The sequence below is a fragment of the Dyella lipolytica genome (assembly GCF_030160075.1).
In the GTDB taxonomy this organism is placed as follows: domain Bacteria; phylum Pseudomonadota; class Gammaproteobacteria; order Xanthomonadales; family Rhodanobacteraceae; genus Dyella_B; species Dyella_B lipolytica.
Genome location: NZ_BSNQ01000003.1, coordinates 1868572 through 1962372, shown reverse-complemented (window position 1 = coordinate 1962372; position 93801 = coordinate 1868572). Strand labels below are relative to the sequence as shown.

Genomic DNA, 93801 nt, shown 5'->3' with positions numbered 1-93801 from the left:
GTCATCGCTCAGTCGTGTACGGACGTACACTCCTTCGCTCTTCCTTGGCTGGCGCGCAAACAGCTCCCGGCGCGGGCCACGCGAATAGTGCGAACAGGCCCTAGGGGCGGCGGGCTGCTAGCGAGGGCAGTGTGGGTTCGGGGCGTTATGGCCCCTTTTCGGTCGCCGCTTCCTTCAAAACAGCGAGCACGTCCGCTTCATTGACGCCGGCCACGATCTCGGCACGCCCGATACCGCGCCAAAGGATCAAGCGCAGGGTGCCGGCGGTGTTTTTCTTATCCAGCCGCATCAGGGCAAGCAATTGTTGCGGGTCGGAACCTGGTGGGACGGTGGTAGGCAGGCCAACGGCTTTCAATAGTTGTTCCAGGCGAGTGGTATCTGCAGGCGCGCTCATCCCAAGCCGTTCTGACAACCTGGCGGCCAGCAACATGCCGATGGCGACGCCCTCGCCGTGCAGCAGGGTGGTGTAGCGGCCGGCAGTTTCCAGTGCATGGCCGAACGTGTGGCCGAGATTGAGCAGGGCACGCTCGCCCTGTTCGGTTTCGTCGCGGGCGACGACGCCTGCTTTGTAACGTACCTTGGCGGCGATCGCGTGCACGAGGGCGACTTCATCGCGTGCGGTCAGAGCCTTGGCGTGCTGTTCCAGCCATGCAAAGAAATCTGGATCGCCAATCGCGGCGCCCTTGATGATCTCGGCGATGCCAGCGCGATATTCGCGGTCGGGCAAGCTGTCCAGTGTGCCGATGTCGGCGATCACGGCGCGGGGCTGGTGAAAGGCCCCGGCGAGATTCTTGCCCGCCGGCAGGTTCACGCCGGTCTTGCCGCCGACTGAGGAATCCACCATCGCCAGCAACGTCGTCGGCATCTGGATAAAGTCGATGCCGCGCATCCAGCAAGCGGCGGTGAAGCCAGCGAGATCGCCCACCACGCCGCCGCCCAGTGCGATCACGCAGGCATCGCGCGTGGCGCCGAGCGACGCGAGCGCATCCAGCGCCAGGCCGACGTTGGCGAAACTTTTATGCGCTTCACCGTCATCGAGCAGGAATGACGACCAATGCAAGCCATCGAGACCACGCGTTACACGCTCCAGATAAAGCGGTGCGACGGTGCGGTTGCTGAGCACCAGCACGTGCCGGCCGCGCAGGGCAGCGCGCCAACGCGACGTGTCGTCGAGCAATCCGCGCCCGATCCATACCGGATAGCTGCGTTCGCCGAGTGCGACGTCGATGGTCTGGTTTATTGCGTTGCTGATCATGCGACCTGCCGGTTCCAGTGTTGATCGATCAATGCGATGCAACGTTCGCTCGCGGCCGCAACGCTTTCGTGTTCGCCGCCGTGTGGAATGATCAGATCGGCGATCTCCGCATAGAGCGATGTGCGCGCGGCAGCCATGGCATCGAGTTTCCGATGACGATCGCTATCGGCCAGCAACGGGCGCGTGCTGTCGTGCGCGAGGCGTTGCAGTTGCAACGGTACGGTGATTTGAAGCCATGCCACATAACCGCGTTGTGCTAGATGACGACGGTTGGCAGGATCGAGCACGGCGCCCGCGCCACTGGCCAGCACTACCCCTGGGCGGCGGCTACACTCGTCCAGCAGGGCCGATTCGCGTCGGCGAAAACCTTCCTCGCCTTCGACGTCGAAGATGGTGCTCACCGATACACCTGTATGGCGCTCGATTTCCTGGTCCAGATCGACGAACGGCATGTCATAGCGTGCCGCCAGCTGTCGGCCGATCGAGGTCTTGCCGGCACCGGTCGGGCCGACCAGGAACAAGTTGCGCGAAGGGTTCATGGGCTGATTTTAGCAAGTGGGTGAATAGATGTCCGAACGGGTTCTTATTGCAGGATGCGGCGATCTGGGGCAACGCGTGGCTCAGCTGCTATTGGCGCGCGGCGATGAGGTTTACGCGCTGCGGCGCCATCCGCCGGCGCTGAACAACTCATCCATACACTGGCTGTGTGCGGACGTGGCGAGGGCGGAAACCCTGTCGAACCTTCCCGCAGGAATCACGCAACTGATCTATCTGCCAACGCCCGGTGGTCGTGAGGAGGAGGCTTATCGCAGCGTTTTCGTCGATGGCCTGCAGCATATGTTGGCTGCATTGACTGAAAGTCCGCTGCGACGCGTGCTGTTCGTTTCTTCCAGTGCTGTTTACGGCGAACACGGCGATGAGTGGGTGGATGAGCGCACGCCGCCTGCGCCGCTTGGCTTCAACGGCAAAGTGTTGCTGGAGGCAGAACAATGGTTATCGACCCAGCCGGTTCGGTCCGTTGTGCTCCGGCTTGCTGGCCTCTATGGACCAGGGCGCATGCAGCTGATCGAACGCCTGCGCGCAGGACTGGTGCACGCGCCACGCGGGCATTGGGCCAATCGCATCCATGTCGATGATGCGGCGTCGGCTATCGCGCATCTGGTCGAGCTGCGTGAGCCGCAAGCATTGTATCTGGGGGTCGACGACACGCCGTTGCCGCTGAATGAGCTGTATGGCAGCCTCGCTGCATTGATTGGTGCGCCGGCCGTGCCGGAAGGACCGGCGCCGGCTGGGTTAGGCAGCAAGCGGCTCAGCAATGCGCGTCTGCATGCCAGCGGCTTTCGAGTCCGCTGGCCGGATGCGCGCGCGGGTTACGCCAAACTGCTGGATACGCAATGATCGCTGTGCGGTGTTAGCTGTCACCCATATCGGATAGATACGCAGGCAGCGTTTCGGTGTCGGTACGCACAGTGTGCGAGGTGAGATTGGCGTTCACGCCGTACATGATGAGGTCGGCGTCACGACGAATGCCAAGCCTGCGCATCGCGCTCATTTTCTGGGTGCTTATGGTTTGCTTGCTGCGGTGCAGACGCTCGGCGATTTCAGTAATCGTGAGACCCGATACGAAAAGTCGAACGACTTCCAGCTCGCGTATGGTCAGGTTTTTCGCCGATGTCGCAGTGGCATTGTCATCGATGCCATGCATTTTTACGATCGCTTCAATGGATGGCGAGTAGTAGTGCTTATTGGCAAGCACGGCATACACACCGCCCGCGATATACACCAGCGAATCGGCCTTGCTCAAAATGCAATGAATGCCTTGTGCCACCAGTGAACGGATGATGGCGGGATTGCTCATCATGGTCACTACGATAAGCCGAATCCCCGGGAAACGGCGTTTAAGGAACCCAAAAAGCGCCATGCCGTCCCCATAGTCGCCACCGGGCATGGTGTAGTCGGAGACGACCACATCGACGGGATGCTTATTGAGCAGCGCCACCAGCTCGGTCGAGTTCTGTGTCGTTCCCGCCACGGTAAGGCCAGGATGTTTTTCCAGTTCGTGCGAGAGACCTGCAAGCAGGAGGGGGTGGTCGTCCACCAGGGCGATCCGCACTGGACGGCCATTTAGGTGACGCGGTTCCAGCGGGGTTTTCTTTTCGGTCAGGTCCATCGGCACGATACTTGGTTGCTGAGTTGGCGTCTTCCATGGCGCCATATTCAACGTGATCAGACGATGGGTCGGTTCCAGGGAGGTCTTTGTATTTGCGTCACGGAGCGTGAATTGGCTAGTGACGTGATCGAATCGGTTAAAAACACCAAGTGCTTTTTGATGGGATTCGATGTAGGGGAATTATGGTTCGTGCTAGATCGAAGGCCTATAGTTCTATTCCTAAAAGGGTTGTGCAGAACTGGATTCGCTGCGAAGCCGATCAGCGTTTCGGACATGGCGGCGTTACGCACCATGAGGCACGTCCTGTTGCGGTGCGCGGCATAGCGACTTGTGCCCACCCGTGGGGGCCGTCAGACTGGCGGTTCGGGGGAGCGCTGCCGCGTCGCTTGCGCGGTTACCTGTTACGCAGGAGAGCCACCATGTCGGTTGCCAAGGTCATCGAGATCACCGCTTCGTCCAGCAAGGGCGTCGAGGACGCCGTGAAGCACGGTTTGAGCAAGGCCTCTGAGTCGGTCAAGCAGATCAAGGGCGCCTGGGTCAAAGACATCAAAGTCATCACCAAGGATGATGGATCGGTCGTGGAATGGCGCGTCAACATGCGCATCAATTTCGTCGTTCAATAAACGGCGGGATCGCACACAGGCCCTTATCCGCGTCGGCCGGCCATGCCCGGCCGACACGGGTCTCAACTGTGGTTGAGGCCGGTCACATGATGCCCAGTGTCATATTCCACGCAGGTATCGGCCAGTACCGGCAACGTCGCCAGGGCATGCCGGCTGAGCCGTTCGAAATGGGCGAGAAAGCGCTCCATCGCCGCAGCATCCATGGCCAGCGGCGCACGCCGGGCCAGCAGTTCCTTTTCGGTTTCGCTGCGCCAGCCGCGCACGACTTCCCAATTGGGTGCCTGCAACACAATCAACGCATCGAGCTTGCGCCATAGCGGTTGATAGGCGCGCAGTTGTTTGTTGACCCAATGACGCCAGCGGCCGTCCTCGTCTTCCTTGCGTTCCAATTCGTTCACCGGTGGTTCTAGCGCGCTTTCCAGCTGTGGACGCAGACCCAGGGCCCAGCCTTCGACGATGACCAGTCGCGGCGGTCGGATGACACGCGGCCAGCGCGAAGGAGCCATACGCGTATCGCGGCCTTTGTCGAAGCGGGGCCACGTTACCGGCAGTTTGTCCGAAGCATGTGGCAGTGCGGCAAGCACGGATAGCAGTAATTCGATCTCATGCGTGCCCGGTACGCCACGAGTGCGCAGCAGCGGATGAACCTGGTGAGCTAGCGTTTCGCGTTCACTGCGCGAGTAATAAAAGTCGTCCAGCGAAAGTACTTCTGCCGGCCATTTGCGCTGTTCGGCCTGGGTCTTGATCACCCGTGCCAGGGTGCTCTTGCCGCTGCCCTGCAGACCCGACAGGCCGAGCACGTACGGCCGGTGCGTCCGCGCGATGCGGCCGGCGTAATGGTCTAGCAGGTGCCCGGCGAGGGCCAGATTTTGCGTGCTAGCATCCTCCATCATCGCGTCATGATGACGTGCGCTGGCTACGATTCAAGTCCCTATGCTGAAACCCGAGATTCTTGACACGTTCAACACCTTGCTGGACCAGGCTGTCGCAAGCGGCGATCCCGAGCCGACGGCGATGAGCCTATCCAGTGTCGATGCCGCCGGTCGTGTGAGCGCCCGCATCGTATTGCTGAAAGAAGCCGACCAGCGCGGTTTCCGCTTCTTTACCAATTACGAGAGCGATAAAGGCGTGCAGCTGGACGCTCATGCGCAAGTCGCCCTGTGCTTCCACTGGAAGCGACTGCGTGAAGGTGTGCAGGTGCGTGTGGAAGGGGTGGCCCGCAAATTGCCGGCAGAGGAGTCCGATGCTTATTTCGCGCGCCGCCCGCGTGGCAGCCAGATCGGCGCCTGGGCTTCGTTGCAGTCGCAGACCTTGCCGCAACGCGAAGTGTTCGAGCAGCGCGTGGCCCACTACGAGCAACAGTTTGCCGGCCGCGATGTGCCGCGCCCGCCGCATTGGGGTGGTTACGTGGTGGAGCCGGACATGATCGAGTTCTGGTACGGCGCCAATTTCCGGTTGCACGAGCGCGTGCGCTGGGATCGGCACGGCCAGACGTGGACCAGCCGCCTGCTTTATCCATGACCCGGAGCGCGCCATGAGCCGAGCAACGCCTGCGGAACATGTCGCGCAGAATGCTTTTACCGTGCATACCCGCGGCCGGGGTTTCAGCGAGATCACCAGCAAAGTGACCGAGCTGGTCACGGCAAGCGGTGTGCAGACGGGCATCGTCCATGTCTTCACTACGCATACCAGTTGTTCGCTGTTGATCAGTGAAAATGCCGATCCGGCCGTGCGCACCGACCTTGAGCGCTGGTTCGCCCGCGCCGTGCCCGATGGCGATGCGATTTTTCAGCATGACGCGGAGGGTCCGGACGATATGCCGGCCCACGTGCGCGCCATCCTCACCGGCGTAAGCCTCACTCTTCCCGTGCACAGCGGTAAACCGCAGCTGGGTACGTGGCAGGGGATTTATTTGTGGGAGCACCGAGTGGATCCGCATCAGCGGAAAGTCACCGTCACCGTGCTCGGTCATTAATCCTCACTGTCTTCCGGCATGACGCATATCTCAACTATCGATCCCTTTCCTCATCGCATTGTCTGCCTTACGGAAGAACCCACCGAAGTTCTGTACGCGTTGGGTGAAGAACATCGCATCGTCGGCATTTCCGGATTCACTGTGCGGCCACCGCGTGCGCGCAAGGAAAAGCCGAAGGTATCGGCATTCACCAGTGCCAAGGTCGGAGAAATCCTGGCACTCGAGCCGGATCTGGTGATCGGGTTTTCCGATATTCAAGCTGATATTGCGCGCGCGTTGATCCATGCAGGCATAGAAGTGTGGATCAGCAACCATCGCAGTGTGGACGGCATCGTTGCCTACATTCGGCGGCTCGGTGCGATGGTCGGTGCACACGAAAAGGCCGAGCGCTATGCACAACGTGCCGAAGCGCATCTGGCCCAAGTGCGTGCTGCCGCTGCGCAACTGTCGCGGCGTCCCAAAGTGTATTTCGAGGAATGGGACGACCCGATCATCACTGGCATTCGCTGGGTGGCCGAGCTGATCGGCATCGCCGGTGGCGATGACGCGTTTCCCGAGCTGGCGCGCGAGGCGTTGGCGAAGCAGCGCATTCTGGCGAATGGCGATGAAGTGGTGCGGCGTGCGCCGGACATCATCCTGGGCTCATGGTGCGGCAAGCGTTTCCGTCCCGAACGCGTCGCTGCGCGGCCAGGATGGGATGCCATTCCTGCCGTACGTAACGGTGATCTATACGAGATCAAATCGCCGATCATTTTGCAGCCTGGGCCGGCGGCACTATTCGATGGGCTCGATGCCATCCACGCCTTGATCGCCGCTTGGGCTGCGCGCCAAAACTGAGTGCGTTAACCGCGTCGACGACCCGGTAAGCACGGTGCCGCAATCGATTTCAGTGCATTGATCTGCGTGGCGTCAGGCGCAAATTGCGCCACCAGCGGCGGCGTTTGCAGATTCCCGCTGACCTGCACCCAGGTCAGCGTGGCTCCGGGCTTGCCAAGCGCGGCGGCGACTCCCGTTGCGGTGTTGCGGCGACCTGGTTCGGTGGCGATGCCGAAGACATAGGCACTGTCCACGTCACCACTGCGCCAGCCGGCTACGGTGGCAGCGGCGAATCGCTGCTTGCCTACTTGCAACTGCGCGCTGGGCTGGTACGAAGCGGGTGCATGCGGACCTTCGTATGCGTCGAAGGGAAAGCCGGGTGCGCTGTCGATACCGAGTGTCAGCTGCAGAGAGAGTGCTGCCCCTGCGCCCTGCGTGCAAATCAACGTAAACCATGCCGGATGTTCGCCGCTGTCGGTGGTGACGGTGCCACGCACGACAACCTGCGGTGGCTCGGCCGGCAGCGCGAAGACGATCCCGGGAACCAGGCCTAACCACAGCAGTAGCGAGCATCTACGCATAGGCCGGCGACTCAGCCGCCCTGTGCCAGACGCGCACCCAAATCGAACAGCGGTGCGACCAAAAGTAGACGCGCCAGCAGCAGCACAATCACCACGACGGTGGGTGAGAAGTCGATGCTTCCCACCACCAGCTTCCCGCGCAGAGGGCGCAATATGGGCTGCACGATCGCACCTGCGAGCCGGATCAGCGGTTGATGCGGATCGGCAGAAAGCATGCTGAGCAGCGACCATCCGGAGATCACCACGATGTAGAACAACAGCACGAAGTCGAGCAGATCGGCCAGCGACAGGATCAATAGTCCAGGCAGATGCGGCACAAAGCCAGCGAGGCCGAAGATCACTACGCGCTCCAGCAGCAACGTCAGCCAGACGACCAACAGCGCCGCCAGGTTGATACGTCGCCAGTTCGGCAGCACGCGTCGGATCGGTGCTAGCACCGGATTGGTATAGCGATAAATGAATTGACTGAGCGGGTTGTGAAAATCGGCGCGATTGGCTTCGGCTGCCAGGCGAAACAGAAACAGCGTGGCGATGGCACCGAAGGCAACCTGGATCAGCAGCGACAAAGCATTGAGCAGATAAGACATAAATGGATCAATCCTTGTCGAGGGCAGCCGCGAGCTCTTCGCCGCGACGTGTGGCAGCGGCTACTGCGCGGGCGACGATGCGTGGCAGCTGATCTGCGCTGAAGCTTTCCAGCGCCGCTTGAGTGGTGCCATTCGGCGAGGTAACGCGCTGGCGCAATACCGACGGGGCCTCGTTGCTTTCGACCAGCATGCGCCCTGCGCCAAGGCAAGTCTGCGTGGCCAGGATGCGCGCCGTTTCGCGCGGCATGCCCTGTGCCACGGCGGCATCCTCGAGCGCCTCGACAATGGCGAAGAAATAGGCAGGCCCGGATCCGGAGATGGCGGTGACGGTATCCATCAACGCCTCATCGTGAATCCAGCGGGTGACGCCGACCGCATCCATGATGTGCTGTGCCTGCTCGCGTTGCTGCGGTGTAACGCGCAGGTTGGCGCACAGACCGGTGGCGCCGGCGCCGATCAACGCGGGCGTGTTGGGCATGCAGCGCACGATGGGGAGCAGATTGCCGAACCAGCGTTCGAGCTGATCGATACGCACACCGGCCGCGATCGACATCAGCAGCGGGCGGTTGCGCTGCAGCGTGTCGCGCAGCTCGGCGTGGATCGCCGGCATCACCTGCGGCTTGATGGCCAGCAGCAACACGTCGGCATCCGCCACGGCGAGCCGGTTGTCGGCGAAGGTGGCGACGCCGAAATCGCGCCCCAGACTCTCCCGCGCCTGCGCCAGGGGCTCGGCGACGCGTAGATTGGCGGCGGCCACACCGGTCTTGAGCAGGCCGCCGATCAGGCTGCGCGCCATGTTGCCGCCGCCGATGAATGCAATTCGTGCCATGTCGCCTTTGTCCAAACGGGTTCCGGGTGACATACCTTACTGGAGCCAGCATAGGCATGGCTCTTTGCGTTTGCTCCTTCTCCCCTCCGGGGAGAAGGTTGGGATGAGGGGCCAATCTTGCGACTTAAGTGATTCAAAGCACGCTTCGATGGAAGGGTGGCGCAAGATGGGCCCCTCACCTCAATCCTCTCCCCGGAGGGGAGAGGAGGCGAACGCAGAAAAGCCGTCTCAAATAAGGCGTCGGAGTGTGTGCATGCTCGCATTTGACAACAATTACGCGCTATCCAAGCCAGAAAGACTGGCCGCCCGACTGCCGCCGCGAGTAGTATCCGGTTCAGCTGCAAGGGATCGGGGGAACGGCGGGGCAGGTATGCCCGCAGCCGGAAAGTCCATCCACGGTGTCGTACCGTCGTCCTGTTTGTGGCACGTATTTTCATACTTGACGATCGGTTGAGGGGATACATCCGATGGACATCGCCGAACTGCTTGCCTTCTCGGTGAAGAACAAGGCGTCCGACTTGCATTTGTCGGCGGGGCTGCCGCCGATGATCCGCGTGGATGGCGACGTGCGCCGCATCAACATCCCGGCGCTGGAACACAAACAGGTGCATTCGCTGATCTACGACATCATGTCGGACAAGCAGCGTCGCGATTACGAAGAATTCTTCGAGGTCGACTTCTCGTTCGAGATTCCCGGCCTGGCGCGCTTCCGCGTCAACGCCTTCAACCAGAACCGCGGCGCGGGTGCGGTGTTCCGTACCATTCCGTCCGAAGTGCTCACGCTAGACGACCTCGGTTGCCCGAAGATTTTCCGCGAGCTGATCGAACAGCCGCAGGGGCTGATCCTGGTCACCGGACCCACCGGTTCGGGTAAATCGACCACGCTGGCAGCGATGGTCGATCACATCAACAAAAACGAATACGGCCACATCCTCACCATCGAGGATCCGATCGAATTCGTGCACACCTCGCAGAAGTGTCTGGTCAACCAGCGCGAAGTGCATCGCGATACGCATGGCTTCAACGAAGCGCTGCGCTCGGCACTGCGCGAAGACCCGGACTTCATCCTGGTCGGCGAGTTGCGCGACCTTGAAACCATCCGCCTGGCGCTGACTGCCGCGGAAACGGGCCACTTGGTGTTCGGCACGCTGCACACCAGTTCGGCGGCCAAGACCATCGACCGCATCATCGACGTATTCCCGGCCGGCGAAAAGCCGATGGTGCGTTCGATGCTATCGGAGTCGCTACGCGCGGTGATCTCGCAGACGCTGCTGAAGAAGGTCGGCGGAGGCCGTATTGCGGCGCACGAGATCATGGTCGGCATTCCCGCCATCCGTAACTTGATCCGCGAGGACAAGGTGGCGCAGATGTATTCCTCGATCCAGACCGGCCAGCAGTACGGCATGCAGACGCTGGATCAGACGCTGCTCGACTTGGTGAAGCGCGGCGTGATCGCGCGTCAGCAGGCGATCGGTTATGCCAAGAACAAGGAAGTGTTCAAGTAAGACGGGAAGGGGGAGCGATCCCCAGTCCTGATGCCCGTCCCAGTGGGAGATCGCCATGAGCGAATTCGACTTCACCTCGTTTCTGAAACTGATGGTCCACAAAAAAGCGTCGGACCTGTTCATCACGGCCGGCGTGGCGCCCTCGATGAAGGTGCAGGGCCGCATCGTGCCGATCACGCAAAGTCCGTTGTCCGCGCAGCAGTCGCGCGACATGGTGATCAACGTGATGACGCCGGCACAGCGCGAGGAGTTCGAAAAGACGCACGAATGCCAGTTTGCGATTTCCGCGCAGGGCGTGGGTCGCTTCCGTGTGTCGTGCTTCTATCAGCGCAATTGCGTGGGCATGGTGCTGCGCCGGATCGACTCGAAAATTCCTACCATCGAAGAGCTGGGTCTGCCGCCGGTCATCAAGCAACTGGCGATGACCAAGCGCGGCATCATCATCTTCGTGGGTGCGACCGGTACCGGTAAGTCCACGTCGCTGGCGTCGATGGTTGGCTATCGCAACCAGAACTCGACCGGTCACATCATCACCATCGAAGATCCGATCGAATACGTACACAAACACGAAGGTTGCATCATCACCCAGCGTGAGTTGGGTATCGATACGGATACGTGGGAAAACGCGCTGAAGAACACGCTGCGTCAAGCTCCCGACGTCATCCTGATCGGTGAGGTGCGTACGCGCGAGACGATGGAATACGCGATCAACTTCGCCGAAACCGGTCACCTTTGTCTGTGCACGCTACACGCCAATAACGCTAACCAGGCGATCGACCGCATCTTGCACTTCTTCCCGGAAGATCGGCGCCAGCAGCTCTTCATGGACTTGTCGCTAAACCTCAAGGGCATCGTGGCGCAGCAGTTGATTCCCACGCCCGACGGCAAGGCACGTCGCGTGGCGATGGAAGTGATGCTGGGCACGCCGCTGGTGCAGGACTACATCCGCCAGGGCGAGATCCACAAGCTCAAAGAAGTCATGAAGGAATCCACCAACCTCGGCATGATGACCTTCGACCAAAGCCTGGTGACTCTCTACCAGGCCGGCGAGATCAGCTACGAGGATGCGCTGCGCCATGCCGACAGCTCCAACGAAGTGCGCCTGCGCATCAAGCTGTCGCAGGGTGGTGATGCGCATACGTTGTCGCAGGGATTGGAAGGCGTCGAGATCGAAGAAGATCGAAGCAACCAGAATGGTCTCGGCGGCGGCTTCCTGCATCGCTGATTCTGAGTTGTAGACGCATAACAAAAAGGAGCCGGTAGGCTCCTTTTTGTTGTCGCATATAACGAGCCGGATTACTTGAGCTCGGTATGCGTCAAGATCACCAGGCCTTGATCGTCCATGCGCACGTTGGCGCCGATGGCCTTGATATGCGCCGCTTCCGATTCCATCGCCGCGAACTGGGCCTTGGTAGTCGCTAGCGCAGCGGCCGCATTCTTCTGCTCGTCCTGGGCACCGGCATCATCGGGATTCGCAGCAGCAGCTATCGTCGCCGCGTTCTCGGCACGCTGTTCCAGCATGTGGATCCAATTGCCGTACATATCACCGTCGAGGTGCATGCGCATCAATTGGCCACTGTCGCCGCCGGGCTGCTTGAGCATGTCGGCGAGCTTGCTGTCTTCATCGGCACCGATGGCGACGCCGAGCGACTTGGCACCCATGGCAGCCCAACCCTGTTCACCGAGTGCGTTGGTGATCTGAGCGGGCAGGACGACTGGCTTGCCGTCGTCAGTGAGTTTCACACCCGCGATCAGCGGGCTGGTGACCTGTGCCATCGCCAGCAGACCTGCCGGATTATTGGTGCCGATCAACAGACGACCGGAAACCTTCGGCATGCCGCCGCCGGGGTTGGTCGTGTAGTTGTCCAGCACGACATGCAGTCCGAGCAGATCGCCGATGGGTGGCACAGCGGCCTTTTGCACGGTCTCGCCGAGGCTATTGAAGCTGTCGTTGAGGTTGGCGAGCATCGGGCAGGTGAATGGCTTGGCCGCCACCGCATCGGCTTGAGCGCCCCAGAAGGCGCGCAGCTGGGGCATCGGCAGGGCCAAGCTCAGCTCGAACGGTGCCGTGGGATCGCTGCCCAGACCAGGCAGTTCGATCTTGAGACCGTTGAAGGCGGTGGCGATGTCGCTGGCCAGCGACACGTCGAAACGCATGTCACGATGCTTGTCGTCGAGCGTGGTGTAGCCCACGCTCATCTGCGGCATGCGTGCGGCGATACGGTTCGCGTCGGCCTGACAGCTGGGCGGCACCTGCATAAGGTTCTGCACCGGTTCGCCGGTCTTGGCCGATTCGCTCTCGGCGCGAGCCTTCAGCAAGGCCTGCGACAGCGGATCCTGGCCCCCGCTTACCAGCGGCAGCAGGCGCGTGAAATCGACCAGGCCGACCGCCCAGGGTGCATAGCCCTTAGCCTTGGCCAGATCGGTCAGCCGGTCGGTGTCCTGCACGCTCTTGGCCGGGCGATCCAGGCCCAGCACCTGGCGCAGCATCGGCTGCGGGGCATCCTCGGGCAGCAACGCCAGCACAGCCTGCTTGCCCACCACGGCGATGATGACTTGCAGATGAGATGCGGTGGCTACGTAGCGCTGGTAGCTCTGCGTGCCAAGCGTGATCGCGTCAAATTTCTTGCCGTAGTCGTTCTGGATTTTCGCAACGAAGCTGCTGAAGGCCTTGGCGTCGGCAAGTTCAATGCGTAGCACGGGCGACAGGCCCGACCCATAGAACGCGGCACGGCCCTTGGGATCGATGCCGGTGTCCTGGACGACTTGTTCGGCCGTCTTGCCGTCAAATTCACCCGCGACGGTGCGCAGGTATTTCGCCATGTCCGGATCGTTGGCGGCCAGCTGATCGGCCTGTGTTTTCATCTGCGCCACCTGGGCCGGCATTTCGGCATCGACCTGGGCGAAGATCGCCTGGCGAGTGTCGTTGTCCAGCACATCGAGGTTGGCCAGCACATAGGGCGTATCCGCCGGCACGAAAGCCAGGGGGGCATCCTTGTCTTTGTGCGAGCAGGCGGCCAGCATCAAGCCGGACAGTGCCAGCGCCAGCACGCGCTTGGTCATACGCATAGTCGTTCCCTGGGGGTGTCGTGTTACTGCGGCATTATGCCCGCTTTGTTGCCATGCCGCTGCGCAGACGCCTATCTGGCTAGCATTTCGCCCAGTACGGCCATGCGCACGAAGACCCCGTTACCGACCTGCTCGAGGATGCGCGACTGCGGCCCGTCGGCGACCTCCGGAGCGATCTCGATACCGCGATTGATCGGGCCGGGGTGCATCACCAGACATCCTTTCGCGGCCTTGGCCAGGCGGCGGCTATCCAGGCCGTACTCGCGGAAATAAGCGCTTTCGTCCGGTAGGTCGGTGCTGGTCATGCGCTCCTTTTGCAGGCGGAGCATGATCGCGGCGTCGGCACCTTCGATCGCCTTGTCGAAATCGTCATAGAACTTGCAGCTGGGAAATTCGCTGGCATCGGGCATGAGCGAGGCTGGGCCGCACAGCCGGATTTCCCCGGCACCCAGTTTGGTCAGTGCGTGCACGTCCGAACGCGCGACGCGAGAGTGGCTCACGTCACCGCAGATCACGACCGTGAGCCTGCTGAAATCCGGCCGATGCTGGCGGATCGTCAGCACGTCGAGCAGCCCCTGAGTCGGATGCGCGCGATTGCCGTCGCCGGCGTTGATCACCGATACGCCACTCATCGCGTGGCGCACGAGTTCATCCGGCGTACCGGAAACTTTGTGGCGCACGATGATGGCATCCAGATGCATCGCTTCGAGCGTATGCAAGGTGTCGAACAATTCCTCGCCCTTGCTGGTGGAGGAGAAACCGATATCAAAATTGATGACGTCTGCACCCAGCCGCCGTGCTGCTAGTTCGAACGATGTACGCGTGCGCGTGGAAGGTTCAAAGAACAAGTTGAGTACGGTACGCCCGTTCAGCAGATCCAGCTTGCGTGTGCCATGTGCGCAGGCATCGCGCATGGTGATGGCGCGATCCAGCAATCGCTCGATGCATTCGCGCGAAAGATTTTCCAGCGTGGTGAGGTGGCGCAGGCGTGGGATCATGGTGACCGTCTTGGTTTTGTTATGCGATGCGTGGATGGGTGATTCATCAAGAGCTGGTCCCCTCATGCAACCAGCGTTCGAGAATGACGGCAGCTGCTTCGGCGTCGATCTGTGCAGCATCGCGGCGGCGCTTGAGGCCGGCAGCGCGTGCATCGGCGAAACGTTGCGCCGCCTCGCGTGAACTGTGGCGTTCGTCGACCAGCATGACCGGCACGCGATAGCGTTCGTGCAGGCGTTCGGCGAAGCGGCGCGCGCGTTGACTTGCGGCTTGTTCAGCGCCTTCTAGCGTGAGCGGCAGGCCGACCACGAGCGTGTCCGGCAACCATTCGCTGCGCAAGGCATCGAGAGCCGCCCAATCGGGATCGTCGTCGCGCATGGCGATGGTGGTAACGGCGCGGGCGCTTGCAGTGACACGATTGCCGACCGCGACGCCGATGAGTTTGCTGCCGACATCGAAGCCGAGCGCGCAACTCATGCGTGGCCCGCGTAGCCAGGCAGTTGCAGCGGATCGACGCCGACCAGCCCGGCCGCCGCGCTCCAGCGCTCCTCCAACGGCGTGTGGAACACCACGCGCTCGCTGGCCTCGACGGTGAGCCAGGTGTTGTCCTTGAGTTCCTGTTCCAGTTGCCCGGCACCCCAGCCTGCGTAGCCGAGCGCCATCAGAGCGAGGCGCGGGCCCTCACCGGCCGCCATCGCGACCAGGATGTCCCGCGAGGTAGTCACCGACCAATCGGCGTTGATGCGATAACTCGATTCCCAATGACCGTGTTCGCGATGCAAGACAAAGCCGCGCTCCTGTTGCACCGGGCCGCCGATCAGCACCGGCGCATCGGCCAATTCGGGATCGCTGCAACCCAACTTCATCTGCGCCAGCACATCGCCAAAGCGATATTCCGAAAGCTGGTTGACCAGCAGACCCACGGCGCCGTCCTCATCGTGCTGGCACAGAAAAGCGACGCCGCGCGAAAACGGCGGTTCGGCCAGACTAGGCATGGCGATCAGGAACTGTCCGGCGAGGGTCTGGGGCGTCTTGGCGTGCATGGGGGCATTGTAAGCGCAGCGGCTTGATTGCGTCTGCCGTGCGGGCGGCAGGCACGCTACGCTGAATGTTCAGGTAGACAGGTTATCGCCTTGTTATCTGCGCGTGACGCCGGTTCGCCAGAATGCTCAACGTGTCTTGAGCACGTCACCCGGCTGAAATTCCCAGGTGCGGGTGATGTAAAGAATGTCCACTTTTTCGCTCTTGTCCGGCGGCAACGCGGGGAACGGTGCGCACAAACGGACGATGGCTTCGGCAGCCTTGTCGATCACGGCGTACCCCGAGCTGTTCGTGACATCGATGCTGTTAACACTGCCGTCGCGATTCAGGCCTACGGTCAAAATCACGTCGCCGTGCACATTTTGTTCGCGGGCCTGCTCGGGGTAGTTCAGGTTGCCGACGCGCTCGATACGATCCACCCAGCCGCGCATATAAGCCGCGTATGTGTATTGCTTGGTGCTTGCCGAGATGTATTTCTTGTGCGGCCGTTTAGCGTAGGCCTGACTTTCTTTGCGTATCTCGGCGGCAAGCTGGGCCGCTGTTTGCTCGTTGTTTGCTTCGTCGGCGTTGGCGGCATCGGGTGTATCCCGTACGTCCTTGGCACTGTCGCTGTTGACGGCGAAGCTGGCACGGCCGGAGGTCGTCAGCATGCGCTGATCGGTTGCTTGCTGCGGAGCAGGTGTCGTAGCCGCCACGGGCTGGGGTGCGCTGCCCATGGTTGGCACGGGCAGTAGTCCCGAGAAGGGCTGCGAAGGTCGATTGGCTTTGTCGCTATCGCCACCGCCTTTGTTGTTGGCCTGGGCGAGAAAGTCCGCCTTGTCGGGCGCGTCGTTGTTCGCCACGTTGACCAGGGTCACATCCAGCGTGGGTAGGGCGGGGCGAGTGGCGACGTACGTGATGCCAATGCCGAACAGCAGCAGGCCGTGGACCAGCAACGAGAAGATGAAGGTGGCCCCGATCTTGTTATCGCCGGGGTGGCGGGCAACGGCATTCACGCAGGAGTTTTCTCGATCGCGTCGAACAGCAATCCGGCAATATTAAGCCCGAACTGATGGTCGAGTTCGCGCACGCAAGTCGGCGATGTGACGTTGATCTCGGTCAGGTAGTCGCCGATCACGTCCAGGCCAACGAAACGCAGGCCGCGCCGGCGCAGCTCAGGCGCTACTTCGGCGGCGATCCAGCGGTCGCGGTCGCTCAAGGGAATGCCTTCTCCACGACCGCCTGCCGCAAGATTGCCGCGAAATTCGTTGCCTTGCGGAATGCGAGCGAGTGCGTAGGGGACGGGTTCGCCATCGATCAGCAGGATGCGTTTGTCGCCGGCGCTGATCTGGGGAATGTATTTCTGGGCGATCGCGAACTGGCGTCCCTCGCCGTGGGAGTCGCCGCCGAGCAGGGTTTCCAGCATCGAGTTGAGGTTCTTGTCGCCGGATTGGACCCGGAAGATACCGCGCCCACCCATACCATCCAGGGGTTTGAGCACGGCGTCGCCATGCTCGGCCACGAATCGGCGCAATTCCGCCGGATCGCGCGCCACCAGTGTGGGGGCCATGCACTGGGGGAATTGCAGGGCGAAGACCTTTTCGTTGCAGTCGCGCAACGCCTGCGGGTCGTTGATGACCTGCACGCCATGCCGCTGGGCCGCTTCCAGCACCATGGTGTCGTAGATGAATTGGGCGTCGACGGGTGGATCCTTGCGCATCAGCACGATGTCCAGCTCGCGCAGATCGGTCCAGCGGCCCTCGCCGAGGGTGTACCAGCCGGCCGGGTCGTCCTTCACGGTCAGGGTGCGCAGGTGGCCCCAGGGGGCGCCGTCGCGCAAGGCCAGGTCGCCCTGTTCCATGTAATACAGGCGGTGGCCGCGGCGGGCGGCCTCCAGCAACATGGCGAAGCTGGTGTCTTTGGCAATCTTGATGGCGCCGATGGGGTCCATCAGCACGGCGACCGAGCGGGGCATCGTTGTCGTTTCCGAGGCGGGGGTGTGCATGTTGGCTGAGGTGGTCGTTACGCCACAAGGAGGGGGCGAAGCGCGCAGATGGGCTTGCCGAGCATCTTGATCTTCACATATGGCTTCGCGTTTCCAGTGGTAAGGGTTGCTGCCACAAGCGATTTTTCCTTGACGGAACGCCGTGCAGGCAGTAAACAGCAACGACGGACTGCCCTGACGAAGATCAGGCGCCGGAGAAGTGTTTGTGTAGGATTTTTTCATCCGCACTCGGTGGGGTCCCTGACCGCATCCGGGTGTCGTACCTGAGCCTGGGGCAGGCCGCAGGGGGGCTTAAGTGAACTTGAATGTAGGTACGAACGGCTTGGCCGGTCTGAAGGTCATGGTCATCGATGACTCCAAGACCATCCGCCGCACGGCGGAAACCTTGCTGAAGAAGGAAGGCTGCGACGTGCTGACCGCCGTCGACGGCTTCGAAGCGCTGGCCAAGATCTCTGACCAGAAGCCGTCGATCATTTTCGTGGACATCATGATGCCGCGACTCGACGGCTATCAGACCTGCGCGTTGATCAAGAACAATCCCCAATTCCGAGCGACGCCAGTCATCATGCTTAGCTCGAAAGACGGTTTGTTCGACAAAGCGCGAGGCCGCATCGTCGGCGCCGAGCAGTACCTCACCAAGCCGTTCACACGCGATGAACTGCTGGGTGCCATCCATCGCCATGTCAGTACGGTTTAAGACCAGTGACTACAAGCTCTAAAGGGGGAGCTGTGGCCAACATCCTCATCATTGACGATTCGCCGACCGACGTGCGCGTATTCACTACGCTGCTCGAGCGTGCGGGTCATCGCGTCGATGCCGTCAACAATGCTGAAGACGGCATCGAGCGCGTACGCGCCACCCAGCCTGATCTCGTGATCATGGACGTCATCATGCCTGGCATGAACGGGTTTCAGGCGACGCGCACCCTTACGCGCGACCCCGTAACCGCCGGCGTGCCGATCGTGATCATCACCACCAAGTCGATGGAAACCGATCGTGTTTGGGGTATGCGCCAGGGAGCGAAAGCCTTCATCACCAAACCGGTGAACGAGAAGGAACTTTTGGCATGTATCGACGAGCTGCTGCCGAGGGCGGCGTGAGGTGAGCATGAACGCGACAGCCGCCACCCCTCAGACACCCTTCGAGATTCTCGCCCGCTACGAGCGGCTTTCGCTGGCGCACGCTTCCGGTGGGCAAGAGCGAATGGAAGCTCCGGGCCTGTGGCGCGGTATCGGTTATCGCGCGGGCAATCGCCTGTTCGTCAGCGGCATCGAAGAGATCAACGAACTGTTGGCCGTACCGACGCTCACGCCGGTGCCCGGCACTAAGCCGTGGTTGCTGGGTGTGGCGAACGTGCGCGGCAACCTGGTGCCGGTGATCGATATGGCTCGTTTCCTGTTTAGCGAGCGCACTCAGCATTCCGAGCGTACCCGTTTGCTCGTGGTACGGCAGGGCAGCGGCAACGTGGCTTTGCTGGTGGACGAAGTGTTCGGGCAGCGCACGGTGGATGTGGAGCAGCGTCGCGGTGCCGAACCCGAAGACGATCCGCGGCTTGCCCGCTTCGTCGACGACCGCGTGGATGTGGACGGACAGCATTTGGCGCTGTTCAGCATGGGCAGATTGGTGCGCGCACCCGATTTTCGTCAGGCGGCCGCCTGATGGGTTGCGGCAGAATTTTTATGAACTGGCATGTGTTGCAGCTGGTGTGCAGTAGACGGATGAGGTGAAGATCATGAGCACTACAGGGGGCGTCGGCAGGGAACGGGGTTACACCATCCTCATTGTCCTGCTGGTGATTTCGATCGGCTTCGCGGCCATCGACTTCGTTCTACTCAACCTCAAGAACGGCGAGGACCGCCAGGCGATCTCGTTGACGACGCAGATCCAGGTGTTGTCGCAGCAGACGGCAAAGTACGCGCTGGAAGCGTCGGGCGGTAATCCCGACTCTTTCGCCGAACTTGAAAACGCGCGCGACACCATCGACTCGGCGGTGCAACGCCTGGTCAACGGCGACAGCAAGACGGGCATGAAGCCCTATGCCGACAAGAACGCGACCACGACGGGTCGTTCCGTCAGCAAACTGGCCGACGCGTGGAAATCGCTTGACGGCGACATCGGCAAGATTCTCTCCAACAAGGCGGTGGTGCTCGATTCGTCGCAGCGCGCCGATGATCTTTCCAAGCAGCTGCCGCTGCTGAACTCCAATATGGAGCAGGTGGTCAACATCCTGCAGCAGCGCAAGGGTACGAGCGCAGACGAAATGCTCGGCGCCTCGCGCCAGATGTTGCTGGCCACTCGTATTACCGGTCGTGTGCAGGAAGTGTTGCAGGGCGGCGAATCCGAACAGGCTTCAGCGGACGGTCTTTCGCGCGACGCCCAGGCCTACGGCGAAGTGCTGAAGGGTTTGCTGCAAGGCAACCAGGCCATGGGCGTGCAGCAGCTGGGCGACGCCAATGCACGCAAGATTCTTTCCGAAATGCAGGTCGAGTGGGACAAGCTCAACGACCCGGTATCGAAACTGGTCGCCGCGGCCAGCAATATCGCCGAAACGAAGAGCGCAGGTAACCAAGCCTCGCTGGATTCGTCCAACGTGCTGTTGCGTGCGAACGACGTGGCCGATCAGATCGGCCAGCTGCCGCTGCGCCGCCTCTTCCCGAACGTGGGTTGGGGTGTGGTCGGCGCCATCGGTGCCGTAGCTTTCGCCATCTTGCTGGTTATTCAGCTGGTGGGCGACCAGCGCCGCCGCTTCCGCGAGAGTACCGAACTCAACCAGCGTAACCAGGAGGCCATCATGCGCCTGCTGGACGAAATGGGTTCGCTCGCCGAAGGTGACTTGACCGTAAAAACCACGGTGTCGGAAGACATCACGGGCGCCATCGCCGACTCGGTGAACTACGCTATCGACGAGTTGCGCACCCTGGTGACCACCATCAACGAGACATCCGAACAGGTGTCTTCGTCGGCGCAGGAAACGCAGACCACCGCTCGCCATCTGGCCGATGCGGCGCAGAATCAGGCACACCGCATCAGCACGGCGACCACCGCGATCAACCAGATCGCCAGCTCGATGGACAACGTGTCGAAGAACTCCGCCGAGTCGGCCGATGTAGCCGAACGCTCGGTGCAAATCGCGTCGCACGGTGCCGAAGTGGTGCGAGAGACGATCTCCGGGATGGACTCCATCCGCGACCAGATCCAGGAAACGTCCAAGCGTATTAAGCGCCTGGGTGAATCCTCGCAAGAGATCGGCTCCATCGTGGAACTGATCAACGACATTGCCGAACAGACCAACATCCTCGCTTTGAACGCTGCCATTCAGGCGGCCTCCGCCGGCGAAGCAGGCCGAGGTTTCGCGGTGGTGGCGGACGAAGTGCAGCGCCTCGCGGAACGTTCCGCGAGCGCTACGAAGCGAATCGAAACGCTTGTGCAGACGATTCAGTCCGACACCAACGAAGCGGTGAACTCGATGGAGCAGACCACCGCCGAAGTGGTGGCCGGTGCACGCAAGGCGGAAGACGCCGGTAGCGCGCTGGGCGACATCGAACGCGTTTCGCACGATTTGTCCGCACTGATTCAGAACATCTCCACCGCCGCACGCCAGCAATCCATCGCTGCAACGGATATTTCACAATCCATGAACGCGATCCAGGAAATCACGTCGCAGACGTCGCAGGGCGCAAGCCAGACGGCGGAATCGATTGGTTACTTGGCACAGTTGGCAAGCGATTTGCGTCGTTCCGTGGCGCACTTCAAGTTGCCGGGTTGACATCGGGCCATAACAAGAGGGCAACCTCGACGGTTGCGTGATGCGCAAAAAGCGCAGCCGCTGAGGGGGGCGCATGAGACTTCAAGACCACATCGATTTCACAACCCTGCAATGGGTCAAGCCCGAGCTTGACGAGACGCTTGCGCTCGCACGTCAGGCGCTAGAGTCGTACGTCGACAATCCCGGCGAGCGCGATGTCATGCGCGCTTGTGCAGACAACTTGCACCAGGTGCAAGGCACGCTGCGCATGGTCGAGCTGTATGGCGCCGCGATGGTTGCCGAAGAGATGGAAACACTCTCCATCTCGCTGCTCGAAGACCATGTACGCCATCGCGAGGATGCCTATACCGCGCTGATGCGCGGCCTGGTGCAATTGCCCGATTACCTCGAGCGCCTGGCCAGCGGCCATCGCGACGTACCGGTCGTACTGTTGCCGTTGCTCAACGAACTGCGCGCCAGTCGCGATCAGGACGCGTTGAGCGAATCGGCCCTGTTCACTCCCAATCTCGATATCGCGCTTCCTGCGCATGCTCCCGCCGCGGCCAGCGCGGCGGATGCGCAGCGCCACCGGAGCGAAATCGCCGAGCTGCGCCTGCGTTTCCAGCAGCAGATGCTGGCCTGGTTCCGCGGACAGGGCGCTGCGCACCAACTCGCTGGTATGCGCAACACGCTCAACGCGATTGCCGCGCGTTGCGTTACCACGCCAGGCCGTCGCCTGTGGTGGATCGCCAGCGGAGTCATGGAAGGCCTCGATCAAGGCATGCTGAAAAATCATGCCGCGGAAATCCGCCAACTGATTGGCCGCGTCGACCGCAGCATCCGCCAGTTGATCGAACAGGGCGAGGAAAGCCTGCAGGGCGGCGATGCCGACGATCTGGCGCGCAAGCTGCTGTACATCGTGGCGCAGTCCAAGCAGCGCAGTCCGCAGATGGTGCAACTTGCGCAGACCTACAATCTCGACGGTCTGGTGCCTGACGCCAACGAGCTGGAGCACGCCCGCGGTTCGATGACCGGCCACAATCGGGCTTTGCTCGATTCCGTGGCGCGCGCGCTGAAGGACGATCTGCTGCGCGTGAAAGAAGCGCTGGATCTGTTCCTGCGTCAGGCCGACGCCGATCCGACGCATCTGAATGCACAAGCCGAAGTGCTTGAGCGTGTCGGCGATACGCTGGGCATGCTCGCGCTCAATGTGCCGCGCCGTGTCATTAACGAACAGCGCCGCGTCCTCGAGGAAATGGCAGGTCGCCTGCGCAGCCCCGACGAGGAATCGCTGCTGGATGTCGCCGGTGCGCTGCTGTACGTCGAAGCGTCGCTCGATGATCACATCGAAAGCCTTGGTGCAGAGAGCGAGTCGGTCGAAGAGCAACCCACCAGCATGCTGCCGCGCAGCGAGGCGCGCCACATTCTCGCCACGCTGATGAGCGAGGCCGTCGCCAATGCCGGCAAGGTCAAGAATGGCATTGTTGCGTTTGTGGAATCGGGCTGGCATCACGATCAGCTGAGCGGCATGCCTGCCCTCATGGACGAAGTGGCCGGCGCGATGCGCATGCTTTCTTCGCCACGCCCGGCGCTGATCGCCGAAGGCGTAGGCCGTTTCATCGGCAACGAACTGTGTGTGGATCAACGCGTGCCCAGCAGCGCGCAGATGGATCAGCTCGCCGACGCCTTGGCAGCGCTGGAGTATTACCTCGAGGCCGCCCGCGAACATCGCGGCGGGCTCGAACACATCCTGGACGTCGCCGAACACAGCCTGGGCGGACTGGGCTATTGGCCGCCACCGCAGGCCAAGGAAATGCCGGAGCCTGTGGCGGAAACGCACACCGAAGCACCTGCGCTGGCGTTGAACGAATCCGTCAGCCTGGCTTACGGCGACGATGCGAGCGAGCTGTTTATCGGCAGCAGCGAGACACCGTCGCCATTGGCGCACGATCTGACCGGTCTGCATCTGGTCGAGACCGAAACCGGTCTGGGCAGTGCGTCGTCCGACGAAGGCGGCGACTGGATCGAGGTCGAGGAAGAAATCGAGGAACAGGTTTCCGCCGCCGATCCGCTGGCAGCCGGTGCCGGTTTCCAGGTAAGTACCGAAGGCATCGACGACGATATCCGCGAGATCTTCCTGGAAGAAATGCAGGAAGAGATCAACAGCCTGCGCCATGCGCAGCAGGTTTGGATGGCCGATCCGAGCCATATCGGCGAACTCACGTCGATCCGGCGTTCCTTCCACACCCTGAAGGGTTCGGGTCGCCTGGTCGGCGCCAGCACGCTGGGCGAATTCTCCTGGCGCGTGGAGAACATGCTCAACCGCGTGCTGGACGGCACCATCCAGCCGCACGAAGGTGTACAGGCCGTGGTCGGTCACGCCATCGACGCCTTGCCGCAGCTGTTGTCGATGCTGAAGGACGGCACGGTGCCGAACGCGCCGCTCAGCGCGATCATGCATGCCGCCGATCAGCTAGCCGCCGGCGAGCAAGCCAGCATCGAACAGTTCGCGTCCGGCGCTACCGAGACCGTACGCCGTGTGGTGCGCCGTCGCGTCCCGCGCGTGGACGCGGTGATCGACGCCATCCCGTCAGCGGCGCACACCGATGCATCCGTCGCGGCAACGCAATCTGTCGACGAACCAAAGGTCGCGTCGTTCGCCGAAGCGATTTACACGCCGGTGTTGCCGCCGGTGGATCCCGTGCTGCTGGAAATCCTGCGCAGCGAAGTCGCCCAGTACCTGCAGACTATTCGCAACGCAGTGGACTTCTCCGACGGCGAATTGCCGGTTGACGATGGCCTGCTGCGCGCTGTGCATACCTTGCACGGCGCCATTGCGATGGTCGACATCCCGCTGTTGATCCATCTGCTGTCGCCGCTGGAAAGCCTGCTCAAGCGTCTGCGCGCCGCCGGTCAGCCGCTGTCCAGCGAGGGCGTTCGCCTGCTGCGTCAGAGTGCGGATGTCGTCGACGAAGTGATGGCGCAATTCGATACCGATCATCCGCAGTTGCCGGATGCTTCCGCTCTCATCGCACGCCTTGACGAACTGCGCGACCACCAGCCCGAACCGCAGATGGCGCACGTGGTGTTCGAACCGCTCGACGTCGAGCCGGAACATCTCGAAGCCGCTCCGGCGGTCGAAGAGGAAGCGCCTGTCATCGTCGCCGATGCTGCGGAACCCGCTGCCGCTACCGACGACTACACCGCCGAGCTGCTCGCCGCACTTGCCGAGCACGAGACGGGTGAGCCGGCCGATGTAGCGCCCGTGGTTCACGAAGGCCATGCATCCAGTACCGAAGACGAAGAGTTCGCCGCGCTGCTCGCCAGCCTCGAAGCGCTGGAGCCCGAACAGCCGGCTCCTGCCGCAGCGACGCCTGTCGAAACCGTAGCGCTGGTCGAGCACCACGTCGAGCCGGATGTCGAGCAGGTTGCTGCCAACGAACCGATCGAACCGGTTGCGCAGATTCCGCACGAAGAGGAACCCGTCGCCGAGATCGAGGCTACTCACGAAGCGGTCGAAGCTGTTCCGGCCGGCGAGCTGATGAGTTTCGGTCACATCGATCCCGACTTGCTGGAAATCTTCAGCGAAGAAGCTCGCGAGATTCTCGACGACGCCGACGGTGTGCTGGCTCAGTGGCACGCCGAGCCGACCGAAGTCGCGCATATGGCAGGACTGCTACGCGCCCTGCATACCCTGAAGGGTGGCGCGCGCATCGCCGGTCTCACGCCGGTGGGCGATCTCAGCCATGCCATCGAAACCTTGCTCGAACGCTCGCACGGTATCGACCCGCAACGCACCGGTCCGCTGATCGGCACGCTCGAAGCCGCCTTCGACCAGATGCACGGCCTCGTGCAGCGAGTGTCGCAGGGCAAAGCGATCGCTTATCCGCAGGCGATGATCGACCGCTTGCTGGGTGGTGAGGAGAGTAAACACGCCGCCGCTGCCGAGCCTGCAGCCCAGGCGCCCGTGTCGCCGCCGATGCCCGACGTGGATCTGCCCTCGCTGCTTCCTGACGAAGAGTCGCATCCGGAAGAGGTGGGTCGCACCGCGCAAGAGCAGATCCGCGTACGCGCAGACCTGCTCGACAACCTCGTCAACAACGCCGGCGAAGTGGCGATCTACCGTTCGCGTCTGGAGCAGCAGGTCTCCGCCTACCGCTTCAACCTGGTCGAACTGGAACAGACCGTCGCACGTCTCCGCGGCCAGCTGCGCATGCTGGAAATCGAAACCGAAGCGCAGATCATCGCGCGCTTCCAGCGCGAGCACCGCGAAGCCGGCATCGGCGTGTTCGATCCGCTCGAGCTCGACCGCTTCTCGCAGTTGCAGCAGTACTCACGTGCACTGGCCGAATCGGTATCGGACTTGGTGTCGATTCAGAACATGCTGGACGAACTCACTCGCCAGGCGGAAACGCTGCTGATTCAGCAGTCGCGCGTGAGTTCGGAACTGCAGGAAGGTCTGCTTCGCACACGCATGCTGCCGTTCGACACCATGGTGCCGAACCTGCGCCGTACCTTGCGTCAGGCGGCTCAGGAAGAAGGCAAGAGCGCCCAGCTGTATGTGGAAGGCGCGCATGGCGAGATGGACCGCAACTTGCTCGACCGTATCAAAGCTCCGTTCGAGCACATGCTGCGCAACGCAGTGGCACACGGTATCGAATCTCCGGCAGAACGTCGCAAGGCGAAGAAGTCGGAAGAGGGGGCGGTGCGCATCCGCGTGGCACGCGAAGCCACCGAAGTGGTGGTGCGCGTCAGCGACGATGGCCGCGGACTGGACCGTGAGGCGATCCGCAAGCGCGCCATCGAACGTGGCCTGGTGCGTCCGGAAACCCGACTCAGCGACGACCAATTGCTAGCGCTGATCACTCAGACTGGCTTCTCCACTGCCAGTACCGTTACCCAGCTCGCCGGTCGCGGCGTGGGTATGGACGTGGTGGCCAACGAGATCAAGTTGCTGGGTGGTTCGCTGGCTATCGAATCGCGTCAGGGTGAAGGCACGACCTTCGTGCTGCGCCTGCCGTTTACCCTCGCGGTGACGCAGGCGATCATCGTGCGCATCGGCGAATCCAACTTCGCCATTCCGATGACGTCGGTGCAGGGCGTGGCCCGCATAAGTCCGGAGGAATTGGCGCAGCGGATGGCCGAGGACAACCCGCAGTTCGACTACAACGGCGAAGACTACGGTATCCACGACCTGGCCGAGTTACTCGGCTTGACCGCCGCCCACCTCGGCGACGAGGAGCAGCTGCCGCTGCTGCTGACCCGCGCCGGCGAATTGCGCGCCGCGATCCGCATCGATGCCGTGATCGGCTCGCGCGAAATCGTAGTGAAGTCGGTCGGCCCACAGGTGAGTTCGGTACCGGGCATTCTCGGCGCCACCATCATGGGCGATGGCTCGGTGCTGGTGATTCTCGATCTGGCACCGCTGGTACGTCACGGCCTCAGCCGCCGCGAGCAGCGCCTGGCCGAAGGTCTCGACTACGCGACTACCGCACCGATCGTCGAAGACGTGAATACGCGACCACTGGTCATGGTGGTCGACGATTCGATCACCATGCGCAAGGTCACCGGCCGCGTGCTCGAGCGCCATGAATACGATGTGGAAACCGCCAAAGACGGCCTCGATGCGCTCGAGAAACTGCACGAGCGCGTGCCGGACTTGATGCTGCTCGACATCGAAATGCCGCGCATGGACGGTTACGAGCTGGCGATACAGATGAAGGCCGATCCACGTTTCCGCCACGTACCGATCATCATGATCACGTCGCGTACGGGTGAAAAGCATCGTCAGCGCGCATTCGATATCGGCGTCGAGCGTTACCTCGGCAAGCCGTATCAGGAAGCGGAATTGCTGGCCCAGATCTCCGAAGTTCTTGAGCAACGTACCCAGGAGCCGGTGAATGAGTGAGAAGATCACCGCGGTAGCGTTGTTCTTCGATGATGCTGAGTTGGGTAGTCATCTGCGCACGGCACTCTCCGAGTGCGGTGCGAAGATCGCGTATGAAGGCCCGCTAGGCAGTTTCGACGAAGCCAAGCTGCGCAAGGCGGGCGTCGATGTGTTGGTGGTCAATCTCGATGACGCCGTTGACGACGTCACGCTTGACCGTATCTACGGATTGATCGAATCCGGCAAGACGCCCGTCGTGTTCAACGATGCCCAGGCCAGCCGTGGTCTTGACGGCTGGGATCGCGCGCGCTGGGCGCGTCATCTGGTGGCCAAGGCGCTCAACGCGGATACCATCGATCCACCGCGCCCCGACCATGCGCGGGAAGTCGAAGTCGATGCGTCGGCTGCATCCTTCGCCGAAACGGCACAACACGCGGAGCCTGAGCTAGCGGAGGAGTCCGCACAGGCATTAGTACCCGACCCGATCGAAGACATACCGCTGGTGCACGACGATTCGGCGCCGGATACGGAAACGCTGGCCGCCGAGCTGGAAGCCCTGCTTGCTTCCGACGATTCAGTCGACAGCCCCGACGAAGCGTTCGGCTCCGGCCTGAAATACAACGCCGGCGATGAACTACCGCCGCTGCACGATGGCGACTTCGGCCAGCAGCTTGCGGCGGCACACGACGCCTTGATCGAGTCGGCATCGCCGCCGGCGCCGGTGCGTAAGGAAAGTCCGGCTTTCCATGCCAATCTGGACCACCTTTCGCTGTCCTCGTTCGACGATGAAGTCATCACGCCGCCTGTGTTGGAAAAAGCAACGCTTGCCCAGCAAACGCCTGCGCCGACCGCACCGGAATGGAGCTTCGTCGAGGACGATGACTTCGCCGCTCCTCCAGTCGACAAGATGGCGGAGCAGAATTTTGGTATCGAGAAAGTCAGCGCCGCCGACTATCTGGCGCCTGACGTTGAACACCTGGACGGCCATGCGCTGTCGATCGAACCCGGGATCAGTCTTGAGCTAGTGTCGATCGAGGACGCGATTGCTCCTCAGCAAACCTACGAACCGCAGGAAACGCACCTGCATGAACTGAACACCGCTTTTGCGCGCTTGCTCGTGTTGGGCGCAGCGCGCGATAGCCAGAGCTCGCTGTCCGCTTTTTTGGCGGGATTACCAGGCGATCTCAAGCTTCCAATCCTGTTGACTCAGCATCAGAGCAACGATTCGGTAGAGCAATTGGCCCAATCGCTGGCGAAGCAAAGCGCGTTGCCGGTGAAAGTGGCGGTTGCCGGCATGCGCGCACGCGCGGGCGAGATCGTGCTGGTGCCGCGCGGGCAGCAGGTGCGCATCCTGCGCGACGGGCGCGTGGAGCTCGTCGCCGCCAACGAGGATGCAAACGAACAAGCGCCATCCATCGATAGCAGTTTCACGATGGCGGCAAACGTGTTTGGGCGCGACGCGCTAGCGATCGTATTTGCGGGCAAGGCCACTGATGCGGTGGCGGGTGCGCAGGCGATCCATGATCGCGGCGGGCAGGTCTGGGTGGAGTCGTCGTCCGGCGATCACTTCGCAGACATGGTGCATGGCGTGCTAGCCGAGCGGCTAGCCAGTTTTTCCGGTTCGCCGCAGGAGCTTGCGGTGCGCCTGGTCGAGGACTTCCGATGAGCGAACAGCCACTACCCCGTGAAATCCGTTGCGTGTTGGTGCCGGTAGGCGATCTGCGCCTGTTGCTACCCAATGCGACGGTGGCCGAAGTGATTACGCTGACCACCCCCGAGCCGATCGCCGGCGCACCCGAGTGGCTGCTCGGCCGGATCGCGTGGCGCGGCTGGCGCGTGCCCCTGGTCTCGTTCACCAAGCTAGCCGGTGCGCAGGAAGGCGATTCTGATCTAAGTGTGCGCGTGGCAGTGCTCAAAGCGCTCGGCGGCAATGCCGAATTGCCGTTCGTGGCAGTGGTGACGCAGGGCTTCCCGCGCCTGACCACGCTCAATGCCGAACTGATCATTCCCACCCACGATGGCAAGCCGCTGCCGCGCGGTGTCAAGGCGCAGGTGTTGGTGCGCGACGACGTGGCGATGATTCCGGATCTCGAAAGCATCGAGAACGAAGTCAACGAGTTGCTGCAACAGGCGAGCTAGGCATCTCCGTGCAGTGCTTGCAGGGCCGCTAGCGCCGCTAGTCCCGCGGTTTCCGTGCGCAGAATTCGCGGGCCAAGCCGCAAGCCCTGGAAACCTGCTGCCTGCAAGGCGGCCACATCGCGATCGCCCAGCCCGCCTTCCGGGCCGATCACCAACAATCCACCGGCTTCGCTAAAGCGCAATTCACGTGCTCGCAGCGTCCCTTCCGGCAGCAGCGCGAGGCGTTGCGCGCCGTCGTCAGCCAGGCTATCCAGCCACCCTTGCAGCGATTGGGCGGGCGTCACCTCAGGCACGCGGACACGGCCGCTCTGTTCGCAGGCACTGGCCGCTACCGCTCGCCAGTGCAGTAGGCGTTTCTCCGCCCGTGCCGGGTCGAGCTTTACCTCGGATCGCTCGGCAAACAGCGGTACGATCCGGGCGACGCCCAGTTCAGTGGCTTTTTGTACGATCAGATCCATCTTCTCGCCGCGCGCCACTCCCTGCGCCAGCGTGAGTCGCAGCGGCGATTCATTTTCCACCGGCTCACGGTCGTCGATACGCAGCGTGACGTCTCGTTTGCCGATCGCCACAAGCGTGGCGGCATAGTCGTAGCCGTCGCCGTTGAAGACGGTAAGCACGTCGCCTGGATTCATGCGCAGCACGCGCGCCACATGCTCGGCGGCCTGCGGTGGCAGCGCCAGTTCAGTGGCTAGGGCTAGCGGCTGATCGACGTGGATGCGAGTAGTGCGCATACAGGCTCGAATTAACAAGTAGACCGCGCAGCATACAACTTGCCCCGTCCGGCTGTTCATTCATCTGAACACGTAAGGCCGTCTGAGTGGCCGGCTCTTGCGGCGGTCCAAACCCCGTATCAGCATGGCTACTGACCCACAGCGTGCTCGCCGCCCCCGCTTTGCGAGCAGGAGGTTGCCATGTCCCGATTTGTTTCCTTCGCCGCCTTGTTGGCCGCGGGTTTCGCCGCAGCGGCATTTGCCGCTCCGCAAAACACACCGACCCCTAACCAGCAGGCTGCGTCATCCACCGCGGCAAAGCAATCGCCGATCAAGCCCGGCGACCGCAATTGCATACGCGATACGGGTAGTTTGATCCCGGCTAAGAAAGGTGAATGTTTGCCGGTCGCTGGTCGTTCCTACACCAAGCATGATCTCGATAACACCGGTGAACGGACCCTTGGGCCGGCGCTGGAGAAGCTCGATCCGAGCATTACCGTTCGTGGTGGCGGTCGCTGAGCCTCAGGTTTCAACCGTTAGCCCTTCTCCCAAAGAAGAAGGGCCTTTTATGCGTCACTGCGCCACTGCACGAGCCATACCTTCGATCGCGACATCGACCAGATGATCGATGTCGCTCTCGCTGACCACATACGGCGGCATGAAGTAGACGATGTCGCCTAACGGGCGCAGCAGCGCGCCGCGTTCCAGACCATGCATGTAGACACGTAGACCGCGGCGCTCCTGAGCTGCGAATGGGCGGCGTGTCGCCTTATCCGCGACCAGCTCTACCGCGGCGATCATGCCTAGCTGGCGCACGTCGGCGACGTGGGGATGATCGCGCAGCGGCGCGAGCCGTCGCGCGAGATGGGCTGATAATGCGCGATTGCGTTCGAGCACCGGTTCGTCGCGGAAGATCGCCAGCGTTTCCAGCGCCGCGCGGCATGCCAGTGGATTGCCGGTGTAGCTGTGCGAATGCAAGAAGGCTTTGCCCGCGTTGTATTCGGCGTAGAACGCCTCGTAAATATGCTGGGTCGTCAGCACGACCGAAAGTGGTAGCGTACCGCCGGTCAATCCCTTGGAAAGGCACATGAAATCGGGCGCGATAGCTGCCTGCTCGCAGGCAAACAGGGTGCCGGTGCGGCCAAAGCCTACGGCGATCTCATCGGCAATAAAGTGCACGTTGTAGCGATCGCACAGTGCGCGCAAACCGCTGAGATAGCTCGGGTGATACATGCGCATGCCACCTGCGCATTGCACCAGCGGTTCCACGATCACGGCACAGGTTTCATGCGCGTGCTGTTCGAGCAACACGCGCATAGCTTCCAGGCGACGCGCCGCCGTCTGTTCCGCCGATTCGCCCAACTCACCTTCATAAGCATCGGGCGATGGCGCAAGAATCGGCGTAAGCAACAAGGGCGCATACGTCTTGCGATAGAGCGCCACATCGCTGACCGACAAAGCACCAAGCGTCTCGCCGTGGTAACTGCCGGTCAACGCGATAAAACGCGTCTTTTCACCTTGGCCCTGGTTAAGCCAATAGTGAAAGCTCATTTTAAGCGCTACTTCGATAGCGGCCGAGCCGTTATCGGCGAAGAACACTTTCTCCAACCCCGCTGGAGTGATGCGCACCAGCTGCTCGGCCAGTTCGATGGCTGGCGGATGAGTGAAGCCCGCGAAGATAACGTGTTCCAGTCTCTTGGCCTGATCGGCTAGTGCAGCGGCGATGCGCGGATTCGCGTGGCCGAACAGGTTGGTCCACCATGAGCTGATACCGTCGAGATAGCGCTTTCCGTTAGCGTCGATCAGCCACGGACCTTCGCCACGGACGATAGGCACCATCGGCACGTGTTCGTGGTCGCGCATCTGGGTGCAGGGGTGCCAGATATGCTGGAGATCGCGCCGGGCAAGGGCGGTGTTGGCGTCGGGGGTGTGGGTCATCCGGCTATCATCGGGGCAGTGACGGTGCCGCTCAAGCAGCATCGAGTTTTATGTGGAATAGGATTGATGAAAGCATTGCGCATCGTGCTGGCCGGTTTGGCCGCCGTCGTTCTCGCATTGGCCGTGCTGGTGTGGTTTATGCCGGCGCGCTGGGCATTGCCGTTGCTGCAATCGCGGCTGCATGGACTGCGGTTCGAGCAGGTCGATGGGACGGTATGGCAGGGTCGTGCCGGACAGGTGTCAATCCCCGGTGGCCCTGTCCTGGGAAGCCTTGCGTGGACGCTTTCACGCAGTACGTTGCTCGGCGACACCCGGCTGGGTCTGGATCTGCGTCAGCCGCAACTTCAACTGCAGGGTGAACTACATCGCCTTTCAGCGACGCAAGATAACTGGCACAACGTGAACCTGCTGGTCGATATGGCCATGCTAGGGATGCAGCCCTGGTTGCATGGGCGGCCGGAAGGGCGGTTGAACCTGCACATCGCCCAGGCGCAACTGCAAGGTAGCTGGCCTATGCAGATTGCCGCTGCCGGTACGTGGTCGCAGGCCGCCGTGCATACTGCACAGGGTGCAGTGTCGCTCGGGACGATGCTACTGAAGATCAACGGTCAAGCCGGCGTGCTGCACGCTGCACTCGACGACGACGGCAGCGGTCCCTTGCAGACGGCTGGACGGCTATCCTTCAGCCCGCTCGGCTGGGATCTGCACATCAATCTGCGGCCACGCCACGACGATCCCGCGCTTTTGCGCTGGCTGCGCACACTTGGTGCACCTGCGCCGGACGGCGGCGTACGACTACGCTATCGTGGAGGTCTGGCCCAATTCAATTCGACCACGGGAAATCCATGAACGACCAGCAATGGGACGCGCCGCTGCAGGCAGCGCGCGAAGCGGCGGAGGCTGCAGCGGAGGTGATCCGGCACTACTGGCGCCGTGGTGTGGATGTCGAGATCAAATCCGATGCCACGCCGGTAACGATTGCCGATCGCGAGGCAGAGCAGGCGATTCGTGCGGTGCTCGGCCGGGCTATGCCGGAAGCGTCGATCTATGGTGAAGAGTTCGGGTTGGACGGCGATGGCGATGGCTTGCTGTGGCTGGTCGATCCACTGGATGGCACCAAGAGTTTCGTGCGGCGCACGCCCTTCTTTTCGACGCAGATTGCATTGATGTATCGCGGCGAGCTGGTGCTTGGCGTATCCAGCGCTCCGATTTACGGCGAAACCATGTGGGCCAGCGTCGGTAGCGGCAGCTGGTTCGAAGGCGAGCGCGTGCATGTGACGCCGACGTCGGACATGGCTCAAGCCTCGATGTCCACCGGCAACATCAAGACGCTCACCAGCGACGCACGTTGGCAGGCTCTGGGCGGGTTGATCCGCGACAGCAACCGGATTCGCGGCTACGGCGATTTCTGCCACTACCACTTGCTTGCACGCGGCAGCCTCGATCTGGTGATCGAGTCGGACGTAAACATCCTCGACATCGCGGCGTTGGCGGTCATCGTGCGCGAGGCCGGCGGCGTATTCACCGACCTGGAAGGCAAACCTCTCACGCTCGACACCCGCAGCGTGTTGGCGGGCACGCCGGCGATCCATGCCCAGGCCTTGCGCCGGCTGGCTTTATGACTCGCCGGGAGCTAGGCGACAACGGTTACAATCCCGAGATGCCACGCTACCCCATCATCCACGCCACCCGTGATTCAAGCACCAGCAGCTTCCTGCGCGTGGAGCAGGTGGACCTGGAATTTTCCAACGGCGAACATCGCACCTACGAGCGCCTCAAGGGCAGCGGTTTGGGTGCCGTCATCATCGTGCCGATGCTGGACGATGAAACCGTGCTGCTGGTGCGCGAATACGGCGTGGGCGTAGACCACTACGAACTGGGCCTGCCCAAGGGCCGTCTCGACCGCGACGAAACCGTGGAGCAGGGCGCCGACCGCGAATTGAAGGAAGAAGTCGGTTACGGCGCGCGCAAGCTCAAGATCCTGCATAACCTTTCCTTGTCGCCGTCCTACATGACGCATATGGCGCACGTGGTGCTGGCGCAGGATCTCTACCCCGAACGACTGCCGGGCGACGAACCCGAGCAGCTCGAAGTGGTGCCGTGGAAGCTCGCCGACTTGCACACCCTGGTCTCGCGCGACGATGTCACCGAAGGCCGTTCCATCGCCGCACTGTTTTTGGCGCGCGAATACCTAGCCGGACGCCTGCAACGAACATGAGCGACGCACCCGACCATTCCCTGCTGCTCGAGATTGGAACCCTGGCGCGCCGCGCTGGTGAAGCCATCATGGCCGTATATCGCGAAGACTTCGACGTCGAGGTCAAAGACGATTGCTCGCCGCTCACTGCGGCGGATCTGGCGGCGCAGAAAGTCATCGTCGCGGGACTAGCGCAGCTCGATCCCGTGCTTCCCGTGATGTCGGAAGAAGCGAGCCAGTCGCCGTGGGAAGAACGCCGCACGTGGTCGCGCTACTGGTTGGTCGATCCGCTCGACGGCACGCGCGAATTCGTCAAACGCAACGGCGAGTTCACCGTCAATATCGCCCTGATCGAACAGGGCGAACCGGTGATGGGCGTGGTGCTGGCACCCGTCACCGAGGAATTGTTCGTCGCTGCACGCGGCCATGGTGCGTGGTGGCAGGTACAGCGCGATACCGCGTGGGAGCGCATCTCCGTTCGTGAACTGGCCAATCCGCCGGTGGCTGCGGGCAGCCGCTCGCATGGCGGCTCGGCCGAGCCGGTGATGCGTCGTTTGCTGGGCGAGGAATACGTGCTGCAAGCGCTAGGCTCTTCGCTCAAGTTTTGCCTGATCGCGCGCGGTGCAGCGGATGCCTATCTGCGCCGCGGCCTGACCAGCGAATGGGACACCGCTGCTGCGCAATGCGTGCTGGAAGAAGCCGGCGGCGCCGTGCTCGATCTCACCGGCAAGCCCCTGCGCTACAACCGCGGCGAATCCGTGCTCAACCCCGAGTTCCTGGCCGTGGGCGATACCGGCATCGACTGGGCGACACGGATGCGCGAAGCAGGCCTGCCGTGAACGACAGCGCCCGTTACAGCCTCGCCGACCTGTTGGCGATCATGGCGCGCCTGCGCGATCCGCAACGTGGTTGCCCGTGGGATGTAAAACAGGATTTCAGCACCATCGCCCCGTACACCGTCGAAGAAGCCTACGAAGTCGCCGACGCGATCGACCGTCGCGATTGGCACGATCTGCGCGACGAGTTGGGCGACCTGCTGCTGCAAGTGGTTTTTCACGCACAGATGGCGAAGGAGCAGGGGCTGTTCGACTTCGACGATGTGGCCCACACGATCAGCGACAAGATGCGCCGCCGCCACCCGCATGTATTCGGCGACGTCACCTATGCCGACCTGGATGAGCAAAAGCGGGCCTGGGATGAGATCAAGGCCAGCGAGCGTGCAACGAAGGGCGACGCCCACGACAACAGCGTGCTGGCCGGCGTGTCGCGCGGCCAGCCCGAATGGCAGCGCGCGCTCAAGCTGCAACAGCGCGCCGCCACGGTCGGTTTCGACTGGCCCGACCACCGGCCCGTCATCGGCAAGCTGCATGAGGAATTGGCCGAAGTGCAGACCGAATTCGAGGCAGGCGCCGACCCTGCACGCCTGGAAGACGAGATCGGCGACGTGTTGTTCGTAGCGGTGAACCTGGCGCGGCACGCCGGGGTGGATTTTGCGCGTGCCCTGAAGCATGCCAACGCGAAATTCGAGCGGCGTTTCCGCCGGATGGAGCAACTGGCCGCCGGGGACGGGCAGCCGCTGTCGGCATCGGATCTTGCGGAGCAGGAAGCGCTCTGGCAGCGGGCCAAGGCGGAAGAGCGCGGCTTGGGATGAGGCCGGGACCTCTATTCGCGCGATCATTAGGCCAGCCCGGCCTAGGGATGCTCTGATCAATTCTATGCAGGCGTCACCGTGACTGTCTGTTCGCAGGCCACAGGGCCGTCGGCGAAGGCAGACTGGCCGTCTGTCGAGACGACGGACCGAAGGTATGCGGACAGACAGTCACGGCCCCAACATGCTGAATATAAAGTGATGGGGTGATGTCCAGAAGGCCCGCAGGCCGTGCCGCGCGGCTTGCCAAGACAGCCAGTCTTCCCTGCGCCGCGCAACACACCCTGCGGGCCTTCTGGACATCATGCCGCCTGCATAGAATTGATCAGAGCATCCCCGGACACGCAACCTTTTCCGGCCGGCCAGCATCTCAGTAACCGTACACTGACTGGAGATCCCGCATGCGTCGCACTCTCGTAATTCTGGCCCTGTTCTTGATCCCGCTGACCGCAGCAGCGGATGAATGCCGGTATTCGGCGCCGCGGAATCTGCATGACGACCTGTCCGGTGTGCGCGGTGTGCAGATCGAGTTGCACAGTCACGATATGCATCTGAACGGCAGTGGCACGTCCACCACGCTCGAACTCAGCGGCCGCGCCTGCGCTTCGTCACAAGCCGCACTGGATAATCTTCAGGTGACTGAGCACCGCGAAGGCGACCAGCTCATCATCGATGTCGGCAGCAACCACTCCTTCAACATCAGCGTGTTCGGGGTCTCTTATGAGTACCTCGACCTGCAGATGCAGCTTCCCGCCAATATGCCGGTGACACTTACCGCCGGCTCAGGCGATGCCTATATCAGCGGCCTGAATCAGCTGGATGCGCAGACCGGTTCGGGCGACCTCCATATCGACCGTATCGCCGGCGCGGTCAGCGTTACTGCCGGTTCCGGCGATATCGAAATCTCCGACGTGGGAAGTCTGCGGGCTGGCTCCGTGGGCTCCGGCGATCTCAAGGCGCGCCAGGTCCATAGCGATGTGCGCATCGGCAGCGTCGGCTCCGGCGATGTCGAGTTGGACCAGGTGGGCGGCAGCGTCAACGTGGGTACGCTCGGTTCCGGAGACCTGACCGTCGACAATGTACGCGGCGACTTGATCGTCGGCGCCAAAGGCAGTGGCGATGTCTCCCACAACAACATCGGCGGCAAGGTGAGCGTGCCGCACGACGACGACGAGTGATCAGAGCCAGTGCGCGGCGAGATACACCAGCGGCGCGCAAATCAGCAGGAACGGAATGGAAACTTCGTGAAACAGCCGCATCCCATGCGGCTGTTTTGCTAAGCGCAGTGCAATCAGGTTCGCCAGCGATCCCATCACGACGCCGAAACCACCCACATTGACCGCTACGGCCAGCTGCATGGCGTCCGACGCGCGATCGAGCAGCAGCACCGTCGCGGGCACGTTACTAATCAACTGCGAGCTGATGATGCCGCTGAGATAAAGTGCCAGCGGTTGATTGAAGTCGATCTTGTCCAACGCATCCGACACGATGGGCAACGCTGCGACATGGCCCAGGCCGAGAAATATCGCCGCGAACGTCGCCATCAGAAACCAATCGATGCGTACCAGGCTGCGCCATGAAAACAAAACGAATAGTGCCGCCAGCAAAAGAGCACCCCATGGCGCGTGGCCGTATTCCATCATCAGCACCATCATCGCGAGGCTAAGCACGGAGAGCAGGGCCAACGATAGCGACATAGCATGGCCATCAAGCCGCTCGGCTTGCAGCTCCACACGATCTTTGGGGAGCCACATCCAGGTAAGCGCTGCTACCAGCACAAACATCACTGTTGCCGCAGGTAACATGCCGATGACGAATTGCAAAAAAGGCAGCTGCGCGTGTTGCCAGACCAACAGGTTTTGCGGATTGCCGATCGGGCTCAACGTCGAACCGGCGTTGACCGCCAGCGCCTCCAGCACTGCCATGCGCAGTATCGGCAAGTTGGACATGCTGCCGATTGCCACCGTCAGCGGCACCATCAGGAACAGACTCACATCGTTGGTCAGCACCATCGACAGCACGGCCGTCATGCTGACCAGCAACAAGCCGACACCGCGCAAAGAGTGCATGCGTGCGACCATCATTCCCGCGAGGCGTTGCACTAGTCCGCTGTCGCGGATGCCCTGGATCGAGATCAACAAACCCAGCAGTCCCGATAGAGTGGGTAGCTGCAGCCAACCTTGATAACGCGTCAGCGGTTGCGGATCGATGCAGGCCAATACCAGCGCCAGGGCGAGAAACAACAGCAGCAGCCATTCCTGCTTCAGACGATTGCGCCAGTGTTGTGTGGCCGGGTGGCGAATTACCACTCGCTCAAACCTTCCAACTCGTAAAGCCGTTTCCAGCTGGGGCGCCCGCGAACCAGATCGGCCAGGCGCTTCAGTGCAGGCCATTCGGTGGCCGAGCGCGGCATATTGCGCGACCAGCGCATCAGCATCGTAAGCAACAAGTCGACGCCGGAAAGATCCGCGCCAAGCATGTAGGGTCCGTGCGCCGAAAGATGCGCTTCGAGTCGATCCCACACACCTTCGATCTTGCGCTGCAGCGCCAAGCGAATCGCGGGAAGATGTTCATCGGCACCAAGCTCGCGCGGATAGAACCACAGCCGATACGTCGACATGAGCGTGTTGCTGAGATAGACCGCCCATTGCAGCCATGCGTCGTGCGCCGGTGTCCCTGCGGGCGGCATCAAACCGGCTTCCGGGTGACGCTCGGCCAGGATGGTAAGCAGTGCGACCGATTCGTACACCGGCTTGCCATCGATGACCAATGTCGGCACGTGGCCGTGGGGGTTGAGCTTCAGATATTCGGCGCTGTGCTGTCTATCCTTATCGAAATCGACCAGCTCGAGCTTGTAGTCCGCACCGATTTCCAGCAGCGCTTGATGCACCACCATGCTGGCGGTGCCGGGAGAGTAATAAAGGGTATACATGCGCGGCCTCGTCCGGATGGGGATGTTTGCAACATCTTAGCCGTGACGAGGTCGCTGGATAAGCGCTACTCCGCGCGCAATAGCCGCATCGGTGGCGTATGTGTAACTTTTCGTGTGCCAGCCAATCCCAGCAGCATCACTACGACAGCGGCTGCGAGCGCGGCGACCGCGAGCGATAGCGCCTGCGGCATGAAATCCTTGAGATGGAACACGCTGCGTCCCAGCCACCACCCACCGATCCATGCGCCCAATGCAGCGGTTATGCCCGCGATCAGGCCAAGCAAAGCAAATTCGCACGCAGCGGCGATACGCAGCAGCCCGCGACGCGCGCCGAGCGTGCGTAACAACGCGGCTTCATGGCGACGCTCCTGTCCGCTAGTGGCTAGCGCAGCCGCCAGCACCAGCGCACCCGCCAGCAGGCTGAAGCCCAGCACCCAGCGCACGGCGCCGGTGACTCGCTGCACGATCTCACGCACGCGATCGAGCAATGCATCGACATCGACCAAACTCAGATTTGGATAGTCACGCGATAATGCAGCAAGCGCTTCGGTATTGCCGCGAGGCATATAGAAGCTGGCGATCCAGGTATGCGGCATGGCATTGGCGTGCGATGGATCCATCAACAGGAAAAAATTGACTCGGAACGATGTCCAGTCCACGTGACGGAAGCTGGTTACGCGGGCATCGAGTTGGCTTTCACCCACATCGAATCGCATCGTATCGCCGACCTTCAGGCCATACATATCGCGCCACATCGTGTCGACCGACACTTCGGCTTGCGGCGGGTTGGGCGCAAACCATTGGCCCGCGATCACCGTGTTGGAGGGCGGCAGATCATTGGCCCAGGACAGGCGCAACTGACGGTCAGACCAGTCTTTGGCGCGCTCGTCCTTGAATGTCATCCGGTCGATCGGCTGACCATTGATGGCGGTGAACTTGCCTACCGCCAGCGGCATCATGTTGAGCTGGTTGGCACCGATGCGTGCCAGCGCTTGCTGGAAGTCGGTGCGCTGGTCGTCCTGCAGATTGAGCACAAACCAGTTGGGTGTGTCGGAAGGCAGCTCGCGGCGCCAACCGTCGAGCAAGGCGGGTGCGACGATGGCCAGCAACAGCAACGCCGTAAGACCGAGGCTCAACGCTGTCGCTTGCACGATGCTCAATCCGCGGCGGCGTGCCAATGCAGCCATACCCAATCGCAAGGCGGGATGACCTCCCGGGGCTACGCGACGCGCGATCCATAACAGCGCGGCGGCCAGCAACGCCGAAACCACGGCTACGCCCAGCAAGCTGGCTGCGAGAATGCCGGCAAGCGTGGCTGAGCCGCTGAGACTCCAGATCAACGCCAGTGCTACCACGGCGGGAATGAGGTAAAGCGCATCGAAGCGCCTTATGCGGCGCGCCAGACTGGCGCGGAACACCGCCACGGGCGGAATATCGGCAAGCCGTACCAATGGCGGTAACGCGAAACCGACCAGCACTGCGATGCCCATGCCCGCTGCCGCCAGTGACGGCAGGATCGGCAACACCGTGGGCACGCCTGCAAACATTTGGCTGGCGAACATCCATGCACCTTCTGCGAGCGCGAGGGCCAGCACCACGCCGAGCAGCGCCGCGGGTAGCGCCAGGCCACCAAGGGTGCCCAGCAGCAGAATGAGCACACGTTTTCGCGATGTACCCAGCGCGCGTAACAGCGATATCTCGCCTGTCTTGCGTCGCGCATAACGTTGCGAGGCCAAGGCGATCGCTACGCCCGACAGCAGCGCGGAGAGCAGGGCTGTCAAACGCAAGAACGCACCAGCGCGGTCGAAAGCATTGCGCATCCGCTCCTGGGTTTGCTCGGGTGTGATGAGTTCGCCGCCTTGCGGCAACGCGGTCGATTGCACCCAGGTGCGCCAGCGCTGCACGGCAGCGGGTTCGCCGGCCAGCAGCAGACTGTGCCGCGCGCGGCTGCCGACGCCGAGTAATCCGGCCTGTTCGGCATCGCCCAGATTCATGAGCGCGCGTGGCGCCATCGCCACCAGTTCGCCGCCGTCGGGTTCTTGCACTAGCTCGCCTGCGATGCGCAAGTCGCGGCCGCCGACCTGCACGTTGTCGCCGATCTGCCGATGCAAGGCGACGAGTGCGCGATGATCAAGGAATACGGTGCCTGCTGGAGGGCCATGACTGACAATCTGCCGCCCGCTTGCGTCGCTTACCAGCAAGGTACCGCGTAGCGGATAGGCGGCATCGGTAGCCAGCACTTCGAGCAACTGGCTTTGCTGTTGCGCAAAGGCGACGCTGGGGAAGCTGGCGGTGTGGGTGATGCCCAGTCCACGCTCGCGACCCGCTGCAGCGAAGGTGTCGGGAATACTTTGCGGCGCCGATACGCCGAGATCGCCGCCAATCAGTTCGGCGGCGCTGGCCAGCACGCCGTGTTCCATGCGCGCAGAGAGTGTTGCGACGACACCAAGAGCAACCACCGCAAGCACCAACGAGGCAGCAAGTGTGCGTAACTCCGGCAAGTGCCATTCGCGACGAAGGCTGCGCAAGGCGAGCAGCAGAATTTTCATGCCAGCGGTTCCAGCCGGCCTTCCTGCAATTCAACGCGGCGTATGCAGCGTTCGGCCAACTGCAGATCGTGAGTGACCAGTATCAGCGTGGTGCCGTGATCGCGGTTCAAGGCGAACATCAGATCGCAGACGTGTCGACCCGTACGCCGATCCAGATTGCCGGTGGGCTCATCGGCAAACAGCACGCGCGGACTGTGCACGAACGCGCGGGCGATCGCTACGCGCTGCTGCTCACCGCCGGAAAGTTGCGCCGGATAGTGTTTGCGTCGCGCGCTGAGCTCCACCGCCTCAAGCGCTTCGCGCGCTCTTTCGCGAGCAGCGGGATTGCCTTCCAATTCCAGCGGCAGCATCACGTTCTGCTCGGCTGTGAGTGCCGGCAGCAGGTGAAACGATTGGAAGACGAAGCCGACCAGCCGCCGCCGCAGATCGGCGCGGGCTTCCTCGTCGAGCCGCTCCAGCGCGTGGCCGTCGAGTTGGATGCTGCCGCTTGTGGGCGTATCGAGTCCGGCGAGCAGGCCAAGCAGGGTGGTCTTGCCCGAGCCGGAGGCGCCAACGATGGCGAAGCTCTCGCCGGTGTTCACCTGCATCGCGACGTTACTGAGGATATCCAGCCGCCCCTCGGGGCCGTTGACCGACTTGCTAACATCCCGAACCTCAAGCACCGGACGAGAACCACCACTCATGCGTCGTTTCCTTTGTCTACTTGTTCTGCTTTGCGGTATCGGTGCGGTGCAGGCGGCGCCCACGAAAACCTTGATCGTGTTCGGCGATTCGCTATCCGCCGCACACAACATTCCCGTAGAAGCCGGCTGGGTGCATCTGCTGGAAGTACGTCTTGCTGACATGGAGCCGGGCTGGACGGTGATCAATGCCAGCATCAGCGGCGAGACCTCGTTGAGCGGACGCAATCGTCTGCCGGCGCTGCTGGCCCAATACCATCCGCGCGTCGTGGTGATCGAACTGGGGGCCAACGACGGCCTGCAAGGGCTGCCGCTGACCAACCTGCGCACCAACCTGGCTGCCATGGTGGATGCGGCCCAACAGGCGGGAGCCCGGGTGCTGCTGCTCGGCATCGAGATGCCGGTGAACTATGGGCCGCAGTACCGCGACGGCCTGCGCGCGGTGTACGCCGATCTGGCCCGTGAAAAGCATGCGGCGCTGGTGCCTTTCCTGCTGGCGGGGGTGGCCTTGAATCCGGCGCTGATGCAGGACGACGGCCTGCATCCTCTGGCGGCGGGCGAGCCGATCGTGCTGGATACCGTATGGCCGCAACTCAAACCTTTGCTGCATTGAGACCGTTTCCACGGTTTTGCCCGGCGGATTTCACATCCTGCTTACTATCCCCGCGGTTAGCCTTCACAAATGTGAAGACAAAAGGGGCATAAGGCGGATATGAGTTCACGTGACGAACACGCCGGATTGATCCTGCTGGTCGAAGACAATCGCCAGATCGCGGAAATGGTTGGCGAATTTCTGGAGCGCCGAGGTTACTCCGTTGATTTTGCTCAGGATGGTGTCAGCGGACTGCATCTGGCGGTAGCCAACAGCTACGACGTCGTGGTGTTGGACCTGATGCTGCCTGGCATCGACGGCCTGGATGTGTGCCGCAAGCTGCGTGGCGAGGCCAAGAAGTCCACACCCGTACTGATGCTTACCGCGCGGGACACGCTGGAGGACAAGCTGGTCGGCCTCGAGGCGGGCGCCGACGACTACCTGGTGAAACCGTTCGAGGTACGCGAACTGGAGGCGCGCCTGCGTGCGCTGATTCGTCGCGATCGACGACAGGTGTCCAGCGAGGTGCTGACCGTTGGCGACATGACGTTGGACACCGCCACTTTGCGTCTAACGCGTGGTGGCCAGGAGCTCACCGTCTCGCCGATCGGCTTGAAGTTGCTGGCGATCCTGATGCGCGAATCGCCGCGCGTAGTGAGCCGGCGCGACATCGAGCGCGAAATCTGGGGCGATACCTTGCCCGATTCGGACACGTTGCGCTCTCACCTTTACAACCTGCGACGTCTCATCGACAAACCGTTCGACCGGCCCCTGCTGCACACCATTCATTCGGCCGGTTATCGCCTGGCCGATCTCGATGCCGAGACCACGTCCACCAGCCATATCGCCTAACCGCCCAACCGCCCGATTACCTACATGACCCCGAGAGGAGCGCCCCACCCACGCGCTGCGCTTGCGCGCGGTGGCTTTCAACGCCGGTTGATGCTGATTTTCGGCATGCAGCTCGTGGCGGTGGTGGTTGCGTGCCTGATGGGTTACTACAACGTCGCACCGGTGTGGGCGGTGCTGCTGCTGATCGTGATCGTCAGCGCACTGTCGTGGTTGGCGGCGCAACGGGTGTGGCGGCCGGTGAGTGTGCTTGCGCAGCTAGTCGGCAGCTGGGACGAGCGGCAAGGTGGCCTGGACGTCTTGCAGCCCGATCGGCTATCGCGTCGAACCGATGCGGATGTGGCGGCGCTGACGCGCGGATTCCACGCCTTTGCCAACCGCATTGCCGGTTACAACGAGCGCGAACGCCACTTCACCCGCGATGCCAGTCACGAACTGCGCAGTCCGCTCACCGTGATCAAAATGTCGACTGACATGCTCGCCGATGAATCGGCGCTCAGCGAATTCGGGCAACGCTCCGTACAGCGCATCCGGCGCGCGACACGCGAGATGGAAGCGCTGGTCGAAGCGCTGCTGATCCTGGCGCGCGAGGCCGATAACGGCCAGGGCGAAGAGGATTTCGTAGTGAATGACGTGCTGCGCGAGGAACTTGTCGATGCGCGCGAGATGCTGCACGGCCATCCGATCGAATTGAAATTCGAAGAGCCCGCGACGTTCGCTTTGCACGGATCACCGCGCGTATTCGCGGTGCTGTGCTGGCAACTGATCCGTCATGCCAGTCAGTACACCGGACAGGGCACCGTGCTGGTGAGCGTGCTACCTGGGGTGGTTAGCGTTAGCGCTACCGCAGGCATGGACCACGATCCTCTTGCGCCCGGGCAGCAGGGGTTCGAATACGCCATCGCGCGGCGAATCAGCGAGCGTTTTGCGTGGCCGCTGAATTTGCATGTGCAAGGCGGAAGCCGGTATGTGGCGGAAATTCGTTTTCCGCGACCGTTGCCCGTGTCTTAGACAGGCTGAGTTGGGGTTAGCTGCGCTCACCCCAACCCATGGCGGATTTTCAGCCGTATCAATGCAGCGACGGATGAACCGCGAATGCGCAACCCGTCTTCGCCTTCACATCATCCACCGTTACGCCTTCCTGCAGTTCGATCAGCGTCAGGCCCTTGCCTTTCTCTACCTCGAACACGCACAGGTCGGTGATGATCAGATCCACGACTTGTTTGCCGGTGAGCGGTAGATCGCACTGGTTCTTGATCTTGGGCGAGCCGTCTTTGGCCGTGTGTTCCATCAGCACCACCACGCGCTTTACGCCGCTGACCAGATCCATCGCGCCACCGGGGCCTTTCACCATCTTGCCGGGCACCATCCAGTTCGCCAGATCGCCCGTGCACGACACTTCCAGGCCGCCGAGAATCGACAGGTCGATATGGCCACCGCGGATCATCGCGAACGATTCGGCGCTGGAAAAGAAACTGGAGCCGGGCAGGGTGGTGATCGTCTGCTTGCCGGCGTTGATCAGGTCGGGATCGACATGGGCGTCGTCCGGAAACGGACCGATGCCGAGCAGGCCGTTTTCCGACTGCAGCGTCACGTCGATGTTCGCGGGAATGTAATTTGCCACCAACGTCGGGATGCCGATGCCGAGGTTCACATAGAAACCGTCGCGCAGCTCTTTCGCCGCGCGCTGGGCCATGGCGATGCGGATCGGGCTTTCCTTGCCGGTGTTGGCGCCGGCCACCGTGCGGAACTCGATGCGCTTCTCGTATTTCACGCCCTGAATGATGCGGTCCACATAGATGCCCGGGACATGGATCTGATCCGGTGCCAGTTGGCCTACGTCGACCAACTCTTCCACTTCAGCGACGCAGACCTTGCCGCAAGTGGCAATCATCGGGTTGAAATTGCGTGCGGTTTTGCGGAACACCAGGTTGCCGAGCTTGTCGCCCTTCCATGCCTTTACGATCGAAACGTCGGCGTGAATGGCTTCTTCCAACACGTATTCCTTGTCGCCGAAACGCTTGGTTTCCTTGCCCTCGGCTAGCTTGGTGCCAAAAGCCGTGCGTGTGTAGAAACCAGGGATGCCTGCGCCGCCGGCGCGCAGCTTTTCGGCCAGCGTACCTTGCGGTACCAGATGCAATTCCAACTCACCGGCCAGCACCTGACGCTCGAATTCCTTGTTCTCGCCCACGTAGGAGGCATAGACGCACTTGACCTGACGCGTCTTCAGCAACGGACCCATGCCGAAATCGTCGACACCAGCGTTGTTGCCAACAATGGTCAAACCCTTGGTGCCTGCGGCGAGCAGCGCGCCGATCAGGTTCTCGGGAATGCCGCACAGGCCGAAGCCGCCTGCCGCGATGGTCATGTCATCGAACAGCAGGCCGTCCAGAGCCTGTGCCGCGCTTGCATAAACCTTGTCCATGGGGGTGCCTTCATACGGGGAGACAGCTGCCTAGGATACGACGGATCGGTGACCGGTCACCTAGTACGAAGGTCGCAGAGTGTTGTCCGCCCGCCTGGGTATGGCTAGTTATACTCATCCCATCACGGCATCACTATTGGGAGAGTGATGGGATGAATCGCCACCTGTTTGTTGCAGTAGCCGGTTTGGGCATGGCCTTCATGAGCCACGCGACCACGCCAGTCCTGGTGATCCATGGTGGTGCCGGCGTCGTGAAGCGCGACATGAATCCGACCAAGGAAAAGGCCGTGCGCGCGGCGATGACCAAGGCGCTGGAGGACGGCTACGCGCAACTCAAGGCCGGCAAGCCCGCCATCGACGCCGTAGCGACGGCGCTGAGCGTGCTGGAGGACGATTCCGATTTCAATGCCGGCAAGGGTTCGGTATTCACCCATGACGGCAAGAACGAGCTGGATGCCGCGATCATGGATGGCGACACGCTGCGCGCGGGCGCGGTGGCGGGTGTGCATCGCGTTAAGAATCCGATCCTGTTGGCACGTGCGGTGATGGAACATTCGCCGCACGTGATGTTGGTCGGCGATGGCGCGGAGGCGTTTGCCAAGGAGCAGGGCATCACCTTGGTTGACCCTTCGTATTTCCGCACCGAGGAGCGCTGGCAGCAGTTGCAGAAGGCATTGAAAGAGGATGCCGGAAAGCAACCCCATGCGGATCTCGAGACCGCTAAGCATTTCGGTACCGTCGGCGCGGTAGCACTGGATACCGAAGGACATCTCGCTGCCGGTACCTCGACCGGAGGTATGACCGACAAGCGTTGGGGGCGCGTCGGCGACTCCCCGATCATCGGCGCTGGCACCTACGCAAACGCCCAGTGCGCTGTTTCGGGTACCGGCTGGGGCGAGTTCTACATGCGCACGGTGGCCGCTCATGAGATTTGCATGAGGGTGTCATTGCTGGGCGAGCCGCTGCAACGTGCGGCCGCCGAGGTCATCAATCAGGAAATTCCATCCATGGGCGGCAACGGTGGTGCGATTGCGCTGGATACCCACGGCAACATCGCCATGCCCTACAACACCGAAGGCATGTTCCGTGGTTGGATCGGTGCCGACGGCGTGCCGCATGTCGCCATCTATGACGATGAGACAGACCCCTCGAATCATCCGCCAGCAGCGCCTTCGTCGACACCCTCTCCAATCTCATCGGAGTAGTGGGTGCTGCACGATCAGCAACGCAGATTTCTAACCCTCGTTTGTTGGCCTTTCGCGCACCGGATGCTTGCTCAATTTGCGCTGCAGCGTGCGGCGATGCATGCCGAGTCGGCGTGCCGTCTCTGAGATGTTGCCGTCGCATTCGGTGAGTACGCGCTGGATGTGTTCCCATTCCAGGCGACGCAGTGCAAGCGGCGCCTCGGGTGCGTCCATCACATCGTCATCGCCTTGTGGTGCGGTATCGCCGTCAAGCAATGCGCGGACGACAGCATCCGCGTCGACCGGCTTGGACAGGTAATCGTGCGCGCCGCGCTTGATGGCTTCGACAGCGGTGGCGATCGATGCGTAACCCGTGAGCAGCAGAATGCGCATATCCGGAACGAGTTCGTGCAGTTCGGGTATCAGTCGCAATCCGTTTTCGTCCCCCAGCTTGAGGTCGAGTACGCAATGGCGTGGTTGATGGCGTAGTGTCAGTGCGCGGGCTTCGTCGGCATCGCTGGCGCTGAGTACTTCGAAACCGCGTGATGTCAGTGCCCTGCTGAGTACGCGCACGAAGGTGGCATCGTCGTCCACGATCAACAGCGGACGGATGCTGCTTGCTTGGTTCGGGTGAATCATGGGTACTTCCTGACGTATCTGCAGGCCTATTTTGCCGGATACGCAGACCGAACGCTCACCTAGTCTTCAGCGATCACTGCTATCGGCAGCCGCAAGCACATTTCTGCGCCGTTTTCGGTATTGGCGGTGATCAACTCGCCGGCTAATCGCTCGGCGGTCGCCTCGGCCAGCGCCAAGCCAATACCCAGGCCGCTTTGCTTGCCGCTCTCGCCGATCGCGGCTGGAGCGCCCGAGGGCGTAAAGCCGGGGCCGCGATCGCGCACGATCCAATCCAGCCAGTGACCTTCGCGGCGCACTTCCAGCATCACACTGTGGGAGTCGCGCAAGGCCGATGCGTCGGCGGCGTTGTTGAGCAAATTGAGCAGGGCATGGCGTAAGCCGGGTGGCGTACGCAGCACGATGTTTTCGAGGCCCGCCTGCACGCGCAATTCGAGTTCTGCCTCCGGGCGCAGAAGCTGGAAGCGTTCTACGCAGCCGTGGATGAAGGATGGTAAGTCGATCCGCTCGGATTGCTGCGACAACTGCGCTTTTCCGAACGCGACCATCTCGCGCAAGATGGTGCGGCAGCGTTCGACCTGGCCTTCCAGCAACACGAGATCTTCGTCCAGCGCAGCATCCGCAGCATGTTCGCGGCGCAGTTCCGGTAACAGAGTACGCATGGTCGACAAGGGCGTATTGAGTTCGTGCGCTGCGCCGGCCGCCTGCGTGGCGATGGCCAGGATGCCTTCGTCGCGCAATGCTCGTTCACGGGCGCGTTGCACTTCCAGCTGCTGCATACGTACAGCGGTGGCCAATCGGTTGATGAAGAAGCCGAGTAGCAGCGCCGTGATGGCGAAGTTCACGCCCATGCCAGCGACATGCAACGAGAAGCCTTGATCGCTGCCCATTCGCTCGTTCATCGGCAACGGTACATACCAGCTCAGCAAAACGAAGTAAGCCGCTCCGGCGATGCTGGCAACGGCCAGCACGGCGCGCACCGATAGGGCGGCGGCACTTAGTGCGATAGGTACCAATAGCAAGGTGACAAAGGGGTTGCTTGCGCCGCCGGTGAAGTACAGCAAGTAACCCAGTACCAGCGTATCAGCGGCGACATGGCACACCGTTTCCCACTCGCGTACCGGCCACGGCTGGCTGATTCGCCACGCTGCGAATACCGCGAATACCGCAAGCAGATCGATGCCAAGCAGCAGTGACAGTGTCGGGATATTGATCTGCATCCACCACGCACAGACCAGCACCGCCATGCTTTGGCCGGCGATAGCGCACAAACGCAGCCACGCAAGGGTGCGAGTCAGCGCGAAAGGTCCGATAGGTTGCTTGAGTTGGCGGTGCGGCATGGCCGGCCGAATGTGGTTGCGATCCGCCGTGTATGACGGCGGATCGCATGATGATCAAGGCGTGTTGAATTCCTCGCTGCGCACAGCGGGCAGCGGGTCGTGGTTGATCGCGGCATCCGAGTGGCTGGTCGAAAATTTGTTCATCAGCGGCAGCATGGCGACCGCGACGAGCGTGCAGGCTACACCGGCGAAACCGAGCTTATTGAACAGGCTCGTGTAAATGGTCAGTGACTGCAGCGGGTCATTGAGACCTTCCGGGATATGCGCGTAATTCGCCACCACGCTGCCCAGATACTGCGAGATACCCGACGCAACGTAGTAGGCACCCATCATGAAACCGCCCATGCGCTCGGGCACGTAACGGGCGATCATCGCCAGACCCAGGCCGCTCACCAGCAATTCGCCCAGTGAATAAAGACCGTAGCCCCACACCATGATCCACGATGACACCTGACCGTTCACCGCGAACTTCGCGCCGACGCCATAGATGAAGAAGCCGATCGCCACGGCCGCGAAGCCCCAGGCGAACTTGGCGGCTACCGACGGATCCTTGCCGACCCTTCCCAACGAGTTGTAGATGAGCACCAGCACCGGGCTAAGCAGCACGATCCAGATCGAATTGAGGTTCTGATACTGCTCCGGGATCCAAGTGAACAGGTGGAAGCCGAAGATGTTGAACGACAGGTCCACGTTCTTCTGCGCGAACAGATTCAGCGAGGTGGACATCTGCTGATAGAAGATGAAGAAGAAAATGGTTTGCACCACCAACACCAGTGCGGCGCTCAAGCCCGCTCGCTCGCTGGAATGGCTGGTGCGAATCATGTGAATGAAGATGCCGAGGATCACCGCGCCGGCGATATACACGCACCATTTGGCGACGGTCTCGCTCTGCAGGATGAACATCGAAACGAACACCATGCCGAGCGCAGCAAGCAGTACTAGCGCCAGACGTCCCTTGTCGACGCGTTTGCTGTCCGTCGGAGAGCCGATATGCGCGAGTGTGCGGCTCATCAGCGAGTAGTTGATCAGGCCGAGGATCAGGCCGATGGAGCAGACGCCGAACGCGGTGTGCCAGCCCATCGAGTCGCCGTACTTTCCGCCGATGTAGTCGCGGATCCACGGCGTCAGCGTCATCGAGATCATCGAGCCGATGTTCACCGCCATGTAGTAGATGGTGAAGGCGCTATCGATCTTCGTGTCTTCGCCATCGTAGATCTTGCGTACAAGGTTGCCGGAGTTCGCCTTGAAGAAACCGTTGCCGACGATGATCACGCCCAGCGCGCCGTAGGTCATAAAGGCCGTGTCGGAAGGCACCCAGAGCATCGCGTAGCCGACGGCCAGTATCACCGCGCCCATCAGCATCGTGCGGCGCGTGCCGATCAGTTTGTCGCCCACCCAGCCGCCGATCGCCGGCGTGGCGTAGATCAGCGCAGCGGCGGCGCCCCACACCAGGTTGGCCTTGGTGTCGACGAAGCCGAGCTTCTTCATCATGAAGGTGACCATCAACACCTGCATGCCGTAGAAGCCGAAGCGCTCCCACATCTCGATCAGGAAGACCGTGCTGAACGAGCGGGTTTGTGAAACGGGGCGAGTTTGAGTTGCCATGAAGTATTCCGTGCACGTCTATTGCAAGGTCGCGAGCGACCCGTTCTTGCAGCCCTTGGACAGGGCACATTCATCGAAGGGTAACGCATCCGTCATTTGCTTGAAGTTGCATTGCGGCAAGCAAAATCCTGCGGCGCCAGGGTGACGGCGGCGGCTTGTGGCATCATTGCGCGCCTGTTGCCCGCTGCCTGGGAGTGCTGCCCGCCATGCCGAAAAAAGCCGTATCTCCCTCATTGGCAAGCAGTTCCAGCCATGCCCGGTAACGGCTTCCGTGGCGATCCGCGCCAGCTCTGGCGCGCTTTTCGCTGGTCGATGAACGGGTTGCGCGCCGGCTGGCGCCACGAAGCCTCGTTTCGGCTGGAAGCCATGCTCACCGTGGTCCTGGTGCCTGTCGGACTGTGGGTGGGACACGGTGCGCTGGAGAAGATCGCCCTGGTGTTCCCAGTGATCTTGGTGCTATCGGTGGAGCTGCTCAATTCGGCCATCGAGGCGGTGGTCGACAAGGTCAGCCCGGAATTTCACGAACTGGCGGGTCGGGCCAAGGACATGGGCTCGGCGGCGGTGTTTCTGTTGTTGGTGCTGGTGGCGCTTTGCTGGGGGCTGATTCTGGGGCCGCGCTGGTTAGGTTAGGTCGTGCCACATCGCAGCATTGCGTACCCGGCTGGGGAATGATGCAATGGCGACTCCACTGGACTGGAGCACTCCCATGAACGCGTTGCGTGTATTCGTGCTGTTGATGCTCGCCCTGATGCTCTCGGGCTGTGGCTACAACTCGATCCAGAAGCAGGATGAAGCCGTTAAGGCGCAGTGGTCGGAAGTGCTCAACCAGTATCAGCGGCGCGCCGACCTGGTACCCAACCTGGTCAACACGGTGAAAGGCTACGCTGCTCATGAAGACAAGGTCTTCACCGAGGTCGCCGATGCCCGTTCGCGCGTCGGCAGCATCCAGGTCACACCGGAGTTGGCAAACGATCCCGAAGCCCTGGCCAAGTTCCAGGCGGCACAAGGTCAGCTGACGAGTGCGTTATCCCGGCTGATGGCCGTTAGCGAAAATTATCCGAATCTCAAGGCCGACGGCCTGTTCCAGAACCTGCAGGCGCAGCTGGAAGGCACCGAGAACCGCATCACCGTCGCGCGCAATCGCTATATCCAGGGCGTGCAGCAATACAACTCGCTGATTCGCACATTCCCGAACAACCTTACGGCCAAGATGTTCGGTTACCAGGTGAAGCCGAACTTCAGCGTAGAAAACGAGAAGGCCATCTCCACGGCACCGACGGTCGATTTCGGATCCGGGACGCCGGCACCTGCCGCCCAGCCGCCGGCCAGTCCGGCACCTGCTGCTTCGGCACACTGACATGATCCGGCGCTTGGTGCGCCTGTGGATCGTTGTGGCGATAGCGCTGCTATCGCCATGGCCTTCGTATGCTGACGATCTTCCGGCGGTGCCCACGCTCACGCAGCACGTCACCGATCTCACCGGAACCTTGACGCCGCAGCAGATCGATCAGCTCAACGCGCAGCTGACCAATCTGGAAAAACAAAAGGGTGCGCAGCTCGTCGTTCTCATGGTGGGCAGCACGCAACCCGACGCCGTCGACGATTATTCGTTGCGGGTGGCCGAAGCGAACAAGCTCGGTCGCAAAGGTGTCGATGACGGCGTTCTGCTGTTTATCGCCAAGAACGATCGGCAGGTGCGCATCGAGGTGGGTTACGGGCTGGAAGGTGCGATTCCCGATGCCGCTTGTGCCCGCATCATTCGCGAGTACATCGCGCCGAAGTTTCGCAGTAACGATTACGCCGGTGGCATCAACGATGCGATCGGCGCGTTGACCCTGCTGATCAACGGCGAGTCCTTGCCACCGCCTGTGCAGGGTAACAATGTCGAGCAGCACGGCCCGGATCTGCAAGGCATCTTCTTCCTCGCGATATTCGCCGTGATCATCTTGCGCGGCATCTTCGGTCGCACCAGCGCCTTTGTGCGTGCACCTCTCGGTGGCATCGTGGTCGGCGGGCTGCTGTGGATGCTGGCCTCGGCCGGCATCGGCATTCTGGGTGGGATAGTGGGCGGTCTTTTCATGCTACTGCCGGCCGGCGCCGGGCGATCCATCGGCGGTGGTGGCTGGGGTGGATTCGGCGGCTGGGGCGGTGGTGGAGGCTTCGGCGGCGGCGGTGGTTTTGGCGGAGGCGGTGGCTTCAGCGGTGGTGGTGGCAGCTTCGGCGGCGGCGGTGCTTCGGGGAGCTGGTGAGATGACGCGCACGCAACGACTGCTCGCGAATGTGTTCGATGGCTGGTTCCAGCTGCATCGTCGCTTTCCGCCCGCCTTGCTGGACGATATGACGGCTGCCATTGCGGATGGCGAGCACACGCATTTGGGTGAAGTGCGTTTCGCGATCGAAGCGCGCCTGGCGCCGCAGTCCGTGCTGGCGGGGTTGGATGCCAACACGCGCGCGCGGCAGATTTTCGGCCAATTGGGCGTTTGGGATACCGAACACAACAACGGCGTGCTGCTGTATCTGTTGATGGCCGAGCATCGCATCGAGATTGTGGCCGACCGTGGCATTGCGCGGCGGGTCAAACCTGAAGAATGGACGGCGATTTGTAACGCCATGCGCGAAAGCTTTGCGGCGGGTCAATGGCGTGCGGGTGCCTTGCGTGGCATTACCGATACGCATGCGTTGTTGGCAAAGCATTTTCCCAGTCACGGCAAGGCAAGGCCTGACGAATTGCCGGATCGGCCCGTGTTGCTTTGATCCTGCTCGCATTATTCCGATGTGGCACATGGCGTGGTGTCGTTCGCGTCGACCACGTCGCCTCTGACGCGGCCTTTGGGCGCTATCACCACCTTCAGTACTCGCTGGGGCTCGCCCCGGACACAGAATAAAAGACTTAGATTGGTGCCGGCGGCGCTGCCATCCGGATCGAACCAGATGTATTTTTTCGCAGTGCTACCGCTAATGATGAGCGAGCTTCGGTATCTGCCACCTACGTAGAGCGGCGGCCCGACAAGCTGACCCTTGTTTTGAGGGTCCGCTCGCCCTATCAGCCAGCCGTCGTTCCATGAGCTGCTACCGTTGCAAGTCAAAGCATTCCTGCTGGGACAAAAGATGACGCGCACTTGTTCGTTCACGGCCAGGTTGCGCGCGTGCTGCAAGGCGGCGATGTAATCGGTTTGCGCCAAACGTAGCTCGTGCCCATTGAGCAGGTGTCGAAACGACGGCACGGCTATGGTGGCGACCACTGCCAGCACGACCAGCACGATGATCTGTTCGATAAGTCCAAAGCCTCGTTGCGTGTATCGGAAAGACAAGTTGGCACTCCATAGCCGCATTCCAGCCATGCTAGGCCTCATTTTTCGCGGGCCAACGGGTTGCTGGATGGGTAAGCCGTCGGGTGCTGCTGACAGGTTATGTCAGCATGCAGCATTTAAAATGGCTCAAAGAGCCCGCAAGGTAAGAACATGACCGACCGCGACCGCTTCGAACTCGTATCCGATTACCAACCGGCCGGCGACCAGCCCGAGGCTATCCGCCGTCTCGTTGAAGGTTTCGAAGCCGGTCTGGCTGCGCAGACCCTGCTCGGCGTGACGGGGTCGGGCAAGACGTTCACTATCGCCAACATGATTGCCCAGGTGCAGCGTCCAACCATCGTGCTGGCGCCGAACAAAACCTTGGCCGCGCAGCTGTACGGTGAGTTCAAGGAATTCTTTCCGCACAATGCGGTGGAGTACTTCGTCAGCTACTACGACTACTACCAGCCTGAAGCTTACGTCGTCGCGTCGGATACCTTTATCGAGAAAGACGCCTCGATCAACGAGCACATCGAGCAGATGCGCCTAGCGGCCACGAAAGCGCTGCTCTCGCGCAAAGATGCCCTGATTGTCGCGACGGTCTCGGCGATCTATGGCTTGGGCGACCCTGACGATTACCTGTCGCTGCGCCTGATTCTGGCGCGCGGCGAACGCATCGATCAGCGCGCGCTGATTCGCCAGCTGACCGAGCTGCAGTACACCCGCAACGAAATGGAGCTGCGTCGAGGCACTTATCGTGTGCGCGGTGAAATCATCGACGTGTTTCCGGCTGAATCGGAAACCGAAGCGTTGCGCATCGAGCTATTCGATGGCGAAGTGGAAAACCTTTCGTTGTTCGATCCGCTGACCGGCGAGACGATCCGCAAAGTGCCGCGCTACACCGTCTATCCGCGTACGCACTACGCCAGCACACGCGAGAGCGTGTTGAACGCGATCGAGACGATCAAGGTCGAGTTGAAGGAACGTCTCGAATATCTCTACAAAGAGAATCGCCTGGTCGAGGCGCAGCGTTTGGATCAGCGCACTCGCTTCGACATCGAGATGATGGCCGAGGTGGGTTATTGCCAGGGCATCGAGAACTACTCGCGGCACCTCACCCGCCGCGCCCCGGGCGAACCGCCGCCGACACTGTTCGACTATCTGCCGCCCGATGCCTTGCTCGTCGTGGACGAGTCGCACGTGACGATCCCGCAGCTTGGCGCGATGTACAAAGGCGACCGCTCGCGCAAGGAGACCCTGGTGGAGTTCGGGTTCCGTCTGCCTTCGGCGATGGACAACCGCCCGTTGCGTTTCGAGGAGTGGGAGCGCCGCGCCCCGCGTTCGATCTATGTCTCCGCCACACCGCGTGCTTACGAACTGGAAAAATCCGGCGATGCGGTGGTCGAGTTGGTCGTGCGTCCTACCGGCCTGATCGATCCGGAAGTGGAAGTTCGCCCTGTCCGCACCCAGGTCGACGATCTGCTGGGCGAAGCCAAGAAGCGTATCGCGATGGGCGACCGTGTGCTGGTCACCACGCTCACCAAGCGCATGGCGGAAAACCTCACCGAATATCTCAGCGAACACGATGTGAAAGTGCGCTACCTGCACTCGGACATCGAAACCGTGGAGCGCGTGGAAATCATCCGCGATCTGCGCCTAGGCGAATTCGACGTGCTGGTTGGCATCAACCTGCTGCGCGAGGGTCTGGACATGCCGGAGGTTTCGCTGGTCGCCATTCTCGACGCGGACAAAGAGGGCTTCCTGCGTTCCACCGGTTCGTTGATCCAAACCATGGGCCGCGCGGCGCGTAATCTCCGTGGCAAGGCCATTCTCTACGCCGACGAGATCACCCGCTCGATGAAGGCCGCGATGGACGAGACGGCTCGCCGCCGCGAAAAGCAGCGGACCTGGAACGAGGCGCACGGGATCACGCCTGCGTCGGTGGTGCGCCGCATTGCCGACATCATGGAAGGGGCGCGCAGTGAGGTGCCGGGCCGTGGTGGTCGCGGCAAATCGATGCGCGATCGCGCGATTGCGGCCATTGCAGAGCAGGGGGCCGAATATGCGGCGCTGGACGTGGCTCAGGCCTCGGCCATGATCAAGCGGCTGGAGGCCCAAATGTATAAACACGCCGAAAATCTGGAGTTCGAGGATGCGGCCCGCCTGCGCGACCAGATCCACCAGCTGCGGGAGCGGGCTTTGCGCTGATTTTGGTCTTCCCGTATACTGCACGGCTCGCGCGGCCAGCCGGGCGAGCTGTGGGCGGTTAGCTCAGCGGTAGAGCACTTCCTTGACATGGAAGGGGTCACAAGTTCGATCCTTGTACCGCCCACCAAATCCCGATAAAACGGCGTGCTTTACGGCACGCCGTTTTTCTTTGCGCGAACGAGGGCTTCGGACATGGTCTACCTGTGGGTCAAGACGTTTCATCTGCTGTTCGTCATTGCCTGGATGTCGACGGTGTTCTACCTGCCGCGCATTCTGGTGAATATCGCCGAGGCGGGCGATGACGCGGCTGTACGCGCCCGGCTGCAGCTCATGGGCCGCCGGCTGTACCGCTTTGGCCACAACCTGTTCGGCATGGCTGCGGTGTTTGGCCTGATCCTGTGGGAGGGCTGGCGCGTCTTTCCCCAGACGATGCCGAACGTGGTCGCGTCGATGCACTGGATCGACGCCAAGCTAAGCATCGTCGTAATGCTGCTGATTTATTTCAGTTGGGCCGGCCGGGCGATCAAGCGCAGCGAAAAAGGAGGCGCTTTGCCTTCGGCGCGCGCGTTGCGTTGGCTGAACGAGCTTCCGGTGCTTTTGCTGCTCGGCGTGTTGTATCTAGTGCTCGCCAAGCCATTCTGAATCGGCGGAACTCGTCGTAGTTACGCTTTGACGCGATAGTAATCGCGATACCACTCCGCGAAGCGCGCCACGCCGGTTTCGATCGGCGTATTCGGCGCGTAGCCCACGTCGCGACGCAGCGCCGACACATCGGCCCAGGTATCGGGCACGTCGCCGGCCTGCATCGGCAGCAATCGTTTTTCCGCGCTGCGCCCGAGATGCTGCTCAAGTAGCTCGATAAAGCGCATCAGTTGCACGGGTTGATCGTTGCCGATGTTGTAGACGCGATAAGGCGCACTCGATGTGCCCGGGTTCGGATGCAGCGGGTCGTACGTCGGATCGGGTTGCGCAACATGATCGAGTGTGCGGATCACGCCTTCCACGATGTCGTCCACGTAAGTGAAGTCGCGACTGTGGTTACCGTAGTTGAAGACATCGATCGACTCGCCGCGCACGATGCGATCAGCGAACAGGATCGGTGACATATCCGGGCGGCCCCAGGGGCCGTACACCGTGAAGAAACGCAGGCCGGTAGTGGGCAGGTCGTACAGTTGGCTGTACGTGTGCGCCATCAATTCGTTTGCTTTTTTGCTGGCCGCATAAAGGCTCACGGGATGATCGACAGCGTCTTCTACCGCGAAGGGCAGCTTGCGATTCGCCCCGTAGACCGAGCTGGACGAGGCGTACACCAGATGTTCCACCTTGCCGTAGCGGCAGGCTTCGAGCACGTTGACGAAGCCGACTACGTTGCTCTGTACGTAGGCCTGCGGATTTTTAAGTGAGTAACGCACGCCGGCTTGCGCAGCCAGGTTGGCGACGCGCTGGGGCTGGAATACCTGAAAGGCTCGGTCGATCGCCGCAGCGTCGGCAAGATCCGCGCGCAGATGGGTGTAGTTCGGATGCGTAGCGAAGCGGGCGAGGCGTGCTTCTTTCAGCGCCGGATCGTAGTAATCGTTGTGATTGTCGATGCCATAGACCTCGTCGCCACGGGCCAATAATCGTTCCGCGAGAGCGGCGCCGATGAAGCCGGCGGTGCCGGTGACGAGGATGCGCATGCAAATGTCCGGAAAGGTGTCCCGTTTATTCTATCGTTGGCCGCTCGTTTCGCCGATGCGCTGAATTGACACCGGCGGTGCGCTAAACTAATTTTCGGTTCCGAACCCACGGAGACAAGGTGGCCCGCGCCCAGGCGTCGGTCGAGTGTGTGACATGGCAACTACCCGCTTCCAACGCTGATAACCGCCACGCCTTGTGTCCCAACAAAAGGCGCTTGGCGCCTTTATTTTTGCCCGTCATCCAGACGGGCAAAGAAAAACCGGCCATCCATGGCCGGACTCTTCAAAAAAAGCACGTCATAGATGTGACGTACAGGTACGAATCATGATTGAGATCACGCTACCCGACGGCAGCAAACGCCCCTTCGACCATCCTGTGACGGTGCAGGACGTGGCTGCCTCTATCGGCGCCGGCCTGGCCAAGGCCACCTTGGCTGGCAAGGTGGACGGCAAGCTGGTGGATGCCAGCTTCCCTATCGACCACAACGCCAGCCTCGAGATCGTTACCGAGAAAAGCCCGGATGCGCTGGAGATCCTGCGTCATTCGACGGCGCACTTGCTGGCGCAGGCCGTGCAGCGGCTGTTTCCGGGTGCGCAGGTGACGATCGGTCCGGTGATCGACAACGGCTTCTATTACGACTTCGCCTACGAGCGCCCCTTCACGCCGGACGATCTGGTGAAGATCGAGGCGGAGATGGAAAAGATCGTGAAGGAACAACTGCCGGTAACGCGCAGCGTGAAATCGCGCGACGACGCGGTGAAGTTCTTCCGCGGTATCGGCGAGGAATACAAGGCCGAGATCATCGAGAGCATTCCTGCGAACGAAGAGCTATCGCTCTACACGCAGGGTGAATTCACCGACTTGTGCCGCGGCCCGCACGTGCCGAACACGGGCAAGCTGCGCGCGTTCAAGTTGATGAAGGTGGCCGGCGCGTATTGGCGCGGTGATTCCAACAACGCGATGCTGACGCGCATCTACGGAACGTCGTGGCTCAGCGACAAAGACCTCAAGGCTTACTTGCACCAGTTGGAAGAAGCCGAAAAGCGCGATCACCGCAAGATCGGCAAGGCGCTGGACCTGTTCCACCAGCAGGAAGAAGCGCCGGGCATGGTGTTCTGGCATCCGAACGGCTGGGCCATCTGGCAGGCCGTGGAGCAATACGTGCGCGGCGTCTATCGCAGCAGCGGCTACCAGGAAGTGCGCGGTCCGCAGATCATGGATGTCAGCCTGTGGAAGAAGTCCGGCCACTGGGACAACTACCAGGAAAACATGTTCTTCACGGAATCGGAAAAGCGCACCTACGCACTGAAGCCGATGAACTGCCCAGGTCACGTGCAGATCTACAACACCAATTTGCATAGCTACCGCGATCTACCGGTCCGCTACGGTGAATTCGGTGGCTGCCATCGCAACGAGCCCTCCGGCGCGCTGCACGGCATCATGCGCGTGCGTGCCTTCACGCAGGACGATGGCCATATCTTCTGCACGGAAGGCCAAATCGAATCGGAGGTCACCGCCTTCCATCAGCAGGCGATGAAGGTCTACACCGACTTCGGTTTCGACGACATCGCGCTGAAGATCGCCCTGCGCCCCGACAAGCGCATCGGCAGCGACGCCGTTTGGGATCGCGCCGAGGATGCGCTGCGCGCCGCCTTGCGCTCAGCCGGGGTGCAATGGGACGAGCTACCTGGCGAGGGTGCCTTCTACGGCCCCAAGATCGAATACCACATGAAAGACTCGATCGGCCGCGCCTGGCAGGTCGGCACCATGCAGGTGGATTTCATGATGCCGGAGCGCCTCGGGGCGGAATACGTCGACGAACATAGTCAACGCAAACATCCGGTTATGTTGCATCGGGCCATCGTAGGCTCGATGGAACGCTTCATCGGTATCCTCATCGAACACCACGCCGGCAACCTGCCGCCGTGGCTGGCGCCGGTACAGGCACAGGTGTTCAGCATCACCGACGCCCAGGCCGACTATGTCCGTCAGGTAACGCAAACCCTTGTCGATAAAGGCTTCCGGGTGCACGCCGATTTGCGCAATGAGAAGGTCGGCTATAAAATCCGCGAACATACGTTGCAGAAAGTGCCCTACCTGCTTGTGGTCGGCGATCGCGAAAAGGAATCGGGGGCTGTTTCCGTGCGTACCCGTTCGGGCGAAGACTTGGGCAGCATGCCGCTAGCCAGCTTCATCGAACGCCTGGAGACCGAGACGCGGCGCTAACGCCGTACGGTCGACTTCAACATCTTCTGGAGGATAGTGGTATCGCCACCACCGAAACTAAGGGCAACCGTCGCAACCATGAGATCCGCGTACCGCGTGTGCGTGTGATCGGACCCGATGCCGAGCAGCTTGGCATTCTTACCCGCGACGAGGCGCTGCGCGCTGCCGAGGAAGCGGGGCTCGATCTGGTCGAAATCCAGCCCAACGGCGACCCGCCGGTCTGCCGCATCATGGACTACGGCAAGTTCAAGTTCGAAGCCCAGAAGAAGGCCCAGGCGGCCAAGAAGAAGCAAAAGCAGGTCGAAATCAAGGAAGTGAAGTTCCGTCCGGTGACGGACGTGGGCGACTACCAGATCAAGTTGCGCAACATGCTTCGCTTTCTGGAAGAGGGCGACAAGGTCAAGGTCACCATCCGCTTCCGCGGTCGCGAAATGTCCCACCAGGATCTCGGCCAGAACCTGGCCAGGAAGATTCAGGAAGATGTGGGCGAGAACGGCCAGATCGAATCCTTCCCGCGTCTGGAAGGGCGGCAGATGGTCATGATGATCGGGCCCAAGAAGAAGTAATCCGCCATATTTCCCTCTCCCTGCCAGGGAGAGGGCCGTTGCTCGGCAACTGGCTGGCTTTGGCCCAGCGCCTCACGTATACTTGTCAGTTCGACCCGCAAGGAAGGGTCGTGAACCGATCGTGGCAGGACGGAAAGCGTGGCCCTGAGGCCACCGCCAGATCAGTCAGAAACCGGGGTAGCACCCCCATCACGGAGCATTCCCATGCCCAAGATCAAGACCAATCGCGCGGCGGCGAAGCGTTTTCGCAAGACCGCGTCCGGCAAGTTCAAGGCCGGCCATGCGTTCAAGTCGCACATTCTTACCAAGAAGTCGACCAAGCGTAAGCGCAACCTGCGCGCCACCAACCACGTCAAAGCTTGCGACACCAAGGGTGTAGCACGCATGTTGCCGTATCTCTAAGGCGGAGGACTAAACCATGGCTCGTGTAAAGCGTGGCGTTACCGCCCGTCGTCGTCACAAAAAAATCATCGGCCGTGCGAAGGGCTATTACAACGCCCGTCGCAAGGTCTTCCGCGTTGCTAACCAGGCCGTCATCAAGGCCGGTCAGTACGCCTATATCGGCCGCAAGCAGAAGAAGCGTCAGTTCCGCGCCCTGTGGATCGTGCGTATCAATGCTGCTGCCCGTCAGTTCGGTCTGTCCTACAGCCGCCTGATCAACGGTCTGGCCAAGGCCGGTATCACCGTCGATCGCAAGGTGCTGGCCGATATCGCCGTGCACGACATCAAGGCGTTTGGGGCCATCGCAGAAAAGGCGAAGGCCAGTCTGGCCGCTTGATCGTCAACCACTGACGATATGATGTGAATCAAGCGGGGAGAAGGCCAAACGCCTTCTCCCCGTTTTTGTTTGTGTTTCTGTGAATCCACCTTGGAATCGCACCGATGGATGACTTGGATAGTCGCGCCACCCAGGCGCTGGCGGACATCGACAGGGCTGACACGCTCGACGCGCTCGATGCGCTGCGCGTGGGCTTGCTAGGCAAGAGCGGTGTGGTCACCGCCGCACTGAAGGCGCTCGGCGCGCTCTCGCCGGATGAGCGCAAGGCGCGCGGCGCCGAAGTGAATCGCGTGAAAGAACGTCTCGCCGATGCACTAGCCGCACGCAAGCAGACACTGGAGCAAGCTGAGCTGGATCGCCGCCTCGCTTCCGAAAAGCTCGACATCACCATGCCAGGTCGCGACGGAGAGCGCGGTGGCATTCATCCGATCACGCGCGCGCTGGAACGCATCGCCGCGATCTTCGCGCGTCTCGGTTACCAACGCGCCGACGGTCCCGAAATCGAAGACGACTGGCACAACTTCGAAGCACTGAATTTTCCGCCGCATCATCCTGCGCGCGCGATGCACGACACCTTCTATTTCGGCGACGGCCGCCTGTTGCGCACGCATACGTCGCCAGTGCAGATCCGGTCGATGAAGGGCCGGCAGCCGCCGATCCGCATCATCGCGCCGGGTAAGGTCTATCGCAGCGATTCGGATCAGACCCACTCGCCGATGTTCCATCAGATCGAAGGTCTGCTGGTCGATGAAACCTCCAGCTTCGCCGATCTGAAAGGCACGTTGGCCGAATTCATTCGTGCCTTCTTCGAGCGCGATTTCGAAATGCGTTTCCGCCCCAGCTACTTCCCTTTCACCGAACCCTCGGCCGAAGTGGATATTCGCTGGGATGCGGAAGACGGCAGCACGCGCTGGTTGGAAGTGCTCGGCTGCGGCATGGTGCATCCGAACGTGCTGCGGAACTGCGGTATCGACCCGGAACGCTATACCGGCTTTGCTTTCGGCCTGGGTGTTGAGCGCTTTGCCATGCTGCGCTATGGCGTCTCCGACTTGCGCGCGTTCTTCGAGAACGACCTGCGCTTCCTCAAGCAGTTCGCGTAATCGCAGCAGGAACCGACACGCATGAAATTCTCCGAAAATTGGTTGCGTCACCATGTTCCGACCCGCGCTTCGCGCGACGAACTTGCTGCGACGCTGACGGCAATCGGCCTGGAGGTCGAGGACGTCGCTCCATTGGGCAACTCGCTTGATGGCGTGATCGTGGCGCGCATCGTCAGCGCCCAGAAGCACCCGGAGGCCGATCACCTGCAGGTCTGTGAGGTGGACACGGGCAGCGGCGTCGTGCAGATCGTCTGCGGTGCACCCAATACACGCGCTGGCCTGGTCGCTCCGTTGGCGACCGTTGGCGCCAATCTGCCCGGCGGCATCGCAATCAAAGCGGCGAAGCTGCGTGGGGTTGAATCGTTCGGCATGCTTTGTTCGGCCAAAGAGCTGGGCGTTGATCCCGATGCGTCGGGCCTGCTCGAACTCCCCGCCGATGCGCCGATCGGTACGCCGCTTGCGACCTACCTCGGTCTGCCGGACGCCAGCATCGAAATCAAACTTACGCCTAATCGTGCCGATTGCTTCAGCGTACGTGGCATCGCATTCGACGTTGCCGCAGCGCTGGGTAGCGAGGTGATCCCGCTCGATACCGCGCCGGTGCCTGCTCAAAGCGATGCCACGATGAAGGTCGTGCTCGATGCGGGTCCGCGCGTGCCGCGCTTCGCGGGTCGCGTCATCGACAACGTGAACGCCAGAGCCGAAACGCCGGTGTGGATGGCCGAGCGGTTGCGTCGCAGTGGGCTGCGTCCGATCAGCTTTCTCGTCGACGTCACGCAGTACGTCATGCTGGAACTTGGCCAGCCCATGCATGCGTTCGACAAAGACAAGCTGGAAGGCGAGATTGTCGTGCGTCCGGCGCGCGCGCGCGAACCACTCGCGCTGCTTGACGGCCGCACTGTCGAGTTGGATGACGACTTCCTTGTGGTCTCCGATAGCCGTGGTGGCCGAGGAGCGCGTGCCGTTGCGCTCGGCGGGATCATGGGTGGGTTGGATACGCGCGTCACCGACGACACGCGCAACGTGTTTCTGGAAGCCGCCCACTGGATTCCGTCGGCCATCATCGGCCGCAGCCGCAAGTTGGGCATGCACACCGATGCCGGACACCGTTTCGAACGCGGCGTCGATCCGGAACTACCCGGCATCGCCGTCGAGTATGCGACGCGACTGATCCTCGACATTGCCGGCGGTGTCGCCGGTCCGCTGGTGGACGTCACGTTGCCGCAACACCTGCGTTCGCCGAAGCCGATCCTGCTGCGCCGCGCGCGGCTGGCGCGTGTGCTTGGCCTCACCGTCGCCGACGGCGAAGTCGTACGTATCTTCACGGCGCTTGGCATGAAGGTCGAGCCGTCGGCCGATGGCTGGCAGGTCACCGCGCCAAGTCGCCGCTTTGACATCGAGCGCGAGGAAGACCTGATCGAAGAGGTTGCGCGCATCCATGGCTATGAAAACATTCCCACGCACACGCCGGCCGGCGCGTTGACGCTCGCCGCGGAACCCGAGGCCCGCCTTAATGAGCTGGCAGTGCGCGAGCAACTGGCGGCGCGCGGCTACTACGAAGCCGTAAACCTCGCCTTCATCGGCCATGATGTGCTCCAGCGCTGGGGTATGACCGAGCAGCTGGTGCCGCTGGCCAACCCGCTTTCGGCGGATCTGGCGGTGATGCGGCCATCCTTGTTGCCGGGGCTGGTCGACGCCCTGTCGCACAACCGTGCCCGTCAGCAAGAGCGAGTCCGTCTGTTCGAACTGGGCCGGGTATTCGCCGCAGGCGACCCGCCGCTGGAAACACCCAGCCTTGCCGTCGTCGCCAGCGGCCATGCGCGAGCCGAACAATGGGGCGAGTCGGCGCGTCCGTTGGATTTCTTCGACATCAAGGGCGACCTTGACGCCTTGATCGCCTGGGGCGGTGAGCCCCAACGCTGGTCCGTGCAGGCCGATGGCCTACCGGCATGGCTGCATCCTGGGCGGGGCGCCCGCTTGACCCGCGACGGGCTGACGGTCGGCTACCTGGGTGCCTTGCATCCGCAGTTGGCGAAGGCCCTCGACCTGGGCCCGGACGTGCACGTGCTTGAGCTGGCCCTGGACCCATTGCTGGGCCGCCGGCTGCCAAGGGCGCAGCCGGTGCCGCGCTTCCCGTCCGTTCGCCGTGACATTGCGGTCGACGTTCCTGAACAGGTGAGCTGGTCACAAATTGAGCAGGCCATCCGCGGCAGTCTGGGAACCGGTCTCGTGGAGCTGCGCCTGTTCGACCGTTACAGCGGCAAGGGGGTCGAAGCTGGCCGCAAAAGTCTCGCTATGGGCTTGATTTTGCAGGACGCTTCACGCACCCTTACTGACGACGACGCGGATCGCTGCGTTCGAAATGCGGTGTCTGCGTTGGAGGCGGCATGCGAGGCAAAATTGCGAGGGTAAGATGGCGGCGCTGACAAAGGCGGAAATGGCCGAGCGCCTATTCCTCGAGGTGGGCCTTAACAAACGTGAGGCAAAAGAGTTCGTGGACGCCTATTTCGAGGTGGTCCGCGAAGCGTTGGAAAGGGGCGAACAGGTAAAACTGTCAGGATTCGGTAACTTCGACCTGCGGAAGAAGAACCAGCGACCGGGGCGTAACCCCAAGACGGGCGAGGAGATTCCGATCTCCGCGCGTCGGGTGGTGACGTTTCGGCCGGGGCAGAAACTCAAGGTGAGAGTCGAGGGCTATGCTGGATCAGGGGAATAACACCGAACTACCTGCCATCCCGGCCAAGCGCTATTTCACCATTGGTGAGGTCAGCGACTTGTGCGGGGTGAAGCCGCATGTGCTCCGTTACTGGGAGCAGGAGTTTCCTGCGCTCAATCCGGTCAAGCGCCGCGGCAACCGCCGGTACTACCAGCGCCACGACGTGCTGATGATCCGCCAGATCCGTTCCCTGCTGTACGACGAGGGCTTCACCATTACCGGAGCCCGCGCTCGGCTGGAAGGCCCGCAGGCCCGTATGGAAGCCAGCATGTCGCACCAGATCGTGCGCCAGGTGCGCATGGAGCTGGAAGAAGTGCTTACGTTGCTTCGCCGGTAATCGGCGAAGTCTTTCGGGGTTTCGGCCCAAGCTGATACACTTTCCGTCTTTACCGCATCCGTCGGGGCGTAGCGCAGCCTGGTAGCGCATTTGCCTGGGGGGCAAAGGGTCGTGGGTTCGAATCCCGCCGCCCCGACCAATTCGGTGAAAAAGTAAACGGCGCCTTGGCGCCGTTTTCTATTTGGGTGGTCGGCGCCTTGGCGCCGTTTTTCGTTTCGGTAGCCCACCGGCATGGACATGTGCCAGTGACGGCGAAGCGCTAGTCTCTGCGCCAATGTCCCCACTGCGCCGATAGGAGATCCGCCCATGCCGTCCAACACCTGTCACCCGAACGCCCCGCACGTGAAGTTGAAGACCCCGGACTGGTACATCTCGTCACTGATGCTGGATCGTGCCCTCGATGCCATCCTGCGCCGGGTCAAGAAACTCGACCGCAACCACGACATCCCCTATCTCGCTGGCTACAGTCAGGACGGCCAGACGATCTATATCGACCGTCATCTACCCAAGACCTTTACCTTTCGCGGCCGCACCGTCGACGTTGATCGCTTCCTGATTCTGCACGAGGAAGTGGAAAAAACCCTGATCGACCAGCTCAAGCTGCACTATCTCCATGCGCACCAGATCGCAACGCGCGCCGAAGAGGCTGCCGTGCATGCCCAACGCATCACGTGGCAAGCCTATGACCGCTTCATGCAGAAATACGTCAAGCGCATTGGCGACGAGCGCCTTACCAAGGTGCCGGTCGATCTCGACCTCAAGCCCTACCGCGACTACCACGACTACGATCTGCTACGGCAGATGGAAAAGCATATGGAGCACGGAAAAGGCCTCAGCGCGAAGCAGAAGACAGAGCTGAAAAGTTACGCCGATGCGTTCCGCGAGGAGCTGCGCGTGCAGCATCGCCACGAACCCCATGCTGATGCGCCCTCCGACAAGCGCCGCAAACCGGCAGCCAAAAAGCGGGCGGCCTTGAAGGCCAGGCCGGCAAAAACCGCCAAGGCACCCACGAAACGTCGCGCTGCGGTCAAACGGGTGAAGTGACGTTTCCGAACGCTGGCGATGACCGGGCAGGTTGCACGTCGACAGTCCTTTCTATGACTTGTCGACGTACACCGCAAGTTGCGCAAACGCACCATCGCGCGTCAGCGCAGTGATCTGATGATCACCTGCCTGCGGCAACGCCAACTGCATGTTCGCGTTGCCGAGGCTGCTCCCTTGCAGGCGTCCATCCAGCAGCCACTGGACTTCACCGGAGGCGCCGAGCGCCTGCAAGGTCACACGCAGCGGCTGCGCACTGTTCGGTGCTTGTCGCAGCCGCACACCATCGCTAAGCCCGGCAATGCGAATGGGATTGGCGACATCGAGCGAATCCGCTGCGCAGCCGGGTGCCAGCGGCGGCAGGGCGGCCTGCGTTGCGTCATCCGTACTCAGCCACGACGTTGCCAATGCAGGCCAGCGGGCGATTTGAATACGGTGTTCGACTTTGCTGCGACAGGTTGCGCTGAGGCGATGCCCTTGAGCATCGACGCGTACCGTTATCAATCCCGCCGACCAGGCCGTGATATCGCGCTCGGCGAAGGTGGGCGGCATTGCACCATCCAGCGTCCATGCCACGCGCCGTTGACGGCACAGTGCAGTCGGCGTGGCCGACGCGGCGCCGCCGAGCGGCCAGCAGATATCCACCCGTCGTACATTCGCGGGCTGTGTCGCGTGAGGGTGAGTGCGATCGTCAGGCAACATATCGACCACAGCGAACATCAGCGGCAACGAGGTCACCGCGCCGTATTGTCCGGGGGACGGCGTGCCGTCGGGGCGACCGATCCACACGCCCACCGTCCAGCCATCGGTAACGCCGATGGCCCATGCATCGCGATACCCGTAGCTGGTGCCGGTTTTCCAAGCGACAGCGCCGTGTTGATTGATAGTGCCATCCAAAGGAGCGCCTTCCACATCGGCGGGATTGGTCGAGAGAATGTCGCGGATGATCCATGCGGCACCTGGCGAGAGCAGGCGACGCGCCTGTTTCGGCTGGTCTGGTACATACCGTGGCGCTCCCGCGATACCGCCATTCGCGAAAGCGGTATACGCACCTACCAGATTCTCCAACCGTGTCGATGCGCCGCCGAGAATGATGGACAGGTTTGGTTGCGCACCTTGCGGCAGACCCAGGTCGATACCGCCATTGGCCAGCCGCGCCACGAAACGGTTAGGGCCGACGTGATCGAGCACATCCACCGCCGGCACATTGAGCGAACGCTGCAGGGCTTCGGCAACGCTCACCGGTCCGCTGAACGTTTCATCGAAATTGCCCGGCTTGTAACCACCGAAGTCCTGCGGCGCATCGACCAGCAAACTTTGCGACGTGATGAGTCCATCGTCGAGCGCCAGGCCATACAGGAAAGGCTTGAGCGTGGAACCTGGAGAGCGCGGCGCCCGCACCATATCGACGTGTCCAAGCCGAAGCGGATCACCGAATTCCGCCGTACCGACATAGACCCTCGCCTCAAGCGTCGCATTGTCGACTACCAGCACGGCAGCAGACGTGCGCGGCGGCAATCGCGAGAGGTAATCGCTGACGCGATCTTCCACTGAACGTTGCAGGTTGGCATCGATGGTGGTGACGATGCGTCTCGCCTGCGGCTGCTGTTCATGCAGGCGTTCGGCCAACAGCGCCGCTTCCAGTGGCGCGCGCAGGGAGCGGGCGACCACGGGTTCAATTTCTGCATCGCGCACCTGGGCTTCGCTCCACAGACCTTCGTCGCGCATGCGCTTGAGCACCTTGTCGCGCGCGCGGCGCGCCGCGTCGGAGTGGCGATCCGGGCGCAACAAGCTTGGCGATTGCGGCAGTACGGCCAGTAGCGCCGCTTCAGCGTGAGACAACCGATCAGCCGGTTTGCCGAGATAAGCCCACGATGCGGCTTCCACACCCTGGATCGGGCCGCCGAAGGGAGCGTGGTTGAGATAGAGATTGAGAATCTGCGCCTTGCTCAGATGTACCTCGAGCTGCAGCGCGCGGAAGATCTGCACGAACTTACCGGCAACGGTGTGCGGAATCGGTGTGATGATGCGTGCTACCTGCATCGTCAGCGTCGAGCCGCCGGAAACGATATGTCCGTGACGCACCGCAGTCGCTACACCGCGCGCCAATGCATACGGATTGACACCGGGATGCCGATAGAACCAGCGATCCTCATAAGTCAGCAACGCCTGCAGATACAACGGCGACACCTGCTTGGATGTGGTCGGATAACGCCACACGCCATCGCTGTCCGCAAATGCGCGCAACGGCGTGCCGTCGTGCGCAAGTACTACGGTGCTGCCGGTATCGGGTGCCGGCAGTGGAAGCGGAAATACACGATCCAGCACCACGGCCAGTAAGAGCAGTACGGCAGCGCCAATAAGCAAGTTGCGCAGAAAACGAGGCATACGCGCAGAACGGAGTATCTGCGGGTGAATGGGTTCGGGCGATGCGGAATCCATATCGTTCGTCCGTCGTCGGGCTACGCGGAACGTGGCCGCGTAGCCCGTTACGGGTTCAGGGCTCTATCACCTTCAGCGAACTAAGTGGCATGGCACCGACGCCGCGTACCGCGGGCCGATACATATCTTCCACCAGCGGCGGCGGCACGGCATACGTACCTGGCGTCACCGCACGTACGAGATAGAAAACGTGGGCTGCCTGGCCGCGCAACAGTCTTAGTGCCGCGTCATAGCGATCATCGCGATATTCCTCATGCACGATGTCGGCCGCACCGGTGTGCTGATCCATCTCGATACCGTCGACCACCACACCTTCCCATTGTTGTGCGCCGCCGAGATTGAGATTCTCCACTTCCAGTCCACCCGGCAGCAGGTCCGTCACGATGGCGTCGGGCATATTCATGCGTGCTTCGATGACCAGCTCGACGATCAGGCTTTCGCCCTCCTTGAGCGTGTCGCCACTCCACGACTTGCCGTCGGTAGTGAAGTAGGCGCGTCGAACATCGACTTGGCTAGCGTCGGCGGCCGGTGCTTTCGACGGGATGCCCGCAACATCGAAGGTTGCAAACACGGTGGCCTTGCCGCTTGGCTGCACCGACACACCGCTGGCTAGCTCGGCGGGTGTGAGGTTGCGCGTCCAGATGAACTTGTCCGACGGGACCTGTTCGGTTTTGCCGCCGATGTTCAACGACGCAGCGAGCGGTGCGTTGCTGGCCGCATCAAAGGCATGTGCCACGCGTGCGATCGCCACCTGTTCTTGCGTGCTCAGGTAAGACCACGACCAGTGGTAGTAAGGAATCTTTTCCTGAGTCGCGCGCACGTTGGCAGTGGCATTGCGTGCCCAATCAATCAATTTGACATCGTATTCGGGCTTGTTCATCCCGTAGGTGTGCGTCAGTGCAACCATCACAGCCAGGTCGCGCAGGTCCGAACCGTAGTCGCCTACGTACCACGGACGTTCCTTGTTCCAGGCAAACGCCTCGTCGATCGCTTTCTGTGCGCGCTCGTTGTCACCCATCAGCTTGAGCGCAATGCCCAGGTGCACCAGCGGCAGCGGCCCGACCAGTTTTTGCCGATCGTTGTCGAAAATGGCGCGCAGCGTGCCCAGCGGCGCACGATTGACACGTGCCAGCACGAAACCGGAATAGGCCTCATCGGCAATGCGCATGTGATCGTGATGCTCATAGCTGAAGTAGGGGTGTCCACCGGCAAGCAAGTCGTCGCTGAGGCGTTGCAGGGCTTTCTGCAACACATCCTGCGGCACGGCGAAGCCTGCATCGCGCGCGTCGAGCATGAAGTCCACGACATAGGGCGTGGTGAACGTCTCGATCGGACTGGTCCCGCCCCAGAAACTGAAGTGTCCGTTGCTGGCCTGGAACGAGGCGATGCGAGCGAGTGCGCTTTCCACGGCGGCTTGTCGCTGTGCGTCGCTCAAACCCGCGATGCCGAGCGCCTTGGCAGTTTTCTCGTCCATGTACAGGGCCGCGTAGCCCTTGCTCGTGGTCTGCTCGATACAGCCATAGGGATAGAGCAGGAGCTCGCGCAACGCGCTGTTATACGGCAGTGGTGGCAGCGTGCTCAACGTAAGTTGGCTATGCACTGTCGCAGGAAACAGTCCTGCTGTTTGCGACGCATCCAGACGCACCGCCTTGCCATCTTCGATCACCATCGGCACGCTGCGCACTTCTTCCGGCCACGCCGGACGCACCGCGAATTCGAAGTGCCGATCGATCTGGTAGTCGTTGAGCTGCGCATGGATATCGATGGTGGCCACACCGGCACCTGCGTTGGCTGTTACAGGCATCAGCAGCGTCGTGCTTGAGCCATCCTTGAGCGGAACGCTTCGTGCGGCGTTGTCCACATGGACAAAATCGCTGCTCTTCACACTGACCTTGGCTACGCCATCCTTGCCGGATAGGTTTTTCAGATCCAGGCTGATTTGCGCTTTGTCGCCTGCGGCCATCACGCGCGGTGTGCTGGGTTCGACTACCAGCGGCGCGCGCACAGTGATGTTGCCATCGGCATTGCCGAAGCGCTCGTCGGTGTAGGCCAGCGCGGCGAGGCGAAGGCTGCCGTTGAAATCAGGTACCTGCACGCGCAGCGTCGCCTTGCCTTGCGCATCGAAGGCCACCGGGCCGGCGAACAGATCGACAATCTGCACTTTCGGGTTCAGGCGTGCCGCATGCGGCAGTGCCTTGCTACTCATGTCGCCGCCGTAACGCAGCTTCGCTTGTTCACCGTCCATCGCCTCGATCACACGGCTGTAGAGGTCGTAGGCATCGATGCCGAGCGCACGCTTGGCAAACATCCAGGCCCAGGCATCGGGTACCGGATAATTGGTGATGTTGAGCACGCCCTGATCCACTGCCGAGAGCGTGACGTAGGCATGCTGCCCCGACAGTCCTTGCGCCTGCACCGTAACATCGAGTGGATTGCCCGGACGCATCATCGCCGGCGCACTCAGTTTGAGGGGAATGCGACGGTCGTTGCGATCCATGGTCACGTGTTCGATGCCCATCGCGCGTGCCGGCGTGGTGCGTTCGGTGGCATCGCCGCCGCGGAACACCAACGCGACGACATAGACATCGTGGCGCTCCCAATCCTTGGTGACGGGAATGTCGAACGTGGCACCTGCGGTCGCATCGATATTGCGCGTGTAGAGCAGGTGATCCGATTCGATCAGCAGCACGCCGGGACCGTCGTGCGGCGGTGTGACGGTGACCTTCATGGTGTCGCCAGCGCGATAACGCGCCTTATCCAGGGCCAGTTTCACCTTGTCCGGCCGCGCTTCCTTGCCGGTGTTTTCGTCATCCCAGCTATAGCCGGCGAAGAAGGGATAGACCGTGGTGAGTTTGGTATCGGGGTCGTACACCTCCAGCCGATAGCCGCCCCATTCCACGGGAAAGTCGACCTGCGCGCGCTGACCGGCCGCTATGTCGATGTCTTTTTCATCGATCTGCTGCAATTGCACGTTGGCGTTGGACTTCCATTCGTCGCCGTGCTCGTACAGCCAATAGAAGTCGCGGATTTCGCGCTGCAACCGTACTTTCAGATGCGAGCCCGCAACGAGCTTGCCGTCCACATCGGCGCGCAGAATTTCGAACGATGCACGCCCCTGGCTTTCTGCGCCTTGGGTGGGATCGAACTGCGGACGCACGCCGACAAGTTCAGGTGCGGGCCAGTAGACCTTGTTCAACAGGCGAGTGACGGCGCGGCCACCGGTTTCGTACACGCTGCCGGAGAGGGTCACCGCCAACGGTGCGACGGGTTTCACATCATCGGGCAGGGCAACGTCTTGTTCGAGATGACCCTGCGCATCCAGCTTGGTGTCCACCACATCGTTCGCGTTCTTGGGCAGATCGACTAGCGGATTGCCGAAGAAGGTATCGGGCAGATTCGGCAACGGATGTACTTCCGGCTTCACCAGCAACTTGGCAGTGAAGCGATTGCCATCGGCGGGCGCGCCGTAGAGATAACTGGACGTCACCGCGAGCTTCAGTGGTTCGTTGGGAACCAATCGCGCCTGCGGGCTCGCCAGATCCACTTTCAGGCGCTCAGGCAGGAATTCTTCGACGTGGAAAGGGAAGGCCTGCACCGCTTCCTTGCTACCCGGGTTGAGGCGGAACTCCAGTTGCCAGAGACCGGTGGGTGCATCTTCCGGAATCACCTGACTGAGATCGAAGTAGTTGAGATCGCGCGGATCCAGGCGGGTATCCACCAGGCTGCGTCCGTCCGGTTGCTTCAGGCGCACGAACAGCGCCTGCGGCTTCATCGGTTTGCCGTCGTAATCGCGCAGCAAGGCCGAAGCGTGCAGCGTCTCGCCGGGGCGATACAGATCGCGCCCGGACCAGGCGAACACTTCGAACGGCGCTTCCGGCCGACCGGTGATGTCGAAGTTGGAAACATCCAGCGCGGGCCGGTTGAACGGCAGCACCGACACATCTTTACCGTGGCGGGCGATCAATACATCTGCCGGGTCCACCTTGTAGGCGATCAAGGCGTTGCCGTCGCCGTCAGTGGTGGCTTTCAGTTTTGCGTTGCCGCTGGCACCGTCAATTTCCACCTCCACGCCGCTGATCGGCGAGCCGTCGTGCAGCGACGCGACATGCAGCAAGACATTGTCGTGGTAGACGCGCAGATGCAAACCCAGATCGCTGACGAAGAAAATCGCCGTGTCATAACCGTTGGCAAACGTGCCGCCCTGTTTGACCACGGCCATATAAACGCCCGGCTGCGCCAGCTGCGACACATCCTGCACGGGGATATACGTAACGGTGCGTTCGTTCTGCGCGCCGCCGAGCGTGTAATGGTTGGCGTAAACCGAGTCACCCATGTCGGTGATCGCGCGCTTCGCGCGGTCGCCATGCTCGCAGCGGCTCCAATCGTTGGGCTGATGGTCCAGCTCGTAGTTATCCCGATGCTTGTTGTCTGGATAAGCGCAGAACAGGTCCGAAAGCGCATCGTCGTGCACGCGGAAAAACTCGATGTCCGCGTCATGCACGTTCACCGACACCAGCGGTAGACCGCGCGAACCGCGCGCGGGTAGCACGCTGCCCATCGAGGCAAAACCGACGGCTGCCTGCAGATTGCCGGAATAGACATCGCGCTTCACCTCGTGCCCCAGCGTGCGTCCATCCGCTGCCAGCAGGCCGGCGTGCAGTACCACGGCGTAATGCTGGTCCGGGTTCACGAACGGGAAGTTCAAGGTCTTGCCGTCGTCCTGCAGGCCCCAGCTGCCGCTGACCACTTCGCCATTCGGCCCGGTCACGGCAATCAGCTGGTCGAAGGACTGCGCCGATGCCAACACGGCGCTGAAATGCAGAGCGATCGCGGTACGCGAATCAGTCGTCTGCGAACTGGCCGAGAGCAGCGAGAACGGCTGCGTCGCGGCGGCATGTGTCGAACTGCTTCCTGCCGGCGCCCCTTGCAAAGCCGGACTACCGGCCTCGTGGTGATGGCATGCGCTCAGCAGGCCCAGCGACACCAAAAACAACAGCCCTACCAACCCGCCGTGTAGACGGCGGCCGATCGACAGACGCTTCATAGAACCCTCCCTGAGTCTAGCGAAGAGTTTCGCACGCCTTTGTGGCGACGCGGAGGCGGGGCTGTGGCGACTTGATTGAGTAGAGGCCAGTCGGCCGGTTTATCGGTCCGGCCGGGCGGGCGTTACCCTCAATAAAGCACTCGCGTACGCAACGTCCCTGGTATCGCCGCCAGCTTGTCTTTCAACGAAGCGGCCTGCTGCTCGTCCGCGGAAACGTCGATCACCACATAGCCCACGTCCGCATTGGTCTGCAGGAACTGCGCGTCGATGTTGATATTGCCGGCTGAAAACAATTCGTTGATGCGCGAGAGCACGCCGGGCACGTTGCGATGGATGTGCAGCAGGCGACGGCTTCGCGGATGCTCGGGCAGCGCGACTTCGGGGAAATTGACGGCAGAGAGAGTGGAACCGTTGTCGCTGTAACGCACCAGCTTGCTGGCGACTTCGATGCCGATGTTGTCCTGCGCTTCCAGCGTACTGCCGCCGATATGCGGGGTGAGGATGACGTTGTCCATGCCGATTAGCGGCGAGACGAATGGATCGTCGTTGCCCTTCGGCTCGACCGGGAACACGTCGATGGCGGCGCCGCCGAGATGTTCCTTGCGCAACGCATCGGCCAGCGCGTCGATGTCGACCACCGTGCCGCGCGAAGCGTTGATCAACAGCGAGCCCTTACGCATCCGGTCCAGTTCGTTCTTGCCGAACATCAGCTTGGTAGCGGGCGTTTCGGGTACATGCAGCGTCACGACGTCGGCGCGTTCGAGCAGGTCGTCCAGATTGCCCGCGGCACGCGCGTTGCCCAGCGAAAGCTTGGTCTCGATGTCATGAAAAATCACGCGCATGCCGAGGCTTTCGGCCAGCACGCCAACCTGGGTGCCGATATGCCCGTAGCCGATAATGCCCAGAACTTTGTCGCGCACTTCGAAACTGCCCGACGCGGATTTGGTCCAGCCACCGCGATGGCATAGCGCGTTCTTTTGCGGGATGCCACGCAGCAGCATGATCGCCTCGGCGATCACCAGCTCGGCCACGCTGCGCGTGTTGGAGTAGGGTGCGTTGAACACCGGAACGCCCAGTCGTGCTGCGGCGGTCAGCTCGACCTGATTGGTGCCGATGCAATAGCAGCCTACGGCGATCAGCCGCTTGGCATGTTCCAACACCTCGGCGGTGAGATGTGTACGCGATCGGATGCCGATGATATGCGCGTCGGCGACGCGCGCTTTGAGTTCGTCTTCAGGCAATGATTTGGCGTGGTACTCGATCTGGCTGTAGCCGGCGCGCTCGAACACTTCCACGGCCGTGCGGCTGACGCCTTCGAGTAACAGCACCTTGATGTCTTGCCTGGGGAACGAGGTCTTCATGGCGGCCCGGTGTTTGGATGTCTAAACACTATGCCAGATTTTGTCGCGATGCAGCACTAGACGCCCATGCGATGCGCTGGCAGGCTGGAGGCTTCCTCCCGGAGCCGCCATGACCGATCCCCGCCTTGCCGATCTCGCCCGCCGCCTGCCCGACCTGCGCCTGCTTACCGATGCCGGCGATCTGGAGCACTACGGCCGTGACTGGACCCGGCGCTGGACGCCGGCGCCCCTGGCGATCGCGCTGCCGGCCTCGGTCGAAGAAGTGCAGGGCATCGTGCACTGGGCCAACGAGCAGAAAGTAGCCATCGTGCCTTCAGGTGGTCGAACGGGGCTATCCGGCGGGGCAGTGGCAGCGCATGGCGAGCTGGTGCTGAGCCTGGAACGGATGAATCGCGTGGTGGGTTTCGACGCGGTCGACCGCACGCTGACAGTGCAGCCGGGCATCGTGCTGGAAACCGTGCACGAGGCGGCACGTGGGCATGGCCTGATTTATCCCGTGGATTTCGCCGCGCGCGGCTCCTGTTCCATCGGCGGCACGATCGCCACCAATGCCGGCGGTATCCGGGTGATCCGTTATGGCAATACGCGTGAATGGATCGCCGGTCTCAAAGTGGTGGCCGGCAACGGCGAGTTGCTGGATCTCAACCGCGGCTTGATCAAGAACTCCAGCGGTTACGACCTGCGCCAGTTGATGATCGGCTCGGAAGGGACGTTGGGCATCGTGGTCGAAGCCACCTTGCGTTTGACCGATCCTCCGCCTGCTTCGCAGGTGATGTTGCTGGCGCTGCCGAACATGGATGCGCTGATGCGGGTCTTCGCTCTGTTCCGTGCGCGTCTATCGTTGCAGGCGTTCGAGTTCTTCACCGATGTGGCCTTGAAACACGTACTGGCGCATGGGGCGCAGCGCGCCATCGAAGGCGATCATCCGTATTACGTGGTGACCGAGTTCGAAGCAGCCGACGAACGCGCGCAGGAGGCGGCACTGGCCGCATTCGAGCAAGGCGTGGAACAGGGCGCGATCAGCGACGGTGTGATCGCGCAAAGCGATGCGCAGGCCGCCGCGTTATGGCGCTTGCGCGAAGGCATCACCGAGAGCCTGGCGCCGCACAAGCCGTACAAGAACGATGTCTCGGTGCGCATCGGCGCGCTGCCGGCGTTTCTGCATGACATGCAGTCCTTGCTGGGGCGCGAATACCCGCATATCGACGTGGTGTGGTTCGGCCATATCGGCGACGGGAACCTGCACATCAATGTGCTGAAGCCGGAATCGCTTTCCGACGCGGATTTCATCGCGCAGTGCGAGCATGTGACCAAGCTGCTGGCCGATACCTTGCAGCGCCATGGCGGCAGTATCTCGGCCGAACATGGCATCGGCCTGGTCAAGCGCGCCTACCTGGAGAGCACCCGCAGCGCGGCCGAGATCGCGCTGATGCGTGGTGTGCGGCAGGTGTTCGATCCCAACGGAATTCTCAATCCCGGCAAGCTGTTTGTCTGAGATCAGAGCACCCCTGGCTTGGGTTGGGCGGCGTTCCACACGTACCATGGGCGTCCCAAACCACCGGTTATGCCGATATGTCCCAGGACCGCCGCGCCCTGTATCCCGAGATCGAGCCATACGAGACGGGGAGCCTCAAGGTATCCGAACTGCATACGCTTTATTACGAGCAAAGCGGCAACCCGGACGGTAAGCCAGTGGTGTTCCTGCACGGCGGCCCGGGTGGTGGCACCCATGCCAAGTGCCGGCGTTTCTTCGATCCGGCGGTGTATCGGATCGTGCTATTCGATCAGCGCGGCTGCGGCAGGTCCACGCCGCATGCGGAGCTCACGGACAACACCACGTGGCACCTCGTCGCCGATATCGAGCGACTGCGCGAACGTCTGGGCATTGCGCGCTGGCAGGTGTTTGGCGGTTCGTGGGGTTCGACGCTGGCACTGGCCTACGCGCAGACGCATCCGGACAAGGTCACGGAACTGGTGTTGCGCGGCATCTTCATGCTGCGCCGCTGGGAGCTGGAATGGTTCTACCAGAAGGGTTGCGACGCGCTTTATCCAGATGCGTGGGAAACCTATCTGGCGGCCATCCCTGAAGTGGAGCGCGGCGACTTGATGAGTGCCTATCACCGGCGCCTTACCAGTTCGGACGCCAAGACGCGCCTGGATGCGGCGCGCGCGTGGTCGGTATGGGAAGGCGCGACCAGTTTTCTGTATCAGGACGAGTCGTATATCAGCAGCAGTGGAGAAGACGAGTTCGCACTGGCGTTCGCGCGTATCGAATGCCATTACTTCGTCAACGGCGGCTTTTTCGAGCATGATGATCAGCTGCTGCGCAATGTCGACCGCATTCGCCGGATTCCGTCGGTGATCGTGCAGGGGCGTTACGACGTGGTGTGCCCGATGCGCAGTGCCTGGGATTTGCATCGCGCTTGGCCCGAGGCTGATTTGCGCATCGTGCAGGATGCCGGGCATTCAGCGTTCGAGCCCGGCATTACGCACGAACTGCTCGAGGCGACGGATCGATTTAGAGGGTAAGCGCCGAAGGCGCTTTCTTTATCCCCTCTCCCCTTTGGGGCACGCGGAGAGAGCACATGGATGTGCTCGGCCTTGGGGAGCGAGGAGAGGGCAGGGTGAGGGGCTGGGGCTTATGGCAACGGCTTCGTGCCGAAAATCTTGTCACCGGCATCACCGAGACCGGGCAGGATGTAACCGTGCTCGTTGAGCCGTTCGTCGATGGACGCGGTGTAGATCTCGATATCCGGATGGCTGGCCTCGATGCGCTTGAGGCCTTCCGGCGCAGCCACCAGGAACAGCCCCTTGATGCGCCGGCAGCCCGCCGCTTTGAGCATGTCCACCGTGGCAATCAGCGTACCCGCGGTGGCGAGCATCGGATCGACGATCAGCGCAATGCGCTCGTCCATGCGACCGGTGAGTTTCTCGTAATAGGTGATCGGCTGCAGTGTGTGTTCGTCGCGTTGCAGACCGACCACGCTGACCTTCGCCGCCGGAATCAGCTCAAGCACGCCGGGCAGCATGCCCAGGCCGGCGCGCAGGATCGGCACGATGGTGATCTTCTTGCCCTTGATCTGCCGCACGCGCACAGGGCCTGCCCAACCCTCGATCTGCGCTTCGACGGTTTCCAGATCCTTGGTGGCCTCATAGGTCAGCAGTGAGCCGACTTCAGAGGCGAGTTCGCGAAACTCCTTGGTGCTGATGTCGGCCCGGCGCATCAGGCCGAGCTTGTGTTGGATCAACGGGTGACGAACCTCGACGATCTTCATGCGGCGCGACCGTTGATGGGATGGCATCAAGCATAGCGGCAAATGAAAAGGGCGCCGCCAGCATGGCGACGCCCTGAAAATCTAAACGAGCCTCAACGCTGGGCAATGGCCCTGTTAGTGACTGCCTTTCATGCAAGCGCTTACGGCATCTTTGTAGGCTTGGCCTTTCTTGCCTGCATTCTCGTGGTTGCATTCACCGATGGTCTTAGGCTTGGCCGCTGCTGCAGGGGCACTCTCGCCCTTCATGCAGGCATCGCGGGCTGCTGTGTATGCGGCGCCGGTCTTTCCTTTCGCGGCGTGGCTGCACTCGCCCAACTTGGTGGAATGCCCCGTGCTCGTGCTGGACGTGGCCTGTGGTGCGGCGTAGGCGGCGGTGGTGGCAAGGGCCAGGACAGCGCTGGCGGCAAGCAGGCTGAAACGCATGGACATGGTGCTTCCTCCTGAAGTTATGACCGGCGGTTCTGCCGGCTAACGCAGTCTATGCCTACGACATGACAGGGTGGAAGGTGTCTGGGGTAAGCCACGCACAGCGCTTCAGGATTTGTGGTGCAGCGGTTCATCACGGCCGGCTTGCCCGGCCGTGATGCGGTTATTTCAGGCTGCGCGGGCTTCGGCCTTGCGGGGGCCTTCCAGCAAGGCGTGGCGCACATGAGCGATCACCATGTCCACTTCCGCACTGGTGATCTTGAAGTGCGGGGTAAAACGCAGCGAATTGGCGCCGCCGTGAATCACGCCGATACCGCGCTCGCGCAGGTATTCCTCGGTGGAGCCGGCGCCGTAGCACTTGAACTGCGGGGCCAGCTCGCAGGAGAACAACAGGCCGGTGCCTTGCACCTTGGTGATCAGGCCGCCCAGTTCGTCCTTCAGCGTATTGAGCTTGTCGACGAATTCCTTGCCGCGGACGCGGATATTGGCGCGCACTTCGTCGGTGAGCTGGTCGAGCGTCGCCAGCGCCACGTCCAGCGCGCGCGGGTTGGCGGTCATCGTGTTGCCGTAGATGCCCTTGCGATACAGGCCTGCGGCACGTTCGCTTACCGCCAGTACGGATAGCGGGTACTGACCGGCGTTGAGTGCCTTGGAGAAGGTTTCCATATCCGGCGGCTGTAGCTTTTCGAAGCCGGGATAGTCGATCAGCGACAGCACGCCATGCGCGCGCAGACCTGCTTGGATCGAGTCGACCAGTAACAGCGAACCGTGCGACTCGGTCAGCTGGCGAGCAGCCTGGTAGAACGCCGGAGTTAGCGCACGACCGGGATCGCCTTCACCCATGACCGGTTCCAGGAACATCGCTTCGATGAACCAACCATGCTTGTCGGCATCGGCGAACACGGCTTCCAGTTGCGCGATGTCATAAGGCGCCACGGTGAGCAGCGTGTCTTCATGGCGATAGCTCGCCAGATGCTGCTGATAGGTGCGGCGCGAGGAGTCGGAGTACAGCGCCGGTTTGTCCGTGCGGCCATGGAACGCGCCTTTCACGGCAACGCGCTTGATGGTGCGTCCGGCGTAACGGCCGCCCGCGTCGGTCATCAGCTTGGCATTGACGTCGGCAATGCGACAGGCGAGCCCTACCGATTCCGATCCGGAATTGAGGCATAGATAACGCACATACGGATTGCTGCCACGGTGACAGCCCAGTTCACGATTCAGCGCCTGGGTAAAGCGCAGCTGCGACACGCTGGGCGTCATCACATTGGCCATGACCTGCGGACGCGCCAGCGCGGCATCGATTGCCGCGTTGTTGTGGCCGAAACCGAGCATGCCGTAGCCGCCATTGTCGTGTACGACGGCACCTTTCAGCGTCACAACCCATGGGCCACGCGCGGCCGCGGGCAGGTACGGATTGATCGCATCGTCCGGATAGAAATTGACGAAGCCCGCCAGCGCCTGCGCCAGCTGTTCCGACTCGTCGAGCTTCAGGAAATCGCCCAACTCGGCGCGCAGCTCATGGTGGCGCGCGACGGCTTCGGAAACGGCTTGTACAAGCTGCGGATCGATGGCCGCCATGCGTTCGATGCTGGCGTCGTCGAGGCCGGTGGTCCGCGGCTTGCCGCCAAATTCGCGCAGGTCGCGCAGCTGTTCGATCACACCCATGACTACTCTCCTCGAATCTCGTCAGCGCCTCGCACCCAGCGCGAAGCAGGCCGACTCATGTATTTCGTGCGTGGAGGGCACCGAGGGCCCGCGGGCCATGCGCCCGGCCGCACTGCGCCGCAAGGGGGAAACCGCTGGCGCATACCGCCAAAGGATAACCTGCGGGCGGGGGTGGCCGGTACCCCCGGATGACGCCTGTCATGCCGGATAGCTGACGCCGGCGACTGGGGAAAACCCCTTGCCATGCCTACGCTGCAGTGCAAAGGAGACCTGCCATGAACCCCACGTCCGACGTAGTAGCCCGTCTTTCCGGTGCCGTGAAGCGTTACGGCAGCCTCACCGCGCTCGATGGCGTAGATATTGTGCTGCACCGCGGCGAACTGCTTGCGGTACTGGGCCCGAACGGGGCCGGCAAGAGCACCAGCATCAGCCTGCTGCTGGGCCTGATCCGCCCCGATGGCGGCCGCGTCGAGCTATTTGGCATGGATCCGCAACAGATCGACGCGCGCCGGCGCATCGGCGTGATGCTGCAATCAGCCATGCTCCCACTCACTTTACGGGTGGGCGAACTGCTGCGCCTCGTCGCCAGCTATTACCCGAATCCACGCCCCTTGGAAGAAAGCGCCGCCCTCGCCGGTATCGGCGATTTGCTGCAGCGGCCTTACGGCAAGCTGTCGGGCGGTCAACAGCGACGGGTGCAGTTCGCCCTGGCGTTATGCGGCCGGCCCGAACTGGTGTTCCTGGATGAGCCGACGGTGGGCATGGATATCGACGCCCGCCAGAAACTCTGGTCGGCAATGCGTGCCCTGGTCGCTGAGGGTTGCGCGGTCGTGTTGACCACGCACTATCTCGAAGAAGCCGAAGCGCTGGCGCAACGTGTCGTGGTGATGGGCAAGGGGCGCGTGCTGAGCGAGGGCAGCGTGGACGCCTTACGCGCGCAGGTGCCACTCACGCGGATCCGCTGCGTTACCGATCTGGACGCCGCCGAGGTGGCGATGTGGCCGCAAGTGGCATCGGCCGAACGCGACGGGCAGCGCATGCGCATCAGCACTAACGCTGCCGAAAACGTTTTGCGTCGCTTGCTTGACGCCGATGTATCGCTGAGCGAACTCGAAGTGCAACGGGCAGGCCTGGCCGAAGCCTTCACCGAACTCACCCGCGAAGAAACGGTTGTTGAAAAGGAGGCTGCGTAATGAACGCCGTCACGACCACCGCATCAACCACGACGATGGCTTCCCCACGCATGGGCACCAAGCGCGTATTCGGCGCCTATCTAGCCGAGGCGCGCAGCGAATGCGTGCGTTACATGCGCAACCCAGGCTTCATGCTTCCCATCATGTTGTTTCCGACCATGTTCTATCTGCTGTTCGGCATCGTGATGGGTCGATCCGAAGGCGCGGATGCCGCACGCTACCTGTTGGTCAGTTATGGCGTGTTTGGTGTGATGAGTCCCGGATTGTTCGGTTTCGGCGTGTCATTGGCGCTGGAACGCGATGGCGGCCTGCTTACCTACAAACGCGCATTGCCGATGCCGCCCGGGGCCTATCTGCTAGGCAAGATGCTGATGGCGATGTTGGCGGCTGCGATAGTGATTCTGCTGTTGCTGGCGATGGGCTTGGTGCTGGCGCATGTCACGCTTACTGCGCAACAGGCTGGGCTGCTATTGCTGACGGGTGTGCTAGGTGTGTTGCCGTTCTGTGCGCTCGGCATGCTGGTTGGCACGTTTATCAAGGGGCAGGGCGCGCCCGGCATGCTCAACCTGATCTATCTGCCGATGTCGTTCCTTTCCGGTCTGTGGATTCCCATCAACCTGCTACCTAAGGTGTTGCAACAGATAGCGCCGATCTGGCCGAGCTATCACCTGCATCAGTTGGGGCTGGCTGCGCTGGGTCTCGAACATGCCGGCTTGGTGGAGCATGTCGGAATACTGGTCGGTTTCGCAGTGGTTTTCTTTGTGATCGCCGCTCGCCGACTGCGGCGCTACGGTTGAAGTACGATGCGATCTGGAAGGCTGTCGGCGTGGGGATGAGCCATGACCATGATTTCATCGATTCGTAACTGGTTTACGCCGGCGCCCGACTCTTACGCCGCCCAAAGTGTGCGCAAGGGCAAGTCGCCGTGGGTCGATGCCGTTCATTTGCTGTGGTCGGTATGGGTGTTCGTCACGCCCATCTTCGACCACTACACGTGGACGTGGGCGTTGTTCACGCTGCTGAGCTATCCGATCTTTCTGCTGCTCTATGCCAAGTGTTGTGTGGCTTCGCGAAAGAGCACACAGGTCTATGCACTCGCCATGATCGCGCTCGCCTTGGCGTTGATGCCCTGGTATCCCAGCGGTCTTACGTATTTCGTATTTGGCTGCGTCATGCTGCGCGGTTGCCTCTTGGGCTTTCGCACCTACATGGCAACCCTGCTGGCACTCAATCTTACGTGCCTGATGGAGGCGTGGCTGCTGCATTACGCATGGCAGGCGGTGGTATCGATTCCATTGATGACGTTCATCATCGGCATGGTCACTGCCGCCGAGAAGATGAGTGATCAGAAAGACGCAGAGCTGCAACTTTCGCACGAGGAAGTGCGCCGGCTTGCAGCAACTGCTGAGCGTGAGCGCATCGGACGAGACCTGCACGATTTGCTCGGCCACACACTGTCATTGATTACCTTGAAGCTGGAACTGTCACGCAAACTGTTCGATCGCGACAGCGAAGCGGCGCGACGCGAGCTGGAAGAAGCAGAGCGTGTGGCGCGACATGCTTTGGCTGAAGTACGCGCAGCGGTGACCGGTATTCGTTCCACCGATCTTGCCGCGGAACTCGCCTCGGCACGATTGCTACTGGAATCCTCAGCCGTGCATCTGGATTACGGCAACCTACCGGATTCGCTTCCTCTGGATGTCGAGCGTGCCTTGGCGCTGGTCATTCGCGAAGCCACTACCAACATTCATCGGCACGCGGTCGCCTCCGAGGCGAGCGTGCGTTTTGTGCGTACAGCGGAAAAACTTGAAATGCAGATCAGCGATAACGGACGCGGCGGACTTTCCGCGCATGGCAATGGGGTGAGCGGAATGTGCGAACGTGTACGCGCACTCGGCGGCCAAATGCAGATCGATTCACCGCCGCATCGCGGTACGCGACTGCTGGTAAGTGTCCCACTACGCGTGCAGCAAGAGGCTTCGCGAACGCCCGCCGAACCTACGCCGCCGGCGTCGCAAGATGGTTATACGCGGAGCTTTGCATGATCCGCGTTCTGCTGGCCGAAGACCAGGCGATGGTGCGCGGTGCGCTGTCGGCCTTGCTGAATCTCGAATCGGATATCGAAGTGCTTGGCTCCGCGCCCGACGGCGAAGCGGCCTGGCGCGACGTGCAGCGGTTGAAACCGGATGTCTTGGTGACCGACATCGAAATGCCTGGCATCACCGGGCTCGAACTGGTGCAGCGCATTCATCGTCACGAATTGCCGGTGAAGACCATCATCGTGACCACTTTTGCACGTCCCGGCTTTCTTCGTCGTGCACTGGACGCTGGGGTATCGGGCTATCTGTTGAAAGACGCGCCGGCGGAGAATCTTGCCGAAGCCTTGCGCACAGTGCATCGCGGCGGTCGTTCCATCGATCCACAGCTGGCATTGGAGGCCTGGTCCGAGGCCGATCCGCTCAACGATCGCGAACGCCAGGTACTCCGCCTGGCAGGCGAGGGACAATCGGCCAGCGACATCGCGACGAAACTCAATCTTTCGCATGGCACGGTGCGCAATTATCTTTCCGAAGCCATCGGCAAGCTGGGAGCGGCCAATCGCATCGAGGCCTATCGGCTGGCGCGGCAGAAGGGTTGGTTGTAACGAAAGCCATGCGGCAGGGACACGCGGTGTTTCTTGCGGGATAATGCCCCGTTACCGCATGACGACCTCGCCTTGAAGAAGTCCGACTTCCACTTCGAACTGCCGCCCGAACTGATCGCCCAGGCGCCGCTGGCCGAACGCAGCGCGAGTCGACTGCTGCTGCTCGACGTGCCCGTACGCACCTGGCAGGACCGTATGTTCCGCGAACTGCCATCCTTCCTGCGCAAGGGCGATCTGCTGGTGTTCAACGACACGCGCGTATTGCCGGCGCGGTTGTACGGACACAAGCCGAGTGGCGGGGCGGTGGAGATTCTGATCGAACGCGTGACCGGTGCGCATGAAGCCACCGTGCAACTCGGCGTAAGCAAGAAGCCGCGCACCGGCAGCGTGATCGTGCTGGCGGATGGAAGTCATGCCACCGTGCTTGGGCGCGACGAGAGTTTTTTCCATCTTCGTTTTGAATCGCCCGAACCGCTCGAGCGTTTGCTGCTCAGGCTTGGCGAGATGCCGCTGCCGCCGTATATCGCGAGGCATGCGGATGCCAGCGATATGGAGCGTTACCAGACGATCTATGCGCGCGAACCCGGCGCGGTAGCCGCGCCGACCGCAGGGCTGCATTTCGACGACCACATGCTGACGCAATTGCGCGACAAAGGCGTGGACTTCGGTTATGTAACGCTGCACGTTGGCGCCGGCACGTTTCAGCCGGTGCGCACCGAAGATCTTGCTCATCATCAGATGCATCGCGAATGGCTCAACGTCGGCGCGGGGCTGGTGGACCAGATTCATCGCACCCGCCGTGCAGGCGGGCGGGTGATCGCCGTGGGTACCACCGTGGTGCGTGCGCTGGAGAGCGCGACCGTGGATGGCATGTTGCGTCCGTTTGCCGGCGAAACGCAGATTTTTATCTTTCCGGGCTACCGCATCACCAGCATCGATGGACTGATCACCAACTTCCATCTACCGCAGTCGACCTTGTTGATGCTGGTCTCCGCCCTGGCCGGGCGAGAGTTCATCCTTGGGGCCTATCAGCATGCAGTGCAGCGGCGCTATCGCTTCTTCTCCTATGGCGACGCGATGCTGATCTTGCCGCAGGGTACTTAGCTTTTTCTTCCTCTCCCCTTTGGGGAGAGGGAGCATGAATCGCGCTGACACGCGATAATGCTTGGATGACCGCCATGCATTTCGATCTCCTCGCCACCGATGGCGCCGCGCGCCGCGGGCGCCTCAGCTTTGACCGCGGCACGGTGGAAACGCCTGCCTTTATGCCCGTCGGCACCTATGGCTCCGTCAAGGCCATGACGCCACGTGACCTTGTCGAAGTGGGTGCCGAGATCATCCTTGGCAACACCTTCCACCTGTTCCTGCGTCCGGGCCTGGACATCGTCGGCGAGTTCGGCGGTCTGCATCGTTTCATCGGCTGGAAGGCGCCGATCCTCACCGATTCCGGCGGTTTTCAGGTGTTTTCACTGGCGCACAAGCGCAAGATCACCGAACAGGGCGTGACCTTCGCCTCGCCGGTGGACGGCTCCAAGGTGTTCCTCTCGCCGGAGGAATCGATGCGAATCCAGACCGTGCTGGATTCGGATATCGCGATGATCTTCGACGAATGCACACCGTATCCGGCCACGGAAAAAGTAGCCGCCGAATCGATGGAGTTGAGCCTGCGCTGGGCCGAACGTTCGCGCCGCGCCTTCGATGACCTGAAAAACCCCAATGCGCTATTTGGCATCGTGCAGGGCAGCGTCTACGAAAACCTGCGCAGGCGCTCTGCCGAAGGTCTGGTGCAGATTGGTTTCGATGGCTACGCGGTGGGCGGTCTGGCGGTGGGCGAGCCGGAGGCCGAGCGCAATCACACGCTGGATTTCACCGTGCCGCTGCTGCCGCAGGATCGTCCGCGTTATCTGATGGGCGTGGGTCGGCCCGAGGACATCGTGGAGGCGGTGCGGCGCGGCATCGACATGTTCGATTGCGTCATGCCGACCCGCAATGCGCGTAACGGTTTTCTGTTTACCAGCGAGGGCACGCTGCGTATCCGCAATGCCAAGTTCGCCAGCGACACGCGGGTTATCGAGGAGGGCTGCGAATGCTACGCCTGCCGCCAGGGGTTCAGCCGCGCCTACCTGCGCCACCTGGACCGATGCAATGAAATCCTCGGCAGCCAGCTGGCCACCATCCATAACCTGCACCACTACCAGCGCCTGATGGCCGGCCTGCGCGAGGCCATTGCAGCCGGTTCGCTGGACGATTTCGTGACCGAGTTCTACGCCCGGCGCCAGGTTAGTAACTCCCTCTCCCCTTCGGGGAGAGGGAGGGGGTGAGGGGCAATCTTGCGTTGCAAGTTGATTCGGAGCGCGCTTCGGCTGAGGCCTCGGAGCAAGCCGTGACCCCTCACCTCAATCCTCTCCCCAAAGGGGAGAGGAGGCGAACGCAAAAGGCCATAACTCATGGCATAATCCAAGGTCTTTTATTGGGCACGCAGCGAAAATTCCTGCTGCGGCCATAACTTGCGGGACGAGCTGATGAATTTTCCGACCACTTTCGTGCTGGCGCAGGCGGCGCCGGGTGCCGCGGCCAATGGCGGCCTTTCCATGATCCTCATGATGGTCGTGCTGTTCGGCCTGATGTATTTCATGATGATCCGTCCGCAGATGAAGCGGCAAAAGGAACATCGTCAACTGATGTCGGGTCTGGCCAAGGGCGACGAGGTGGTCAGCAACGGTGGTATTGCCGGCCGTGTCGATGACGTGGGCGACACCTTCATCACGATGGAGATTGCGCCGAACGTGAAGATCAAGCTGCAGAAAAGCGCTGTCCAGCAGGTGCTGCCGAAAGGCACGCTGAAGTCGTCCTGACCGTTCCGCTGCGCGGGCCGGTTTTTCCTCCATCAATTCTCGCTACCGCGGTCTAGTCCCGCGGCTTTTACGGATGCAAGGCATGAGTGATTTTCCACGCTGGAGATACTTCCTGGTCGCCATCGTACTGGTGCTAGGCACTCTGTACGCGCTGCCGAATTTGTATCCGCCCAAACCGGCGGTGCAGGTCTCGGCGAGCCACAGTGCGCCAGTCGACCAGGCGTTGCAGCAGAAGATCGCCGCTACGCTGCAAAGTGCCAAGATCCCCTTCATCGATCAGAGCCTCAAGCATGATGTGAGTCGCGGTGACTACGTGCTGATCGGCTTCGCCAACGGCGATTTGCAGAAGAGCGCGGCGGATGCCTTGAAACAGGCGCTGGGCGACGAATACGCCGAAGCCTTCAACCTGCAGTCGACCGTACCGGCCTGGCTCAGTGCCATCGGCGCTCGTCCGATGCCGCTTGGCCTGGACCTGCAAGGTGGTGTGCGCTTCCTGATGGCGGTGGACCAGAACGACGTGGTCGACAAGCAGGAAATCCGCTACACCCAAGACATCACCTCGCTGCTGAAGGACAAGAAGATCTCGTTCATTTCGGTGGCGCGCAACGCCACGCGCGGGCAGGGCGTGAATGTGGTGCTCGGTTCCGCGGCGGATCGCTCGGCGGCCAGCGACGCGATCGCCACGGAGTACACCGATCTCAGCGTCTCTGACGGAGCAAACACCGGCGACCGCTACGTGCTCAACGCCGTGATCAAGCCGAACAAGCTACGCGATCTCGCAACCAGCGCAATCCGACAGAACCTGGCGACGCTGAGCAACCGCATCAATGCACTGGGCGTGTCCGAGCCGGTAATCCAGGTGCAGGGCGAAGACCATATTTCGGTTGAGCTGGCAGGTGTGCAGGATCCCGCGGAAGCGAAGAAGGTGATCGGCGCTACCGCCACGCTGCAATACGTGGCCGGCATTGGCGACGGGCGCGATCCGGCTGTGCAGGATGCAGTGAAGACCGGCAATATCCCGCCGGATGCGCATCTTTATCCTGGTCGTGAGGGCGACCCGCGCGGTCCTTATCTGGTCAGCAAATCCGTTATCGCCAGCGGCGATGAGTTGGTGGACGCTTCTTCCGGCAACGACTCGCAGACCGGTTCGCCCATGGTCAGCGTGACGCTGAACTCTGCGGGCGCCGCCAAGATGCTGGACTTCACACGCGACAACGTCGGCAAGCCGATGGCCGTGGTGTATGTCGAACGCACCACCGACACCAAGGTCGTCGACGGCAAGGAAGTGCGCACGCCGAAGACCACTTACACCGTGATCAACTACGCCAGCATCAACGGCGTGTTCAGCAACAAATTCCAGACCACCGGCCTGGGCAGCAACAAGGAAGCCTCCGAACTGGCCCTGCTGCTGCGCGGCGGCTCGTTGGCAGCACAGATGGATATCGTGCAGGAAGGTGTGATCGGTCCCAGCATGGGCCAGGACAATATCGACAAGGGCTTGAAGGCGGTGCTGCTGGGCCTCGGCTTGGTGCTGCTGGCTGCCGCGATCTACTACAAGCTGTTCGGCCTGGTGGCGGACGTGGCGCTGTTCTTCAACTTGGTGATCCTGGTAGCGGTGATGTCGATGATCGGCGTCACGCTGACCATGCCGGGTATCGCCGGTATCGTGCTGACGCTGGGTATGGCAATCGACGCCAACGTGCTGATCTGCGAACGCGTGCGTGAAGAATTGCGCAACGGCTCGACGCCGCTTGCCGCGATCCGCGCCGGTTATGAAAAGGCGTGGGCCACCATTCTCGACGCCAACGTCACCCATCTTATCGCCGCGCTGGCGCTGACCACGATGGGCTCCGGCCCGATCAAGGGGTTCGGCGTCACGTTGCTGATCGGTATCCTGACCTCGATGTTCACCTCGGTCACGGTAACCCACGCCATCACCGCGCTGATTCACGGCGGCCGCAAGCTCAAGACGCTGTCGGTGTAATCGGGGAAGCATATGGAAATTTTTAGCCACAACAGCAACGTCCACTTCCTCGGCCTGAGGAAGATCAGCGTCGGCATCGCCATCTTGCTGATGGTTGCCTCTATTGCACTGCTCGCTACGCGCAGTCTGAACTACGGTTTGGATTTCACAGGTGGCGTCAGCATTGATGTCGGCTATGACCAGCCGGTATCGGTCGAGGATGTGCGCAGCGCTTTGGAAAAGGGCGGTATCGAGAACGCGGTCGTTCAGAGCGTTGGCGGTACCCGGCAGGTGTCGCTCCGTTTTCAGCCCAAGGACGACACGCACTACGCGATGCAGACGGGCCAATCGCCGAATCTGGACGTGATTGCCGCCGACGTCGGCAAGGCGCTGCAGGCCTCGCGTCCCGATGCCAAGATCGCCGGCCGCAACTATGTAGGCCCGCAGGTGGGCGAGCAGCTGCGCAGTGACGGCGTCACGGCAGCGATCTTCGTGATCATCGGCATCGGCATCTATCTGTGGATTCGCTTCGAGCGCCGCTTCGCGATCGCCGCACTGGCTACCGAAGTGCACGACGTGCTGGTGACGCTTGGCGTGATCTCGCTGGTGCAGCGCGAATTCGACCTTACCGTGCTGGCTTCGGTGCTGGCGGTGATTGGTTATTCGATCAACGACAAGGTGGTGGTGTTCGACCGTATCCGCGAACTGTTCCGCTCCTCGCGCAAGGCCGATCCGGAAGAGATTCTCAACCGCTCTATCAACAGCACGCTGTCGCGAACCATCATCACGTCGTTGTTCACCAGCATTGCGATGGCCGCGCTGTTTTTCTTCGGCGGTCCTTCGGTGCACGGTTTCGCGGTGACCATGCTGATCGGTATTCTGGTCGGTACGCTGTCGTCGATCTTCGTGGCCAGCCCGCTGCTGTTGTGGCTCGGTGTGTCGAAGAAGGATCTGATGCCGGTGACCAAAGAGAATCCGGAACTGGCGCGTCGCCCTTGAGTGACCGCCGCTTGTTTCGTTTACTGCAACGGCCCGGTTATCCGGGCCGTTCTGTTTTTGAAAGCGATGCGAAGCGTAACTAGCTAGTCGGAGGCGTCCAACGATCTCAGACGTTCGGGCGTGCCGACGTCGGTCCAGATGCCGTTGTGGCGACTGCCACTGATCGCGCCACGATCGATCGCTGCGCGTAGCAACGGCGCCATTTTAAAGCGCGGCGGTTTTGCATCGGTGCCAGAGTTGTGGCCAACCACCGCCTGCCAGTCATCCAGCAATTCACGGCGAAATACGCCGATTCCGCTATAGGTCAGCCGCGTTTCACCTTCGTTGCGCAACCATCCCCTGTTGTCGAGTGCAAAGTCCCCTTGCGCATGATGCGGTGGGTTATCCACCAGCAACACATGCGCGACACCGACAGGTTCGGCAGGCAACGCGCTGAAGTCGGCATCGGTCCAGACATCGCCACTGACCGCGATAAACGGCTCCGGTCCCAAGAGCGGAAGAGCATTGAGCATGCCGCCACCGGTTTCCAATGGAACGGGGCCTTCATACGCATAGCGGATGCGCAAACCCCAGTGTGAGCCGTCGCCGAGCGCCTCCGGAAATTGATCGGCGAGATGCGAGGTGTTGATCACCACGTAGTGCACGCCGATGGCGGCGAGCTTTTCCAGATGCCATACGATGAGCGGCTTGCCGCGAACCGAAAGCAGCGGTTTGGGCGTGCGATCGGTCAATGGGCGCATACGCTCGCCCAGGCCTGCAGCAAAAATCAGGGCATGCCTCATGCGCTCGCCACCCGTGTCAGGTCACGGCCGTGCGCATGCCGTTCGAGCAGCGCAACGAAGTCGGCCAGCTCCGGATAACTTTGCGCGACGGAAACTACGTAGTGGTAAACACGAGGCACGTCGGCGAGATATCCGGGTTTGCCGTCGCGATACCAGAGTCGGTAGAACTGTCCAAGCACGCGAATATGGCGATGCAGGCCGGTGAGATCGAACCAACGCAGAAAGTGTTTGCGATCGACCTCGGGGCCGATCAAGCGCGCTTCCTTCAGTCGCCGTCGATAGGACTCCACCCACGCTTCGACGCGTTCGCGCTTCCATGCGATGTAGCCGTCTCGCAGCAGCGAAGCGAGGTCGTAGGCGATCGGTCCGTTCAGGGCACCTTGGAAATCTATGATGCCTGGACTGTTGTTCTCGACGATCAGTAGATTGCGGCTATGGAAGTCGCGGTGAACGAAGCATCGAGGTTGTTCCTGCATGTTGCGCCATACGATGTCGAAGGCCGCGTTCAAAACGTTCTGTTCGTTGTTATCCGGTGTGTGACCGAGATGACGGCCAAGAAACCATTCCGGCATGATTTCCAGCCCTCGCATCACTACGTCGCGGTCGAAGGGCGGCAGGTCGCGGTAGTCCATCTTTGCTTGCATGCGCAGCAACGCATCCATCGCGCTGCTGTAGAGCGCATCCGCGTTGTCGTCATTCAATGCCGACAAGTACAGGCGTGAACCGAGATCCTCGATGAGCAGGAAGCCTTGCTGCAGATCCTTGTCATACACGGCAGGAACATGCAGGCCGGCCGCTGCGAGCTGTTGGCCGATCACCAGCCATGGGCGCGGATCTTCCTGCGCCGGGGGCGAGTCCATCACGATCCAGCTACGGCCATCGTGATGCGTGCGCCAGTAGCTGCGAAAACTTGCATCGGCCGAAGCCGGTTCCAGGGTGAGCGTGTTGTCGCCAAGGCTTGCGCGCGTCCAGGCCAGGCGGGCGGTGGCGCGGTCGAGAATAGGGTCCATGGATTCGTTCGCAGATGACACGCGAACAGCTTAGAGCCTGTGCGCCGTCGACGCACAGGCTCCTCAGGTCCTAAGAAAGGTTGTAGGCCCGCTCTTCGTGCTCGGCGATATCCAGGCCGACTTGCTCCTGCTCCGCACCCACGCGCAGCCCGATGGTGAGATCGACCAGTTTCAGGATCACCCAGCTCAACACGCCGCTCCACACGATGGTGAAGCCCACGCCCTTGGCCTGTATCCATAGCTGCGCCAGCGGCGAGGTCACGCTGCTGTCGAAACCGCCTAGCTTCGGCGCAGCGAATACGCCGGTGAGCAGGGCGCCGATGATGCCGGCGATGGCGTGCACGCCGAATACATCTAGCGTGTCGTCATAGCCCAGCTTGTGCTTCAGGCGCGTGGCGGTGAAGAAGCAAACGGCGCCGGCGACGAAGCCGAGGATCAGCGCGCCGCCCGGTCCGGCGGTGCCGGCGGCGGGCGTGATGGCGACCAATCCAGCCACTGCGCCCGAGGCGATGCCCAACACGCTAGCGCGCTTGTGAATGATCCATTCCACGGTCACCCAGCCAATGGCCGCCGCGGCGGTGGCGATCTGCGTGACCAGCATGGCCATGCCGGCGCTGCCGTTGGCGGCCACGGCCGAACCGGCGTTGAAGCCGAACCAACCCAACCACAGCATGCTGGCGCCGATCACCGTGTAACCCAGGTTGTGCGGCGGCATATGGGTGTGGGGATAGCCGCGGCGCTTGCCGATCACCAGACACGCAACCAGACCGGCGATACCCGCATTGATGTGCACCACCGTGCCGCCTGCGAAATCGAGCACGCCCAGATCGCCGAGCAGGGAACCCGGACCGCTCCACACCATGTGCGCGATCGGCAAGTAGACGAAGGTGAGCCACAGGCCGGTGAACACCAGCATGGCACTGAATTTCATGCGCTCGGCGAAGGCGCCGATGATCAGCGCGGGGGTGATGATCGCGAAGGTCAGCTGGAACATCACATAGACGCTTTCCGGCACGGTCTGGTAGAGCGATGTCGGCGTCAGTCCGGCCAGCATGACGCGGTCGAACGCGCCGATGACCGAATGCCAGTTCGTCACCCCGGCATGCATACCTTCGGTGCTGAACGCCATCGAATAGCCGTAGACCATCCACAGCACGGTGACCAATGCCGTGATGGCAAGGCACTGCATCATGACCGACAGCAGATTCTTGGCCCGCACCATGCCGCCGTAGAACAGCGCGACGCCGGGTATCGTCATCATCAGCACAAACGCACTGGCCACGATCATCCAGGCCGTGTCACCGCTGTTGAGCGTAGGTGTTGCCTGCGCAAGCGCGGGCAGGGCGATGCCCGATGCGAGCAACGCGACAACTCCTCGCGCAACGTAGCGACGCTTACCGGCTAACCGTTCAAAGCGCATCGGCGTCGACCTCCTGCGTGCGGATACGGATCACCTGTTCCAGTTCGCTCACGAAGATCTTGCCGTCGCCCACCTTGCCGGTACGGGCGGCTTTGGTAATGGCCTCGATCGCCAACTCGACTTGCTCGTCGGCGACGGCGAGCTCGATCTTCAGCTTGGGCAGGAAGTCGACTACGTATTCCGCGCCGCGATACAACTCGGTATGTCCGCGTTGGCGGCCGAAGCCTTTGACCTCGGTGACGGTCATGCCCTGCACCCCGGCTTCGCCGAGCGCCTCGCGAACGTCGTCCAGCGT

Annotated in this window: 86 protein-coding genes and 2 tRNA genes (1 of these 88 only partly in view); 53 read left to right on the top strand and 35 right to left on the bottom strand. The window is 61.8% G+C overall.

Annotated features, from left to right (window positions below; translation table 11 throughout):
- Positions 1-145: 145 nt before the first annotated feature.
- Positions 146-1255, bottom strand: a complete 1110-nt coding sequence (gene aroB / locus QQL64_RS10350) for a 3-dehydroquinate synthase (protein ID WP_284398967.1) — start codon at positions 1253-1255, stop codon at positions 146-148.
- Positions 1252-1794, bottom strand: coding sequence for a shikimate kinase (locus QQL64_RS10345; RefSeq protein WP_284398964.1), 543 nt, complete (start codon positions 1792-1794; stop codon positions 1252-1254). Before QQL64_RS10345 ends, aroB begins: the two co-directional genes overlap by 4 nt.
- A 28-nt stretch (positions 1795-1822) precedes the next feature.
- On the opposite strand from QQL64_RS10345, the gene QQL64_RS10340 reads away from it, so the two are divergent.
- Positions 1823-2653, top strand: coding sequence for an SDR family oxidoreductase (locus tag QQL64_RS10340; protein ID WP_284398961.1), 831 nt, complete (start codon positions 1823-1825; stop codon positions 2651-2653).
- 13 nt (positions 2654-2666) lie between these two features.
- Here QQL64_RS10340 and QQL64_RS10335 read toward each other — a convergent pair whose 3' ends face one another.
- A complete protein-coding gene (locus QQL64_RS10335) occupies positions 2667-3425 on the bottom strand; it encodes a response regulator (protein WP_284398960.1) in 759 nt (252 codons plus the stop codon).
- 419 nt (positions 3426-3844) lie between these two features.
- Here QQL64_RS10335 and QQL64_RS10330 point away from each other — a divergent pair, with 419 nt between their 5' ends.
- Entirely contained in the window at positions 3845-4048 is a 204-nt protein-coding gene (locus QQL64_RS10330) for a dodecin family protein (RefSeq protein WP_284398958.1), read from the top strand.
- 62 nt (positions 4049-4110) lie between these two features.
- Here QQL64_RS10330 and QQL64_RS10325 read toward each other — a convergent pair whose 3' ends face one another.
- Positions 4111-4941: a kinase gene (locus QQL64_RS10325; RefSeq protein ID WP_284398955.1), complete on the bottom strand. Its 831-nt coding sequence runs from the start codon at positions 4939-4941 to the stop codon at positions 4111-4113.
- 40 nt (positions 4942-4981) lie between these two features.
- Between QQL64_RS10325 and pdxH the strand changes: the two genes are divergently transcribed.
- From pdxH to QQL64_RS10310, 3 genes are read left to right on the top strand one after another with little or no spacing between them, the layout of a single operon-like run.
- Positions 4982-5569 carry a pyridoxamine 5'-phosphate oxidase gene (gene pdxH, locus QQL64_RS10320; RefSeq protein WP_284398952.1) on the top strand — a complete coding sequence of 196 codons (588 nt, stop codon included), beginning with the start codon at positions 4982-4984 and terminating at the stop codon, positions 5567-5569.
- Positions 5570-5582: 13 nt separating this feature from the next.
- Complete coding sequence (locus tag QQL64_RS10315) at positions 5583-6023, top strand: secondary thiamine-phosphate synthase enzyme YjbQ (protein WP_284398950.1); 441 nt, start codon at positions 5583-5585, stop codon at positions 6021-6023.
- Between the two features lie 18 nt (positions 6024-6041).
- A complete protein-coding gene (locus QQL64_RS10310) occupies positions 6042-6860 on the top strand; it encodes a cobalamin-binding protein (protein WP_284398948.1) in 819 nt (272 codons plus the stop codon).
- Between the two features lie 5 nt (positions 6861-6865).
- Here QQL64_RS10310 and QQL64_RS10305 read toward each other — a convergent pair whose 3' ends face one another.
- The 3 genes from QQL64_RS10305 to proC are packed head-to-tail and all read right to left on the bottom strand — an operon-like array spanning position 6866 to position 8836.
- Positions 6866-7420, bottom strand: coding sequence for a hypothetical protein (locus tag QQL64_RS10305; RefSeq protein WP_284398945.1), 555 nt, complete (start codon positions 7418-7420; stop codon positions 6866-6868).
- An 11-nt stretch (positions 7421-7431) separates the two neighbouring features.
- Entirely contained in the window at positions 7432-8007 is a 576-nt protein-coding gene (locus tag QQL64_RS10300) for a YggT family protein (RefSeq protein ID WP_284398942.1), read from the bottom strand.
- 7 nt (positions 8008-8014) lie between these two features.
- A complete protein-coding gene (gene proC, locus QQL64_RS10295; RefSeq protein WP_284398940.1) occupies positions 8015-8836 on the bottom strand; it encodes a pyrroline-5-carboxylate reductase in 822 nt (273 codons plus the stop codon).
- A gap of 467 nt (positions 8837-9303) precedes the next feature.
- Here proC and QQL64_RS10290 point away from each other — a divergent pair, with 467 nt between their 5' ends.
- Positions 9304-10341 carry a type IV pilus twitching motility protein PilT gene (locus QQL64_RS10290; protein ID WP_284398938.1) on the top strand — a complete coding sequence of 346 codons (1038 nt, stop codon included), beginning with the start codon at positions 9304-9306 and terminating at the stop codon, positions 10339-10341.
- A 55-nt stretch (positions 10342-10396) separates the two neighbouring features.
- A complete protein-coding gene (locus QQL64_RS10285) occupies positions 10397-11566 on the top strand; it encodes a PilT/PilU family type 4a pilus ATPase (RefSeq protein WP_284398937.1) in 1170 nt (389 codons plus the stop codon).
- A 71-nt stretch (positions 11567-11637) separates the two neighbouring features.
- On the opposite strand, the gene QQL64_RS10280 is transcribed toward QQL64_RS10285, so the two are convergent.
- The 6 genes from QQL64_RS10280 to gshB all read right to left on the bottom strand — a co-directional run bounded on the left by QQL64_RS10280 (position 11638) and on the right by gshB (position 17401).
- Complete coding sequence (locus QQL64_RS10280) at positions 11638-13410, bottom strand: hypothetical protein (RefSeq protein ID WP_284398935.1); 1773 nt, start codon at positions 13408-13410, stop codon at positions 11638-11640.
- A 71-nt stretch (positions 13411-13481) separates the two neighbouring features.
- Positions 13482-14408, bottom strand: coding sequence for an aspartate carbamoyltransferase catalytic subunit (locus tag QQL64_RS10275; RefSeq protein ID WP_284398933.1), 927 nt, complete (start codon positions 14406-14408; stop codon positions 13482-13484).
- Between the two features lie 46 nt (positions 14409-14454).
- Positions 14455-14883 (bottom strand): Holliday junction resolvase RuvX, encoded by a 429-nt coding sequence (gene ruvX, locus QQL64_RS10270; RefSeq protein WP_284398930.1) that lies wholly within the window; start codon positions 14881-14883, stop codon positions 14455-14457.
- The gene (locus QQL64_RS10265) at positions 14880-15449 is read right to left on the bottom strand and encodes a YqgE/AlgH family protein (RefSeq protein WP_284398927.1); all 570 of its coding nucleotides are present in this window, start codon (positions 15447-15449) and stop codon (positions 14880-14882) included. Before QQL64_RS10265 ends, ruvX begins: the two co-directional genes overlap by 4 nt.
- A 126-nt stretch (positions 15450-15575) precedes the next feature.
- Complete coding sequence (locus QQL64_RS10260) at positions 15576-16442, bottom strand: cell envelope integrity TolA family protein (protein ID WP_284398924.1); 867 nt, start codon at positions 16440-16442, stop codon at positions 15576-15578.
- A complete protein-coding gene (gene gshB / locus QQL64_RS10255) occupies positions 16439-17401 on the bottom strand; it encodes a glutathione synthase (protein WP_284398922.1) in 963 nt (320 codons plus the stop codon). The genes QQL64_RS10260 and gshB overlap by 4 nt, the downstream gene beginning before the upstream one ends.
- Positions 17402-17771: 370 nt before the next feature.
- Between gshB and pilG the strand changes: the two genes are divergently transcribed.
- The 7 genes from pilG to QQL64_RS10220 all read left to right on the top strand — a co-directional run bounded on the left by pilG (position 17772) and on the right by QQL64_RS10220 (position 29203).
- Entirely contained in the window at positions 17772-18128 is a 357-nt protein-coding gene (pilG, locus tag QQL64_RS10250) for a twitching motility response regulator PilG (RefSeq protein WP_115477719.1), read from the top strand.
- Between the two features lie 32 nt (positions 18129-18160).
- A complete protein-coding gene (locus QQL64_RS10245) occupies positions 18161-18532 on the top strand; it encodes a response regulator (protein WP_284398918.1) in 372 nt (123 codons plus the stop codon).
- 7 nt (positions 18533-18539) lie between these two features.
- Positions 18540-19091 (top strand): chemotaxis protein CheW, encoded by a 552-nt coding sequence (locus tag QQL64_RS10240; RefSeq protein ID WP_284398916.1) that lies wholly within the window; start codon positions 18540-18542, stop codon positions 19089-19091.
- A gap of 73 nt (positions 19092-19164) precedes the next feature.
- Entirely contained in the window at positions 19165-21198 is a 2034-nt protein-coding gene (locus QQL64_RS10235) for a methyl-accepting chemotaxis protein (protein ID WP_284398913.1), read from the top strand.
- 73 nt (positions 21199-21271) lie between these two features.
- The gene (locus tag QQL64_RS10230; protein ID WP_284398910.1) at positions 21272-27085 is read left to right on the top strand and encodes an Hpt domain-containing protein; all 5814 of its coding nucleotides are present in this window, start codon (positions 21272-21274) and stop codon (positions 27083-27085) included.
- On the top strand, positions 27078-28730 hold the full coding sequence (locus QQL64_RS10225; protein WP_284398908.1) for a chemotaxis protein CheB: 1653 nt from the start codon (positions 27078-27080) through the stop codon (positions 28728-28730). The genes QQL64_RS10230 and QQL64_RS10225 overlap by 8 nt, the downstream gene beginning before the upstream one ends.
- On the top strand, positions 28727-29203 hold the full coding sequence (locus QQL64_RS10220; RefSeq protein ID WP_284398906.1) for a chemotaxis protein CheW: 477 nt from the start codon (positions 28727-28729) through the stop codon (positions 29201-29203). The genes QQL64_RS10225 and QQL64_RS10220 overlap by 4 nt, the downstream gene beginning before the upstream one ends.
- On the opposite strand, the gene QQL64_RS10215 is transcribed toward QQL64_RS10220, so the two are convergent.
- Positions 29200-29934, bottom strand: coding sequence for a 16S rRNA (uracil(1498)-N(3))-methyltransferase (locus QQL64_RS10215; protein ID WP_284398903.1), 735 nt, complete (start codon positions 29932-29934; stop codon positions 29200-29202). The two genes, QQL64_RS10220 and QQL64_RS10215, sit on opposite strands and share 4 nt — an antisense overlap.
- A 180-nt stretch (positions 29935-30114) precedes the next feature.
- Between QQL64_RS10215 and QQL64_RS10210 the strand changes: the two genes are divergently transcribed.
- The gene (locus QQL64_RS10210) at positions 30115-30432 is read left to right on the top strand and encodes a hypothetical protein (RefSeq protein WP_284398900.1); all 318 of its coding nucleotides are present in this window, start codon (positions 30115-30117) and stop codon (positions 30430-30432) included.
- A 54-nt stretch (positions 30433-30486) separates the two neighbouring features.
- Here the strand turns inward: QQL64_RS10210 and QQL64_RS10205 are convergent, their stop codons facing one another.
- On the bottom strand, positions 30487-31851 hold the full coding sequence (locus QQL64_RS10205) for an adenosylmethionine--8-amino-7-oxononanoate transaminase (RefSeq protein WP_284398897.1): 1365 nt from the start codon (positions 31849-31851) through the stop codon (positions 30487-30489).
- A gap of 66 nt (positions 31852-31917) precedes the next feature.
- Between QQL64_RS10205 and gspN the strand changes: the two genes are divergently transcribed.
- The 6 genes from gspN (at position 31918) to QQL64_RS10175 (ending at position 36874) form a co-directional block, all read left to right on the top strand.
- Positions 31918-32700 carry a type II secretion system protein N gene (gspN, locus tag QQL64_RS10200; RefSeq protein WP_284398894.1) on the top strand — a complete coding sequence of 261 codons (783 nt, stop codon included), beginning with the start codon at positions 31918-31920 and terminating at the stop codon, positions 32698-32700.
- Entirely contained in the window at positions 32697-33473 is a 777-nt protein-coding gene (locus QQL64_RS10195; RefSeq protein WP_284398891.1) for an inositol monophosphatase family protein, read from the top strand. The genes gspN and QQL64_RS10195 overlap by 4 nt, the downstream gene beginning before the upstream one ends.
- Positions 33474-33511: 38 nt before the next feature.
- The gene (gene nudE / locus QQL64_RS10190) at positions 33512-34069 is read left to right on the top strand and encodes an ADP compounds hydrolase NudE (protein ID WP_284399741.1); all 558 of its coding nucleotides are present in this window, start codon (positions 33512-33514) and stop codon (positions 34067-34069) included.
- A complete protein-coding gene (cysQ, locus tag QQL64_RS10185) occupies positions 34066-34887 on the top strand; it encodes a 3'(2'),5'-bisphosphate nucleotidase CysQ (protein WP_284398890.1) in 822 nt (273 codons plus the stop codon). The genes nudE and cysQ overlap by 4 nt, the downstream gene beginning before the upstream one ends.
- Positions 34884-35699 carry a nucleoside triphosphate pyrophosphohydrolase gene (gene mazG, locus QQL64_RS10180; RefSeq protein ID WP_284398887.1) on the top strand — a complete coding sequence of 272 codons (816 nt, stop codon included), beginning with the start codon at positions 34884-34886 and terminating at the stop codon, positions 35697-35699. The genes cysQ and mazG overlap by 4 nt, the downstream gene beginning before the upstream one ends.
- Before the next feature lie 398 nt (positions 35700-36097).
- Complete coding sequence (locus QQL64_RS10175; RefSeq protein WP_284398884.1) at positions 36098-36874, top strand: DUF4097 family beta strand repeat-containing protein; 777 nt, start codon at positions 36098-36100, stop codon at positions 36872-36874.
- On the opposite strand, the gene QQL64_RS10170 is transcribed toward QQL64_RS10175, so the two are convergent.
- From QQL64_RS10170 to QQL64_RS10155, 4 genes are all read right to left on the bottom strand, one after another.
- A complete protein-coding gene (locus QQL64_RS10170; RefSeq protein WP_284398882.1) occupies positions 36875-38005 on the bottom strand; it encodes an SLC13 family permease in 1131 nt (376 codons plus the stop codon).
- Positions 37999-38628, bottom strand: a complete 630-nt coding sequence (locus tag QQL64_RS10165) for a glutathione S-transferase family protein (protein ID WP_284398879.1) — start codon at positions 38626-38628, stop codon at positions 37999-38001. The genes QQL64_RS10170 and QQL64_RS10165 overlap by 7 nt, the downstream gene beginning before the upstream one ends.
- A 65-nt stretch (positions 38629-38693) precedes the next feature.
- On the bottom strand, positions 38694-41177 hold the full coding sequence (locus QQL64_RS10160; protein ID WP_284398876.1) for an ABC transporter permease: 2484 nt from the start codon (positions 41175-41177) through the stop codon (positions 38694-38696).
- Positions 41174-41860 carry an ABC transporter ATP-binding protein gene (locus QQL64_RS10155; protein ID WP_284398873.1) on the bottom strand — a complete coding sequence of 229 codons (687 nt, stop codon included), beginning with the start codon at positions 41858-41860 and terminating at the stop codon, positions 41174-41176. Before QQL64_RS10155 ends, QQL64_RS10160 begins: the two co-directional genes overlap by 4 nt.
- Here QQL64_RS10155 and QQL64_RS10150 point away from each other — a divergent pair.
- The 3 genes from QQL64_RS10150 to QQL64_RS10140 all read left to right on the top strand — a co-directional run bounded on the left by QQL64_RS10150 (position 41859) and on the right by QQL64_RS10140 (position 44309).
- Complete coding sequence (locus QQL64_RS10150) at positions 41859-42470, top strand: arylesterase (RefSeq protein ID WP_284398870.1); 612 nt, start codon at positions 41859-41861, stop codon at positions 42468-42470. The genes QQL64_RS10155 and QQL64_RS10150 overlap by 2 nt on opposite strands.
- A 99-nt stretch (positions 42471-42569) precedes the next feature.
- Positions 42570-43301 (top strand): response regulator transcription factor, encoded by a 732-nt coding sequence (locus QQL64_RS10145; protein WP_284398867.1) that lies wholly within the window; start codon positions 42570-42572, stop codon positions 43299-43301.
- Positions 43302-43325: 24 nt separating this feature from the next.
- Entirely contained in the window at positions 43326-44309 is a 984-nt protein-coding gene (locus tag QQL64_RS10140) for a sensor histidine kinase (RefSeq protein WP_284398865.1), read from the top strand.
- Positions 44310-44367: 58 nt separating this feature from the next.
- Here QQL64_RS10140 and QQL64_RS10135 read toward each other — a convergent pair whose 3' ends face one another.
- Complete coding sequence (locus tag QQL64_RS10135; protein ID WP_284398861.1) at positions 44368-45723, bottom strand: 3-oxoacid CoA-transferase; 1356 nt, start codon at positions 45721-45723, stop codon at positions 44368-44370.
- A gap of 200 nt (positions 45724-45923) precedes the next feature.
- On the opposite strand from QQL64_RS10135, the gene QQL64_RS10130 reads away from it, so the two are divergent.
- A complete protein-coding gene (locus QQL64_RS10130; RefSeq protein WP_284399739.1) occupies positions 45924-46928 on the top strand; it encodes an isoaspartyl peptidase/L-asparaginase family protein in 1005 nt (334 codons plus the stop codon).
- 30 nt (positions 46929-46958) lie between these two features.
- Here QQL64_RS10130 and QQL64_RS10125 read toward each other — a convergent pair whose 3' ends face one another.
- Genes QQL64_RS10125 through QQL64_RS10115 form a run of 3 tightly spaced genes read right to left on the bottom strand, consistent with a single transcriptional unit; the run spans position 46959 to position 50488 of the window.
- The gene (locus tag QQL64_RS10125; RefSeq protein ID WP_284398859.1) at positions 46959-47546 is read right to left on the bottom strand and encodes a response regulator transcription factor; all 588 of its coding nucleotides are present in this window, start codon (positions 47544-47546) and stop codon (positions 46959-46961) included.
- Between the two features lie 59 nt (positions 47547-47605).
- Positions 47606-48883, bottom strand: coding sequence for an ATP-binding protein (locus tag QQL64_RS10120; protein WP_284398857.1), 1278 nt, complete (start codon positions 48881-48883; stop codon positions 47606-47608).
- Positions 48884-48937: 54 nt separating this feature from the next.
- Positions 48938-50488, bottom strand: a complete 1551-nt coding sequence (locus QQL64_RS10115; RefSeq protein WP_284398855.1) for a peptide MFS transporter — start codon at positions 50486-50488, stop codon at positions 48938-48940.
- 252 nt (positions 50489-50740) lie between these two features.
- Here QQL64_RS10115 and QQL64_RS10110 point away from each other — a divergent pair, with 252 nt between their 5' ends.
- From QQL64_RS10110 to QQL64_RS10095, 4 genes are all read left to right on the top strand, one after another.
- On the top strand, positions 50741-51118 hold the full coding sequence (locus tag QQL64_RS10110) for a diacylglycerol kinase (RefSeq protein WP_284398853.1): 378 nt from the start codon (positions 50741-50743) through the stop codon (positions 51116-51118).
- A gap of 76 nt (positions 51119-51194) precedes the next feature.
- On the top strand, positions 51195-51845 hold the full coding sequence (locus tag QQL64_RS10105) for a LemA family protein (RefSeq protein ID WP_284398851.1): 651 nt from the start codon (positions 51195-51197) through the stop codon (positions 51843-51845).
- Positions 51846-51849: 4 nt separating this feature from the next.
- Positions 51850-52737 (top strand): TPM domain-containing protein, encoded by an 888-nt coding sequence (locus QQL64_RS10100; protein ID WP_404601023.1) that lies wholly within the window; start codon positions 51850-51852, stop codon positions 52735-52737.
- Between the two features lies 1 nt (position 52738).
- The gene (locus tag QQL64_RS10095; RefSeq protein ID WP_284398845.1) at positions 52739-53242 is read left to right on the top strand and encodes a TPM domain-containing protein; all 504 of its coding nucleotides are present in this window, start codon (positions 52739-52741) and stop codon (positions 53240-53242) included.
- A gap of 11 nt (positions 53243-53253) precedes the next feature.
- Here the strand turns inward: QQL64_RS10095 and QQL64_RS10090 are convergent, their stop codons facing one another.
- Positions 53254-53799: a GspH/FimT family pseudopilin gene (locus QQL64_RS10090; protein WP_284398843.1), complete on the bottom strand. Its 546-nt coding sequence runs from the start codon at positions 53797-53799 to the stop codon at positions 53254-53256.
- 150 nt (positions 53800-53949) lie between these two features.
- On the opposite strand from QQL64_RS10090, the gene uvrB reads away from it, so the two are divergent.
- The 3 genes from uvrB to QQL64_RS10075 all read left to right on the top strand — a co-directional run bounded on the left by uvrB (position 53950) and on the right by QQL64_RS10075 (position 56628).
- A complete protein-coding gene (gene uvrB, locus QQL64_RS10085; protein ID WP_284398839.1) occupies positions 53950-55986 on the top strand; it encodes an excinuclease ABC subunit UvrB in 2037 nt (678 codons plus the stop codon).
- A gap of 52 nt (positions 55987-56038) precedes the next feature.
- Positions 56039-56113: transfer RNA gene (locus tag QQL64_RS10080), tRNA-Val, on the top strand.
- A gap of 65 nt (positions 56114-56178) precedes the next feature.
- On the top strand, positions 56179-56628 hold the full coding sequence (locus QQL64_RS10075; protein ID WP_284398836.1) for a CopD family protein: 450 nt from the start codon (positions 56179-56181) through the stop codon (positions 56626-56628).
- Between the two features lie 20 nt (positions 56629-56648).
- Here the strand turns inward: QQL64_RS10075 and QQL64_RS10070 are convergent, their stop codons facing one another.
- Positions 56649-57662, bottom strand: coding sequence for an NAD-dependent epimerase (locus QQL64_RS10070; RefSeq protein WP_284398833.1), 1014 nt, complete (start codon positions 57660-57662; stop codon positions 56649-56651).
- A gap of 325 nt (positions 57663-57987) precedes the next feature.
- Here QQL64_RS10070 and thrS point away from each other — a divergent pair, with 325 nt between their 5' ends.
- The 10 genes from thrS (at position 57988) to QQL64_RS10020 (ending at position 66430) form a co-directional block, all read left to right on the top strand.
- Entirely contained in the window at positions 57988-59889 is a 1902-nt protein-coding gene (gene thrS, locus QQL64_RS10065) for a threonine--tRNA ligase (RefSeq protein WP_284398831.1), read from the top strand.
- A 41-nt stretch (positions 59890-59930) separates the two neighbouring features.
- Entirely contained in the window at positions 59931-60455 is a 525-nt protein-coding gene (gene infC / locus QQL64_RS10060; RefSeq protein ID WP_345782647.1) for a translation initiation factor IF-3, read from the top strand.
- Between the two features lie 204 nt (positions 60456-60659).
- The gene (gene rpmI, locus QQL64_RS10055) at positions 60660-60857 is read left to right on the top strand and encodes a 50S ribosomal protein L35 (protein WP_019467379.1); all 198 of its coding nucleotides are present in this window, start codon (positions 60660-60662) and stop codon (positions 60855-60857) included.
- Between the two features lie 16 nt (positions 60858-60873).
- Positions 60874-61233, top strand: coding sequence for a 50S ribosomal protein L20 (gene rplT, locus QQL64_RS10050; protein WP_128898432.1), 360 nt, complete (start codon positions 60874-60876; stop codon positions 61231-61233).
- Positions 61234-61337: 104 nt separating this feature from the next.
- Complete coding sequence (pheS, locus tag QQL64_RS10045) at positions 61338-62333, top strand: phenylalanine--tRNA ligase subunit alpha (RefSeq protein ID WP_284398830.1); 996 nt, start codon at positions 61338-61340, stop codon at positions 62331-62333.
- 21 nt (positions 62334-62354) lie between these two features.
- Complete coding sequence (pheT, locus tag QQL64_RS10040) at positions 62355-64745, top strand: phenylalanine--tRNA ligase subunit beta (protein ID WP_284398827.1); 2391 nt, start codon at positions 62355-62357, stop codon at positions 64743-64745.
- A 1-nt stretch (position 64746) separates the two neighbouring features.
- Positions 64747-65049: an integration host factor subunit alpha gene (ihfA, locus tag QQL64_RS10035; RefSeq protein ID WP_126674889.1), complete on the top strand. Its 303-nt coding sequence runs from the start codon at positions 64747-64749 to the stop codon at positions 65047-65049.
- Positions 65030-65386 (top strand): MerR family transcriptional regulator, encoded by a 357-nt coding sequence (locus QQL64_RS10030; protein ID WP_281852334.1) that lies wholly within the window; start codon positions 65030-65032, stop codon positions 65384-65386. The genes ihfA and QQL64_RS10030 overlap by 20 nt, the downstream gene beginning before the upstream one ends.
- A 62-nt stretch (positions 65387-65448) precedes the next feature.
- Positions 65449-65525: transfer RNA gene (locus tag QQL64_RS10025), tRNA-Pro, on the top strand.
- Between the two features lie 167 nt (positions 65526-65692).
- A complete protein-coding gene (locus tag QQL64_RS10020) occupies positions 65693-66430 on the top strand; it encodes a hypothetical protein (RefSeq protein WP_284398819.1) in 738 nt (245 codons plus the stop codon).
- Positions 66431-66481: 51 nt separating this feature from the next.
- On the opposite strand, the gene pbpC is transcribed toward QQL64_RS10020, so the two are convergent.
- The 3 genes from pbpC to serA form a co-directional block, all read right to left on the bottom strand.
- Positions 66482-68869, bottom strand: a complete 2388-nt coding sequence (gene pbpC / locus QQL64_RS10015; protein ID WP_404600999.1) for a penicillin-binding protein 1C — start codon at positions 68867-68869, stop codon at positions 66482-66484.
- Positions 68870-68924: 55 nt separating this feature from the next.
- Positions 68925-73913 (bottom strand): alpha-2-macroglobulin family protein, encoded by a 4989-nt coding sequence (locus QQL64_RS10010; RefSeq protein ID WP_284398816.1) that lies wholly within the window; start codon positions 73911-73913, stop codon positions 68925-68927.
- Between the two features lie 128 nt (positions 73914-74041).
- Positions 74042-75274 carry a phosphoglycerate dehydrogenase gene (serA, locus tag QQL64_RS10005; protein WP_284398813.1) on the bottom strand — a complete coding sequence of 411 codons (1233 nt, stop codon included), beginning with the start codon at positions 75272-75274 and terminating at the stop codon, positions 74042-74044.
- Between the two features lie 109 nt (positions 75275-75383).
- Here serA and QQL64_RS10000 point away from each other — a divergent pair, with 109 nt between their 5' ends.
- Complete coding sequence (locus QQL64_RS10000) at positions 75384-76769, top strand: FAD-binding oxidoreductase (protein WP_284398810.1); 1386 nt, start codon at positions 75384-75386, stop codon at positions 76767-76769.
- Positions 76770-76846: 77 nt separating this feature from the next.
- The gene (pip, locus tag QQL64_RS09995; RefSeq protein WP_284398808.1) at positions 76847-77803 is read left to right on the top strand and encodes a prolyl aminopeptidase; all 957 of its coding nucleotides are present in this window, start codon (positions 76847-76849) and stop codon (positions 77801-77803) included.
- Between the two features lie 110 nt (positions 77804-77913).
- Here the strand turns inward: pip and upp are convergent, their stop codons facing one another.
- From upp to QQL64_RS09980, 3 genes are all read right to left on the bottom strand, one after another.
- On the bottom strand, positions 77914-78549 hold the full coding sequence (upp, locus tag QQL64_RS09990; protein WP_284398806.1) for a uracil phosphoribosyltransferase: 636 nt from the start codon (positions 78547-78549) through the stop codon (positions 77914-77916).
- 114 nt (positions 78550-78663) lie between these two features.
- Positions 78664-78978, bottom strand: coding sequence for a phosphate starvation-inducible protein PsiF (locus tag QQL64_RS09985; RefSeq protein WP_284398803.1), 315 nt, complete (start codon positions 78976-78978; stop codon positions 78664-78666).
- Positions 78979-79143: 165 nt separating this feature from the next.
- Entirely contained in the window at positions 79144-80640 is a 1497-nt protein-coding gene (locus QQL64_RS09980; protein ID WP_284398800.1) for an aminotransferase class III-fold pyridoxal phosphate-dependent enzyme, read from the bottom strand.
- A gap of 275 nt (positions 80641-80915) precedes the next feature.
- On the opposite strand from QQL64_RS09980, the gene QQL64_RS09975 reads away from it, so the two are divergent.
- The 9 genes from QQL64_RS09975 to secF all read left to right on the top strand — a co-directional run bounded on the left by QQL64_RS09975 (position 80916) and on the right by secF (position 90294).
- Complete coding sequence (locus QQL64_RS09975) at positions 80916-81833, top strand: ABC transporter ATP-binding protein (protein WP_284398796.1); 918 nt, start codon at positions 80916-80918, stop codon at positions 81831-81833.
- Positions 81833-82630, top strand: coding sequence for an ABC transporter permease (locus QQL64_RS09970; protein WP_284398793.1), 798 nt, complete (start codon positions 81833-81835; stop codon positions 82628-82630). Before QQL64_RS09975 ends, QQL64_RS09970 begins: the two co-directional genes overlap by 1 nt.
- 48 nt (positions 82631-82678) lie before the next feature.
- Positions 82679-83878 carry a sensor histidine kinase gene (locus tag QQL64_RS09965; protein ID WP_284399733.1) on the top strand — a complete coding sequence of 400 codons (1200 nt, stop codon included), beginning with the start codon at positions 82679-82681 and terminating at the stop codon, positions 83876-83878.
- Positions 83875-84477: a response regulator transcription factor gene (locus tag QQL64_RS09960; protein ID WP_284398792.1), complete on the top strand. Its 603-nt coding sequence runs from the start codon at positions 83875-83877 to the stop codon at positions 84475-84477. Before QQL64_RS09965 ends, QQL64_RS09960 begins: the two co-directional genes overlap by 4 nt.
- 72 nt (positions 84478-84549) lie before the next feature.
- Complete coding sequence (gene queA, locus QQL64_RS09955) at positions 84550-85581, top strand: tRNA preQ1(34) S-adenosylmethionine ribosyltransferase-isomerase QueA (protein ID WP_284398791.1); 1032 nt, start codon at positions 84550-84552, stop codon at positions 85579-85581.
- Positions 85582-85646: 65 nt separating this feature from the next.
- A complete protein-coding gene (gene tgt / locus QQL64_RS09950; protein WP_284398789.1) occupies positions 85647-86798 on the top strand; it encodes a tRNA guanosine(34) transglycosylase Tgt in 1152 nt (383 codons plus the stop codon).
- Positions 86799-86999: 201 nt separating this feature from the next.
- On the top strand, positions 87000-87332 hold the full coding sequence (gene yajC / locus QQL64_RS09945) for a preprotein translocase subunit YajC (protein WP_284398785.1): 333 nt from the start codon (positions 87000-87002) through the stop codon (positions 87330-87332).
- An 82-nt stretch (positions 87333-87414) separates the two neighbouring features.
- Positions 87415-89316, top strand: coding sequence for a protein translocase subunit SecD (gene secD, locus QQL64_RS09940; protein WP_284398783.1), 1902 nt, complete (start codon positions 87415-87417; stop codon positions 89314-89316).
- Between the two features lie 12 nt (positions 89317-89328).
- Positions 89329-90294, top strand: a complete 966-nt coding sequence (secF, locus tag QQL64_RS09935) for a protein translocase subunit SecF (RefSeq protein ID WP_284398781.1) — start codon at positions 89329-89331, stop codon at positions 90292-90294.
- Between the two features lie 83 nt (positions 90295-90377).
- On the opposite strand, the gene murU is transcribed toward secF, so the two are convergent.
- From murU to QQL64_RS09915, 4 genes are all read right to left on the bottom strand, one after another.
- Positions 90378-91076 (bottom strand): N-acetylmuramate alpha-1-phosphate uridylyltransferase MurU, encoded by a 699-nt coding sequence (murU, locus tag QQL64_RS09930; RefSeq protein WP_284398778.1) that lies wholly within the window; start codon positions 91074-91076, stop codon positions 90378-90380.
- Positions 91073-92086, bottom strand: coding sequence for an aminoglycoside phosphotransferase family protein (locus QQL64_RS09925; protein ID WP_284398775.1), 1014 nt, complete (start codon positions 92084-92086; stop codon positions 91073-91075). The genes murU and QQL64_RS09925 overlap by 4 nt, the downstream gene beginning before the upstream one ends.
- A 70-nt stretch (positions 92087-92156) precedes the next feature.
- A complete protein-coding gene (locus tag QQL64_RS09920) occupies positions 92157-93506 on the bottom strand; it encodes an ammonium transporter (protein ID WP_284398772.1) in 1350 nt (449 codons plus the stop codon).
- A protein-coding gene (locus QQL64_RS09915) for a P-II family nitrogen regulator (RefSeq protein ID WP_284398769.1) crosses the window boundary here: on the bottom strand, positions 93496-93801 show its 3' portion. 33 nt of this gene lie beyond the right edge of the window; 306 of the gene's 339 nt are visible here — the last part of the coding sequence; its start codon lies off the right edge, out of view — the gene reads right to left on this strand; its stop codon occupies positions 93496-93498. Before QQL64_RS09915 ends, QQL64_RS09920 begins: the two co-directional genes overlap by 11 nt.

Bases quoted from the DNA above. Each gene is read 5' to 3' on its own strand.
- aroB (WP_284398967.1), bottom strand. From the start codon at position 1,255: ATGATCAGCAACGCAATAAACCAGACCATCGACGTCGCACTCGGCGAA.
- QQL64_RS10345 (WP_284398964.1), bottom strand. From the start codon at position 1,794: ATGAACCCTTCGCGCAACTTGTTCCTGGTCGGCCCGACCGGTGCCGGC.
- QQL64_RS10340 (WP_284398961.1), top strand. From the start codon at position 1,823: ATGTCCGAACGGGTTCTTATTGCAGGATGCGGCGATCTGGGGCAACGC.
- QQL64_RS10335 (WP_284398960.1), bottom strand. From the start codon at position 3,425: ATGGACCTGACCGAAAAGAAAACCCCGCTGGAACCGCGTCACCTAAAT.
- QQL64_RS10330 (WP_284398958.1), top strand. From the start codon at position 3,845: ATGTCGGTTGCCAAGGTCATCGAGATCACCGCTTCGTCCAGCAAGGGC.
- QQL64_RS10325 (WP_284398955.1), bottom strand. From the start codon at position 4,941: ATGATGGAGGATGCTAGCACGCAAAATCTGGCCCTCGCCGGGCACCTG.
- pdxH (WP_284398952.1), top strand. From the start codon at position 4,982: ATGCTGAAACCCGAGATTCTTGACACGTTCAACACCTTGCTGGACCAG.
- QQL64_RS10315 (WP_284398950.1), top strand. From the start codon at position 5,583: ATGAGCCGAGCAACGCCTGCGGAACATGTCGCGCAGAATGCTTTTACC.
- QQL64_RS10310 (WP_284398948.1), top strand. From the start codon at position 6,042: ATGACGCATATCTCAACTATCGATCCCTTTCCTCATCGCATTGTCTGC.
- QQL64_RS10305 (WP_284398945.1), bottom strand. From the start codon at position 7,420: ATGCGTAGATGCTCGCTACTGCTGTGGTTAGGCCTGGTTCCCGGGATC.
- QQL64_RS10300 (WP_284398942.1), bottom strand. From the start codon at position 8,007: ATGTCTTATCTGCTCAATGCTTTGTCGCTGCTGATCCAGGTTGCCTTC.
- proC (WP_284398940.1), bottom strand. From the start codon at position 8,836: ATGGCACGAATTGCATTCATCGGCGGCGGCAACATGGCGCGCAGCCTG.
- QQL64_RS10290 (WP_284398938.1), top strand. From the start codon at position 9,304: ATGGACATCGCCGAACTGCTTGCCTTCTCGGTGAAGAACAAGGCGTCC.
- QQL64_RS10285 (WP_284398937.1), top strand. From the start codon at position 10,397: ATGAGCGAATTCGACTTCACCTCGTTTCTGAAACTGATGGTCCACAAA.
- QQL64_RS10280 (WP_284398935.1), bottom strand. From the start codon at position 13,410: ATGCGTATGACCAAGCGCGTGCTGGCGCTGGCACTGTCCGGCTTGATG.
- QQL64_RS10275 (WP_284398933.1), bottom strand. From the start codon at position 14,408: ATGATCCCACGCCTGCGCCACCTCACCACGCTGGAAAATCTTTCGCGC.
- ruvX (WP_284398930.1), bottom strand. From the start codon at position 14,883: ATGAGTTGCGCGCTCGGCTTCGATGTCGGCAGCAAACTCATCGGCGTC.
- QQL64_RS10265 (WP_284398927.1), bottom strand. From the start codon at position 15,449: ATGCACGCCAAGACGCCCCAGACCCTCGCCGGACAGTTCCTGATCGCC.
- gshB (WP_284398922.1), bottom strand. From the start codon at position 17,401: ATGCCCCGCTCGGTCGCCGTGCTGATGGACCCCATCGGCGCCATCAAG.
- pilG (WP_115477719.1), top strand. From the start codon at position 17,772: ATGGTCATCGATGACTCCAAGACCATCCGCCGCACGGCGGAAACCTTG.
- QQL64_RS10240 (WP_284398916.1), top strand. From the start codon at position 18,540: ATGAACGCGACAGCCGCCACCCCTCAGACACCCTTCGAGATTCTCGCC.
- QQL64_RS10235 (WP_284398913.1), top strand. From the start codon at position 19,165: ATGAGCACTACAGGGGGCGTCGGCAGGGAACGGGGTTACACCATCCTC.
- QQL64_RS10230 (WP_284398910.1), top strand. From the start codon at position 21,272: ATGAGACTTCAAGACCACATCGATTTCACAACCCTGCAATGGGTCAAG.
- QQL64_RS10225 (WP_284398908.1), top strand. From the start codon at position 27,078: ATGAGTGAGAAGATCACCGCGGTAGCGTTGTTCTTCGATGATGCTGAG.
- QQL64_RS10220 (WP_284398906.1), top strand. From the start codon at position 28,727: ATGAGCGAACAGCCACTACCCCGTGAAATCCGTTGCGTGTTGGTGCCG.
- QQL64_RS10215 (WP_284398903.1), bottom strand. From the start codon at position 29,934: ATGCGCACTACTCGCATCCACGTCGATCAGCCGCTAGCCCTAGCCACT.
- QQL64_RS10210 (WP_284398900.1), top strand. From the start codon at position 30,115: ATGTCCCGATTTGTTTCCTTCGCCGCCTTGTTGGCCGCGGGTTTCGCC.
- QQL64_RS10205 (WP_284398897.1), bottom strand. From the start codon at position 31,851: ATGACCCACACCCCCGACGCCAACACCGCCCTTGCCCGGCGCGATCTC.
- gspN (WP_284398894.1), top strand. From the start codon at position 31,918: ATGAAAGCATTGCGCATCGTGCTGGCCGGTTTGGCCGCCGTCGTTCTC.
- QQL64_RS10195 (WP_284398891.1), top strand. From the start codon at position 32,697: ATGAACGACCAGCAATGGGACGCGCCGCTGCAGGCAGCGCGCGAAGCG.
- nudE (WP_284399741.1), top strand. From the start codon at position 33,512: ATGCCACGCTACCCCATCATCCACGCCACCCGTGATTCAAGCACCAGC.
- cysQ (WP_284398890.1), top strand. From the start codon at position 34,066: ATGAGCGACGCACCCGACCATTCCCTGCTGCTCGAGATTGGAACCCTG.
- QQL64_RS10175 (WP_284398884.1), top strand. From the start codon at position 36,098: ATGCGTCGCACTCTCGTAATTCTGGCCCTGTTCTTGATCCCGCTGACC.
- QQL64_RS10165 (WP_284398879.1), bottom strand. From the start codon at position 38,628: ATGTATACCCTTTATTACTCTCCCGGCACCGCCAGCATGGTGGTGCAT.
- QQL64_RS10160 (WP_284398876.1), bottom strand. From the start codon at position 41,177: ATGAAAATTCTGCTGCTCGCCTTGCGCAGCCTTCGTCGCGAATGGCAC.
- QQL64_RS10150 (WP_284398870.1), top strand. From the start codon at position 41,859: ATGCGTCGTTTCCTTTGTCTACTTGTTCTGCTTTGCGGTATCGGTGCG.
- QQL64_RS10155 (WP_284398873.1), bottom strand. From the start codon at position 41,860: ATGAGTGGTGGTTCTCGTCCGGTGCTTGAGGTTCGGGATGTTAGCAAG.
- QQL64_RS10145 (WP_284398867.1), top strand. From the start codon at position 42,570: ATGAGTTCACGTGACGAACACGCCGGATTGATCCTGCTGGTCGAAGAC.
- QQL64_RS10140 (WP_284398865.1), top strand. From the start codon at position 43,326: ATGACCCCGAGAGGAGCGCCCCACCCACGCGCTGCGCTTGCGCGCGGT.
- QQL64_RS10135 (WP_284398861.1), bottom strand. From the start codon at position 45,723: ATGGACAAGGTTTATGCAAGCGCGGCACAGGCTCTGGACGGCCTGCTG.
- QQL64_RS10130 (WP_284399739.1), top strand. From the start codon at position 45,924: ATGAGCCACGCGACCACGCCAGTCCTGGTGATCCATGGTGGTGCCGGC.
- QQL64_RS10125 (WP_284398859.1), bottom strand. From the start codon at position 47,546: ATGATTCACCCGAACCAAGCAAGCAGCATCCGTCCGCTGTTGATCGTG.
- QQL64_RS10120 (WP_284398857.1), bottom strand. From the start codon at position 48,883: ATGCCGCACCGCCAACTCAAGCAACCTATCGGACCTTTCGCGCTGACT.
- QQL64_RS10115 (WP_284398855.1), bottom strand. From the start codon at position 50,488: ATGGCAACTCAAACTCGCCCCGTTTCACAAACCCGCTCGTTCAGCACG.
- QQL64_RS10110 (WP_284398853.1), top strand. From the start codon at position 50,741: ATGCCCGGTAACGGCTTCCGTGGCGATCCGCGCCAGCTCTGGCGCGCT.
- QQL64_RS10105 (WP_284398851.1), top strand. From the start codon at position 51,195: ATGAACGCGTTGCGTGTATTCGTGCTGTTGATGCTCGCCCTGATGCTC.
- QQL64_RS10095 (WP_284398845.1), top strand. From the start codon at position 52,739: ATGACGCGCACGCAACGACTGCTCGCGAATGTGTTCGATGGCTGGTTC.
- uvrB (WP_284398839.1), top strand. From the start codon at position 53,950: ATGACCGACCGCGACCGCTTCGAACTCGTATCCGATTACCAACCGGCC.
- QQL64_RS10075 (WP_284398836.1), top strand. From the start codon at position 56,179: ATGGTCTACCTGTGGGTCAAGACGTTTCATCTGCTGTTCGTCATTGCC.
- QQL64_RS10070 (WP_284398833.1), bottom strand. From the start codon at position 57,662: ATGCGCATCCTCGTCACCGGCACCGCCGGCTTCATCGGCGCCGCTCTC.
- thrS (WP_284398831.1), top strand. From the start codon at position 57,988: ATGATTGAGATCACGCTACCCGACGGCAGCAAACGCCCCTTCGACCAT.
- rpmI (WP_019467379.1), top strand. From the start codon at position 60,660: ATGCCCAAGATCAAGACCAATCGCGCGGCGGCGAAGCGTTTTCGCAAG.
- rplT (WP_128898432.1), top strand. From the start codon at position 60,874: ATGGCTCGTGTAAAGCGTGGCGTTACCGCCCGTCGTCGTCACAAAAAA.
- pheS (WP_284398830.1), top strand. From the start codon at position 61,338: ATGGATGACTTGGATAGTCGCGCCACCCAGGCGCTGGCGGACATCGAC.
- pheT (WP_284398827.1), top strand. From the start codon at position 62,355: ATGAAATTCTCCGAAAATTGGTTGCGTCACCATGTTCCGACCCGCGCT.
- ihfA (WP_126674889.1), top strand. From the start codon at position 64,747: ATGGCGGCGCTGACAAAGGCGGAAATGGCCGAGCGCCTATTCCTCGAG.
- QQL64_RS10030 (WP_281852334.1), top strand. From the start codon at position 65,030: ATGCTGGATCAGGGGAATAACACCGAACTACCTGCCATCCCGGCCAAG.
- QQL64_RS10020 (WP_284398819.1), top strand. From the start codon at position 65,693: ATGCCGTCCAACACCTGTCACCCGAACGCCCCGCACGTGAAGTTGAAG.
- pbpC (WP_404600999.1), bottom strand. From the start codon at position 68,869: ATGGATTCCGCATCGCCCGAACCCATTCACCCGCAGATACTCCGTTCT.
- QQL64_RS10010 (WP_284398816.1), bottom strand. From the start codon at position 73,913: ATGAAGCGTCTGTCGATCGGCCGCCGTCTACACGGCGGGTTGGTAGGG.
- serA (WP_284398813.1), bottom strand. From the start codon at position 75,274: ATGAAGACCTCGTTCCCCAGGCAAGACATCAAGGTGCTGTTACTCGAA.
- QQL64_RS10000 (WP_284398810.1), top strand. From the start codon at position 75,384: ATGACCGATCCCCGCCTTGCCGATCTCGCCCGCCGCCTGCCCGACCTG.
- pip (WP_284398808.1), top strand. From the start codon at position 76,847: ATGTCCCAGGACCGCCGCGCCCTGTATCCCGAGATCGAGCCATACGAG.
- upp (WP_284398806.1), bottom strand. From the start codon at position 78,549: ATGAAGATCGTCGAGGTTCGTCACCCGTTGATCCAACACAAGCTCGGC.
- QQL64_RS09985 (WP_284398803.1), bottom strand. From the start codon at position 78,978: ATGTCCATGCGTTTCAGCCTGCTTGCCGCCAGCGCTGTCCTGGCCCTT.
- QQL64_RS09980 (WP_284398800.1), bottom strand. From the start codon at position 80,640: ATGGGTGTGATCGAACAGCTGCGCGACCTGCGCGAATTTGGCGGCAAG.
- QQL64_RS09975 (WP_284398796.1), top strand. From the start codon at position 80,916: ATGAACCCCACGTCCGACGTAGTAGCCCGTCTTTCCGGTGCCGTGAAG.
- QQL64_RS09970 (WP_284398793.1), top strand. From the start codon at position 81,833: ATGAACGCCGTCACGACCACCGCATCAACCACGACGATGGCTTCCCCA.
- QQL64_RS09965 (WP_284399733.1), top strand. From the start codon at position 82,679: ATGATTTCATCGATTCGTAACTGGTTTACGCCGGCGCCCGACTCTTAC.
- QQL64_RS09960 (WP_284398792.1), top strand. From the start codon at position 83,875: ATGATCCGCGTTCTGCTGGCCGAAGACCAGGCGATGGTGCGCGGTGCG.
- tgt (WP_284398789.1), top strand. From the start codon at position 85,647: ATGACCGCCATGCATTTCGATCTCCTCGCCACCGATGGCGCCGCGCGC.
- yajC (WP_284398785.1), top strand. From the start codon at position 87,000: ATGAATTTTCCGACCACTTTCGTGCTGGCGCAGGCGGCGCCGGGTGCC.
- secD (WP_284398783.1), top strand. From the start codon at position 87,415: ATGAGTGATTTTCCACGCTGGAGATACTTCCTGGTCGCCATCGTACTG.
- secF (WP_284398781.1), top strand. From the start codon at position 89,329: ATGGAAATTTTTAGCCACAACAGCAACGTCCACTTCCTCGGCCTGAGG.
- murU (WP_284398778.1), bottom strand. From the start codon at position 91,076: ATGAGGCATGCCCTGATTTTTGCTGCAGGCCTGGGCGAGCGTATGCGC.
- QQL64_RS09925 (WP_284398775.1), bottom strand. From the start codon at position 92,086: ATGGACCCTATTCTCGACCGCGCCACCGCCCGCCTGGCCTGGACGCGC.
- QQL64_RS09920 (WP_284398772.1), bottom strand. From the start codon at position 93,506: ATGCGCTTTGAACGGTTAGCCGGTAAGCGTCGCTACGTTGCGCGAGGA.